The 113621-nt window shown below is 46.9% G+C and carries 117 protein-coding genes, 1 tRNA gene and 1 riboswitch (2 of these 119 cut by a window edge); of the genes, 74 read left to right on the top strand and 44 right to left on the bottom strand.

Annotated features, from left to right (window positions below; all coding sequences use genetic code 11):
• Positions 1-843, bottom strand: partial view of an adenosylmethionine--8-amino-7-oxononanoate transaminase gene (bioA, locus tag K0H60_RS12705; protein ID WP_220055966.1) — the 5' portion only. The gene continues 516 nt to the left of window position 1, outside the view; only the first 843 of its 1359 coding nucleotides appear in the window; the start codon lies at positions 841-843; the stop codon falls past the left edge of the window.
• 122 nt (positions 844-965) lie between these two features.
• Between bioA and bioB the strand changes: the two genes are divergently transcribed.
• The 4 genes from bioB to bioD all read left to right on the top strand — a co-directional run bounded on the left by bioB (position 966) and on the right by bioD (position 5160).
• A complete protein-coding gene (gene bioB / locus K0H60_RS12700; RefSeq protein ID WP_011623120.1) occupies positions 966-2018 on the top strand; it encodes a biotin synthase BioB in 1053 nt (350 codons plus the stop codon).
• Positions 2019-2237: 219 nt separating this feature from the next.
• Positions 2238-3458 (top strand): aminotransferase class I/II-fold pyridoxal phosphate-dependent enzyme, encoded by a 1221-nt coding sequence (locus tag K0H60_RS12695; protein ID WP_220055965.1) that lies wholly within the window; start codon positions 2238-2240, stop codon positions 3456-3458.
• A 126-nt stretch (positions 3459-3584) separates the two neighbouring features.
• Entirely contained in the window at positions 3585-4412 is an 828-nt protein-coding gene (gene bioC, locus K0H60_RS12690; protein WP_220058166.1) for a malonyl-ACP O-methyltransferase BioC, read from the top strand.
• A 55-nt stretch (positions 4413-4467) separates the two neighbouring features.
• Positions 4468-5160: a dethiobiotin synthase gene (gene bioD, locus K0H60_RS12685; protein ID WP_220055964.1), complete on the top strand. Its 693-nt coding sequence runs from the start codon at positions 4468-4470 to the stop codon at positions 5158-5160.
• A gap of 84 nt (positions 5161-5244) precedes the next feature.
• On the opposite strand, the gene K0H60_RS12680 is transcribed toward bioD, so the two are convergent.
• From K0H60_RS12680 to pepE, 3 genes are all read right to left on the bottom strand, one after another.
• Complete coding sequence (locus K0H60_RS12680) at positions 5245-6213, bottom strand: DUF3187 family protein (protein WP_220055963.1); 969 nt, start codon at positions 6211-6213, stop codon at positions 5245-5247.
• Positions 6214-6916: 703 nt separating this feature from the next.
• A complete protein-coding gene (locus K0H60_RS12675; RefSeq protein ID WP_220055962.1) occupies positions 6917-8497 on the bottom strand; it encodes a glucan biosynthesis protein G in 1581 nt (526 codons plus the stop codon).
• Positions 8498-8905: 408 nt separating this feature from the next.
• Positions 8906-9616, bottom strand: a complete 711-nt coding sequence (gene pepE, locus K0H60_RS12670) for a dipeptidase PepE (protein ID WP_220055961.1) — start codon at positions 9614-9616, stop codon at positions 8906-8908.
• Positions 9617-9903: 287 nt separating this feature from the next.
• Between pepE and htpX the strand changes: the two genes are divergently transcribed.
• Complete coding sequence (gene htpX, locus K0H60_RS12665; RefSeq protein WP_011717429.1) at positions 9904-10767, top strand: protease HtpX; 864 nt, start codon at positions 9904-9906, stop codon at positions 10765-10767.
• Positions 10768-11091: 324 nt separating this feature from the next.
• On the top strand, positions 11092-11442 hold the full coding sequence (cctA, locus tag K0H60_RS12660; protein WP_011717428.1) for a tetraheme c-type cytochrome CctA: 351 nt from the start codon (positions 11092-11094) through the stop codon (positions 11440-11442).
• Between the two features lie 70 nt (positions 11443-11512).
• On the opposite strand, the gene K0H60_RS12655 is transcribed toward cctA, so the two are convergent.
• On the bottom strand, positions 11513-12259 hold the full coding sequence (locus K0H60_RS12655) for a cytochrome b/b6 domain-containing protein (RefSeq protein WP_220055960.1): 747 nt from the start codon (positions 12257-12259) through the stop codon (positions 11513-11515).
• 296 nt (positions 12260-12555) lie between these two features.
• On the opposite strand from K0H60_RS12655, the gene K0H60_RS12650 reads away from it, so the two are divergent.
• Positions 12556-13191, top strand: coding sequence for a LuxR C-terminal-related transcriptional regulator (locus K0H60_RS12650; protein WP_011717426.1), 636 nt, complete (start codon positions 12556-12558; stop codon positions 13189-13191).
• Between the two features lie 137 nt (positions 13192-13328).
• Here K0H60_RS12650 and K0H60_RS12645 read toward each other — a convergent pair whose 3' ends face one another.
• Positions 13329-15095: a M61 family metallopeptidase gene (locus K0H60_RS12645; RefSeq protein WP_220055959.1), complete on the bottom strand. Its 1767-nt coding sequence runs from the start codon at positions 15093-15095 to the stop codon at positions 13329-13331.
• A 145-nt stretch (positions 15096-15240) separates the two neighbouring features.
• Between K0H60_RS12645 and hinT the strand changes: the two genes are divergently transcribed.
• The 6 genes from hinT (at position 15241) to tsgA (ending at position 19376) form a co-directional block, all read left to right on the top strand.
• Positions 15241-15597, top strand: a complete 357-nt coding sequence (gene hinT, locus K0H60_RS12640) for a purine nucleoside phosphoramidase (RefSeq protein WP_011623075.1) — start codon at positions 15241-15243, stop codon at positions 15595-15597.
• On the top strand, positions 15594-16121 hold the full coding sequence (locus K0H60_RS12635) for a PaaI family thioesterase (RefSeq protein ID WP_099458255.1): 528 nt from the start codon (positions 15594-15596) through the stop codon (positions 16119-16121). Before hinT ends, K0H60_RS12635 begins: the two co-directional genes overlap by 4 nt.
• Entirely contained in the window at positions 16108-16572 is a 465-nt protein-coding gene (locus K0H60_RS12630) for a PaaI family thioesterase (protein WP_011623073.1), read from the top strand. Before K0H60_RS12635 ends, K0H60_RS12630 begins: the two co-directional genes overlap by 14 nt.
• Before the next feature lie 130 nt (positions 16573-16702).
• On the top strand, positions 16703-17095 hold the full coding sequence (locus K0H60_RS12625; protein WP_011717423.1) for a YcfL family putative periplasmic lipoprotein: 393 nt from the start codon (positions 16703-16705) through the stop codon (positions 17093-17095).
• Between the two features lie 350 nt (positions 17096-17445).
• A complete protein-coding gene (deoD, locus tag K0H60_RS12620) occupies positions 17446-18150 on the top strand; it encodes a purine-nucleoside phosphorylase (RefSeq protein WP_220055958.1) in 705 nt (234 codons plus the stop codon).
• A gap of 50 nt (positions 18151-18200) precedes the next feature.
• Entirely contained in the window at positions 18201-19376 is a 1176-nt protein-coding gene (gene tsgA, locus K0H60_RS12615) for an MFS transporter TsgA (RefSeq protein ID WP_088211549.1), read from the top strand.
• Positions 19377-19431: 55 nt separating this feature from the next.
• Here the strand turns inward: tsgA and K0H60_RS12610 are convergent, their stop codons facing one another.
• Positions 19432-20112, bottom strand: a complete 681-nt coding sequence (locus tag K0H60_RS12610) for a Crp/Fnr family transcriptional regulator (RefSeq protein ID WP_220055957.1) — start codon at positions 20110-20112, stop codon at positions 19432-19434.
• A 214-nt stretch (positions 20113-20326) separates the two neighbouring features.
• Positions 20327-20437, top strand: a riboswitch (TPP riboswitch).
• Positions 20438-20490: 53 nt separating this feature from the next.
• On the opposite strand from K0H60_RS12610, the gene K0H60_RS12605 reads away from it, so the two are divergent.
• The 8 genes from K0H60_RS12605 (at position 20491) to K0H60_RS12570 (ending at position 28018) form a co-directional block, all read left to right on the top strand.
• On the top strand, positions 20491-22689 hold the full coding sequence (locus K0H60_RS12605) for a TonB-dependent receptor (RefSeq protein WP_220055956.1): 2199 nt from the start codon (positions 20491-20493) through the stop codon (positions 22687-22689).
• 96 nt (positions 22690-22785) lie between these two features.
• Positions 22786-23046 (top strand): YkoF family thiamine/hydroxymethylpyrimidine-binding protein, encoded by a 261-nt coding sequence (locus K0H60_RS12600; RefSeq protein WP_011626476.1) that lies wholly within the window; start codon positions 22786-22788, stop codon positions 23044-23046.
• 120 nt (positions 23047-23166) lie between these two features.
• A complete protein-coding gene (gene pnuC, locus K0H60_RS12595; RefSeq protein WP_039978502.1) occupies positions 23167-23832 on the top strand; it encodes a nicotinamide riboside transporter PnuC in 666 nt (221 codons plus the stop codon).
• A 90-nt stretch (positions 23833-23922) separates the two neighbouring features.
• On the top strand, positions 23923-25182 hold the full coding sequence (locus tag K0H60_RS12590; protein ID WP_220055955.1) for an aminoglycoside phosphotransferase family protein: 1260 nt from the start codon (positions 23923-23925) through the stop codon (positions 25180-25182).
• 110 nt (positions 25183-25292) lie between these two features.
• A complete protein-coding gene (locus K0H60_RS12585; RefSeq protein WP_220055954.1) occupies positions 25293-26165 on the top strand; it encodes a DUF6279 family lipoprotein in 873 nt (290 codons plus the stop codon).
• Between the two features lie 50 nt (positions 26166-26215).
• Positions 26216-26809 carry an HvfX family Cu-binding RiPP maturation protein gene (locus K0H60_RS12580; RefSeq protein ID WP_220055953.1) on the top strand — a complete coding sequence of 198 codons (594 nt, stop codon included), beginning with the start codon at positions 26216-26218 and terminating at the stop codon, positions 26807-26809.
• 128 nt (positions 26810-26937) lie between these two features.
• Positions 26938-27486, top strand: a complete 549-nt coding sequence (locus tag K0H60_RS12575; RefSeq protein ID WP_220055952.1) for an NAD(P)H nitroreductase — start codon at positions 26938-26940, stop codon at positions 27484-27486.
• A gap of 34 nt (positions 27487-27520) precedes the next feature.
• Positions 27521-28018, top strand: coding sequence for a GNAT family N-acetyltransferase (locus tag K0H60_RS12570; protein WP_220055951.1), 498 nt, complete (start codon positions 27521-27523; stop codon positions 28016-28018).
• Between the two features lie 100 nt (positions 28019-28118).
• On the opposite strand, the gene K0H60_RS12565 is transcribed toward K0H60_RS12570, so the two are convergent.
• Positions 28119-30347, bottom strand: a complete 2229-nt coding sequence (locus K0H60_RS12565; RefSeq protein ID WP_220055950.1) for a M3 family metallopeptidase — start codon at positions 30345-30347, stop codon at positions 28119-28121.
• Between the two features lie 273 nt (positions 30348-30620).
• Between K0H60_RS12565 and K0H60_RS12560 the strand changes: the two genes are divergently transcribed.
• Positions 30621-32222, top strand: coding sequence for a dipeptidase (locus K0H60_RS12560; protein ID WP_220055949.1), 1602 nt, complete (start codon positions 30621-30623; stop codon positions 32220-32222).
• 269 nt (positions 32223-32491) lie between these two features.
• On the opposite strand, the gene K0H60_RS20630 is transcribed toward K0H60_RS12560, so the two are convergent.
• A complete protein-coding gene (locus tag K0H60_RS20630) occupies positions 32492-33805 on the bottom strand; it encodes a methyl-accepting chemotaxis protein (protein WP_286670294.1) in 1314 nt (437 codons plus the stop codon).
• 1468 nt (positions 33806-35273) lie between these two features.
• Here K0H60_RS20630 and K0H60_RS12550 point away from each other — a divergent pair.
• On the top strand, positions 35274-37364 hold the full coding sequence (locus tag K0H60_RS12550) for a TonB-dependent siderophore receptor (RefSeq protein ID WP_220058164.1): 2091 nt from the start codon (positions 35274-35276) through the stop codon (positions 37362-37364).
• A 258-nt stretch (positions 37365-37622) separates the two neighbouring features.
• On the opposite strand, the gene ggt is transcribed toward K0H60_RS12550, so the two are convergent.
• Positions 37623-39362, bottom strand: a complete 1740-nt coding sequence (gene ggt, locus K0H60_RS12545) for a gamma-glutamyltransferase (protein ID WP_220058163.1) — start codon at positions 39360-39362, stop codon at positions 37623-37625.
• Between the two features lie 108 nt (positions 39363-39470).
• On the opposite strand from ggt, the gene K0H60_RS12540 reads away from it, so the two are divergent.
• A complete protein-coding gene (locus tag K0H60_RS12540; protein WP_220055948.1) occupies positions 39471-40739 on the top strand; it encodes a GNAT family N-acetyltransferase in 1269 nt (422 codons plus the stop codon).
• A gap of 109 nt (positions 40740-40848) precedes the next feature.
• Here the strand turns inward: K0H60_RS12540 and K0H60_RS12535 are convergent, their stop codons facing one another.
• Both K0H60_RS12535 and K0H60_RS12530 read right to left on the bottom strand, forming a co-directional pair.
• Positions 40849-41472 (bottom strand): LysE family translocator, encoded by a 624-nt coding sequence (locus K0H60_RS12535; protein ID WP_011626464.1) that lies wholly within the window; start codon positions 41470-41472, stop codon positions 40849-40851.
• A gap of 182 nt (positions 41473-41654) precedes the next feature.
• Positions 41655-42104: a hypothetical protein gene (locus tag K0H60_RS12530; protein ID WP_220055947.1), complete on the bottom strand. Its 450-nt coding sequence runs from the start codon at positions 42102-42104 to the stop codon at positions 41655-41657.
• 283 nt (positions 42105-42387) lie between these two features.
• Between K0H60_RS12530 and K0H60_RS12525 the strand changes: the two genes are divergently transcribed.
• The 7 genes from K0H60_RS12525 (at position 42388) to K0H60_RS12495 (ending at position 48470) form a co-directional block, all read left to right on the top strand.
• Positions 42388-42990 carry a YbhB/YbcL family Raf kinase inhibitor-like protein gene (locus K0H60_RS12525; protein ID WP_220055946.1) on the top strand — a complete coding sequence of 201 codons (603 nt, stop codon included), beginning with the start codon at positions 42388-42390 and terminating at the stop codon, positions 42988-42990.
• A gap of 4 nt (positions 42991-42994) precedes the next feature.
• On the top strand, positions 42995-44170 hold the full coding sequence (locus K0H60_RS12520) for an L-dopachrome tautomerase-related protein (protein ID WP_220055945.1): 1176 nt from the start codon (positions 42995-42997) through the stop codon (positions 44168-44170).
• 22 nt (positions 44171-44192) lie between these two features.
• Positions 44193-44654, top strand: a complete 462-nt coding sequence (locus K0H60_RS12515; protein WP_220055944.1) for a VOC family protein — start codon at positions 44193-44195, stop codon at positions 44652-44654.
• Positions 44655-45659: a glycine betaine ABC transporter substrate-binding protein gene (locus tag K0H60_RS12510; protein WP_258405741.1), complete on the top strand. Its 1005-nt coding sequence runs from the start codon at positions 44655-44657 to the stop codon at positions 45657-45659.
• Entirely contained in the window at positions 45656-46138 is a 483-nt protein-coding gene (locus K0H60_RS12505) for an Atu1372/SO_1960 family protein (RefSeq protein WP_220055943.1), read from the top strand. Before K0H60_RS12510 ends, K0H60_RS12505 begins: the two co-directional genes overlap by 4 nt.
• Positions 46139-46266: 128 nt before the next feature.
• Complete coding sequence (locus K0H60_RS12500; RefSeq protein ID WP_220055942.1) at positions 46267-46824, top strand: sugar O-acetyltransferase; 558 nt, start codon at positions 46267-46269, stop codon at positions 46822-46824.
• Positions 46825-47066: 242 nt separating this feature from the next.
• Positions 47067-48470 (top strand): GGDEF domain-containing protein, encoded by a 1404-nt coding sequence (locus K0H60_RS12495; RefSeq protein WP_220055941.1) that lies wholly within the window; start codon positions 47067-47069, stop codon positions 48468-48470.
• Positions 48471-48677: 207 nt separating this feature from the next.
• Here the strand turns inward: K0H60_RS12495 and hppD are convergent, their stop codons facing one another.
• Both hppD and K0H60_RS12485 read right to left on the bottom strand, forming a co-directional pair.
• On the bottom strand, positions 48678-49718 hold the full coding sequence (gene hppD, locus K0H60_RS12490; protein WP_011623053.1) for a 4-hydroxyphenylpyruvate dioxygenase: 1041 nt from the start codon (positions 49716-49718) through the stop codon (positions 48678-48680).
• A gap of 113 nt (positions 49719-49831) precedes the next feature.
• Complete coding sequence (locus K0H60_RS12485) at positions 49832-50992, bottom strand: homogentisate 1,2-dioxygenase (RefSeq protein ID WP_220055940.1); 1161 nt, start codon at positions 50990-50992, stop codon at positions 49832-49834.
• Positions 50993-51206: 214 nt separating this feature from the next.
• Between K0H60_RS12485 and K0H60_RS12480 the strand changes: the two genes are divergently transcribed.
• Together K0H60_RS12480 and K0H60_RS12475 are read left to right on the top strand one after the other, a co-directional pair.
• Positions 51207-52121 carry a LysR family transcriptional regulator gene (locus tag K0H60_RS12480; protein ID WP_220055939.1) on the top strand — a complete coding sequence of 305 codons (915 nt, stop codon included), beginning with the start codon at positions 51207-51209 and terminating at the stop codon, positions 52119-52121.
• 160 nt (positions 52122-52281) lie between these two features.
• Entirely contained in the window at positions 52282-53076 is a 795-nt protein-coding gene (locus tag K0H60_RS12475) for a TIGR00266 family protein (RefSeq protein WP_220055938.1), read from the top strand.
• Between the two features lie 121 nt (positions 53077-53197).
• Here the strand turns inward: K0H60_RS12475 and K0H60_RS12470 are convergent, their stop codons facing one another.
• From K0H60_RS12470 to K0H60_RS12460, 3 genes are all read right to left on the bottom strand, one after another.
• Entirely contained in the window at positions 53198-54457 is a 1260-nt protein-coding gene (locus K0H60_RS12470) for a lipopolysaccharide biosynthesis protein (protein ID WP_220055937.1), read from the bottom strand.
• A 447-nt stretch (positions 54458-54904) separates the two neighbouring features.
• The gene (locus K0H60_RS12465; RefSeq protein ID WP_220055936.1) at positions 54905-55243 is read right to left on the bottom strand and encodes a hypothetical protein; all 339 of its coding nucleotides are present in this window, start codon (positions 55241-55243) and stop codon (positions 54905-54907) included.
• Between the two features lie 75 nt (positions 55244-55318).
• Complete coding sequence (locus K0H60_RS12460; RefSeq protein ID WP_088211570.1) at positions 55319-55780, bottom strand: EVE domain-containing protein; 462 nt, start codon at positions 55778-55780, stop codon at positions 55319-55321.
• A gap of 287 nt (positions 55781-56067) precedes the next feature.
• Between K0H60_RS12460 and K0H60_RS12455 the strand changes: the two genes are divergently transcribed.
• Positions 56068-56448, top strand: coding sequence for a DUF6508 domain-containing protein (locus tag K0H60_RS12455; protein ID WP_220055935.1), 381 nt, complete (start codon positions 56068-56070; stop codon positions 56446-56448).
• Between the two features lie 128 nt (positions 56449-56576).
• A complete protein-coding gene (locus K0H60_RS12450) occupies positions 56577-58301 on the top strand; it encodes an AMP-binding protein (protein WP_220055934.1) in 1725 nt (574 codons plus the stop codon).
• A gap of 228 nt (positions 58302-58529) precedes the next feature.
• Here K0H60_RS12450 and K0H60_RS12445 read toward each other — a convergent pair whose 3' ends face one another.
• The gene (locus K0H60_RS12445; RefSeq protein WP_220055933.1) at positions 58530-58793 is read right to left on the bottom strand and encodes a PGPGW domain-containing protein; all 264 of its coding nucleotides are present in this window, start codon (positions 58791-58793) and stop codon (positions 58530-58532) included.
• A gap of 266 nt (positions 58794-59059) precedes the next feature.
• Between K0H60_RS12445 and K0H60_RS12440 the strand changes: the two genes are divergently transcribed.
• The 3 genes from K0H60_RS12440 (at position 59060) to K0H60_RS12430 (ending at position 61813) form a co-directional block, all read left to right on the top strand.
• Positions 59060-59812, top strand: a complete 753-nt coding sequence (locus K0H60_RS12440; RefSeq protein WP_220053306.1) for a substrate-binding periplasmic protein — start codon at positions 59060-59062, stop codon at positions 59810-59812.
• Between the two features lie 106 nt (positions 59813-59918).
• Positions 59919-60944 carry a M14 family metallopeptidase gene (locus K0H60_RS12435; protein ID WP_220055932.1) on the top strand — a complete coding sequence of 342 codons (1026 nt, stop codon included), beginning with the start codon at positions 59919-59921 and terminating at the stop codon, positions 60942-60944.
• On the top strand, positions 60944-61813 hold the full coding sequence (locus K0H60_RS12430) for an alpha/beta fold hydrolase (protein ID WP_220055931.1): 870 nt from the start codon (positions 60944-60946) through the stop codon (positions 61811-61813). The genes K0H60_RS12435 and K0H60_RS12430 overlap by 1 nt, the downstream gene beginning before the upstream one ends.
• 85 nt (positions 61814-61898) lie before the next feature.
• Here the strand turns inward: K0H60_RS12430 and K0H60_RS12425 are convergent, their stop codons facing one another.
• Positions 61899-62306, bottom strand: coding sequence for a YccF domain-containing protein (locus tag K0H60_RS12425; protein WP_011626453.1), 408 nt, complete (start codon positions 62304-62306; stop codon positions 61899-61901).
• Between the two features lie 284 nt (positions 62307-62590).
• On the opposite strand from K0H60_RS12425, the gene K0H60_RS12420 reads away from it, so the two are divergent.
• Positions 62591-63538 (top strand): 1-aminocyclopropane-1-carboxylate deaminase/D-cysteine desulfhydrase, encoded by a 948-nt coding sequence (locus K0H60_RS12420; protein WP_220058161.1) that lies wholly within the window; start codon positions 62591-62593, stop codon positions 63536-63538.
• A 3-nt stretch (positions 63539-63541) separates the two neighbouring features.
• Here the strand turns inward: K0H60_RS12420 and K0H60_RS12415 are convergent, their stop codons facing one another.
• The 5 genes from K0H60_RS12415 to K0H60_RS12395 form a co-directional block, all read right to left on the bottom strand.
• Entirely contained in the window at positions 63542-63802 is a 261-nt protein-coding gene (locus K0H60_RS12415; protein WP_220055930.1) for a hypothetical protein, read from the bottom strand.
• Between the two features lie 277 nt (positions 63803-64079).
• Complete coding sequence (locus K0H60_RS12410) at positions 64080-64253, bottom strand: hypothetical protein (protein WP_023265706.1); 174 nt, start codon at positions 64251-64253, stop codon at positions 64080-64082.
• Positions 64254-64787: 534 nt separating this feature from the next.
• The gene (locus K0H60_RS12405; protein ID WP_220055929.1) at positions 64788-65483 is read right to left on the bottom strand and encodes a ChrR family anti-sigma-E factor; all 696 of its coding nucleotides are present in this window, start codon (positions 65481-65483) and stop codon (positions 64788-64790) included.
• Positions 65476-66144 (bottom strand): sigma-70 family RNA polymerase sigma factor, encoded by a 669-nt coding sequence (locus tag K0H60_RS12400; protein WP_220055928.1) that lies wholly within the window; start codon positions 66142-66144, stop codon positions 65476-65478. Before K0H60_RS12400 ends, K0H60_RS12405 begins: the two co-directional genes overlap by 8 nt.
• Before the next feature lie 115 nt (positions 66145-66259).
• Entirely contained in the window at positions 66260-66817 is a 558-nt protein-coding gene (locus K0H60_RS12395) for an LON peptidase substrate-binding domain-containing protein (RefSeq protein WP_220055927.1), read from the bottom strand.
• A 96-nt stretch (positions 66818-66913) separates the two neighbouring features.
• On the opposite strand from K0H60_RS12395, the gene K0H60_RS12390 reads away from it, so the two are divergent.
• Positions 66914-67528: a class I SAM-dependent methyltransferase gene (locus K0H60_RS12390; protein ID WP_220055926.1), complete on the top strand. Its 615-nt coding sequence runs from the start codon at positions 66914-66916 to the stop codon at positions 67526-67528.
• Between the two features lie 212 nt (positions 67529-67740).
• Entirely contained in the window at positions 67741-68685 is a 945-nt protein-coding gene (locus K0H60_RS12385) for a chemotaxis protein CheV (RefSeq protein WP_088211580.1), read from the top strand.
• 178 nt (positions 68686-68863) lie between these two features.
• Here the strand turns inward: K0H60_RS12385 and K0H60_RS12380 are convergent, their stop codons facing one another.
• Complete coding sequence (locus K0H60_RS12380; protein ID WP_220055925.1) at positions 68864-69505, bottom strand: hypothetical protein; 642 nt, start codon at positions 69503-69505, stop codon at positions 68864-68866.
• A 57-nt stretch (positions 69506-69562) separates the two neighbouring features.
• Positions 69563-69922 (bottom strand): DUF2750 domain-containing protein, encoded by a 360-nt coding sequence (locus tag K0H60_RS12375; protein ID WP_011072081.1) that lies wholly within the window; start codon positions 69920-69922, stop codon positions 69563-69565.
• A 424-nt stretch (positions 69923-70346) separates the two neighbouring features.
• Here K0H60_RS12375 and K0H60_RS12370 point away from each other — a divergent pair, with 424 nt between their 5' ends.
• A complete protein-coding gene (locus tag K0H60_RS12370; RefSeq protein ID WP_220058160.1) occupies positions 70347-71621 on the top strand; it encodes a lytic murein transglycosylase in 1275 nt (424 codons plus the stop codon).
• 208 nt (positions 71622-71829) lie between these two features.
• Complete coding sequence (locus K0H60_RS12365) at positions 71830-72318, top strand: FKBP-type peptidyl-prolyl cis-trans isomerase (RefSeq protein ID WP_011623029.1); 489 nt, start codon at positions 71830-71832, stop codon at positions 72316-72318.
• A gap of 260 nt (positions 72319-72578) precedes the next feature.
• Here the strand turns inward: K0H60_RS12365 and K0H60_RS12360 are convergent, their stop codons facing one another.
• Complete coding sequence (locus tag K0H60_RS12360) at positions 72579-74507, bottom strand: M1 family metallopeptidase (protein WP_220055924.1); 1929 nt, start codon at positions 74505-74507, stop codon at positions 72579-72581.
• 385 nt (positions 74508-74892) lie between these two features.
• Here K0H60_RS12360 and K0H60_RS12355 point away from each other — a divergent pair, with 385 nt between their 5' ends.
• The 3 genes from K0H60_RS12355 to ushA all read left to right on the top strand — a co-directional run bounded on the left by K0H60_RS12355 (position 74893) and on the right by ushA (position 77924).
• A complete protein-coding gene (locus K0H60_RS12355) occupies positions 74893-75120 on the top strand; it encodes a DUF3389 family protein (protein WP_220055923.1) in 228 nt (75 codons plus the stop codon).
• A 52-nt stretch (positions 75121-75172) separates the two neighbouring features.
• Positions 75173-75838, top strand: coding sequence for an alpha/beta hydrolase (locus tag K0H60_RS12350; protein ID WP_220055922.1), 666 nt, complete (start codon positions 75173-75175; stop codon positions 75836-75838).
• A 364-nt stretch (positions 75839-76202) separates the two neighbouring features.
• Positions 76203-77924 carry a bifunctional UDP-sugar hydrolase/5'-nucleotidase UshA gene (gene ushA / locus K0H60_RS12345; RefSeq protein ID WP_220055921.1) on the top strand — a complete coding sequence of 574 codons (1722 nt, stop codon included), beginning with the start codon at positions 76203-76205 and terminating at the stop codon, positions 77922-77924.
• Positions 77925-78018: 94 nt separating this feature from the next.
• Here the strand turns inward: ushA and K0H60_RS12340 are convergent, their stop codons facing one another.
• A complete protein-coding gene (locus tag K0H60_RS12340) occupies positions 78019-78378 on the bottom strand; it encodes a TraR/DksA C4-type zinc finger protein (RefSeq protein WP_011717378.1) in 360 nt (119 codons plus the stop codon).
• A gap of 163 nt (positions 78379-78541) precedes the next feature.
• Positions 78542-79489: a tRNA-dihydrouridine synthase gene (locus K0H60_RS12335; protein WP_011717377.1), complete on the bottom strand. Its 948-nt coding sequence runs from the start codon at positions 79487-79489 to the stop codon at positions 78542-78544.
• Between the two features lie 259 nt (positions 79490-79748).
• On the opposite strand from K0H60_RS12335, the gene K0H60_RS12330 reads away from it, so the two are divergent.
• From K0H60_RS12330 to nadE, 15 genes are all read left to right on the top strand, one after another.
• On the top strand, positions 79749-80180 hold the full coding sequence (locus tag K0H60_RS12330) for an HvfA family oxazolone/thioamide-modified RiPP metallophore (RefSeq protein WP_220055920.1): 432 nt from the start codon (positions 79749-79751) through the stop codon (positions 80178-80180).
• A 146-nt stretch (positions 80181-80326) separates the two neighbouring features.
• Positions 80327-81166 (top strand): HvfB family MNIO-type RiPP peptide maturase, encoded by an 840-nt coding sequence (locus K0H60_RS12325; RefSeq protein ID WP_220055919.1) that lies wholly within the window; start codon positions 80327-80329, stop codon positions 81164-81166.
• Positions 81166-81906, top strand: a complete 741-nt coding sequence (locus tag K0H60_RS12320) for an HvfC family RiPP maturation protein (protein WP_220055918.1) — start codon at positions 81166-81168, stop codon at positions 81904-81906. The genes K0H60_RS12325 and K0H60_RS12320 overlap by 1 nt, the downstream gene beginning before the upstream one ends.
• A 156-nt stretch (positions 81907-82062) precedes the next feature.
• Positions 82063-82185, top strand: coding sequence for a hypothetical protein (locus K0H60_RS20580; RefSeq protein WP_011623018.1), 123 nt, complete (start codon positions 82063-82065; stop codon positions 82183-82185).
• 100 nt (positions 82186-82285) lie between these two features.
• Positions 82286-82654, top strand: a complete 369-nt coding sequence (locus K0H60_RS12315; protein WP_220055917.1) for a YbaN family protein — start codon at positions 82286-82288, stop codon at positions 82652-82654.
• Positions 82655-83125: 471 nt separating this feature from the next.
• Positions 83126-83677: an adenine phosphoribosyltransferase gene (apt, locus tag K0H60_RS12310; protein WP_011623016.1), complete on the top strand. Its 552-nt coding sequence runs from the start codon at positions 83126-83128 to the stop codon at positions 83675-83677.
• 129 nt (positions 83678-83806) lie between these two features.
• Positions 83807-86929 (top strand): DNA polymerase III subunit gamma/tau, encoded by a 3123-nt coding sequence (gene dnaX / locus K0H60_RS12305; RefSeq protein ID WP_220055916.1) that lies wholly within the window; start codon positions 83807-83809, stop codon positions 86927-86929.
• Positions 86930-87098: 169 nt separating this feature from the next.
• On the top strand, positions 87099-87428 hold the full coding sequence (locus K0H60_RS12300; protein ID WP_047540411.1) for a YbaB/EbfC family nucleoid-associated protein: 330 nt from the start codon (positions 87099-87101) through the stop codon (positions 87426-87428).
• Between the two features lie 12 nt (positions 87429-87440).
• A complete protein-coding gene (gene recR, locus K0H60_RS12295; protein ID WP_023265729.1) occupies positions 87441-88040 on the top strand; it encodes a recombination mediator RecR in 600 nt (199 codons plus the stop codon).
• A gap of 314 nt (positions 88041-88354) precedes the next feature.
• Positions 88355-90268, top strand: a complete 1914-nt coding sequence (gene htpG, locus K0H60_RS12290; RefSeq protein ID WP_089067609.1) for a molecular chaperone HtpG — start codon at positions 88355-88357, stop codon at positions 90266-90268.
• 117 nt (positions 90269-90385) lie between these two features.
• The gene (locus K0H60_RS12285; protein ID WP_220055915.1) at positions 90386-91249 is read left to right on the top strand and encodes a co-chaperone YbbN; all 864 of its coding nucleotides are present in this window, start codon (positions 90386-90388) and stop codon (positions 91247-91249) included.
• 141 nt (positions 91250-91390) lie between these two features.
• Positions 91391-92035, top strand: a complete 645-nt coding sequence (adk, locus tag K0H60_RS12280) for an adenylate kinase (protein ID WP_220058159.1) — start codon at positions 91391-91393, stop codon at positions 92033-92035.
• Between the two features lie 80 nt (positions 92036-92115).
• Positions 92116-93162 carry a ferrochelatase gene (gene hemH, locus K0H60_RS12275; RefSeq protein WP_220055914.1) on the top strand — a complete coding sequence of 349 codons (1047 nt, stop codon included), beginning with the start codon at positions 92116-92118 and terminating at the stop codon, positions 93160-93162.
• A gap of 190 nt (positions 93163-93352) precedes the next feature.
• Positions 93353-94657 (top strand): inosine/guanosine kinase, encoded by a 1305-nt coding sequence (locus K0H60_RS12270; RefSeq protein ID WP_220055913.1) that lies wholly within the window; start codon positions 93353-93355, stop codon positions 94655-94657.
• 209 nt (positions 94658-94866) lie between these two features.
• The gene (gene nadE / locus K0H60_RS12265) at positions 94867-95697 is read left to right on the top strand and encodes an NAD(+) synthase (protein WP_220055912.1); all 831 of its coding nucleotides are present in this window, start codon (positions 94867-94869) and stop codon (positions 95695-95697) included.
• Between the two features lie 127 nt (positions 95698-95824).
• Here the strand turns inward: nadE and K0H60_RS12260 are convergent, their stop codons facing one another.
• Entirely contained in the window at positions 95825-96385 is a 561-nt protein-coding gene (locus K0H60_RS12260) for a DUF6942 family protein (RefSeq protein WP_220055911.1), read from the bottom strand.
• 164 nt (positions 96386-96549) lie between these two features.
• Between K0H60_RS12260 and K0H60_RS12255 the strand changes: the two genes are divergently transcribed.
• Complete coding sequence (locus K0H60_RS12255; RefSeq protein WP_220055910.1) at positions 96550-98016, top strand: alpha/beta hydrolase; 1467 nt, start codon at positions 96550-96552, stop codon at positions 98014-98016.
• Here K0H60_RS12255 and K0H60_RS12250 read toward each other — a convergent pair.
• Positions 98013-100196: a sensor domain-containing diguanylate cyclase gene (locus K0H60_RS12250; protein ID WP_220055909.1), complete on the bottom strand. Its 2184-nt coding sequence runs from the start codon at positions 100194-100196 to the stop codon at positions 98013-98015. The genes K0H60_RS12255 and K0H60_RS12250 overlap by 4 nt on opposite strands.
• Positions 100197-100556: 360 nt before the next feature.
• On the opposite strand from K0H60_RS12250, the gene K0H60_RS12245 reads away from it, so the two are divergent.
• A tRNA-Pro gene (locus K0H60_RS12245) sits at positions 100557-100633 on the top strand.
• 157 nt (positions 100634-100790) lie between these two features.
• On the opposite strand, the gene K0H60_RS12240 is transcribed toward K0H60_RS12245, so the two are convergent.
• Genes K0H60_RS12240 through K0H60_RS12190 form a run of 11 tightly spaced genes read right to left on the bottom strand, consistent with a single transcriptional unit; the run spans position 100791 to position 105351 of the window.
• Positions 100791-101978, bottom strand: a complete 1188-nt coding sequence (locus K0H60_RS12240; RefSeq protein WP_220055908.1) for a site-specific integrase — start codon at positions 101976-101978, stop codon at positions 100791-100793.
• Between the two features lie 5 nt (positions 101979-101983).
• Positions 101984-102211 carry a hypothetical protein gene (locus tag K0H60_RS12235; RefSeq protein ID WP_025007743.1) on the bottom strand — a complete coding sequence of 76 codons (228 nt, stop codon included), beginning with the start codon at positions 102209-102211 and terminating at the stop codon, positions 101984-101986.
• 1 nt (position 102212) lies between these two features.
• Positions 102213-102371 carry a hypothetical protein gene (locus K0H60_RS12230; RefSeq protein WP_220055907.1) on the bottom strand — a complete coding sequence of 53 codons (159 nt, stop codon included), beginning with the start codon at positions 102369-102371 and terminating at the stop codon, positions 102213-102215.
• A 14-nt stretch (positions 102372-102385) separates the two neighbouring features.
• The gene (locus tag K0H60_RS12225) at positions 102386-102694 is read right to left on the bottom strand and encodes a hypothetical protein (protein ID WP_220055906.1); all 309 of its coding nucleotides are present in this window, start codon (positions 102692-102694) and stop codon (positions 102386-102388) included.
• A 9-nt stretch (positions 102695-102703) separates the two neighbouring features.
• Positions 102704-103267: a hypothetical protein gene (locus tag K0H60_RS12220; protein ID WP_220055905.1), complete on the bottom strand. Its 564-nt coding sequence runs from the start codon at positions 103265-103267 to the stop codon at positions 102704-102706.
• Entirely contained in the window at positions 103264-103791 is a 528-nt protein-coding gene (locus K0H60_RS12215; RefSeq protein ID WP_220055904.1) for a class I SAM-dependent methyltransferase, read from the bottom strand. Before K0H60_RS12215 ends, K0H60_RS12220 begins: the two co-directional genes overlap by 4 nt.
• Positions 103791-104030, bottom strand: coding sequence for a hypothetical protein (locus K0H60_RS12210; RefSeq protein ID WP_220055903.1), 240 nt, complete (start codon positions 104028-104030; stop codon positions 103791-103793). The genes K0H60_RS12215 and K0H60_RS12210 overlap by 1 nt, the downstream gene beginning before the upstream one ends.
• Positions 104027-104299 carry a hypothetical protein gene (locus K0H60_RS12205; RefSeq protein ID WP_220055902.1) on the bottom strand — a complete coding sequence of 91 codons (273 nt, stop codon included), beginning with the start codon at positions 104297-104299 and terminating at the stop codon, positions 104027-104029. The genes K0H60_RS12210 and K0H60_RS12205 overlap by 4 nt, the downstream gene beginning before the upstream one ends.
• Positions 104300-104575: a hypothetical protein gene (locus K0H60_RS12200; RefSeq protein WP_220055901.1), complete on the bottom strand. Its 276-nt coding sequence runs from the start codon at positions 104573-104575 to the stop codon at positions 104300-104302.
• A 36-nt stretch (positions 104576-104611) separates the two neighbouring features.
• Positions 104612-104959 (bottom strand): hypothetical protein, encoded by a 348-nt coding sequence (locus K0H60_RS12195; RefSeq protein WP_220055900.1) that lies wholly within the window; start codon positions 104957-104959, stop codon positions 104612-104614.
• Between the two features lie 41 nt (positions 104960-105000).
• Positions 105001-105351: a hypothetical protein gene (locus K0H60_RS12190; RefSeq protein ID WP_220055899.1), complete on the bottom strand. Its 351-nt coding sequence runs from the start codon at positions 105349-105351 to the stop codon at positions 105001-105003.
• Between the two features lie 154 nt (positions 105352-105505).
• Here K0H60_RS12190 and K0H60_RS12185 point away from each other — a divergent pair, with 154 nt between their 5' ends.
• From K0H60_RS12185 to K0H60_RS12170, 4 genes are all read left to right on the top strand, one after another.
• The gene (locus K0H60_RS12185; RefSeq protein ID WP_220055898.1) at positions 105506-106108 is read left to right on the top strand and encodes a hypothetical protein; all 603 of its coding nucleotides are present in this window, start codon (positions 105506-105508) and stop codon (positions 106106-106108) included.
• Positions 106109-106250: 142 nt separating this feature from the next.
• Positions 106251-106925 (top strand): hypothetical protein, encoded by a 675-nt coding sequence (locus K0H60_RS12180; protein ID WP_220055897.1) that lies wholly within the window; start codon positions 106251-106253, stop codon positions 106923-106925.
• A gap of 62 nt (positions 106926-106987) precedes the next feature.
• Positions 106988-108364, top strand: a complete 1377-nt coding sequence (locus K0H60_RS12175; protein ID WP_220055896.1) for a hypothetical protein — start codon at positions 106988-106990, stop codon at positions 108362-108364.
• A 133-nt stretch (positions 108365-108497) separates the two neighbouring features.
• Positions 108498-109163, top strand: a complete 666-nt coding sequence (locus K0H60_RS12170) for a RusA family crossover junction endodeoxyribonuclease (RefSeq protein ID WP_220055895.1) — start codon at positions 108498-108500, stop codon at positions 109161-109163.
• 211 nt (positions 109164-109374) lie between these two features.
• Here the strand turns inward: K0H60_RS12170 and K0H60_RS12165 are convergent, their stop codons facing one another.
• Entirely contained in the window at positions 109375-110097 is a 723-nt protein-coding gene (locus tag K0H60_RS12165) for a helix-turn-helix transcriptional regulator (protein ID WP_258405739.1), read from the bottom strand.
• A 58-nt stretch (positions 110098-110155) separates the two neighbouring features.
• Here K0H60_RS12165 and K0H60_RS12160 point away from each other — a divergent pair, with 58 nt between their 5' ends.
• The 3 genes from K0H60_RS12160 (at position 110156) to K0H60_RS12150 (ending at position 111365) form a co-directional block, all read left to right on the top strand.
• Complete coding sequence (locus tag K0H60_RS12160) at positions 110156-110359, top strand: Cro/CI family transcriptional regulator (protein ID WP_220055894.1); 204 nt, start codon at positions 110156-110158, stop codon at positions 110357-110359.
• A gap of 31 nt (positions 110360-110390) precedes the next feature.
• A complete protein-coding gene (locus K0H60_RS12155) occupies positions 110391-111047 on the top strand; it encodes a toxin YdaT family protein (RefSeq protein WP_220055893.1) in 657 nt (218 codons plus the stop codon).
• A gap of 75 nt (positions 111048-111122) precedes the next feature.
• Entirely contained in the window at positions 111123-111365 is a 243-nt protein-coding gene (locus tag K0H60_RS12150) for a hypothetical protein (protein ID WP_220055892.1), read from the top strand.
• Between the two features lie 175 nt (positions 111366-111540).
• On the opposite strand, the gene K0H60_RS12145 is transcribed toward K0H60_RS12150, so the two are convergent.
• The gene (locus tag K0H60_RS12145) at positions 111541-111819 is read right to left on the bottom strand and encodes a hypothetical protein (protein ID WP_220055891.1); all 279 of its coding nucleotides are present in this window, start codon (positions 111817-111819) and stop codon (positions 111541-111543) included.
• 159 nt (positions 111820-111978) lie between these two features.
• On the opposite strand from K0H60_RS12145, the gene K0H60_RS12140 reads away from it, so the two are divergent.
• The 4 genes in view from K0H60_RS12140 to K0H60_RS12125 are tightly spaced (at most 3 nt apart) and all read left to right on the top strand, a layout consistent with a single transcriptional unit that may run on beyond the window.
• Positions 111979-112698 (top strand): helix-turn-helix domain-containing protein, encoded by a 720-nt coding sequence (locus K0H60_RS12140; RefSeq protein WP_220055890.1) that lies wholly within the window; start codon positions 111979-111981, stop codon positions 112696-112698.
• Entirely contained in the window at positions 112695-113360 is a 666-nt protein-coding gene (locus K0H60_RS12135) for a replication protein P (RefSeq protein WP_220055889.1), read from the top strand. Before K0H60_RS12140 ends, K0H60_RS12135 begins: the two co-directional genes overlap by 4 nt.
• Entirely contained in the window at positions 113347-113604 is a 258-nt protein-coding gene (locus K0H60_RS12130) for a hypothetical protein (protein WP_258405738.1), read from the top strand. Before K0H60_RS12135 ends, K0H60_RS12130 begins: the two co-directional genes overlap by 14 nt.
• A 3-nt stretch (positions 113605-113607) precedes the next feature.
• Positions 113608-113621 carry the beginning of a tyrosine-type recombinase/integrase gene (locus K0H60_RS12125; protein ID WP_220055888.1) on the top strand. It continues 1270 nt past the right edge of the window, so 14 of the gene's 1284 nt are visible here — the first part of the coding sequence; it begins with the start codon at positions 113608-113610; its stop codon lies beyond the right edge, outside the window.

Below are 113621 nucleotides of genomic sequence, written 5' to 3'. Positions count from 1 at the left end.
TTTGCCTAGGCAGAGAATGTCGGGCGTGATGTCGGCATGCTCATAGGCAAATAACTTACCAGTCCGCCCAAAACCCGTGGCGATTTCATCGAGAATAAGCAGCACATTATATTCATCACACAGGGCACGCAGGCCGCGTAAATACTCGCTGCTGTAGAATCGCATTCCCCCAGCGCCCTGCATAATCGGCTCGATAATCACGGCGGCAATCTCTGGATGTTGCTCGCGTAAAATACGTTGCATTGGCGCTAAATCATCTTGGCGTAATGGCTCATCGAAGGGTGTTTGCGGCGCGTCGACAAAACACTGCTTCGTGACGGCTTCGCCAAACATGGTATGCATGCCACCTTCGGGATCGCAGACACTCATGGCGGCAAAAGTATCGCCATGGTAACCCTTCTTCACCGTAAGAATGCGCTGTTTTTGGGCCTTTTGCGCTAAAGGCAAATCTTGCCCCTGCCAATATTGCAGCGCCATTTTGATGGCAACTTCGACGGCAATTGAGCCTGAGTCGCAGAGAAAGACTTTAGTGAGGGGCTCGCAGGTCATCGCCAGCAGTTTTTTGCAGAGTGTAATGGCGGGCTCGTGGGTAATGCCGCCAAACATCACATGGCTAAGTTGGTGCAGTTGCCGCTCCATCGCCGTTAATATCGCTGGGTGTCCGTAACCATGTACGCAGGCCCACCAGGAGCTGGTGCCATCGATAAGCTTACGGCCATCGACCAATTCCAGCTCGCAGCCTTGTGCACTGTGTACCCCATAAACAGGAAGTGCACGGGTCATTGAAGTATAAGGATGCCAAATATGGGCGCTATCAAAATCCAAATCGAGTAAATTGCGCATAAAAGCTCACAGTGTTGATTGAAAATTAATCAGTGGTAAACCTGTATCACTGGTTGGCGTTGACAGTTTAAGGGCTGAGGTTATCCTAGCCAAGGTAAAATACAAAAATAAAAGGGTGTTCAATGTCGCAGTTGCAAGTTCGTCATGATTGGAAGCGGGAAGAAATCGAAGCCTTATTTGCGCTGCCGATGAATGACTTATTATTTAAAGCACACAGTATCCACCGTGAAGTGTACGATCCTAATGAAGTGCAGATCAGCCGATTACTGTCGATCAAAACTGGTGCTTGTCCTGAGGATTGTAAATATTGTCCGCAGAGTGCGCGTTACGATACTGGCCTTGAAAAAGAGCGCCTATTGGCGATGGAAACCGTATTGACCGAGGCGCGTAGTGCTAAAGCCGCGGGCGCTTCACGTTTCTGTATGGGCGCCGCTTGGCGTAACCCGAAAGATAAAGACATGCCATACCTCAAGCAAATGGTGCAAGAGGTCAAAGCCCTTGGCATGGAAACCTGTATGACCTTAGGTATGCTAAGTGCCGAACAAGCCAATGAGCTGGCCGATGCAGGTCTTGATTACTACAACCACAATTTAGATACCTCGCCTGAATATTACGGCGATGTGATCACGACCCGTACCTATCAAAACCGTTTAGATACCTTAAGCCACGTGCGTGCATCAGGCATGAAAGTTTGCTCTGGTGGTATTGTTGGCATGGGTGAAAAGGCCACAGACCGAGCGGGCTTATTGCAACAACTGGCTAATTTGCCTCAGCATCCCGATTCTGTGCCCATTAACATGTTGGTCAAAGTGGCGGGCACCCCCTTCGAAAAACTCGATGATTTAGATCCGCTGGAGTTTGTCCGTACCATCGCCGTGGCGCGTATTTTAATGCCTAAGTCCCGCGTACGTTTATCGGCGGGCCGTGAAAACATGACTGACGAGTTGCAGGCTATGTGTTTCTTTGCGGGCGCGAACTCGATTTTCTACGGTTGCAAGTTGCTGACTACGCCAAACCCTGAAGAAAGTGATGATATGGGCCTGTTCCGTCGTCTAGGCTTACGTCCTGAGCAGGGCGCTGCCGCGACTATCGATGATGAACAGGCGGTATTAGCCAAAGCTGCGGCTCACCAAGATAAAGCCTCGGCACCTTTTTACGATGCGGCGGCGCTGTAACTAAGGCTTATCGCCACAGTAAAATTTGCTACGTTGGACTTGCGTTTCGTTAAGGGCGAAGCGCAGGTTCCAAAGGATGATGCGGGCGGTGAGACTCAGCGAGCATTTGAGCTGACGTTGTGCCGAGACTGCGCGAAAAACCAGTCAAGACGCCGAGTAAGCCAGCAAAGTAAAATGCACAGCAAGAAAAATTGAGCAAGACAAGTTGAGTAAGAAAAAATGAGTTCACCACTCACCTCAAAACTGAGTTCAAAAATCCTCGCCCGTCAGCAGGCGTTAGCCGAGCAAGGTTTGCTTAGGCAGCGTCAGGCATTGTCGAGCGCGGCAGCACTCAGTGAGGATGGCCCTCAGTTTGGCTTAGCGGATCAGCGCTATCTTAACTTCAGCAGTAATGATTACTTAGGCCTATCCCGTGCTCCCGCATTGGTCGAGGCGCTGCACCTTGGCGCTAAGCAATATGGCGTGGGTAGCGGCGCATCACCACTGGTGACGGGTTACAGCGAGGCGCATTTGGCGCTAGAAACTAAGCTGTGCCAGATAACGGGATTTGAGGCGGCACTACTTTTTAGCTCAGGGTTTAGTGCCAATACTACCTTGTGTAAAACCTTGTTCGATAAGCAGGATGTGGTACTGGCCGATAAACTGGTCCATGCATCGATTATCGATGGATTGCGCGACAGCGGCGCGGATTTTAAGCGCTTTTTACATAATTCCATCGAAAGTGCCGAGCGTCTATTAGCGAAAAACACCGTTTCAGCCCTGATCACAGAGAGTGTGTTCAGCATGGATGGTGATATCGCGCCGATTTCGGCGTTATCCGCACTTTGCCGGGCACATAATGCTTGGTTGATTGTCGATGATGCCCATGGCTTTGGCGTTGTTGATGCTGTGAGTGCTCAAGCTGAGTCTACTCCTGCTTCCAAGAATATCGATATCCAAATAGTGACCTTTGGTAAGGCGTTAGGCTGTCAGGGCGCGGCGATCCTCGGGAGCCGGCAGTTGATTGAATTTCTGGTCAGCAACGCACGGGAATATATCTATTCCACCGCCTTGTCACCCGCCAATGCGGCCCTTGCCTTGGCCGCTGTTGAATACACTGAGGCCCATCCTGAGCTTAAGCAAAAATTGCAGCGCAATATCTTATTGTTCAAGCAGTTGTGCCAAGATGCGGACATTCCACTCCTAGGAAGTGACACGGCAATTCAACCTTTGATTATTGGTGATGCGACGCAAACCTTGCGGGTGGCAGAAAAGCTAAAGGTATTAGGCATTTGGGTCGGAGCTATTCGTCCACCGACAGTGCCGGTCGGCTCGGCAAGATTGCGCATTACCTTAAGCGCATCCCATAGCGAGGCGGCAATACGGCGCTGCGTGAGTGGAATTGCCACTGTGCTAAAGGAATGCGCATTGCCCAGGGTTTCTGAGCGGCCTGAACGGTAAGCCAGCGTTTGATTCAGAACATCCGGTGAATGGCAGGGCACTTCAATGCTCGGGTATTGAGAGTGAAGAGCTTGAACGTAATAGATTCTAAGTAAAAGTTTGATGTTAAAGTGAGAATAATTTGTGATGTCTATGCCGCTTGGCGTGAGTGTTAATTCCCATCCATCTGCCAGTCAGGTCGAGCATATTGCCGATCGGTTTTCTGCTGCGGCCAAGCGCTACCAAGAGCATAACTGTTTACAGCGTTTAAGCGGCGCGAGTTTGTTGCAGGGATTTGCTGCTATGGGCGCAATTCTTGATATTGGCGCGGGGCCGGGGACCGATTTTGCCGACCGTGCAATGGGGGATGATATCAAGGTTTATGCCCTCGATATCGCCCTAGGGATGCTGCAACAACTTCAAGTGTCTTTCCCTCGGCACCAATGCGTGTGCGGTAATGCCGAGCAACTCCCCTTTGCCGATGGGAGTATCGATAGTATTTACTCCAATTTGGCTCTGCAGTGGTGCCATGATTTTTCGGCTGCGACCAGTGAAATGGCCAGAGTCTTAAAACCCGGTGGAGAAGCGCACCTGAGTATTGTGGCCGAAGGCAGCCTGGCGCAGTTATCCCATCTTGGTTTGAGGGTGAACGGTTTTCAATCCCTTGAAAGCTTACAAGCCGCCTTTGATACCAAAGATTGGCAGCTGTTTGATGTTCAACTTGTACCAATGACCGTCTATTTTCAAGATCTGAAAACCTTGCTCTATTCCATTAAGGGCGTGGGCGCATCGGTGCAATCGTACATACAGACCGAAAACTCTTCAGATGCCGATGCTCACTTAGGCAAATTGCGTGGCCGCCGCGATTGGCTGGCATTGCAACAACGCGCAGAACTATTCCGTGAGGCTCAGGGCCTGCCTTTAACCTATCAAATCGCCCAATTTCGTGTGCGTCGCCAAGGCGATAGGGGGTAAGGCTCGTCGTTTAGCTTTGAGCGCGTGATTGACCATGGATTAAGAAGGAAAACGCATGTTTTTTGTAACAGGTACAGATACCGATAGTGGTAAAACCTTAGTGTCGACGGCGCTGTTAACCGCATTCAATCGTGAAGCTGCTCGCATAGGCGCTGTAAACTTAAGCCTTGGGGTCAAACCTGTGGCCTCGGGATGTGAAATCACAGCGCAGGGCTTACGCAACAGTGATGCGTTAAAACTGATGTCGGCCTCATCTTTAAAGCTTCGCTATGAGCAGGTCAATCCGATAAGCTTTGAACCCGCCATCGCACCGCATATTGCCGCAAAACAGCTTGGGGTTAATTTATCCCCCGAGGCGATTTTGGCAAAGTTAGATAGGCAAGCCTTTGCGCAGGCTGATTTTTGCTTGATAGAAGGCGCTGGAGGCTGGCGTTTGCCCTTAGGGGACGGGCGTTATTTATCGGAATTAGTGCAGCAAATTAATTTGCCAGTGATCTTGGTTGTGGGAATGAAACTGGGCTGCTTAAATCATGCGTTATTAACCCAAGAGGCGATTATAGCTGATGGCTTAACCGTGGCGGGTTGGGTGGCAAATTGTGTCGATCCCAATATGAGCGTGTTTGATGAAAACTTAGCATCGCTTAAAGAGATGATGACATCGCCTTTCCTTGGTTGTATTCCGCATCTTAAACAGGCTGATGCAGAACATGCCGCCCATTTTATCGATATCCAGGCTTTGTTGATGTAATAACCTATTCAAAAAATACGTGTGATATAACAAAAAAAGAGGCAATACAGCCTCTTTTGTTATTGAGTGTTTAATTTATTGTGACTAAAACTTAACTCGGTAGCCAATATTAAAGGCTATGTCAGTGCTGTTATCCATATTGAAATAATTTTCAACGACGGAAAACTCAATTGCACTTGTGTCTAAGTAATAACGGTAGCCGAGTAATATTTCATTTGACGCCTTAGCGAAATCATTTTCTGTTTCTAATAAACCTTGGTAATGATGTAACTCAATTAACCAGCCATGGCGACCCGTGATATATTCATAGCCGAGATTGACTGAATAGGCATGATTATCGTAGCGGATCCCCGAGAGCACTTCATTTCCCTGCCTGAAACTGACGGCGGCGCTAGAATGAAAATGATGTTTCTCGTAACGGAAGCTGTAATTTAACTGCAACGCTTGTTCAAAGGCTTCATTTTCAAAGGGACCCGAGTCCACATTGTTATAATATATGCTCCCACCTAAGGATAAACCCTGATGTTGGTTCTCAAATAATTGATAACCAACATAAAGCATAATGGCATTATTGAGTGTCTCACCCGAAATATCTTGTTGGTTCACACCATCTTTAGAAAATATTTGGTTTTGGTGTTTTGCCGTATCTTCACGACCATTTTGGCTAAAACCAAAAGCATCATGGAACCACATAGTTACCGAGTCTAAGTGATTATCGCCGCTAAAGCGCCAGTGATAACTTGTGTCTATCATCCATTTGTCATTGATTTGCCAAGTCAGCCCACCTTCGAGGGTGTTGTGGTAGTAATCGGCAAAATAATCATCGGTTTCAGCCCAAACACTGGCCGCACTTGCAGATAAGTGCAGCTCTTTTTGACCTTCAGGTAACGAAAACCCAGATCTAAGCATCGGTGTTAAACTGCCAGCTTGGGTCGGTGATTGTGCGTAGGTGCGTAAAGGACCGTAGTCACTAAAATCGACGGCAGTAGCAAAGGCATTCGGGACAAACAGCAAAGAAAGCGCAAAGGCTGGTTTAAGGTTTGAAAACGGCATAGCTTAAATATCCGTCTAGATAATGAGTTATCTAGATTCGATGGGTTGATGAAACAGGGTATTATCGACCAACAGTTACACTGATGATTAATATAGATGTTAACGTTAATTGCGGAATTAACATTTTATTTGCATTTAAATCAGCGTATAGCAGAGTAAAACCAACGCAAGCCAAAACACTCGTCCAATCATTGGTAGTGAATATATGGCAAGTAAGATACTTATCATTAACAATATTGTCGTTGGCTTACGAAAGTACGCAGCATTTAATGTAGGTAACTTCATTTTTTCTCTGACATATTCATGATGCGAAATATAACTAACACTGAATATGGTAATTGCAGTAGATGGATATCTTGTAAATAAGTGTATATAGCAAATATTCAGTTGCTGTGAAGGGGTAATATACCGCTGTGGAGTAGGGGAGTAAATCTTATGGGCGCGCTAAATAGGGCCGAAAATTGGAACTGAAGTTCCCTATTTTTGTTAGATAGAAATAATCCTAGATATTCCGAAGACGTTATCCTGCCCAAGTTATCCTGTAAATTAAGAAGCTGAATAGCTAAAGAGTTATGATGTTGTCACGACTTGCTGAGAATATAATCGAGTTAGATCTGAACATTCGTTAGTGTAGAACCAAGCGCAATAAAAAACGCCGTAAGTTCGGCGTTTTTATGGTGTAACGGATAGCTAGCTTATTTGCCTAGGGCCAATCGTCACTGTTCCAGCGATACAGCCAAGTGGCAGCAACAGGTTTTTCATCTTTACGCAATTGGATGCGCAGTTCTGCCACATTGGTGCTTTCGGGCTCGAAGGTCACAAATACGCGGGCACCATTGATATCTGGATGAGCGACGATACGAGATGATAGAATTTTGCCCTTGCTGATACTGGCATCAATCACAATGTTCTCAATATCTTGTGGTTTGATATTGCTGTAATCGATAAGCAACTCTTTACCTTTGGCTTGCTTTTGTCCTTTTGAGCTGCGAACCACTCGTGCCTTAGTGTTAGCACTGGGGCTATCGTTAGACGCCGTGATGCGATAGGAGTAACGATAGGGTTCACCTTGCTTCAATCCGCCCTGAGGCTCCCAGTAAGCGACTATATTGTCGTTAGTTTCGGCGCTCGATGGGATCTCCAGTAGCACTAGCTGACCCTTACCCCAATCGTTAAGCGGCTCAATCCAAGCGGAAGGGCGCTGCTGATAGTTTGCAGTCAGATCTTGATAGTAATCGAAGTTACGATGGCGTTGGATTAAACCAAAACCCTTAATATCTTCATCGCCAAAGGCACTGATCTGCAATTTATTTGGGTTATTAAGCGGGCGCCATAAACGCTCACCGTTACCGCGATCAATTTGTAATCCTTCAGAGTTATGCACCGCAGGGCGATAATCTGGCTTATCCGGCGTATCTAAACCACCATAGAGAAACATTGAGGTCAGTGGTGCAATCCCTACATGGGTAATATCACGGCGGGGGAACAGAGTCACATCTACCTCGACCCGCGTTGGCGCGCCAGGGTAAATGCCGAAGCGATAGGCACCAGTAACACTCTGGCTATCTAACAATGCGTGCACCACAATCGCCGTTTGATACTTAGACGGACGCTCTACCCAAAAACGCTTGAATAATGGGTATTCCTCACCTTTAGGTTGAGCGACATCGATAGCTAATCCGCGGTTCGATAAACCATAGGTTTGCCCTTTGGACAGCGCTCTAAAATAGCTTGCGCCTTGGAACATGATGAACTCATCTTTTACCTCATCATCATTGATGGGGTAGTGCAGGCGCACGCCAGCGTATTGGCCAACCTGAGTCAGTAATTTCTCTATGGTATCGTTCGGCACACTAAAGGAGGATTCGGTTAATTCGATAGGAAATGCATGGCTGTTTTCAACCACATCGATATCGACTAGGTTTTTGTATAAAAAGCCGGGGGCAAACAGTTGTACCGAAAACTTAGTGGGAGTTCCGCCCCAAATCGCGGCGTTTTCTTGATAATTGATTTTGCCATAGGTGGCGTAATCAAGATCGATTAGCTCCTTGGGGGCTTTTCTCGCTTCCTTAAACGGTTTTTGAGCCAGTTGCTGGGCAAGTTCAACCACAGTGTCATGGGAGAACATCTTAGCTTTTTTCTCTTGAGCTGCATCGGCGCCATAGGCGGTAAAACTGCTGATGCCGAGTGTACAGGCGAGTAACGAACCGAGAAAAAACCTCGACTTGGCCGCTTTTGGGCGCGAGATAGGGGTGAAATGATTGAATGTTGAATGCAGTCGCAAAATAGAAACTCCTCACTTTAATGGGCTAAGGCGAGAGACTCGCACTTAATGACTTGCCCAAAACTCCCGATTTATAAATAACTTAGAATGCTTTTGTACGGGAAGTGCTCAGGGGTGAATAATAATTTAATCTTGTTTATCAAAGTGTTCGACAACGAAATTAGAGCAGTTACTTAAGTGGTGCAAGTCTTTTCTCCCGCGGAATAAGTGTTTGCCTTATCGGTTAAAACACTTGCTGGCTGGTGTTATCACTTGGGATATTGTTGATTTCCGTCCTCACCGTGCGCGGTATCCTTGCCTCTGTATACGACACTTTGCGGCATGTTATCGGCCAGCCAGCTTGATGACACACTCATGCTCGGTGGCCGATAGTAGCAGATCCGCTTAGGCAATGCCGCCGCATAGATCTTATTTCAGCAAATGGGATAAATCGCTGCCGACAGGGATCGGGATTTCTTGCTGCTCACCACAGAATAAATAGGCAGGATTGTCACCTAGCAGAGATAAGGTGTCTCCCTGACGCCAAAGTGCGCTGCCTTCGACAATACCCACAACCGGCGTGATGGGATCGACGCGAGTAAATTCGAGCAAACGTTGGGCGCGGGTTTCGCCGTTATGTCCCGGAGCGCGATAATTCGAATAATGTGGATTTAACTGAAACGGCACTATATTTAACGCGGTAAATGAAGGTGGCTCGATAATCGGCATATCGTTGGTGGTGCGAATACTCAATCCGGAGACGTTAGAGCCCGCGCTCCAACCAATATAGGGTTTACCATTCTGCACTTCTTCACGGATAAGATGCACTAAATCATACTTATAGAGCTCGTGCAGTAAATGGAAGGTATTGCCGCCACCGATCAAAATGCCGTCGGCATCTTTAATCGCTTGGCGCGGATCCGGATGCTGGTGAATGCCGCTGATATCGAGCTTGAGTTCACTTAAGCCTGCGACGACTGAGGCCAAATACGTGTCATAACTCATGCTGACACCAGCATAAGGAATAAAAATCCATTTCTGGGCGTTAGCGGTGAGCGGCTTGATAAAGGGAATTGCATGGGAAAGGTAAGGCGTATCACCGACGCGAGAGCTGCTCAGCAGTAGGGCATTGATTGTCATTTTTTTATCCTGAAATCTCGGAATGTGCTGGCATGTTAACAAAGTTTAATCGCGATAAACATAGATAAACACACATGAATTTGGCTGTAACGCTGACAGAGCCTAGATTTAAGTTTGGATTAATACATTGTCCCTAGACTCACGAGCCATGAAAGGCAATGTCTAAATTGAGAGAAAAATTAGCGAGTAGAAAAACTCTTATCTTTACCCCTTGAATTTCGATTAATTGGACATATTATGTCTTTGAGCAAAGTTAAATGGCATATGTTTGCCGTAAAGGAGCTGAAATGAAGCGTATTTTTTTATTAATTGCGACTAACCTAGCCGTGTTGCTGGTAGCCTCAATTGTGATGTCTATTCTGGGCGTGAATACGTCGACTATGGGTGGACTGCTTGTGTTCGCTGCGATTTTTGGATTCGGCGGAGCCTTCATCAGCTTAGCCATTTCAAAATGGATGGCGAAAAAGACCATGGGCTGTGAAGTGATCACTACTCCCCGTGATAGCACAGAGCGTTGGTTATTAGACACTGTTGCCCGCCAAGCGCAGCAAGCTGGGATTAAAATGCCAGAAGTGGCAATTTACCAATCGCCAGAGATGAATGCCTTCGCCACAGGCCCAAGCAAAGACAACTCATTAGTTGCCGTGAGTACTGGTCTATTGTATGGCATGAGCCAAGACGAAGTTGAAGGCGTACTCGCCCACGAAGTGAGCCACGTTGCTAACGGCGACATGGTGACCTTGACCTTAATTCAAGGCGTGGTGAACACCTTTGTTATCTTCGCGGCACGTGTTGTTGCAGGTATTATCAACAACTTCGTCTCGAGCAACGATGAAGAAGGCGAAGGTTTAGGCATGTTCGCCTATATGGCTGTGGTATTTGTCCTCGATATGCTGTTTGGTATCTTGGCCTCGATCATCGTGGCTTACTTCTCACGTATCCGTGAATACCGTGCAGACGAAGGTGCGGCGCGTTTAGCGGGCAAACATAAGATGATTGCAGCGCTCGAGCGTTTACGCCAAGGCCCTGAAAGCTCGGCAATGCCAGCGCAAATGTCAGCCTTTGGTATTAACGGTAAGCGTTCAATGGCTGAGCTGATGATGAGCCACCCGCCATTAGAGAAGCGTATCGCCGCCTTACAAACTCGTTAATCGAGTTCAAAAATTCACAAAAAGGAGACCTAGGGTCTCCTTTTTTATTGGAGCTTTTCTTTTGCTGATGATTAGGCTAGGGAGGTTTTTAGTTGTGACTTTTAGGTTGTGGCAATGTAAAACTCTTATATAAGCATGTGGTTACATGATGCAGCGCACATTTTACCCCTCGGTATATTGATAAAGTTACTTTGCATAAGATTGGGTTGCTTATTGCTCAATCCTTAGCTAAGTTAAATCGAGTCGTGCTATTTACATTGGTTGCGAGATGGAAGTCACCCTGACAAGAATTTCCACTGTCAATCGCCATTGGAGGATACAATTGTGAGCAAAAAACTATTAAGTGCGCTTTTCGGGGCAAGTCTTGCAGCGCTAGCGCTGTCACCAACCGCATTTGCCGCGGATCAAAAATTATCAGACTTCCATGCAGAATCTGGTGGTTGTGAAAGCTGTCATAAAGACGGTACACCTTCTGCTGACGGTGCTTTCGAATTTGAACAATGTCAAAGCTGCCACGGCTCTTTGGCTGAAATGGACGCGGTACACAAGCCACACGATGGCAACTTAGTGTGTGCTGACTGTCACGCGCCACACGATATGAACGTAGGTCAAAAACCTACCTGTGAAAGCTGCCATGACGATGGTCGTACTCCAGAATCTATCCTGAAGAAGTAATCCTACTTCGGTATAAGTTTGATAAAAAACGCCAGCAATTGCTGGCGTTTTTTTATAGGCATGATTTATTTCACTCGTCCTTCGGTTGTCCTTGGATCAGTTTTTTGCCAGAAAACATGGCGGAAATGATCCCGGGTTGGCGTTTGACTTCTGTGTAAATCACGGCAAACACATGCAGCACGATAAGGAGCATCAATAAGTACACGGCGTAAACGTGTACTTCACCGGCCAGTCCCTTCATGGGCTTGATAGCATTGGCTTTATCGGTATCTACGCCTGTGGCATCGTAGGGTTTTAAGCTACTTGGCTCAACATCCGCTGCGGCTAAGTAGCTTTGTACTGTGCTGCCGAGTGGCGGATAGTAAATGTCTGTACCTGCGCGGATCAGGCCTGTGATCATTATGGTGACAAGCAAGAGCATGATGGCGAGTACGGCGAATTTCCCCTTAGGATTGTGGCCTAGATACTGGGGATTTTTACCCGCGGCAAGTTCCGCTTTATAGCTTTGTAACTCGCTCTTGCTATTGGTATTGGGGAACATATGGCTAAAACGGGCATATTTATTGCCCATAAAACCCCAAACCAGGCGGATCAGTAAATTAATCGCAAAGCCATAGCCAATGATGACGTGCAGGGTCTTAAGCCCAATTTTGCCGGAGAGTTCGGTAATGCCTAAGTCGCTGCGAAACATCATCATGCCGCCAACGATAAGCAGGGCGAGTACAAGGATGAGATTAATCCAGTGGAACAGACGCGTGGGTCTGTCCCACACGCGATAGGACTGCATTTCAATAGAGTTTGGCTGCGGGTTGGACATGGTATTTCCTTATGATTTGTGTTGATTTGATCTTACGCCTTTCTATTCAAAATAGCGCATTATTTTCAGTTTAAATTCAGCCTTCTGATTGACAATGCTCAGTGCTAAAGTTGCAGAAGTTTTTGATTTGCGTACGGTAAATATTTTTATCGTAAGTCTTTTGAATCTGTTTTATCTAATGCTAATATCGTGTGCACGGTAGACTTGGAAGTCTATTGAACGGATGTTGAAGTGGTATTGAGAGATGTTTCTCCTCTCAAAATGAATAATCGTTAACCAGACAGGGAGTGAGCAGGATGTTCAAAATATTACATTGGATTGTAGTGTCAAGATCGCAAGTTTTAATGGAATTGCTGGCCGGACGCTGGCCGCAGGAGTTTCTCGTTAAGCTGTCGCAAGTCAGCCCAGATGAGATGTGCGATCAAATCAAAGACAATCAAGCCTCTATGGTGGTGATTGACCTTTCCACCGTCGATCTTCAAAAAGCCTATCAATTTCAACGCTTGCTTGCCCGCGAACACCCGAGTGTGCGAGTCGTTTATATCCAGTTCCCTAAACAAGTTGATGCTCGCTTCTTAATGCAAGCCTCGACCACGGCAGGGGTATTCTATCTGGATGCAGGATTGACTGAAATCAGCCTTGGCCTTTCCAACATCCTGCGCGGACACAGAGTGATCCCTATCCAATTGGTGAACGGGGTGAATGATGACTTTGGACTCTTCGAAGATACCGAGCCATTAACCATCCGTGAACGTGAAGTGTTACAAGCCCTGCTGTCTGGCAGCACTAACCTCGATATCGCCAATCAATTGTTTGTCAGTGAGAGCACCATTAAGACGCACTTGTACCGTGTCTTCCGTAAGATTGGTGTGTCGAGCCGTGGTCAAGCTATCGCTTGGGCACAAACCTATTTACACGATGTGGTGGTGTAACCCATTGTTGATGTATCGCTAAGCCAATATTCAATTGAGTAAACAAAGAATTAAATAAAAAGGGGCAATCGTCGATACGATTGCCCCTTTTGTGCTTTATGGGTTAAAGACGAATTTAAAGGCTAATGCGTTGAAAATTAGCGACCCAACCAAGCCTGGAGTTTGTCTTTATCTGTGATGCTTAAGGCAACCGTATCCTTTGGCGCCTCAGCAATAATCAGTTCTCCGGTCATCAGTTCATCGCGTCTAAACCAATGTAGGCCTAAGCCTTGTCCGAGTGGGTATTGCTGAAGCTGCGCTTCAAATTGGCCAGTCACCTGCAGATTATCCGCCGCAATTAAGATATCTCCGGCGCTTAAACCCGCAAGGTGAGCAGGGCTGCCTTGGGCGACTGTGGTTACTTTAAGGCCCATCGGTGCGGCTTGCGTCTTAGCGCCAAAAGCAATTTCATACCCTTTAGCCGTGCCACCGCCGACATCCTGTGCGCCATTGCTCGCGCGTAAGGTCAATTCAACCCCAAACTCGGCAAGTAGCGGCGCCAGTGGAATATCGTCGGTATTGTCTAAATAGGCGAAGAGATCTTGGCAATTGCGCCCCAATAAGCGTTCAACAATCCTTTGATGACATTCATCTGTGGTGCCACGATTTTGCAGGGCATATTCCTGCCACAGAATGGTCATCACATCGTCGAGATTGTATTTTCCCTGAGTCTCGCTTCTTAGGGTTAAATCGAGATACAGGGCAAACAGGGCGCCCTTAGTATAATAACTGATAATGGCGTTTTGGGCGTTCTCATCCTGCTTATAGAACTTAGTCCAAGCATTAAAGCTGGAGTCTTTAATGCTTTGTTTAAAGCGGCCTTGACAGCGATATACCCTTGTAAAGGTTTCGCTCAGCATATCTAAGTAGCTTTGCTCATCCACTAAGCCTGCACGATAGGTGAGGAAGTCATCATAATAGGAGGTGATGCCCTCATAGGCCCACAGCTGCGGCGTATAGGTTTCCGCCTCGAGTTGATAGGGTAAGAAGCATTCTGGCTTGATGCGCTTGACGTTCCAGCTGTGGAAATACTCATGGCTACAGAGCGATAAATAGGTGCGATAGTCGTTATTAATCGGCGCATCCATCGACAGCGGTAAATCCTTGCGCGAGCACATGAGTGCCGTCGATGCCCTATGCTCTAAACCACCAAAGCCATTGTCGAGCACTGTGGTCATAAATAGATAACGCTCAAAGGGGGCGGGCGTGCCAAACAGCTTGATTTGATACTCGCAAATGGCCTTTAAGTCTTGGCAGAGTCTCGGCATATGGGCGCGGTGGCGACCGTTTAATACGATATCGTGTCTGACGCCGCAAGCTTCAAAACTGGCTTGGGTGAATAGGCCCATTTCTACCGGATGATCGATAAGATCGTCATAGCTTTGCGCGCAAAACTCACCAAAGGCAAATTCATCACCGCTTTGGCGTGTCATGCTGGTGGCAAGGCGCCACTCGTTTAGGCTCGGCTCGGTCGGCGCCGCCATTGTCACTGTGTGTAAGCCTGTCTCAAAGCCGTGGGCGGCTAAAAATACACTGCTACCGTTAAAGAAACCGTGGGTCATATCTAGGTGTGCGGTGCGTACCGACAAGTCCCAAGCATAAACTTGATAGGTTAAGGTGAGTTGGGTGCTTTGATGTTCGACCAACCAAGTTTGTTTATCCAGCTGAGTGAGCGTAAGCGGCTCGCCGTTAGCGCCCGTGGCTTTAAGGTCGATAATATTCTTAGCAAAATCCCGCACCATATAACTGCCAGGAAGCCACGCGGGCAAACTAAAAACTTGCTTAGGGTGAGGCGTTTGTACCGTCATGGTGATGGCGAACAAATGCGCCTTAGGATCGACGGGAATGATGTGATAGTGGACCATAATTTATCCTGTAAAACCGCTGCGTTTTAATGGGCGTCATGCTGCCAAAAATGCGCACAACAGGCAAATGAAACGCAAAATATCTGGAGACACAAAGCGTTGAATTGCTAGTATACTATCCCAATTAACCCAAGGAGGACTCCCCATGGCCGAAGAAACCATTTTCAGCAAAATTATCCGCCGCGAAATTCCCGCCGACATTCTGTATCAAGACGAGCTGGTAACCGCTTTTAGAGACATCTCGCCAAAGGCGCCAACCCATATTTTGATTGTGCCGAATCATTTGATCCCAACCGCAAATGATATGAAAGCCTCGGATGAACCTGCTCTTGGCCGGATGATGACTGTGGCGGCTAAACTGGCGGCTGAGGCGGGGATTGCCAAAGACGGTTATCGTTTGATCATGAACTGCAACAAACATGGCGGACAGGAAGTGTACCATATCCATATTCATCTCGTCGGCGGAGAGCCACTGGGACCCATGCTGAGCCAAGGTCAATGAAGGTTAATCCCGAGTTTTTCCCGCTGACTCAAATGGCGCAGCGATTTGTCGATCAGCTCGCCCAGTGCCGCCGCTTAGGGCTCACCGTGCTCGAGGCCAGTGAGCACCATGTACTGATTGAGTTGCCCTATAGCACTGAGTTAATTGGTTATCCCGATACGGGGGTTATCCATGGCGGGGTGATTACCACCCTGATGGACACCGCCTGTGGCAGCGCTGTGGTGAGTGCGATTTTTCAAAAATATCAATCCTTAGAGATTTCGCCCACCCTCGATTTACGGGTCGATTATATGAAGCCCGCCCAGCCACATAAGTCGGTTTATGGCTTTGCCGAGTGCTATAAATTGTCATCTAATATTGCCTTTACCCGCGCCATCGCCTATCAGGACAGCATCGATGATCCTATCGCCCATGCGGTGGGCTCCTTTATGCGTATCAGCCCCGAAATGGTGGGCGATGCCTTTAGGCAAGCCTTGATGGGAGAAGCCGTGCCGTCCTTAGGAGAGACAGATGAACTCAAATAAGCCGACCGAGCAGAAAACCCTCGATGTGCAGGGGATTGTAAAACGCGCCACTGAGCTGAATGACTTTGGTCATCTACTCGAACACGTGCCCTATGCTAAGTTTATTGGCATGAAGGTCGAGCGCTTTGGCGACGAGCTGATTTTCAAACTCCCCGCTAAGGACGACAATATCGGTAATCCCATCCTGCCCGCGATTCATGGCGGAGTGATTGCTGGTTTTATGGAAATGTCAGCCATAGTGCAATTAATGGTGTTTATGCAAACGGCAAAAGTGCCAAAAGTAGTTGATTTCTCCATTGATTACCTGCGTGCCGGCCTTCATAAAGACAGCTTTGCCGAATGCCGTATCACCCGTCAGGGTCGACGGGTCGCCAACGTGAATATCAATTGTTGGCAAACCAATCGTAAGCAGTTGATCGCTACCGCAAGGGCGCACTTTTTGATTGATTAATCGCGAGGGCGGGGCAGGATGAGCAGGTTTTGCCGATGTGTACGTTAAGCATAAGTTCAGCTGGCGTCGCGTAGTGTCATTGCCCATCCGTTGTTCGGCACCTAGGTTTTTGTGAGTGAGGGAAAACAAAATGAAAGCAATTTACAGTGGATTAATCTTGGCTGCAGCACTGACACTCGGTGCCTGCACTAATACGGCGGGCATTTCGGTGAACTCACTGGGAGAAACCCGCGTCGATAACAACAGCTTCGCCCGTGATATCAGTGTTGAAGGGGTTGAGGCGCGCCGTGTTGGCGATCTTATCCAAGGTTCGGCGTTGATCGTCAGCAAGTCCTCAAGCGATATGCGAGTGCAATATAAGTTCACTTGGTATGATGCCAGCGGCTTTACCATTGAAGATGAAGCCACCAGTTGGAAATCGGTGAAATTACACGGTAAACAACAGCTGCAAGTGTCGGCCGTGGCCCCAAATGCGCAAGTGGCGAAATTCGATGTTTATGTGCGCGAGACCTATTCAAACTAAGCTTGAATCATAGGGTTGAGTTGTCACTATCGCGTTAGAGCATTTGGCATTTCAAAGCTAAGTTAACGCGCGTTGATAAAGGCTTTCGCTCCATTTATAAAGACTTACGTTTTCAGGGCGTAAGTCTTTTGCTTTTATCTATCCTCATCCTCACCAACCCATCTTCCTTCTGCTCGTTTGTGCGGGATTGAGTTTGTCCCGTGACGGTTGCTACGCCGAGAAGCAAAGTTGCGATAACTAACTCAGTTCGACGGAAAAACTCAAACAGCGACAGAAAAGCGGACTTTAGTCCTAAAACTATTTCAGGGTTGAGCACTACTATCAGCATAATATTAGATGAGGATAGACCTATGACCGCGCACATTAATGCACAACCTACTGATTTTGCTGAAACTGTAATTATGCCTGGGGATCCGCTGCGGGCAAAATATATTGCCGAAACCTACCTTACCGATGCCGTCGAAGTCACCAACGTTCGCAATATGCTGGGTTACACAGGTTATTACCAAGGGCAGCGTATTTCTGTGATGGGTCACGGTATGGGGATTTCCTCAATGGTGCTCTATGGCCATGAGTTGATTAATTTTTTTGGTGTGAAGCGCATCATTCGTATCGGCAGTTTAGGCGCAACCCAAAAACACGTGCACATGCGGGATGTGATTTTAGCGCAGGCGGCGGGCACCGACTCACCCACGAATGCCAAGCGTAGCAGTGGCTATCATATGGCAACCTCGGCCACCTTTTCCTTACTGCACAAAGCCTATACCCAAGCCAATGAAAAAGGCATTAGCGTGAAAGTTGGCAACGTATTTAGTGGCGATCTTTATTATGATCCCGACGAAGATATGATCCCAGCATTGGAGCGTTTTGGGGTATTGGGTATCGATATGGAAGTCGCAGGTCTTTATGGCTTAGCGCATCAACAGGGCATTGAATCATTGGCCATTCTCACGGTATCCGATCATTGCCTAACGGGTGAGGAAACCACCGCCGAAGAACGCCAGTTATCCTTCAATAATATGATCGAACTTGCGCTGGCGACTGCGCTGAATTAGGTCTCAAGCTAACCTTTGCACCTTTCGCATTTCACGATGGAATGACAAAAATGAATAATAAAATCACCTTAACCGCCATTAGTTTTCTCGCGAACTTTATTATGGCGGGTTTTGCGACGCAATTTGGGATGTTGATAGAACCCATAGCGGAGAAGTTTGCGGCCGATGTGAATGATGTGGCTTCAATCTTCTCCCTGCTTAATGGTGGCGCATTGGCGGGGACCATTGCCGCCTTCTTCTTTATTGAAAAGTTGGGCATCAAGCGGATCACCTTACTCAGTTACAGTCTAGTCGCGCTTTCTGCGCTGGCATTACACCTTACCAGTTCGCTACAAGTGGTGATGGTAGCCATGACCTTAATTGGATTCTGCGGCGGGATTGGTCTGTGTATCGCAGGCACTATTGTGGTGTCAGTATGGCAAGCCAAAATGCAGAGCACTATGTTAGTGGTGCAGGATGCGACCTTTAATGTTGCTGGGGTGGTGTTTCCGCTGATCACAACCTACGCCTTAACCAATGCCTTATCATGGAGTTACAGTTACTTAGCCGTGGGTTTGGTTGCCTTAGGCACGGTGATTATTAGCTTATTCACCAATTTTTCTCTGTGCGAGCAATCATCGAATACAGAGGAGAAACAACAATCGGAGTGGAATTTCGGCATTATCAGCGGCGGTATCGGCTTATTTTTAGGCATGTTGGCGCTGTATACCTTCCTCACGTGGGCACCGTTATTTGTAAAACAAAAATTTGATATCCCATTTGAAGAGGCGGGCAATATCATTACCCAATATTGGTCGGCCGCGCTGATCGGTGCTTTGATTTCAACCCTGATCGTGACCCGGGTAAAAATTCATCATTTCTTAGTCGGTATTATTGGTTTAGCCATGGTGATCACCTTTGTGATTGTGACTACCGATAAACTGAATTGGATTGCTTATTTAACCTATGGGTACGGCTTTGTCTGCGCGGCACTTTACAATGCGTTTATTGCCTATGGCGTGTCGTTTGTGAAGCAAGCCAGCAGCAAGAATGTCTCCTACATTCTGATCAGTGGCAGTACGGGCGCCATGTTTAGCCCAGCGATCAGTTCGTTCTTCGAGCGTATTATCGGCTTACAAACCGTGATGTATGTGATCCCCGTGCTTTACGCCGCAATCTTTATGCTGCTGATTGCATCGAGCCGGATGAAACCTGCGATGTCTGCACAATCACTTTCGGCAAGTTAAGCTAAAGGCCCATACTTGGTTGTTATCCGCCGAGTATGGGTGTTGTCGGAGTGGGTTAAATGCCTGCTTCGACAAAAGCTTTAAGTGCATTTAGGTTTTTAATCCGAATGCCTTCTTTTTTACGCTCGATTAAACCGCGCTCTTCCAAATGTTGCAGTGCCCGTCGGTAGACCCTGTCTGTGGTACCAAAACGCTCCGCCTCTAAATAACGCTTACTAAAACCATCGACGGGTAAATCGTTTAAATACTCATGGTAGATATCGAATGCCACGTTATAGCTGATGGGATAAAGCAGCCTTCGGGTAAAAATATCGACGGTATCTTGGTAATCAATCGCTATGGCACTGGCAAAAAACAGCGCCAGTTGCGGGTGTTGGCCGAGGGAATGTTGCAACTTTTCAGTGCTAATTAGCGAAATTTCCAAGGGCTCGTTGGCGATGATGTCGAGCTGACACTGGTATTGGGTAAAAAACTCCATCTCACCAAAGAGCTGCGAATCACAATCGATAGTCCCTAATTGGAAACAACGGCCATTTCTGGCGGTGTGCCCCAGCGATACGCGGCCTTGCTTGACTAACACCAGCGAGTTTATGGCTTCACCTTGTGTCATCAGGTGAGCGCCTTTTTTGAGCATTTTGACTTCGCTGATACAGTTAAGAATCACAGCTTCAATAAGAGGATAGTCTTGTTCCCATCGCTGGCTATAACGTCCCTTGGCTAACGGTTTTAGCTGCATTGAGTTGACCCTTCTACCATACTTAAAATCGTCGCCTTCTATAGCATTAGAACGCATATTGGGTCAAATCAGCCAAAGGAGAGAAGGGCGTTTATATCGGCCGATTGTGAGCTGTCAGAGGTTTCAACAAAGGCATTAATGGCGTGAGCTAAGCGTCATTTACTGATGTGCAGTGACAAGAGTGTCTACTTTATGATTTTCGTCATGTATACTAAGCGCCGCCAAGGGGTGTTTGCCAACAAAGTGGCAGACTGAGATGTCATCAGACGAACCCTTAGAACCTGATCCGGCTAATACCGGCGTAGGAATGGGCCAATCAACAGCACACTTCTGAATCGCTTATTCGTTGCCGGATCTCAAACATGTATTTGAGGTCCTATGTCTAACAAAAAGTCTACCAAGAGTTCCACCTTCTCCTTATCGTTAACGCGCGCGCCATTGGCGCTGGCCATTTCGGCGGCATTAAGCACAGCCGCGTGGGCGCAAACCGATACTATCGATAAACCTGAACCTAGCAATGATATGGAAATCATGGTGGTGACGGCGGATTTTCGCAGTGCCAGCTTAGAAAAAATGCCATCGAGCATTACCGTTATCGATGCCCAGCAAATTCAAGATGAAAGCGCCCAGCACTTTGAAGATGTGATGAACTCCATCGCCAACTTTAACTGGTCGGGCGGCAGCTCGCGTCCTAAGTATTTTCAGATCCGCGGCGTAGGTGAGCAGGAGCAATATCAAGGCGCACCTAACTCGTCCGTGGGTTATATCATTGATGATATTGATTTATCCGGTATCGGCATGGTGTCGAGCATGTACGATCTGCAACAGGTCGAAGTGTTACGCGGCCCGCAGGGTACCCGCTATGGCGCCAATGCGTTAGCGGGCTTAATTTACCTTAAGAGCAACGACCCGACCGATGTGTTTGAACATGGCGCCGAGGTTTCTTTAGGCAATGACGATTTGCAAACTTTCAGTGGCTTTAGCTCAGGGCCGTTAACCGATTCGGGCAAGTTGTTGTACCGCGTGTCGCTGCAGCAGCATCAACAAAACGGTTATCGCGATAATCTCTATTTAAATAAAGAAGATACCAATGGTCGTGATGAATTTACTGGCCGCGCTAAATTACGTTGGTATGCCACCGATAATCTGCAACTCGATTTAACTCTGCTGCATGCCGATTTTGATAACGGCTACGATGCCTGGAGTTTAACCAACGATCCTAAACATACTATTTCGGATCAGCCGGGTGTCGATAGCCAGCGCACCACGGGCGCAGGATTTAAAGCTACTTACTCGGGCGCAGAGTCGTTTGAGTTGACCTCGCTGACCTCATTTGCCAATACCGATCATCATTACAGTTACGATGGCGATTGGGCAAACCCTGAGTATTGGGCCGCCAAGCAATGTGAGGATGAGGGCAATCTCGCCCCTTGTCAGTACGATTACTTCTGGGACAAAACCGGTCAGCGTAAGACCTTATCCCAAGAGTTCCGCTTAAGCTCGACCGACCAAGGCCGTATTTTTGCCGGTTCAACCGACTGGTTACTTGGGGTTTATGCGATGAACCTTAAAGAAGATAACCAACTGTATTCTGAATATAATACTTGGCCCGATGAGGTATTAGATTCCGAATATGAAGCAACCAATTACGCCATATTTGGTCAGTTGGATACGGATTTAGGCGCCGATTATGCCTTGTCTGTGGGACTGCGTGCCGAGCGACGCAATAGCCATTACTCAGACACCAACAATGACAATTTTGACCCAAGCGAAACCATGTGGGGCGGCCATATTGCCCTGAGCAAAGTGCTGAATGAATCCCATAATGTGTACGCCAGAGTGGCGCGCGGTTACAAGGCGGGCGGTTTTAATATGACCTTGCCAGTCGAACTCAATGATAAAAAAGAGTTTGATACCGAAACCCTATACAACTACGAAATTGGTCTTAAATCCCATTGGTTTGAAGGGCTTATTGATACGAATCTGGCGCTGTTCTATATGGACAGACAGGATCAGCAAGTGGCCGCATCCCAGCAAGATCCGAACAAGCCACAACGCTTTATCCTCTACACTGAAAATGCGGGTAGCTCACACAACTACGGTGCCGAGTTGGACGCTACTTGGTATGCCACCGATAATCTCCAGTTTTACTCAAGTCTGGGTTGGTTAGAGACGGCGTACGGCGATTACCAGTACCAAGATAAATACGGTAGCGCCGTGGATTTAACGGGCCGCGATTTGGCCCATTCACCACACTTAACCTACAGCTTAGGTGGCACCTATCGTGCAAACTCGGGTTGGTTTGCCAACGTCAATATGAGTGGTAAGAGTGAGTTTTACTACTCAGACAGCAACGACTCGCGCTCTGAGCCATACACCATTGTGAATGCGCGTGTAGGTTACGAGGCGAGTGCTTGGTCAGCCTATTTATGGGGCCGCAACCTATTCGATGAAGAATACGGCGTGCGTGGTTTCTATTTTGGTAATGAGCCGGATAACGGCTGGGCGGAAAAGCAATATATCCGCTACGGCGACCCACGCCAAATTGGGGTGACACTAAACGTTAAGTTTATGTAATCCCATTAAGAATGAGACATCAGATGTCAGGCTGTGCTCGCTCATTGCGTCACCGCCTGACGATTGCATTATTAGCATTTGACCCAAGGAGTGAAGATGAAACTCACCGCCGAAATTAGCATGTATCCCTTTAATGAAAATTATCTCGACCCGATCAAATGGTTTATCCATCGCTTGGACAGTTACCCAACAATTCAACGTGTTACCAATGCCATGGCGACGCAAGTGTGTGGCGACTATCAAGACGTGATGGCAATGCTCGCGACCGAGATGCAAGCCGCCCATGAAAAATGGGGCAAAGCGGTGTTTGTATGTAAGTTTATTGGTGGTGAGCTGAATTTAGCCCACAGCGAGTAACGCCCTGAGTCAACTTGAGCCCAATGATATTGTAGTAAAGCGCGATGTTTTTAGCTAAAGCAAGGTTTTTACGCTAAAGCGAAGTGGTTCAAGCAAGCGATATAGAGTGAGAGTAAGGCAATGACAGAATTATGGTTAACGCTGGTCAATAGTGTTAATGCGGCCCTAGGGGAAGTCCATGTGATGACCGCATGGGAAGCCTTAGCCGTGGTATTGGCCATGGCTTATTTGCTTCTGGCCATGAAGGCAAGCGTTTGGTGCTGGGCGGCGGCATTTACCAGTACGGCCATTTACACTGTCTTGTTTTGGAAAGTGGCACTGCTGATGGAGTCGGTGCTGAATATTTATTATATGGCTATGGCACTCTATGGTTACTGGCTCTGGACTCAAGGTGGCGATAAACATCAAGGGGTGAAAGTGACCACTTGGCCGCTGAAAACCCATCTAAAACTGATTGTCGCGACGGGGATTGTTTCCCTTGGCGTTGGCCATGGGATGGCAACCTTTACCCAGGCTTCCTTTCCCTATCTCGATGCGGCCACAACTTGTTTTGCGGTCATGACGACCTATTTAGTCGCCAAAAAAGTGTTGGAAAATTGGTTGTATTGGGTGGTTATCGATCTGGTATCGATTTACCTTTACCTCAGCAAGGGGTTGATGCTGACCTCATTATTATTCGTGCTCTACGTTGGTCTAGCGGTTGTAGGCTATTTCCTCTGGCGCGCCGCCCTTGCCGATAGCCGCAATCCCCATCTGGAGTCGAGCGCCGCAAAGCTACTCGGCTAACGGCGCTAGATATCAAAAGATGATGGCCAATACACAAGGGCTGCGAATGCCTAATAACCTATTCAACATGACTCTTGTGGTCTGCCGCTAATGCCGCCGATTATTGGGCAGGACAAGGATGCGCTGCTTGCGGTATTAGCTCTAGCAGGGCTTAAAGATATTACGCAAATCCAGCCCTTAGCGGATGGATTAAGTAACCACAACTACCATATCGAAACGCCGACGGCGCATTATGTCTTGCGAGAAAACGCCAATGCCGCCGACAGTTTTTGTTCGCGGGAGCAAGAGTTGTTCTATTGGCGCCATCTTGCCAAGGCAAAGCTTGCCCCCGAGTTGCTGTGGGTGAGTGGCGATCAGCGTTATTACCTAAGCCAGTTTATCTTCGCGCAATCTCTCCCAAGTCTTCCTTTAGCATCTCAGTTTGCGCCGCTGATGGAGGATATTGGGGGGAGGGAGGCGTTGGTTACCGAAAAGCGTATTGCGGCAAGTGGTATTGATACACTTGAGCAACCCGAGGTGCCACGCGAGCCAAGTATGGCATCAGGTTATCAAGAACTGAGCCAGCAAATCTTAAGCTTGCAAAACTTAAGCTCGAAAAAATTAAGCTGGAAAGAATTAGAGTCTCAATGCAGTGCGGCGACTTTTGGCCAAGGTGAAGCGCACATTGAGGCTTGGTTGCAATCTCATGCCGATATCAAGGGCGCAGCAGACCTGCAGGCTTGGTATAAGTCGGAACGACTCGTCTTATTGGAAGCCTTAACGCCGAATCGCGCCCACAGCCTGTTACTGCAATTGCTGCAGCGGCTACGCGAGCAAGCGACTGGGACGTACCACATCAGTATCACTGAGCAATGGCAGGAATATCATGGGCAGTTGTTAGCCTTTGCCGCAGCGGATAAGGGTGAGGCATGGCAGAGCCGATTGGCGCAATTACTCAGCATACAAACACAGATCCATGATTGGACGGCGACCCTAGCCGATTGTTTAGTCGAGCCGCAGTTTTGCCATCGCGACTTAAATCCCCATAATCTGCTGCTAAAAGATAACCAGTTGTATTGCATCGACTTTGAGTATGCGACCACCTCCCATCCGCTATGTGAACTGGCCGTTGTGCTCGCTACACATCAATTAACGCCTGCGCAGCGGCATCTGTTAGTACGGCAGTATCTGGCAGGGCATCCCGGCTTAACCTCGGATGCCATCAAGGCGATACCCGCTGCTATCGAGATGTATTGGGTGTTTGCCGTGTATTGGGCATTATTGATGGCGGCGCACACCCAAGGTGAGCGGCAGCAGGAATACTTTGACTGGTTCGATCATTTCTGGCCACTTATCAGCCACACCTCTTAAGTCTTTTGTTTCTCACAGCCTCTGTTTGGTTATGGTTGTTGTGTTAAAAAAATAAACTTTCTATTAACCTCAGTGTCATAGGATGACCAAGGCTGAACGGATGCAAATTGATGAAAAAAGCTGTGTTGTTAGTGGTCTTGCTGTTTGGCTTAACGGCCTGCTCGACCAAATTTAGTTACCATTTTCTCGACTGGGCCATAGGTTGGGAGTTGGATGATTATGTCAGCCTTGATAAAAACCAGCAAAAGGTTGTCGATGGGCTTATCGACAAGTTTGTGCTTTGGCATCAATCCGAAGAGCTCGGCCATTATGTGGCGCAGTTAACCGAAGTTGAGCAGCAGATCCAAACCAATACCTTAACTCCCGCGCTGTGGGCCGAGCATGTCACACTCGCCAAACGGCATTGGTTTCGGTTATTTGAGTTTGCGCTGCCGGAAATGTTGCCGATTATCGCATCGCTAACCGATGAACAGGTGAAGCAAATTCTTACCCAGTCGCGAAAAGAAGAGCAGGAATTGATTAAGGAATTTGCCGGTAAAACCCCCGAGCAGTTACAGCAAGAGGCCGATGAGAATCTTATCGAGCAATTTGATGACTGGTTGGGTAGCGTAACGGATGAGCAAAAAACGCTTATTCATCAATATAATCAACAGCGACTGTCGACCTTAGATATGTGGCTGGATTACCGCCACGAATGGCTGCGCCAATTTGAAGTTGCCCTCGGACAGCGCAGCGATATTCCGCTGCTGACCGAGCGATTGACCCTGCTGATGACGCGCCCTGATGAGCTTAAGTCGGAAAAACATCGCGCCATTTTAAGGCAAAATACCGAAGTATTTGGCGGCTTGTTACTCACGATCAATGCCAGCTTGTCAGCGAAGCAGTCCAAGCATTTTTATAAAAAGCTGAACAAACTTATTCAAGATCTGCGTGAACTAAATCAAGAGGGGATTGAAAAAGTGGCAAAAGCCGCGAAAGATTAATCCCGAAGCCAAGGTCTATTGGGCAACTCCATCTAATTTAGAGATTGCCCATGTCCCTTGTTAACCTCTATCAAAAATTCCTCAATGCTAGCCATTATGGTGAGGGGCTTGCCCCCTTAGCCCTTCGGCTTTATCTCGCGCCAGTGCTAATGCAGGCTGGCTATAACAAACTCGCGCATTTTGAAGACACAGTGGCTTGGTTTGCCAACCCCGACTGGGGACTGGGTTTACCTATGCCGACGTTAATGGCGGCGCTGGCGGCAGGCACGGAGTTTTTTGGCGCGTGTTTATTACTCGTTGGCTTAGCGACGCGGCTGATATCTATCCCTTTGATGGTTACTATGATGGTGGCGGCGTTTACTGTGCATTGGCCTAATGGTTGGCTGGCGATTGCCGATGGCAGTTCATGGCTCGCCAATGAGCGGGTACTCGAGGCGGGTGACAAGCTGGATAAGGCCAAATCCCTGTTGCAGGAATACGGCAATTACGATTGGTTAACCAGCTCGGGTAACTTGGTGGTGCTGAATAATGGTATTGAGTTCGCGGCGACCTATTTTATTATGCTGCTGGCACTCTTTAGCCTAGGAGGCGGGCGTTATACCAGTCTCGATTACTTTATCGCTAAGCGTTACGGCGTAAAGTAAGCCAAGCGACGTTGCTTACAATACTTTCAATCCCACCCTAGCGTGGGATTTTTTGTACCTCTTTAGCCGCAATTTGCTATGCTTGAGCCAATTTATACGCACCCATTTTTAAGAACAGGGATAATCACTTGGACGCTATCGAACTTTTACTAACCCGCCAATCCACCCCAAGATTAACCGCGCCAGCGCCAAACGAGGGCGAGCTTAAAATCATTTTAGATGCGGCGATTCGAGTGCCAGATCATGGCGCCTTAGCACCATGGGAATTTATTATTGCCACAGGCCAAGGGTTAGACACCTTAGCGGATATCTATGTCAACGCGGCCAAAGCCAGCGGCGCCGATGAAGATTTTATCAATAAAGCCAAAGGGATGCCGATGCGCGCGCCAATGGTGATTACGGTTGTGGCGAAAACCCAACCACACCCTAAAGTGCCTGTGCTTGAGCAGCAAATCGCAGCGGGCTGCGCCACGATGGCGATGCAGCAAGCGGCATTCGCGCTAGGATTAGGCGCCGTGTGGCGCACCGGGGATTTTGCCTTCGACGCCAATGTGAATGCGGCATTAGGCTTAGCGGCAGAGGATCAAATCGTTGGCTTTTTATACGTGGGCACCCCAGCGGTAGCCGCACCGAAAAAACCGCAGAAGGATGGCAGCCAGTACGCCCGCTACCTATAACCTAGTTTATCCCCTCTGAATGGGAGTCCTTAGTATGCAAGTTGCCCAAACCCCAAGATTACTGCTGCGGCAGTTAACGCCCGATGATGCGTCATTTATTTTGGTATTACTCAACACCCAAGGATTTATCGACAATATCGGCGATAAGGGCGTGCGTAGTTTGCAGGATGCCAAGGACTATATCGCCAATGGGCCAGCGATTAGCTATCGCGAACATGGTTTTGGTTTGTTTGCCGTGGTGCTGGCCGAAAATGGCTTTCCGATTGGCATTTGCGGCCTGATTAAACGGCCGACGCTGGCGGATGTGGACCTAGGCTATGCTTTTTTGCCGCAGTATTGGGGCAAAGGTTATGCGTTTGAAGCCGCTAAAGCCTCACTGGAATTCGGTAAAACCATAGGGATTGAACGGATTGTCGCCATAGTTAGCCCGCATAATCAGGCCTCTAAGTCGCTGCTGAATAAATTGGGCATGTCGTTTGAAACCCAGTTGCAGCTTACTCCTAACGATGCGCCGGTGGAGTTGTTTAGCTAAGCAGTGGTTTTATGTGCGAGTGAGTGCGGTTTACGCGCAATAAAATGGGGAGCTAAGCTCCCCATTTTATCTCTTTTGCTTTTCCCCTTAGGGGATGCGATTACTCCGCTAACAGACCACGGCTACGCAGCAGCGGCTCAATGCCTGCTTCTTTACCACGGAAGTTTTTATACATCAGCATAGGGTCATCACTGCCCCCCTTAGACAAGATGTTGTTACGGAAGGCATCGGCGGTCGCTTTATCGAAAATGCCATTTTCTTTAAAGGCTTCGAAGGCATCGGCGCCTAAAATATCCGACCAGAGGTAGCTGTAGTAACCGGCAGAATAACCGCCCGCGAAGATATGCGAGAAGTAAGTGCTGCGGTAACGCGGGCTGATCTCATTAATCAATCCCATGGCGGCTAAGGAGTCGGCCTCAAACTTGGCGGCATCCTTAGGCGTGGTATCGGTCAGGGTGTGCCAATCTAAATCGAGCTTAGTGGCGGCCATATATTCAACGGTCGCAAAGCCTTGGTTAAATTTGCTGGCGGCTTGGATTTTTTTCACCAGTTCCTGCGGGATCACTTCACCGGTTTTGTAGTGCTTCGCAAATTGCGCGAGCACTTCAGGCTGAGTCATCCAGTTTTCGTTGACCTGTGAAGGGAATTCTACATAGTCGCGAGGTACAGCCGTTCCGCCTTGAGAGCGATATTCAACATTGGATAACATGCCGTGCAGCGCATGGCCAAACTCATGGAACAGGGTGCTGGCTTCATCGAAGGTGAGTAACGCTGGCTCATTACCCGCTGGACGAGGGTAGTTCAACACGTTGACAATTATGGGTTTAGAATCGACGCCGTTCATATGGTATTGCTTGCGGAACGAGTTCATCCAAGCGCCGCCGCGTTTGCTATCACGGGTAAAATAGTCGCCCATAAAGATGGCCATAAGCTTGCCGTCTTTATCGTACACTTCCCAAGTACGCACCTCGGGGTTGTATTTGGGTAAGTCGGTACGTTCTTTAAAGGTTAAGCCATAGAGGCGATTGGCCGTATAGAACACGCCTTTTAAAGTGCTGTCGAGGGAGAAGTAAGGGCGAGTTTGCTGCTCGTTAAAGCTGTACTTTGCGACACGGATTTTGTCAGCGTAGTAATCCCAATCCCAAGCTTGCAGCTTAAACTTGCCGCCTTGGCTGTCGATTAATGCCTGCATATCTGCAACTTCGGTCTTGGCTTGGGCAAGCGCTGCTGGCCAGACTTTGTTGAGTAAGCCATAGACATTTTCCGGCGTCTTGGCGGTGCGTTCTTCTAACACAAAATCCGCATGGGTTTTATAGCCCATAAGCTGTGCACGTTCGGCACGCAGCGCGGCAATTTTTGCCAGAATGACTTTGTTATCATTGGCATTATTGTTGTTACCTCGCTCGATATACCCCTTATAGAGCTTTTCGCGTAATTCGCGATTATCGGCATAGGTTAAAAACGGCGTGATAGACGGGCGTGACGTGGTAAATACCCATTTGCCTTCATGGCCACGCTTTTTCGCAGTTTCGGCGGCGGTAGCAATCACATCGGCGGGTAAACCAGATAAGTCCGCTTGCTGATCTATCACTAGCTCGAAGGCATTGGTTTCGGCTAACAGATTGTCACCAAAGGCTAAGTTAAGCTTGCCGATTTCTTCATTCAGGGCGCGCAGCTTGGTTTTATCCTGCTCGCTGAGGTTAGCACCGCCACGGGTGAACGACTTATAGGTGTCTTCCAGTAATTTGGCCTGCGCCGTGTTGAGCTTTAGGCTGTCTTTGCTGTTATAAACGGCTTTAACACGTTGAAACAGCTTATCGTTCAGTAAGATATCATCTTCTGCCGACGATAACATCGGCGAGACTTCTTTGGAAATCGCTTGCAGCTCCGGAGTGGTATCTGCGCCAGTTAAGTTAAAGAAGACGTTGGATACGCGGGTGACGAGATCGCCCGAAAACTCCATCGCTTCGATGGTGTTGGCGAAAGTCGGCTTATCTTTGTTATCGACAATCGCTTGAATTTCTTCGTGTTGCTGGGCGATACCCGCTTTGAATGCAGGGAGGAAATGCTCGGGCTTAATCTTATCGAAGGCCGGAATTTCCATAAACGTATCATAGGGCTTAAAGAATGGGTTACTGGCATTTTGGCTGATGATCTGCGCCGACATCGCATTCGGTGCGACAGTCGCCTGCGCCGCAGTATCGCTGTTTTGTGCACTACAGCCACTTAAGGCGAGGGCGAGTGTGATGGCGCTAAAGGTCAGTTTGATGGCTCGCGGCTTAAGTGTCGGCGTGTTAAGGGCCTGTGATTTTAGGCTTAGTCCCTTCATGTCAATTCCCCGTTAGGTGATTATTATTCTGTCGGATTAATGGTACTGCAAACCATTAATATTATTTTAAGGTGACTGTTTAGCATGTATCAGACTAAGGGTTCCATCGATTTTGTGTTTTGTTTGTAACAAATGGTTAGTCTGCGGTTTTTAACGGAAGAACTATGGCAAACTGAGCCGCGCACGAAGGCAATATTTGGCAAAGGATAAAGCCATTGCTTTGGTGCGTTTTTATGTAAGTCCCTAATCATACAAATAATAAATAGGACCTCTATGGAATTGCCTCAGTTTAACTATACGCGCCTCTGTCGTCGTTTTTCTTATTCCCTATTAGCCGCTGCGCTGTGGACATCGACGCAAGCTGCAGCGTCGCCAACCACGCTTAGCCAAGATGCGCTTAAGGTGGCCGATTATGCGGTGAGCACCTATGACACGCAGATGGTCGAGAGTCTGGCGCATTTAATCAGTTTTAATACCCAAGCGGTTGAGGGGCAAACGCCCGATACCAACCCCGCCTTTATTGGTTTTAAGTCGAGTTTAAAAAGCTTGAGCCAAGAACTCGGACTCGATTATGCCGACCACGGTTATGTGGTGCTGATTGGCCTCGATGCTAATGCTGTCGATGCCCAACAATCACAGGTTGAGAAATTAGGTATCGTCACCCACGGCGATGTGCAGCCCGCCAATCCCGCTCTCTGGACTAAGAGCCCCTATGTGCTGGATACCGAGTCTGAACCGGGTAAGCTGATAGGTCGCGGCACCGAAGATGATAAAGGCGCGATTGTCACCGCTATGTATGCGATGAAGGCCATCAAAGATAAACAAATCAAACGGGAAAAACGCATTGAGCTGCTGGTGTATTTAGCCGAAGAGTCCGATTGGGATCCACTAAAAGCTTTTTTAGTCCATTACACTCCAGCGCAGATGAATATCACCATAGATGCCGAGTATCCGGTCGTCACCGCCGAAAAGGGTTGGAGTAAGATTGGCTTTACGGTACCGAATATCGAGTCAACGCAGGAGCTGGGCGCGGCAACGAATGTCCCTAGCCTAACGGCATTCTCCGGCGGCTATTTTGCCAGCCAAGTGCCACAGCAAGCCGAGGCGCAAATTCATGCCATCACCCCAAGCTTATTGGCACAGTTACAGGCGAGTGCCGCCAACCAGCAGGGGATGAAGTATCGATTCGAGCGCACTTGCGAGCAGGCCGTGTGCGACTTGCATATTTTTGCCGACGGTAAGGCGGCTCATTCCTCCACGCCTGAAGATGGGGTGAATGCCGTGACGCATTTGGCCGCGTTACTGCAGCCATATACTTGGCCTAAAACCACTGCGGCACTCACTATTGCCGCCATGAATGAGTTAGTAGGGTTGGGGATTTATGCCGAGCAGTTTGGTGAGCTGGCCTATAAAGATGATTTTATGGGCGCCTTAACGCTTGCCCCCACAGTCGTTGCGCAAACGAGCAAAGGGACGGAAGTCACCATTAATTTACGTCGCCCGGTGGGCAAAACGCCTGAGTTACTCTCAGCCCAAGCCAAGGATGCATTAAACAAATGGCAAGCAGAGCATCAAGTTACACTCATCGATGTGGAAAGTTATTGGGGCGAGCCTATGGTGATGAAAGATGCACCCCATCAGCAAACCTTACTCGATGTGTTTGCCCACTTTACCGGCATAGCATCACCCAAACCTGTGGCTATTGGCGGCTCAACCAACAGTAAATTATTCCCTAACGCCTTAAGTTTTGGCCCCGCCATGCCAGGCGTGGAATACACTGGCCACACAGAGAAAGAATTTATGACCCATAAACAGTTTATGCTGAATCTGAAAATGTACACCGCCGCTTTTATTGAGTTAACCGCTGCAAAATAGTGCGTTTTCAATTGTGATTAATTGAAGCTATGGGTGAAATACTTTGGAGAGTGGAGGAGGTTTACTTAGCACGTTTATAAGTCAATGGCGGTTAATCTGAGATTACCGCCATTGCTCTTTAATCGTTAACACAAGATAACGCTGCAATCTCTTATCTTCCTTTTATAGCCATTACTTTCCCTGTGGCTCGCATTCCATTGTCTAACAAGGTTCGCCTATAAAACTGCTTTGATTCAGTGGGTTGGGACAGGCGTTGAATATGAAATTACCTACTTATTTGAACTGTTGACTAATTCGCCAACGACTTGTGACACATAGTCAGCTCCCTTTAATATTTCGTTGATAATGCTTGCGGCTTCAGAAATCAAATCCACGTTTTTAGCAGCTTGATCTGTAACTTTAATCATACTGTTTCGTGATAGGTTAACTAATTGGCTATTTTTACCTACTATTTGGTTAATGTCTTCAGTAGATTTAGTTGTTCTGCCAGCAAGTGTGCGAACTTCATCAGCTACGACCGCAAAGCCCCTGCCATAGTCACCAGCGCGAGCCGCTTCTATTGCGGCATTCAACGCTAACAGATTAGTCTGATCCGCAATAGACTTTATGGTTGTCACAATATTTGAAATTTCTGTAGATTGTACGTTTAGTTGTTCAATCAAATGTGAGGTGTGACGAATATCGAGAGTGATTTGCTCAGAATTTTCTAAGTTATTTTTTAGGATTTCTGAGCCTCTTTCTGCAACTTGAGCTGTTTCTACTGAAGTGCTATGGGCTACTTCGGCAGCTTTTTGAATGGCTAATTGTCGCTCCATTCTGGTGGTGATATCGGCAGCAACCTTAACAACTTTCACGACTTGACCATCGGAATTAAAAACTGGGTTATAGGTAGCTTCAATCCAAACGGTATTTCCAGACTTACCTATGCGTTGAAATAATCCACTTTTTACCTTCCCATCAGCAAGTTCTCGCCAAAAATTAGGATTTTCTTGGTAAAAACGATCAGTACAGAAAATTCTGTGATGTTTACCTATCAAATCCACCGCAGAGGAGTAACCTAATGCGTTAGCAAAGTTTGAGTTAGCTGAAGTAATTGTGCCATCGACCGCAAATTCAATTACCGCATTGGAGCGATCAATTGCAGTGAGAAGAGATTTTTCTTTTAATGATACATCGTATTCATCTGTGATTTCGTTAGCAATTTTCAGGACTTTCACAACTTGATTGTCTTCAATGATAGGAATATAAGTCGCTTCTAACCAAATATCGTGTCCATCTTTAGCTACTCGATGAAATTTTCCTGATTTAGATCGCCCGGCTCTAAGATCTGACCAAAACCGTTCATATTCATTTGATTCTCTGTAACGTTTTGTGCAGAGCAGACGATGATGCTGACCTTTTAGCTCTGTCTCCGTATAACCAACACATTCAAGAAATTTAGTGCTTGCACTCAAAAAGTCCCCATTAGGAGTGAAGGATACGGTGGCACATGCTCTCGAAATGCTATTGAGCTCAGCATTTTGCATCTTCACGAGCATTTCATTTGGATGTGTGCTTTCTTGTTTTAGTTTATGAAAAATCACTTGGAACCTCGTCAAAAACAAAAATTTAATTAAGCATAGTTAATGCTATAAATTCTTCAACAGTACGGCTAAATCTAATTAAATTCATGACTTAGTCCATCGGTGAACTAAAGTGGATATTGTCAAATAAACTTATATTTATTTAATCCGCGGTGTTAGGCTTTTGTCTGCACTCAAATAGTGATCACATGTCAATATTCAATTAAAAGAAGCATCAATCTGGTTGCTTTGGCGTGATTAGATATCTTCTTCCGTTTAGGAGTGTTCACTACTAAAGCTTGAAACTCATCTGTCAGCGGGTTAACCCTGCCCACCTCGACATTTGATGAACTATCGTTGCGAGCATTGAATGAATGTCTGTTTTCTATTTTGAAGATGAAGTTATAAAAGCTCTATTGCTCTGCCGCGATTAGCTTTAGTAGATTGGCTCGTAAACAGTTTTAACACTGTCTTCAAATAACTAGCTTTACAAATATTAATCCCAAACCTATGGATTAGAGTAAAAGAACCACGTGATTTGCCCTAATGTGAGTCACGTATCTTCATTAAAATCTACAGGTTACATTGGTGTTAAAAGTAAAGCTATTTAGGTTAATTGGCGAGATGCCTATCCGCTTCATGACCGCTTTTGGGCATTTATGCCATCGTGGCATTTGTGAATCCATGTACACCAGATGAACTGGACGAGATTTAAGGAATAAATTGTTTCAAGTTCATCAATGCCATGGCTTGCCTATCTGCGATTGCTTGCAGACTGACGGCTTTAACCATGGCAAACTTAACAGCCTATAGAACAGTTATTCTGGATAAAAAACTTATTACGACTATATGGTCGAGCTAAATTAAGTGTAGGAATAAATGCAGCTCAGTAAACCGCATTTTAGCTAGAGCAGATTATTATCCTTGGGGAAGGCTCGGGACTGTAATGTCTGCCTTTAGTACTAAGACAATCAAGAAAATAACACCTAACAACGGGAATAATCCCAGTACTGCGCCAAGCATCCCTGTGAGCTTAGGGTTTGTCGTTTTTTTGCGCCCGAGAGAATAACTCAACATACCGAAAAACATCATGCTAGCTAAGAGCAATAGCAAAATCAGCGATACAATTGACACAATAAATTCCTTTTTAATTCATATGTTAGAGCTTGATAATAAAGACCGAGTTAAGGCTGAGTCAATCTTATTTATCATGATTGAGTGCTATGGCGGTGGGTAATTGGCCAGTTTTACCACTTACTTAGTGAATCCTAAAGAACCATAAAACAGACGATATCGAATAAATCTGGATGGCGATGCTACTAAGCCATGCAACATCGACCAACAATGAGGACTCGCCTTTAGCATGTGATGCTCCCGACATTTTTACAAACTTTGAGTGTAAATGTAATGAGAATTGTTATCATTTTTCTGTATTGATAATTATTTTCAATTAAAATGCATCTCTCAAAAACAATGATGGGGAATCATGATGCAAAAAACGCTGTTAGCGACACTCATTGCGAGTTTTTTATTCGTACCAGGCACCTATGCCAGTGAGGACAAGTCCGCGACCAATATTGAGGTCATTAGTATCAAGGGGAGTCGATTAGATAAGGCCGCAACGGCAACAGGTTTACCCTTAACTCTTAGGGAAACTCCGCAATCCGTTACCATTATCGATCAAGAGTTTATTCAGAGTTTCTCACTGGATAGTGTTGCCGATTTAATGTTTTTAACCCCAGGGATCTATGCTCAAAAAGCCGAAACTAATCGCTATTTCTTTAGCTCCCGCGGAAATCCCATTACTAATTTTCAGTTTGATGGCGTGCCCGTTAACTATTCGAGTTTCTTTAATGACGCTTCAACCGACACCATATTATTTGATCGCGTAGAGGTTGTTCGTGGTGCAACCGGACTCTTAACCGGGGCGGGTGAACCATCGGCGGCCATTAACCTTATCCGTAAACGGCCTAAATCTGCGCCTGGTGGTTATGTCAGCGCAAAAGTCGGTTCATGGGATAGTTACCGCGTTGAAGGCGATGCCTCTGTTGATGTGACAGATAGTGGTGCTGTGCAGGCTCGTTTTGCTGCTGCCTATGAGAAATCAGATAGTTACATTGATCTTGCCGAAGATGAAAACCTCCAAATTTACGGTGTTATAACGGCAAGACTTGGTGACAATACCTTATTTACCCTAGGTGCCGATTACAGTGATCGTGATCCTAAAGGCTCCACTTGGGGTGGTATCCCGCTATTTTATGCCGATGGCAGCTTAGCCAATGATCTACCTCGCTCGACCACAACGGCTGCCTCTTGGTCGAGTTGGCAACGGAATGGCGCGAATGTCTTTGCCACGCTTGAACATGATTTTGATAATAATTGGGACCTTAAATTTGACGTCGAACATCGTGAAGATGAGATGGACGGCCACTTGCTGTATCTCTATGGTGCGCCGGATAAAACGACTGGCTTAGGTATGAAATCATCGGCGATGATCTACCAATCGACCCGTAAACAAGATGCCGCACGACTCTTTGCCTCAGGGCCATTTGAGCTCTTTGGCCGCGAGCATAAATTGACTGCGGGTTTATTGTATTCTAAGCAAGATACGACTGCAGATTCCTATTATCCATTGAATAGTTTAAGTATTGGTAACTTCTTCGAATGGGATGGCTCAATTGCCGAACCTAATTATCCGTCGACGCCAATCTATCAGGAAGGGGAGGAAACTCAAAAAGGGGCCTATCTCGCGACCCAAATTAATTTACATGATCAATGGATGTTGTTACTGGGTGGCCGCATTAGCCAATATCAATTTGAATCAAACGCGGCTGATGACTACAACAATAGCGATGTTTTTACACCTTATGCTGGCCTTATATACAACCTGAACGATAGCATCTCGATTTACACCAGTTATACCGAAATTTTCCAGCCACAGGATGCAAAAGACGCGAACAATAAGCGCTTAGATCCGATGACGGGGAACAATATTGAATTGGGGGCGAAAGGGGATTTCTTCGATGAGAAACTGACTGCCAGTGTTGCCGTATTTAAAGTGCAAAAGGAAAATGTGGCAAAACCCGATGATGGCGCACTTCCCTTACCAGGTGGCAGTTATCCTATGCATTTGGTAGATGGAACCAGTAACCAAGGTTATGAAGTTGAGCTAAACGGTAAACCAACAGAAAATTGGGATCTGTTTTTCAGCTATACCTATAGCAAATCAGAAGATCAGGATGGAGCAGCTTTTAGCACTCATTTACCTAAAGATCTGGTGCGTTTATCCTCACTTTATCACTTTGATGGTGCACTTGCGGATTTAACCGTTGGCGGTAACTTAAGCTGGCAGAGTAAAATTTACAAAGATAATGCGGGTCCTAATGGTGAGCGATCCGAGCAAGACAGCTATTACCTAGTCAATCTGATGACAAGCTATCAACTGACGGATGATGCTAAAGTTCAGCTAAATATCAATAACTTATTCGATAAAAAATATTACTCCAGCATTGATTTTTACAATCAAGGTTTCTTCGGTGAACCTCGAAAGATTGAGTTAAACCTAAGCTACAACTTTTAAATAATCTTCCCTGCAAGCTAGAGCTGTAAATGCCGTGTCCATTAAGACACGGCATTAACATCACTCAGTGATAGGAGATAAGTGAATGTAACGCCCAACATTTGCTAAAAATACTAACCTGCTTTTGTTGTTCATTAGACTCTTGCTGAGAGTCAATATCCGCGGCTAATCTTGAATGCTCTATATCGAGCAGTTTGGCGATTAGCCTTATCACTCCTATCCATACCATTTACATAGCGCTTGTATGCCAATCAGCGATTAGTAACCGACGGCTTCGCTACCCGAATGACGGGGATCGGTGGCGCCAAAAATCCCTTGCTCTGTCACCATAATGGATTGGGTGCTGCCCATGGCCGATTGTACTTTCACCTTATGGCCTTTGGCTTCGAGTAACGAAATGGTATCGCGGTTCAGGCTGGTTTCGACCCGCAGTTCATCGGGTAGCCATTGGTGGTGTACCCGCGCGGCATTGCTGGCTTCGGCAATGTTTAAGCCGTGGTCAATCACATTCATAATGATTTGCAGCGTGGTGGTAATGATGCGTGAACCGCCTGGGCTGCCCGTCACTAAGAAAGGTTTGCCGTCTTTCATCACTATGGTGGGGCTCATTGAACTCAACGGACGTTTATTACCTTCCACCGCGTTGGCATCGCCACCCACTAAGCCGTAACCGTTAGGCGTGCCGGGTTTAGCGGAAAAATCATCCATTTCGTTATTGAGTAAAATCCCCGTGCCTTTGGCGACTAAACCCGAGCCATAACTGAAGTTTAAGGTGTAAGTGTTAGACACCGCATTGCCCCATTTATCAACCACTGAGAAGTGGGTGGTTTGGTCACTCTCATAGGGCGCTAGATTACCGGGTTTGATTTCGGTACTAGGCGTGGTTTTGTTTAGCGCAATTTGGCTGGCAATCTTTTGAGCGTAGTCCTTATTGGTTAACTGCTTGACGGGCACCTTATAAAAATCGGGATCGCCTAAATACTCGCTGCGATCGGCGTAGGCATGCTTCATGGTTTCGGCCATCACATGAATGGTTTGCGCCGTGTTGTGGCCAAATTGGTCGATAGGGAACTGCTGCAGCACATTGAGCATTTCGATAATGTGCACGCCACCTGAGGATGGCGGTGGCATAGAAACCACCTCATATCCACGGTATTGACCGCGAACGGGTTCACGCTCGACGGCTTTGTAGTGTTGTAAGTCCGCTAAGGTCATGATGCCGCCAGCGTCTTGCACGGCCTTTACCAGTTTCTCTGCGGTTTCACCTTCGTAGAACCCTTTAGTGCCTTTCTCGGCGATAAGTTGCAGGGAGTGGGCAAGTTCTGGCTGCTTTAAAATATCATCCACTTGGTAGTCGCTACCGTCGGCCTTATAGAAGATGGCTGCCGTGCTGGGCCATTGGCTCATGCGGCGTTTTAAGCCTGCAAGGGATACCGCCAGATCTGGGGTCACACTAATCCCTTCCTGCGCCATTTTGATGGCGGGCGCTGTGACTTGTGCCATGGTCATAGTGCCATATTTTTCAAGGGCTAAACTCATGCCCATCACAGTGCCGGGCACGCCAACTGCAAGGCCATGTTCACGGCTTAATTTAGTCACCGCATCGCCATTTTCATCGAGGAAAATATCTTTTTTCGCCTTTGATGGCGCCATTTCACGGTAATCGATGGCGATAGTTTTGTTTTCTTTGGCCAGATGGACGAGCATAAAGCCGCCGCCGCCAATATTGCCTGCGCGGGGTAAGGTCACGGCTAAACTGAATGCTACCGCCACTGCTGCATCGACGGCATTACCGCCTTGCTTCAAAATTTCGATGCCTGTGCGACTGGCCAGTGTTTCTTGGCTGGCGACCATGCCATGCTTTGCCCATACGGGTTGTGCCGTGGCCATTTGGCTGAAAATCGAAGGCTCTTCGGCATGGAGAGTGGGCGAAGATAACAAAGGCAGTGCCATGGCGATGGCGAGAATAAGAGGTCTAAAAGGTCCTGCGCGGCGCATATTCAATCCTGAATTTATTTTCATTTTGGCTATGCAATGTGCCGAGAATTAGGCTTAATTGCAACCTTGGATCTTGCTTAGTGTGTTTAACGGATAAGAATTCGCCTAATGAGACAACTCATTTTTGCCTTTGCCAGCGCGGCGCAGAGTATTGCTACAGATAGTTGGGATAGCTTGATGGGGAAGGACAATCCCTTCTGCCAGCATGCCTATTTACTCAGCTTAGAGCAGAGTTTATCGGCCTGTGCCGCGACAGGCTGGCGGCCACATCATTTATGTGTGTTCGACGCAACTGGCAGTGAATTAGCACTAGAATTAGCGCCAGATGCCGTGATTGAGAGCCCAAAAGATGCCGCAGATTTTATCGATTTACCGCTGCTGGCTTTGATGCCGCTCTATCAAAAATCCCACTCCTATGGCGAGTATGTGTTTGATTGGGCATGGGCGCAGGCGTATGAGCGTCATGGTCTTGAATATTATCCTAAATTGTTAAATGCCATCCCGTTTACGCCGGTGCAGGGGCGGCGGTTGGGGCTGTCGCCTACGCTTTCTGCTGAGGAGATTAAGGTGCTAAGTTGCGCCGTATTTACGTGTTTAGATGAGCAATTAGTAGATGCGGATGCGCCTATGTCTTCTTGGCATTGCTTATTTGTCTCGTCTTCGCAGCAAAAACTATTTGCAGAGGCATCTAATCAAACCGCGCTTCGGCGTTTAAGTACTCAGTTTCATTGGCATAATCGTGGCTATAAAGATTTTGATGCCTTTTTAGCGGCGCTCACCTCCCGTAAGCGCAAGAATATTCTTAAGGAGCGCGCCCAGCTCCAGCCCTATGGTTTGCAATATGAATTTGTCGCAGGAGCGGATATTAGCCGTCAACAATGGCAGCATTTTATTGAATGTTATCAACTAACTTACCTTAAACGTTCCGGCCATAGAGGCTATTTAACCCCAACATTTTTTAACATGATTGCAGAGAGGTTGGCCGAGCAGATTGTCTTGCTCGTGGTGAGTGATGCGAAAGGGCAGATGTTAGCGGGCGCGCTGTATTTTACGGGCCGCAATGAGCAGGGGCAGACATGCCTGTTTGGTCGTTACTGGGGCAGTATTGTTGAGCTTGAGGGATTGCACTTTGAGGCCTGTTATTATCAGGGCATTGAATACTGCATCGCCCATGGCATTGATATCTTTGATGCTGGCGCGCAGGGCGAACATAAAGTGTTGCGCGGCTTCGAGCCTGTGGCTCTTTATTCCTACCACAATATCGCCCATCCCGACTTTAAGCGGGCGATCGCACATTTTACCCAGGAGGAAGCCGCGCAAATGGAAGTGTATATGCAGCAGATGCGTGAGGTGTTGCCCTATAAAAAAGGCCAATAACCACCATAAATGTAAAGCGTCGCGTCAACAAATGCGTTGGCGCGACGCGAATAGGTCTACACAAAAGAGCGATGTGCTAAGTACATATTACTCAAGAGTGAATATTTGATTAGCTCACCGCTAACCAGATCCCAACGCCAATCATAAGGCTGCCGGCAATTCGATTTAACCAACGAATATTATCGCCGCGACTTAAAAATATCCTCAGACTCTTACCGCCACTGGCGTAGGCAAGCATAGAAGTAAATTCTGTCACCATAATAATGCTAAGCAGGGCAAGGAGCTGTGGTGCGACTTCGCGCTCGGCATTAATAAATGGCGGCAGTAGCGATACCATAAACGCCCAGCCCTTAGGGTTCGCTATTGCGGTAATAAAACCCTGTGAAATCAGCGTGAAGTTACTGGCTCTTGGGTTAGTGTCATCATCGCTGAGCATGGCCATTTTGCCACGGGCGCGCCACATCTGCACACCGATATACCCTAAGTAGATGCCGCCAACCCATTTAAATACCTGAAAAACCTCAGGGTAGTTAAGCATGATGCTCGCTACACCCATAACCGCAGCGGTGGCGACCAAGGCCACACCCACAAGCTCGCCGAGCATCATCCACAGGGTACGGCGCACACCTATGCTCATTCCAAGCGTCATGGCGAGTGTCATACACATACCGGGGGTGATAGAAACAAAGAAGAAAGTCGGGATAAACACTGCGAGTAAGGCAAAATCTGGCATGGTCTAAAACGGTCTAATAGAAGAGTGAAGGAACGCTAGTGTAATGAAAATGACAGAGTTAGCCAATGCGTCAGTGGTGAAGTCTCTCCCAGAATGCGTTATAGCATTAGGCTTTGGTGCTAAAACCCATTGAACGAGGGAGATAGCATCATCAACATATGCAGGCGCCGATTAAAGACTTATTAGCACAATAAGGGAATTATATCAGGCTCACATTCGGTATCGATTAAATAAACACATTCCTGACCAATAATATAATAACTGTATAAAGCTTGATAAATATGCTCGCCTAATTGTCCATAACAGTGCAGTCTGGCATTTTTTACCGACTTCCATATTGGCCAAGGTAAATTAAAGTAATCGTACTCTTTGATAGTGTGATTTAATTCTTGTTCTAAAGGAAATGGTGTGTTGTTAACATCGAGTTGATGACAATGGGTTTGATAACTGGACTCATCAATGACTTGTAGCCCTGCGATAGTTGGAAAGTAAATCTCCATTGCCAGAGGGTGAGTATCTTGCCCTTGCCAACTTAGAGCTAATGATAAGTTATTGAGTTGGCAATTAATCAGTGGATAGGGGCTTAGGTTACGCTTAAGGGGGAACCATGGTTGGTAACTGGCTGACTCCATTGATATATCCTCCATTTTATCTGTTGTATCCTGATATTGTGATTTTTCATGGCTATTAATGAATGTATTTATGGAAGGATTATTTAATTTCCTTCAATGTATTTTATGAATCAATAATACGGTAAGTTTTTTTACTTTTATTGAATCACCATAATCTAATTGCGAGTTAAAAGCATGTGGTAATTATCTAATAATTTTTGAAACTCCTATTAATGAAATCTGGCTTATCAAAAATAGGCTGATGGTTATGCTTACTCACTGTTTAAAGAAAGTGAGTAAACCAATGAAAAAACGATTTCCATCGGCCTATATTGGTCATTTACTAGGTCATTGTGCATTAATGACGACAGGATTTTTGCTGAATATCCCAAGTGCCAATGCTGTCATGCTAGATGCTGTGCCCCTATTTAGTTTACAGAGCAATCTCGCCCCGAGAGCGCCCATACCCGCTGAATATTATTGGAATCAATTTGGTTGCTCTGGCGCCAATCTTGCCCCCACTTTAACTTGGGAACACGCTCCTAAGGGCACTCAAAGTTTTGCGATGACTTTTTATGATAAAGATGCCCCTACAGGGAGTGGTTTTTGGCATCGTGTGGTTTATAACATTCCATCGCAAATCAATACATTGGTAGGAGGCATTGATGGCGGTGAATTACCTACAGGCGCCATTGAGGCGAATACGGATTTAGGTAAGCCGGGATTTTTTGGACCTTGCCCGCCCAAAGGTCGTGAGCATAGATATGTGTGGACTGTTCATGCTTTAGATGTAGCCAAGTTACCGATAGATGCCAATGCCACTCCTGCACTAGTCGGATTTTACCTTTGGCAGCATCGGCTTGGTGAAGCCAGCTTGACCCTCTTAGCCGGTTCGAAAGAGGGGTAAGTCAATGAATTTACATACATTATGTTCAAGTCATAAGAGGTTGGCGACCAGTCTGTTATTAATGAGCCAAGTGTTGATGGCACCACAGGCGATGGCGCGGTCGAGTGAACAGGTGATAGCACAAGTTCAGCCTGAGATTTTTGCCAGTCTTGACGGCGCTGTTGGCGGCATTAGCTTTACCTCAACCAATAGGCTTATCTTTAGTTACCATCCTTTCTATCAACCTAATATAAAGGTGGGGGAATTGCTGGCTAACGGTAAGGTCACTCCCTTTCCGAACTCAGATTGGCAGCAATGTCATGATCCCCAAGGTAAACCCAAAGATCCCGATACCTGCTTGAATTGGGTTTTAGGGCTGCGTACCGACAAACAGGATAAAGTCTGGCTACTCGATTCCGGCCAAGCTGAGCCTCGAATCGAACCTAAGCTGGTGGCGTGGGATACCCGTAAAAATCAGTTAGAGCGGATTATTCATCTGCCTTTTCCCGTATCGATCCCTGAGTCGCAGCACAATGACTTTGTGATTTCATCTCGCCATCAAGCCATCATCATCGCGGACGAAGGCATTGCGACGGGTCCTATTGGTGATAAGGCTGCCTTAGTCGTGGTAGATCTCACCACGGGTAAGAGCCGACGGGTATTGCAAGGTGATAACAGTGTGATGCCAGATTTACAACGGCCACTCATTATCGATAGCCACAGCGCCCAACCTAAACGTATTGATGTCTATGTCGGCGCCGATGGTATTGCCTTAGATAGTGCGGAGCATTGGTTTTACTTTGCGCCAATGAATAAGGACAAAGTTTACCGCGTGGCAATAGAGGATTTACTCAATCCTGATTTAAGCCCTCAAGCCTTATCAGCCAAGGTGGAAACCTACGCCGACAAACCCAACAACGGCGGCCTTAGTATTGATACGGCCAATAATCTTTACCTTACCGAAGTGGGCGAGCGCGCTATTGGCATCATCCCCGCGAACACGCGCCAGTATCAAATCTATGCACATGACGAACGTATGGTTTGGCCAGATGGCGTGAGCTTTGGCAAAGACGGCTACCTATATTCAGGCGCCGTCCAATTACCATTATCCGCCGCGTTAAATCATGGTAAAGCCGAAAACCAGCCGCCGTATTACATTTTTCGCTTTAAGCCCTTAGCCGCCGGCGTGCCAGGCAATTAACACTCACAAGGGAGAAAGTCATATGAACATCGTTGGATTAGATCATTTTACGATCCGTACCCCAAAATTGGCGGAAACTGCCGCGTTTTTTCAAGATGTATTGGGGTTAAAACAGGGTTTGCGGCCGCGGTTTGGTTTTCCTGGGCATTGGCTCTATGTGGCAGAGAAACCTGTGCTGCATTTAGTGGAAGTCGGCAGCCGGGCTTTAGATGCCTATTTAGGAGAAAGTGCCGCCCAGTTTGGCTCTGGTCGTGTTGATCATTTGTCGTTTCGTGGGACGGATTTAGCGCAAATACAGCAACATCTATGTCGACAAAAGTGTGAGTTTAGGGAGCGGATCGTCCCTGAAATTGGTGAGCATCAATTATTTATTGAAGATCCTAACGGCATCACTGTGGAGATGATTTTCCCCTATGCGAGGGATAACGCTGTGGTGGGCGTCGCGATGGAAAGACTCGCGATTCAGCCTGAGGATGAGGTCTAAATGGCTCAAATAGACCCTAAGCGCAGGCAACTGTTACAGACGCTAAGTTTGGCAGGCGTTGCCTCATCCAATCTAGTTTCCCTTGGAGCGATAGCGATGAATTTACCGAATATGAAACAAGTTAATCAGGCTGAGCATGGCCAAACTGCGCATGTGTTGAAATCAGCGCCGCGGATCCAGTTAGGGGTTACAGACTTAAGTTTTCATCGAGTAACGGCGGCTGTGGTTGCCCACGTGATGCGACTGATGGGCAAAGAGGTTGAAATAAGCTATGCGCTGCACGAGGCAAATTTTAGTCGGCTCAAGCTTGGACAGATAGATTTGCTGTGTTCGGCTTGGTTGCCCCATAGCCATGGGGTATATCAGCAGCAGGTTGAGACCCAAATCGCGACGCGAGCCTTAGGGCTGCATTACGAGCCCTATGCACTCTGGGGCGTACCGGATTATGTGCCCGAGGATGCGGTTTCTCGCATCGAAGATCTGCTTAAACCTGAGGTAAAACAACGGACACGGCCGATAATTCAAGGCATTGGTGAAGGGGCGGGTATTACCCGTTTCTCTAAAAACATCATGCGAGAATACCAATTAACCGCAGCGGGCTACCAGTTTAGAACGGGTACTCAAGCTGATTGTGTCACGGCATTTGAGTCGGCAGTGTCGGTAAACGAGTGGGTCGTCGTGCCACTCTGGCATCCACAATTTTTACATCACCAATATGCAATTCGTGAGCTTAAGGATGTTAAGGGATTACTTGGAGGTAAAGACAGAGCTGTGTTGCTTGCAAGGGAAGACAGGCTAACGGAGCACTTTACCCCTGAACAAATTGCCGTGTTGGATAAGATTTCACTGTCTAATCAAATTGTGGCCGAGTTGGATTATGGCGTGAACCGCTTAGGATTAAGCGAAGATCAAGTAGCATCTCATTTTTTAACCAATAATCCTGCGATGTTGGCAACCTGGTTAGCCCCGCTGCTGACACAGATGATGCAGGAGGTTGCGTTATGAATCAGTACCATCAACCCACGCCTGAGGCGAGGCTTGCAGAGGCGGGAATTATTTTGCCCGAAGTCGCCAATGCCTTGGGCCATTATGAACCCTATGTGATTGTTGGCTCGCAACTAATGACATCAGGGCAGTTCCCTTACTTAAACGGTGAGCTGATGTATAAAGGACAACTTGGGCGCGACTATACCTTGCTTGAAGGCTATGCGGCCTGTCGGCTTGCGGCGCTCAATGCCATTGCTCAGCTTAAACAGGCGTGTGGTGAATTGTCGCGGATCAAGCAAATTTATCGCTTGGAGGGGGTATTAAGTGTCCACGAATCCTGTGTTGAACATCCCCAAGCATTAGATGGTGCTTCTGATTTGTTACTGCAAGTGTTTGGCGAGGCTGGGCGACATAGCCGGATGATTTGGACTAATCCTGTGATGCCCTTAAACAGCTTATGTTTGGTGTATTTATTTGCTGAGTTACACCCAGACTAAGTTTGTTAAGGCGGCGCTTTGGGTCGCCATTGCACAAATCTTCCCCCATAGTTGTTATGTCACTTGTGTTTTTGCCAGTCGATTGTTAGGGTTGCGTCATTATAACAAGTAGCAAATGTTGAAGTTAGATGACAGAAAAGCAAAAAATGTTGGCGGGTCAACCCTATAAAGCTTCGGATGAAACCTTATTAGCCGAAAGAATGCAGGCTAAACTAATGTGTCATCGGTTTAATCATGCGGATCCTACTGAGCTTGAGGCGCGCATGGCGTATTTGCGAGATTTGCTGGTCATCCCGAATTGCGGCCATATCGAACCTAACTTCTTTTGTGATTACGGTTATAACATTCACATCGGTAAGCAATTTTACGCTAACCATAACTTAACCATACTCGATGTTTGCCAAGTGACCATTGGCGACCATGTGATGTTTGGTCCCAATGTGTTGCTCTCTACCGCGACCCATCCCATCGAACCTAGCGCGCGCCTGACCACAGAATATGGTAAGCCTATTCATATTGGTCACCATGTGTGGCTTGGCGGTAATGTCTGCGTGTTGCCCGGCGTGACTATTGGCGATAACTGTGTGATTGGGGCGGGGAGTGTGGTCAATAAAGATATTCCCGCTAACAGTGTGGCCGTTGGTAATCCCTGTAAAGTTATAAAACAAATTCACGAAACGGTTTAATTGCAACTTTTGCGGTAAATCGAGTGTGGTAAATCATGCGCGATAAAACCTCTAGTCAGTTTTATATTACACTTGGCTTACGTTATTGCGCGTTGTCACCGCCCTTGGGTATCGAATTCTTGATGGTTAATTGATGCCAAGATAACGACAATTTTGTGAACAGAACTTTTTACTTGAATAGTCGTTTTATCTAAGTAATTCAGCGGTTAATAGTTTTAGCACTTTGCAGGGTTGATGACGGATTGAAGACATTGTTTACGCCATTTTTTCCACTACGACAGAGTAATACCGCGTTGTTATTGGCGGGTATCCTCTACTGGATTACGGGCGCTTTGGGGCAAACATTATTTAGTTTGCAGCCCGCGAATATCACTTTGATTTGGCTGCCATCGGGCGTGGCATTAGTCATGCTGTTGATGTGGGGGCGTAAGGCATTAGCGCTTATCTTTCTTGGTAGCTTTATGCTGAATATCCAAGGGATGGTGCAGGAGACATCGCTGCTTCTCTCGATAGCCCATACAGCGATGGCGGCCCTGATTGATATGCTCGCACCTGCTATGTCTATGTATTTGCTGAGACGTTTTTTACCTCTAGGCACCCGCAGTGCGAACGACTTAATGAAATTCGTGGTCGTGGCGGGCATAGTGCCTATTTTAGGTTCGAGCGCCTTACTATCGGGCAACTTAGTGCTGGGCGGCTATATTCAACCGAGTGAGTTTTGGAGTATGGGGCAAATGTTCTTCTTTGCCGATATTCTTGGGATAGTGTTGGTGTATCAGCTTTATGCGGGCTGGGTGGAACCTAATGCCCTGAAAATTGACCATAAACGGCATATTTTATTGCCGCTGATTGGTTTGCCATTATTTTGCCTGATAGGCGTAAGATTCGATTTAGGCTGGTTGTTTTATGTGATCCCGCCGCTGTTGGTTGTGCTCTCCTTTGAGGTGACACGCTTTTACCTTGCGCTATTTAGTAGCGCCTCCATGCTGTTCATGATTTTAGCGACGGCGCAGGGCTATGGCCCGTTTATTAATCCCACGCCGTTTCAAACCAATGCAGAGATGATGGCCTTTGTGTTGTCATCGGCATTAACCATTTTTGGCGTGTCATTACAGCGGGCACAGCTGCGTCGAACCGAGAGAGATAAGCAGACCGCGGTGCAAGAGGCGCTTTACGATCCGCTCTCTGGTTTGTTAAACCGCCGCGGTTTTATGCCACAGCTGGCGAATCTGGATACATCAACGACGTCTTATTCGGTCGCTATGTTGGATCTCGATAACTTTAAGATGATTAACGACACCTATGGTCACAGTGTGGGCGATAGGGTCATCCAGCTGTTGGCGCAGTTGATACACAATCACAGCCGCAGCCACGATATTGCTGCGCGCCTAGGCGGCGAAGAGTTCGCCCTTGTGCTTAGGGATATTGATGCAGCGCAGGTGCAGCCTGTACTTGAGCGTATTAGAAGATCCTTTGCTGAGATGTCGATAGCGGCCGAGGAACACACAATTTACTGCACTGTGAGCATTGGCTGGGTGGAGTATCAGCAAGGCATCGCTGGCGAGTCGTTGCTGCATTTGGCGGACAAGGCTTTGTATCAAGCCAAGGCAAAGGGCAAAAACACGATTGTAAAGTATCAAGCTTAAGCGCAATGCCAAGAGGTGTTGTTCGAATTGGCTATGCTCAAGCGGTTTATAGCCAAGGGGGCAAGGGGTGATACTCAAAAGGCCAAGTCGAAAGACAATAATCGAAAGGCCATCCGACAAGAGTGACAAACAACGGGTAACAATAGGACATAAAAAAACGGTACGCAGAGCGTACCGTTTTTGTTTCTTATGTATTAAAGGCTGCGATTACAGCACGCCGCGGCGCATTTGATCGCGTTCAATCGATTGGAACAGGGCGGTAAAGTTACCTTCACCAAAACCTAAGTTGTTCTTACGTTGAATGATTTCGATAAAGATCGGACCGAACAGGTTCTTAGTGAAGATCTGCAATAAATAGCCTGATTCGTCGCCGTCCACCAAAATTTGGTGATGCTTGATGCGCTCACGGTTTTCGGTCACTTGCGGGACTTTATCGAAAATGGTGTCGTAATATTCGGGAATAATATCCAAGCATTGGATCGAGCTACCTTCCATCGCATCCAAGGATTTTACGATATCACGGCTTCTAAAGGCTAAGTGCTGTACGCCAGGACCATTGTATTCCTTCAGGTATTCATCGATTTGGTTCTTATCGTTGCCTTTACCTTCGTTAATTGGGATACAGAAACTGCCATCGGGTGAGCGCAGAGCGTAAGACACCAGTGCGGTTTGTACACCGCTGATGTCGAAGTAGCGCACTTCGGTAAAACCAAAGATGTTTTTGTAGAAGTTCGCCCAATGCTCCATGGTGCCTTTGTAGACGTTATTGGTTAAGTGATCGACTTCGACAAAGCCTTTCTCTTGGGTGATCACTGGCTCGCTTAAGTCTTCAAAGTCAGTTGCATAGATATTGTTGTCGGCACCGAAGGTGTCGATAAAATAAATTAAGCTGTCGCCAATACCATAAATCGCCGGATAGGGTAGATCCTTGGCAGAATCGGCGACGGCTTTAGCACCGCGCTCTACCGCCACTCGGTGAGCAAAGCTGGCATCTTCTACACGCCAACCCATAGAGCTAATGGCAGGACCGTGGGATTTGGCAAATTCTGCCGAAAACCCTTCGCGCTCATTATTGAGCAGGAAGTTAATGTCATTTTGTTTGTAGTACAAAATGTCTTTATTCTTGGCTTTTTTCAGCAGTGAAAAACCAAAGTCGATAAACACTTTGTGCATAAAATCGCTGTCGGGGCTGGCGAATTCGGTAAATTCGATACCGAGTAAGCCCAGTGGATTGAGTTCGCTTGCCATGATCTGTTCCTCTTGATTAATTCAACACGCAGTCACTCTTGTTGCCTTGTTCGCTGTGGTGACTTACGGCTAGTCGGCTTAGTTAAGCCTTTCACTTATGCAGCGATGCCGCGTTAGTTTTCTAGCCAGGAGCGGTTGTAGTCTTTACTCATGCAATTTTGCACATGTTCGGTTAATTTCAGTGGGGCGAAGGTGTCCACCATCACTGCATATTCATAGGTTTCTTTTTTGCCAATCGAGGCTTCGGTGCGGCCGGGTTGTGGGCCGTGTGCCACCCCTTTTTGATGTAGGGTGATGTAACCGGCTTCAATCCCTGTTCGACTCATAAAGTCGCCGTCGACGTAGTACAGCACTTCATCACTATCAATATTGTTGTGATAGTAAGGTGCAGGAATGGCGCGCTCGTGGAAGTCGTAAGGACGCGGCACAAAGTTACACACCACAAAGTTGTGGGCGGTAAACACTAAGTGATCTGAAGGCGGTAAGTGGATTTTGCCGACTTTCGGCGCGTATTCGGTGATGTTAAATGCCCAGGGGTAAACACAGCCGTCCCAACCAACGAGATCAAAGGGATGCCACTCTAAGGTGGTCAGTTGGTACTTATCACCAAATTTACATACCAGCGGGAAGGCGCCACGCTCAACCACGGCATCTTGCAATACGGGCGTACGTAAGTCGCGCTCACAGTATGGGGCGGACTCGAGTAATTGACCGTATTCATTACGGAAATGCTTTGGCACTTCCACCATCGAAAAGGCTTCAATCACGAATAAGCGCACATTACTGTAATCGTTAAATTTGAGCTGATGTGTGGTGCCGCGTGGGATCACTAAGTAGTCCCATTTTTTAATCTCTAGGGTGCCATATTCACTGTAGAGCGTACCTTCACCTTCGTGCACAAACACCACTTCATCGGCGTAGGCATTGCGGTAAAACTCCGGCGTGTCTTGAGTCACTTTTGCGGTATAGATGGCCACATCATTGTTATAAAAGATTTTGTTGCGGGCGCTAAAGAAGTTGCCTTCGCGATCGGCCGTGCGAGAGTCCAATTTGTAGTTTTGAACTAATGAATCTTCCCACTGTTCACCGTGACCGAGGCGGTAGGGTGCGACTTCCAATGCCTTAGTCGGCATATTGTGGTGATATTTATTCGAGTAAATATTGGAAAAACCATGGGTTGAAAACAGCTCCTCACGGTATAACTCGCCGTTTTCTTTCTCAAATGCGATATGGCGCTTATGGGGGACTTGGCCTTGTTTCACATAAAATGGCATGGTGATTCCTTCAAAGTTGCGCTGCAGGCTTGCCTACACCGCGAGTCGTTATGCTGCAAGTTGCATTAGTGTGATCTTCTTATCAATTTAGTTGCTTGAATGAACAAAAAAAAGAATAATAAATCTGTTGTCTCCATCTAAAAATTAGATGGTATTAACTGCTTTACGCTTCGTAGCGTTTCCGTGACATGTTAATGAGAGCCTAGGAGTCCCCATGCGCATCGATATTGATGCTTTTAATGTGCTGCAAGTGCTGGTGGAAGAGGGCAGTTTTGCTAAGGCTGCCGAGCGTTTACATAAGGCGCAATCGGCGGTCAGCTATCAGGTCAAAAAGCTGGAAGAACACTTAGGTGTGCAACTTTTTAGTCGTGATCAATACCGCGCCGAGTTGACGAGTGAAGGGCGGGTGATCTTGGCCGAGGGCCAAAGACTGTTACAACACCTTGCCAATATTGAACATCTTGCCAGTCGTTTCAGTGAAGGTTGGGAGCCTAAGCTTGAGTTAGTGATCGATGGTGCCTTGCCGATGGAGCCGATTATGACGGCACTTAAACGGATGGCAGAGCATCAAATTCCAACAAAAATTCAGCTCAATATGGAGTTTCTCGGCGGTGTGCAGCATAGATTCGAGCGTGATAATGCGGATCTGATGTTGGTTAAAGACTACCGCACCGGCCCCTATTATCACCCACAGCCACTCCCTGCGATAACCAGTGTGCTGGTGACGAGCGCTTTACATCCCTTGGCACTATTAAAAAAAATCAGTTTGCCCGAGTTACAGCAGCATGTTGAGCTGACCATCGAAGATTCCTCCCCCAATAAAACCTATCGAGATGAGCTGCAATTTGGCGGCGATAAAGTGTTTTATCTTTCTGGTTTTATTATGAAAAAGAACGCGTTATTAAAAGGGCTCGGTTTTGGTTGGTTGCCAGATTTTCTGGTGCAGGAGGAGTTACTGAGTGGTGAGCTTGTGGAGGTCGACTTTGTCGGTGGCAGTCGCTATACCTTTACTCCCCAATTAGTGTCGACCCTAGAGCGTCCTTTGGGCCGTGCTGGCAAACTCTTTACCGAATTAATCCTAGAGGAATTTGCTAAGGCAGGGCAGTTTAACGGGGTGGGATTAGGTTAATCTTCTACTACTTGTCATGTTTTGAAACAACTTACTGACGAAACCTCGGGATAAAAATGACCGCCTTTTGACATTTTATGTCATAAAGTGAGTCCATTATCGTGGCACTGATGATTTCGACTTGCCACATTAATTGGACTAACAGAGTAAGGGGAATGGTATGTCTAGACGTTGCCATGAAGTGGACTATGAGATTATCGGTCACAGCATGCAGCTGGTTGAGGTGGAACTTGACCCGCACGAGACTGTGATCGCCGAAGCCGGCGCGATGAATTATCTGGAGCAGGACATTAGCTTCGAGGCCAAAATGGGTGATGGCTCCGAGCCTGAATCTGGCTTTTTTGGCAAGTTGGTGGGGGCAGGTAAACGTGTGCTGGCGGGGGAAAGCATCTTTATGACACACTTTACGAACCTCGGACATCAGAAACGGAAAGTGGCGTTTGCCGCGCCCTATCCAGGGACGATTTTGGCTATCGATCTCGCCCAATATGGCGGAGAGCTGATCTGCCAGAAAGACAGCTTTCTCGCCGCCGCCCTTGGGACTCGAGTGAGCATGAAGTTTAACCGTCGCCTAGGCACGGGCTTTTTCGGTGGTGAAGGCTTTATTCTGCAAAGTTTGCAGGGCGATGGCATGGCGTTTATCCATGCGGGTGGCACCTTAATAAAGAAAGAGTTAAAAGGCGAAACCTTACGCGTCGACACAGGTTGTTTGGTCGGTTTTACCCCTGGTATTGATTACGATATCGAGCGCGCTGGTTCATTGAAGTCGATGGTGTTTGGCGGAGAAGGGCTGTTTTTAGCGACCTTAAAAGGCCATGGCACTGTGTGGCTGCAGAGTCTACCCTTCTCGCGGATGGCGGATCGCATTATTGCTCACGCTCCTTCTGCTGGTGGTAGCGACCGCGGCGAAGGTTCAGTCCTCGGCGGGCTTGGTCGTATGATTGATGGCCGTTAAGTTATCGGTCGAATCGACATAAACCGTAAAATCGAGTCATCGCGCTTTCTATTGGTAAGGCATCTCAAACAAGCTCTTGAGATGCCTTTTTATTGTCGTTTTTGGTTTGCTTAAGCGGGTTTTATTGGTGTTTAAGACCTTGCTGAATGCGCTTTTCAACCTGTCTTGATAACAAATACATCATTAAATAACCTGTGCCTAAGGCCAAAATCACCGCCACAACATTTTCTGTATACAATCGATAAGCGTAGAAAGTGCCAATCAGTACGACGATACCACTAAGGCGTATGAGTAGACTTTGGGTAAAATAGCCATGGGCTTTGAGATTGGCTAACTGATAGCCATTAAGCATCATAAAGATAAAGAACATAGAAAAATGCATTAACACTGGGGCCGCTTTAAGGTATTGCTCGGGGAATAACCAAGCCACCAATGGCTTACTCGCGAATAACATCACCACGAAAAATATTCCGCTGATCCACAACGAAACCTTTGTCAGCCATGATTTAATTTGCTGAACTTCCTCAATGCGTTTTTCTCGCACACACACTGCGACTTCGGGTAGAACAAAACGGTAGATGGGGAAGACAAAAAGCAGGGTGAGGTATATGATCATCGGCCGCACCACCACTTGGAAATCCCCTAGCTCATCTATGCTGAAATAGGCAATCGTCAGCAGTACGGTAATGTAAATCATCAAGATACTGGCACCCGCTTCCATCGAGGCTGTTAGGCTTTTCTTCATAAAACTGCGTAACCCTGGATCAAAATGCACAACAGTTAAGGGCGGAGTGGCAATATCCTTGCGCCGTTTGAAGTACATATAGAAGGCAACGATGAGTGATGACAGTGTCATGCTATAAAAGAGAGATGCAATGGCAGTTTGTTGTAACCCATAAAAACAAAATAAAAAGCTGGTCACTTGCGCAAGCGGCTCAAGCCATGTCACGCGATTAGAAATGGCATAAAGCCGGTACATGGCAATTTGATTGGTAAAATAGACCTTGAGTCCCATACTCAAAATAATACCAACCAATTGAAAATATTCTACATTAAGGTGGAGTTTGTGTTTGATATAAGGTAACACAACGCCCCACGCGAGCAGCACCATGGCGATTAAGCTGTAGCGGAATATATTGGTGATATCCACATCTTGTTTGGTTTGTGAGTAGGTTACCACCATAGAGGAGCGAAACCCTGTCATCAGGATCAGCGACAAGGAAATGATATCGATAACAGTGTGATAGAGTGCGAGATCGGCTTTGGCTACCCATTGTGCTAACCAAAGTTTGAATAGAAAACCCACGACAATACTGGCCAAAGATGCCCAGAAGCCCGCAACAATTGCTTGCTTAACCCGTTGAAGTGATGTTTGTTCCATATTCAAAAATCCAGCGTTAGTTTGCGATCATTATTAGGATGGGATGCATGCAATTTGGCTTGTGCGTCATGCACATCATCCCATCAGGTTGGCGACATAATGGCTTTTTTGATGCTTGTTTTATTGAGTTGAAGCTGTGTTGCACGCCAAGGTTTTAAGATGCTTAGCATCGATACGGCTTCAGTTATTGCGTACCGCAGTAGCCGTTTATCTTATGTTTATGCGCAGCTTAATATTTGTAGAGTTTAACATTCTACCGATTCACGACCAAACTGCAGAACGTAAAGATATGATAAATATCAGCATGTTACTTAGTTGTAACATGCGTTGTGAATATAGCAATATTGATGTGGTAATCGAAAGAAAGCCAAGGGGAGTGGGATAAAAGCTTTGTATGCAACGATGGCACGCTCTAAAAATAGTAGAGCGTACCCATAAGTGACGCGCTTAATCAGTAATGATATTTACAATATCGAGGATCTTACGGCTCTTTTCATCGAGCTTGATAATGGAACCTTCGACTTCAATGCTGATTCTGCCGTCTCTGTCGATGGGGACTACGACGCGGCCGCGGTCATAAATATCGTAATCTAGGATATCGCCACGACGCAGTTTTTTCTGCCATCCGGGAGGGAGAGGCTGACCTTTATCGGCTTTCTTTTGTAAGCCGGGTGGTAAGTCTTTGTCTCGCTTGTCGTGCTCATGCTCATTCTTTGCAAAAGCGGCCATTGGGGCGACCAAACTGAGTACGACTCCGCCAATCAGTGTTGCAGTTAATTTATTCATACTAGCTCCCTTAGGAATTACGTGGTTGTGGTCAATCTAGCTTAGCTTAGATGAACTTTAGCTGAATATGTGCCCTTAGCGGGCGAGCATAAGCACGGCTTGCCATTGTTCTTCGGTAACAGGTTGAATACTCAGCCTAGAACCTTTAGAGACTAAGTACATATCGGCCAGTTGCGGCAAACTTTTGATCAAACTTAAGGGGATGATTTCCTTGAATTGTTTGACGAAACGAATATCCACCCTTAACCAGCGTGGCTGCTGTGGATCGGATTTAGGGTCAAAATACTTTGATTCAGGGTCAAAGGCCGAGCTGTCAGGATAGGCCTCCGTCACGACTTCGGCAATGCCGACGATGCCGGGGACTTTGCAACTTGAGTGGTAAAAGAAGACTTGATCGCCAATTTGCATCGCATCTCGCATAAAGTTACGCGCTTGGTAGTTACGGATCCCAAACCAAGCTTCAGTTTGATTGGGGCAAGCCTTAAGATCGTCGATACTAAATTCGTCGGGTTCCGATTTCATCAGCCAGTAGTTCATCTTTTATCCTTCACAAAAACAGCCTGTCTCTTCGAGTTAATGCATTGAGTTTATCTTACTTTTTGTTTGCCTCACAGTTAACCGTACTCTGAGCAGATTATTGAGAGCGTTAAGTCAGCGTTCAGTTAACCCAGCTTACCCTGTTGTCACTATCGAGTCTGGTATGCCTTATGCACTGGTGCTATGACGCCGCGAATTGATGCAAAGTTGGCAGCTTTAGATCCTAATCCAAGCTTTTTTCAATACCCGACTTTTATATGAGTGATGTTGAGACAGTGAGGTGTGCTATGGAAACTTCAGCAATGACCACAGACAGTGGCCTATACACTAAATACCTTAAAGATTTTACCGCGGGAGATGTGAGCCTGCACCGCGATCGCATGTTGGAATTTATCAGCGATTTAACCACTCAGGGCTGGTTACTGGCGAATTTCACTTGGGATTATTGGTATAACAACAGTTACTTAGTCGATAAACCCGCTTATATCCGTGATGCCAGTGTCGCGCAATGCCGCCTATTATTAACTGCGATGACTCGCCTCGAAGTGTTCAGCCCTGGGGTGTTAGAGAATATGCGCCGCCAAGGGGTATTGCTGGCGATTATGGAGCGTTTGCAGCGTTTAGAGGTGATAACCACCGATAAACAGGTGGCGTTTATTACCCGTTAATCAAGACGTTCGAGTAATAGAACATCCTTACTCTTTAGTCTAATACCGTGCTTTTTTACTTGTGACATGTTCCGAGGATTGGTTAGTTTGAATCCCGCTAACCATAATAAAAAAGCACGGAGGCCTTAATGTCTGTTTCAACGACTCAAGCAATAAATCAAGCCACTCATCCTCTCAAATACAGTGAGTTCCGGGGGCCTAATTCCCCAGAGCTCGTTGAAAAAACCATAGGACAGTACCTTAACGATATCGCTAACGCTTATCCCGAACAGTTAGCTGTTGTTGTGAATCATCAAGATATCCGCTGGAATTACCGCCAATACCTTGCACAAATTGATGCCTTGGCCACAGGTTTACTCAAACTGGGCATAGGTCCTGGGGATCGCGTGGGCATTTGGTCGCCAAATAATATTGAGTGGTGTCTAACCCAATTCGCCACCGCCAAAATTGGCGCCATCATGGTGTGTATCAACCCTGCTTATCGGCCCGAAGAATTACAATATGCCCTGACTAACGTAGGCTGTAGGGCGGTGATCTGCGCCGATAAATTCAAGTCCAGTAATTACTTGCAGATGCTCTACGAGTTAGCGCCAGAGCTTATGGTGTGCGCCGCAGGGCAATTGCAGGCCAAGGCGTTGCCCGAGTTACAATTTGTGATCCGCATGGGGGCAGAGCAGTCTCCCGGCATGTTGAACTTTGATGATTTATTGGTTGAAGTGACGGCCGATGACAAGGCGGCGCTAGAGCAAATCGCCGAGTCACTTAGCCCTTATGATGCGATTAATATTCAATTTACCTCTGGCACTACGGGGAGCCCAAAGGGTGCGACCTTATCGCACCATAACATCCTGAATAATGGCTACTTAGTGGCCGAGGCGATGAAGTTTACCTGTGAAGATAAGCTCTGCATTCCTGTGCCTTTATATCATTGCTTTGGCATGGTACTCGGGAGCTTAGTGTGCCTTGCTAAGGGCGCGGCGGCGGTTTTTCCTGGGGACTCCTTTGATCCGCTAACCACCCTAGAGGTGGTAGAGCGTGAACGCTGCACCGCACTGCACGGCGTACCGACCATGTTTATTGCGGAGTTAGAGCACCCCGAATTTAAGCGCTTTGACTTAAGCTCGCTGCGTACCGGTGTTATGGCGGGAGCGACTTGCCCAGAAGAAGTGATGCGCCGGGTACAAAACCTGATGTATATGCAGGAAGTGTTAATTGGGTATGGTCAAACCGAGTGCAGCCCGCTGAATCACATTACCGAAATCGACTCACCGGTAGAGAAGCGTGTGCTGACCGTGGGCCGTGCTTTACCCCATACCGAAGTGAAAATCGTCGATGAATTTGGTGAAGTGCTGCCGATAAATACACCCGGTGAAGTCTGTAGCCGTGGGTATTGCATAATGCAGTGTTACTGGAACGATCCTGAAAAAACGGCGGCAACCATCGACAGTGAAGGCTGGCTGCATTCTGGCGATATTGGGCAAATGGATGAGCAAGGCTATGTGCAAATTGTTGGTCGCATTAAAGATATGATTATTCGCGGTGGCGAGAATATTTATCCCCGTGAGATTGAAGAGAAACTCTATACCCATAAAGATGTGCAAGATGCAGCAGTGTTTGGGGTGCACAGTGATAAATATGGCGAGGAAGTGTGCGCGTGGATCAAGGTTCGCAGTGGCGCCACGATTTCAGAGGAGGATATTCGCCATTTCCTCACCGAAAAGTTCGCCTACTTTAAAGTGCCTCGCTACATCAAGTTTGTGGAGCAGTATCCCATGACTGTCACGGGCAAAATCCAGAAATTTAAAATGCGTGAGCTGATGTACCAAGAGTTATATGAAGATATTAATGCCTAGGGCGTGTTGACGTTTTGAGATGAAATCCTTCGGGCAGCGTTTAGCTGGCGTTTCTGCTGCGTTATCGTCCGTTTATGTAGAATAACTACACAGCACGGACTCTGCCTTGCATAAACGTCAGCTACATCGCTGCAAAATACCCCTAAAACGTCATCACGCCCAAGGGCACATAAGATAAATCAACCCAAGTTCGAGAGCTTGGGTTGATGTTTAGGTGGAGACTCAAGATTATCGGTGGCGGCGAATTTGATTATCGAGCCAAGCCGCACTTTTGCTTAATTGTCGCTGACTTAGGCGCAGCCAACGTTTTGCCCAAGGATACTGGGTACTTAAGAGGGTTAACCCTATCAGGATAAACAGCAGTCCCGGTCCGGGTAAGAGTAAAAATATCCCTCCGACAAAGGTAAAACATGCCCCTATCACGGTAATGACGGTTCGAGTCATCGCTGGATGCATAAAAGTCAACTTACTGTCTTTGAAAGAAATTGGCATATCGCGTCCCCTCAGATTGACTTCATCAGCTTGGCCTCATCTTCTACTTTTCGCCGTGTGTATGACGACAGTGAGTATCGATGCTCGTTTCAGTCTACTCTTATCATTTCTGCTTAAACCAGCTTCTCGTCGGGTAAATATGTAACAAATATTCACTGTACCTTGAAGCATCGCTGATTATACTGAAAAGAGTTTAACCGATGAGCATGTGATGAATTGTTTGTTTTTCAATCCATTAAAACAGATGATCCTTTGATGGAGGTGTTATGTTCCGCTGGTGCCTACTGATGCTCTGTTGCCTTTTCGCCACGGCCAATAGCGCATTTGCCGATACGCTTAAGCTCACCTCATTACTCTGGCCGCCTTATTCCGGTCAGCAACTGGCACAACAAGGGGCCAGTGTCGCGGTCGCTCAAGCCGCCTTCGAACGTATGGAACAGCAACTGGTCGTGGATTTTTACCCTTGGAGCCGGGCGATAAAATTGGCGGCCATGCCAAGCTCCGATTACATTGGCTATTTTCCAGAATATTATTTTGAAACGGACAAGTTTGTTTTTTCAAAACCGATAGGGATCAGTCCATTAGGCATTGTTGAGCAAAAATCACATCCCATCAGCTGGCACTACTTAGCCGATCTGAACCGCTATACCTTAGGGGTGGTGAAGGACTATGTAAATACCGACTCCCTAGATCTGATGATTGCTTCTGGTACACAGCCCGTCGAGGCCGTGATCTCCGATGAACAAAACATCAAGAAGGTGGCAGCCGGTCGCATCGATGGTGCAGTGATTGATGTCAACGTACTCTATTACTTGTTAAAGCAGCCTCATCTGCAGCCATTGGCGGATAAATTACAGGTGAATAAACAACTGCTTGCGAATAAACAGCTCTACGTCGCGTTTCGTAATACCGAGGAGGGGCGCCATTGGCGAGATGTTTTCGACCAAGGCTTAGCTCAGCTGGATATTGAGAGTATTATGGGGGAGTTGTTGTTTCAGGAGGAAGTGACACGCCACTAAAGTGAACTTGGCTTTGGCTTAATCTGTTGTCATAAATGTGTCGTGGTTCGCCATTAATATCGTCCTAAGGCTATGAGTCGATGCTCATTTCACTTTCTAGGATGATATGAATAACATTCCATTCGAGTTAGATACACTATCGCAACTCATTGATAATCATCATCTTAAACTCAAATATCAGGTTCTTGCCGACATTCCATTTCGGCACCAACATTTTCCGCTCTACAGTGTCGAGTTAGGCGTCACCGAGCGCTCTTGTCCGACAGTGTTATTCGTCGGCGGCGTGCATGGGGTGGAGCGGATTGGCTCCCAGGTAATTTTAGCTTTGCTTAACAGCCTGTTGCAGCGCCTTGCGTGGGACAAACACCTACAAGCGTTATTAACAGACATCCGCTTAGCCTTTGTCCCTGTGGTGAATCCCGTCGGGTTACTGCTGGGGAGTCGCGGTAATGGAAATCAGGTCGACTTGATGCGCAATGCCCCGATAGAGTCCCGGGAAAAAGTGTCTTTTATGGTTGGAGGGCAGCGGCTCTCCTCTAAGTTGCCTTGGTTTCGTGGTCTTGGCGGTATGGAGCTCGAAACCGCGGGGCTGGTGGCTTATGTGCAACAATTGCTTAGACAAAGCACCAGTCTCATTTCCCTCGATGCGCATTCTGGTTTTGGTTTGACGGATCATATCTGGTTTCCCTATGCCCACACGCGCGCGTCCTTTGAAAATGCCCACTTCATTTATCACTTAAAGCAATTATTTGAAGCTAGCTATCCCCATCATGGCCATTATCGGCTTGCGCCCCAGAGCCAGTTTTATCGCACCCATGGTGATATTTGGGATTACTTGTATCGCCAGCATCATGCCCAAGATCCTCAAGCAAATATTCCATTCTTACCTTTGACCTTAGAGATGGGCTCGTGGGCATGGATTAAAAAAAATCCAAGGCAAATATTTAATTTTGCGGGGTTTTTTAATCCGCAAAAAACACACAGACACCACAGGATTTTACGTCGGCACACAGTACTGATGCAGTTCTTGATGGAGGCGGCGTATGCACGGGAATTAGAAGGGCTGACGCCCGAACATCTCACACAACTTACACAGAGTGCGCAGCAGTTTTGGTATCGGGAGCGTTTTTGATGACAACTTGGGTATTACTCAGGGGCTTAATGCGGGATCAACGCCATTGGAATGGCTTTGACCAAAGGTTAAGGCAAAAGGGTTGCAGAGTGTTCACCCCTGACTTGCCCGGCAATGGGATCCTCACTCACCAAGCCAGCCCTTTAACTATCGCTGAATATGCCAGCTCGGTATGGCAACAATTGGATGAGCAATTAGCGGGACAAGCCTTTTATCTGCTGGGCTTATCGATGGGCGGCATGCTCGCCATGGAAATGGCTAAGCAGCGCCCGGAGCAGATAAAGCACCTATTTGTATTGAATAGCAGCGCGGCTAACTTATCGCCCTGGTATCAACGATTTAATGGATTGAATGCTCTGCGTGCTTGGCTCAATCGTTGCCGTGGTCGACAGCTTAATCCCATCGAATCGACGATTGTCCGCTTAACCAGCTATCGCCATCGGCGCGATATTGCCTTGATTGAGCGTTGGAGCCGATATCGCCACGAGTCGACGCCATTTTTCAGCAATGCATGTCGTCAGTTGTGGGCGGCGTTTCGTTATCGCTGCCCAGCGTCTTTAACTGTGCCCGTCAGTATTTTATCGGGTGATCGTGATGCCTTAGTGAATATTCAAACCAGCAGGGCATTAGCACAACAGTTTAAGGTCGACTTGGTTGTCTTGGCCTATTGTGGTCATGACATCACCATAGATGCGCCAGCTAAACTGGCGCATTATCTATTCGAAATCATAAGCCTAGAGCAAGGGGATGGGAGTGCGTCGTTTGCAGATTGTGGCGATTTGCTCGATGAGGAAACCGCCTTTCATGAGGCAAGGTTAGTGCAGTCACTGCCAAACTATTTATCAGCACTACCTACTGACGTAGAGTAGTGCTGAGTGATTTGCCTTACGCTTTAGCGACTATGATTACTACGCTTTAGCGACTATGATTACTACGCCTTCGCTACTGTGGTTATTACGCTTTCGCTACTATGGTTTGCCCGATCGGCGTCAGGCTTAATAGCGCCAGCTTGATATGTTGGATCCCAAAGGGGATACCAATAATCGTCACAAAGCAGGCGAGGGCATGGGCTAAATGACCTATGGCCAACCAAATCCCAAACAGCAAGAACCAAATAATATTGCCTACCATGCCAAAGGCGCCAGTGCCTAAATCTTCACGTCCGGTTAAATGGCGACGATTCATTTGTTCCTGCCCAAAGGGCCAGAAGGTCAATTCGCCAATCACAAAGCAGGCTCGGCCGAAGGGAATACCAATAATACTGATAAAACACAAAATCCCCGCGAGCCACCAGGCGAGTCCCATCACAAATCCACCAAGGACAAACCAAGCGATATTGAAAATTAACCGTAAAAGCGACATTGAATACTCCTTAACTCATTTTAAATCTGTGTTGGAATGATGTTGGCCAACACACAGGATCATTAATTGATACTTAAATGGTGTAAGCGAGAATTGTGCCAAAATATTTTTCATTATTTATCAATAAGATGTTTATGTTGATGACTGTGTGACGTTGTAAAAAATGCTAGATTTTCGCGAAAATGCTTAATAATTACGGACGATGTAGACAAGCTCGCGGTACACTAACGGCCTTGTTTCCTTCGAGTGTATTCATGTTAGCCAATAGCCAGTTGAGTCAAAGCTTGCTCTCTAAGAGTCCAGTAGAGTCTTTTTCCTTTGCCGGGCGCGAGATATTTCTCAAGCGAGACGATTTATTGCATCCTGCGTTTAGTGGCAATAAAGCGCGTAAGTTTGCCTATTTTCTAGATCATGAGTTTACTGGTGTGACTAAGCTGATTGGTCATGGCTCTGCGCAGGCTAACTCGTTGTATTCTCTGTCGGCGCTCGCCAAGCTAAAGGGCTGGCAGTGCGATTTTTATGTTGATCATATCGCTAGCCATGTCCGCACATTGCCGACGGGCAACTATGCCGCTGCTATTGCTAATGGTACGCGTGTCATTGATTTATCAAGCCTGATTGCAGCCAATCCTTCTCTTCATCGTGAGCCTAATTGGATTTGCCATGACTATATTGAGCAGCAAGTCTTGCCTGCTGAGCCTAAGGCTTTGTTTATTCCCGAGGGCGGGCGCTGCCAGTATGCGCAATATGGCGTCAGTCAGTTAGCCGCCGAAATAGCCGCTTGGGCCGAGTCTCAGCATATTTCCGATCTCAAGGTGTTTTTACCCGCAGGTACAGGTACGACGGCGCTTTTTTTAAATCAGTATTTTGTGCGTCAGCAATTGAATATTCGAGTGCTTACCTGCGCCGTTGTCGGCGGCGATGAATATTTAACGCAGCAGTTTTATGAGTTAAATCCCAACTCTGCTGAACATCCACAGATTTTGAATGTGGGGAAGAAATACCATTTTGGGAAACTCTATCCTGAGTTTTATGCCATGTGGCAACGACTCTGTGCCAGCGGTGTGCAATTTGAATTACTCTACGATCCCTTAGGCTTTATGGTGTTAGAGGATTATTTACGGCGCGAGCAACATGCCTCCATTCTCTATATTCATCAGGGTGGGCTATTAGGAAATCAAACCATGTTGCCAAGATACAGACGAAAATACGGTGAGGGTGATGCAGGATAGCGTTTAGCCAACTAACTTATTGCGCTTTAATATTTTGTGGGCGCGTGTGGCTATCTTTTCTAGATGTTTAAGATCTTTCAATCCCGGCGTATCGGTTGAATATTGCCAGTAGCTTATTTCAGCATCCAACATTTCCAGCATTTTTTTAGAACAGCCTAAACACTCACCTTGGCACATTTGCGCTTCATCTAAGTTGAGCGGAATAACCTGTTTAATCTGGGTTATTAAGGTCAGCATAGCCGTTTTAGTATCGGGTTTTGACATAGAAAATACATTCACAAACTGAGTGAGTGATTATATTAGCAGGGGAAAATGCAGATTAATTTGATCTAGGTTAGTGGAATACACATTTGGTTCGGCACGTATCTGTGTGAGCTAGATACCGCCTGAACCAAACGAGTTCGTCATTCGACGTAAGGGGATAGCAAATCGTGATATTGGGCTATCTATTTCGGTCATTAGGCTTCGGTATGGCGAGGAAAATGGGAACCGAATAAACCTAAACACCGTTTTGGGTACTCTCAGGAGTACACCATGAGACTTATTTATTTGCCGACAATAGCCATTTCATAAAGTTTAAGGCTTCGGTACGCTTTGAAAAAGTCTGTTTGTTTTTACCTTGTCTATCGGTAAAAGCAATGGATGTTTTGTTAACTGAAATAGAGTCTACAGGGAAGTTCACTGTGATTTCATGTCCGTTAATTTTGTATGACATAGGCCACACTCCTTTTAATTCAATTCACCCTTAGGTGAGTAAGTTATAACAATAAAATATCCTTAGCATAATTGCGAAAGATGATACTAATGAGTCTTGAGGTTACCCATTCCATGAGCATTAATCAAGAGATGCCTTATTGATAACTAATGCATATCAGCGATTATGTCAATGGAATATCTCAATTAGCCCAGTTGACCATAGCAAAGTGACAATACTATGACATTGGTTTAATTAAATAGTTCACTGTTTTTGAGTCGATGCAGAAAATCACTAACTCATTATTTTTGTGGGACTTACTTGTAGTAGGCTTTCTTCGTGAGGATCGTTTTTGTCATTGCTTACGCGAATTGACGAACCGATATAAAAAGGATAACGACAAGATACTTCTCAAAACGGTGGGCAGTATAACAGCAAAATTCCCGCTGGCAAGTTTATTTTTTACTCAGCGGGAAATAAGTTTGTTTGTGTTTTGTTGTAATTTTGCGTTTATCGGTTATCCACTCTGCTAGCTTATTTTAAATGTCTGCGAGATTAATAAATCAGCTCACCAATGGGATTCAATAATTTACTGAGCCCTTTGGTAAAATATAAAGGCGCATCTAATACTGTGTAGCAGAGGCACCCAGACTGGGTTTTGGGTGAATGATGCGTGTTGCCATCTAAGATGATGAAATCGCCGGGAACATACTGCCCGTTGAGATCCGAAAATTCTCCTGCCAATAACAGGGTTAGTTCGTATCCCTTATGGGTATGCTGCGGGATCTCACCTAAGGCGTCGATATGCAATAGGCTGGCGCGGGTGTGGCTTTCATTCACATCGAAACGCATTCGGCTGACTTTACCAATCTGCTGCCACGGATGAGCGATATGTTGACGAAAGACTGTAGGGATCTCATAGCGCACATGCTTATGATTTAGGGAAACCGTCGCTTTGGTGAGATAGTCGTTTTCAGTTGGCGTTGCTTCTGGCAAGTCCATAATATGCGACAACATTTGCTGCCAGGCGTCATCTTGTGCGGTATCGGTTTCGCTGATAAAAGCAGGTTCAGTGGTTTGGCTCGGCGTTAAAAAGGCGAGTTCTGCCGCTTGTTCCGTAAAGCGGCTGACTTGCGATTGACACTCATGGCAAAGGGCACAATGGGCCGCAATGGCAATCGACATAGACAACGGCAGCTCGCCTTGTGCATGGGCTAATAGCAAATCGGTATGGGGATGATGTTTAATCATGTTGCGTCTCCAAAAAGCTTTTCAGCTTTTCTAACCCCAATCTGAGTCGCGATTTTATCGTACCAATCGGGACTTTTAAGGCATCGGCTAATTCTTGTTGCGTGAGTTCTTGCATATAGATCCCTTGAACCACTTGGCGTTGAGGTAGGGGCAGGGCATCTAAATGCGCGAGTAGCTTGGCGGTGAGTTTATGATCTGGGCCGCTTTCTTGACTGACGGCGACATCGTAAATAGGCCAAATATCATCCCCGAAGGCATCTTCACGATTATGTTGGATGCGCCTGAGCATGTCGAAACACTGGTTGCGCATAATGGTAAATACCCAGGTCGCCACCGAGCCTTTGTCGGCATTGTATAAATGGGCCTTGGTCCACACTAAGGTCATGGTTTCTTGCACCAGATCCATGGCCAGCCCTTGCTGATTTAAGCGTTGCAGACCGAATGCGCGAATTTTGGGCATAAAGTGGCTGAACAATTCCGCAAAGGCGGCTTTATCCCGTTGATTCGCGACTCTTAGAATGGCGCGCGCTAAAGGATCCGCATCTGTGACTGGCTCATCGGCTGTTGAAATAGTGCTATCGTTTTCCATAGCCATATCGATAGGGGATGATAACTGTCTATCATAGCGATTTTGCGCTAAACGTGATTGAAAATTTTCCATTATTAGCTCTTTACTTAAGGTTCAATCCAGTCTGAACATCACAAAAGATGTTACGTCAGGGCCGACATTCGATAAGCATACAGAGCAATACGTGGCGCGCGGGAGGTTGGATCACTTAAGCGGATTGAATGACAGTATGTAATAAATCCTGTGTTAGTTGATGATCTAATGCATTGATACAAGCGTATTTCTCGGCAGCTTGAACCGGCAGAATTTCTAACCAGCGCTGGCACACCCAGGCGATATCTTCAAATTGTTCCACCTGATAATGTTGCAGGTGCAGCGGGAACTCCTTAAGAATGTTTTGCAGCATCTCACTCAAGTAACGCTCATCGTCTTCAATCGGTGCACTCGGCCAATTATCGATAAGTTTCACCTCGGCGCGCTTTAATCCGTCCGACTCTATGCAGATATCGCCGAGTGTGAAGCGTTGTTTTCCTTGAATGCTTATTCCGAGCATACCATCAGGTAAGGTTTCAAAATCGATGATATGCACCAGCGTGCCGATGGGATAAATGGTTTTGCCATCCTCCGATGTCATACACAGGCCAAAGCCATCCGCCGATTTAAGGGATTCAGCGACTAAGCGTTTATACCTAGGTTCAAAAATGCGCAACTGAGTATATCCCTCTGGTAATAAACAGATTGGCAAAGGAAAAAGAGGTAATTTCATAGTGGCCTCAAGTGAACTTATGTCTATATCATTACGTACCATATACAGAATTTGATCAGTGTACCAAGCAATAACCGATTCATTTAAGGGGATGAGATGAAGTTAAATCCATTCGAGAAAAAGTTAGTCCAGCATCCGCTGCGTTTTTGGTTGCAAAACCATGTTGAAGCGCCATTGCTGACTTCTATGATGCCCAAACCCCTTCCTTATATACGTCACGCACTCGAAATTGGTTGTGGTTTTGGTAACGGAATTCAGTTGATCCGCGACCATTTTGGGGCCGAGCAAGTGACGGCCGTCGATCTTGACCCTGAGATGGTCGCAGCCGCCAAAGCGCGCTGGCATGATTCACCCCATGGGTTAAGCCAATTGGAATTTAGTGTTGCCGATGCTACTGCGTTGCCTTTTGCAAATGCCCAGTTTGATGTGGTGTTCAATTTTGCCGTGTTTCACCATATTCCCGATTGGCAAGCGGCGGTTGCCGAGGTGGCAAGGGTGCTAAAACCCAACGGTTACTTTGTGGTGGAAGATTTATACCGCGCCGCCATTTGCAATCCCTTGAGTCGACGGTTGTTTGAGCATCCACAACAGAATCGATTTAACCATCAAGAATGGTTAACAGGACTGCGCCAAGGGGGATTTGAGATCCTCTGCGAGAGAAATCTTCTCAATCTTTCGGGCATGGTGCTGGCCCAAAAACGCATGGTATAAAGGGGAGAATTGCGGCGATAGATGCGCGATAGCCGTAAGCGAATCACGTATTTATCGGGACGCCTGCCGAACGATAAAGGATTGCCGAGTGATTGTAATTTTTAGATAAAATCGACTTATCGCATGGTTCTCATGGTGAGTTTACCGCTATAATTTAGCTTAATCCGTCACTGGTGAGGAAAGCTGTTCCTCCAAAGTAGAGAAGTCGCATTATGGCAAACGTGCTTGCAACCGTAGATCAACGAACCAAACTCGTCGGTGAAAATCGGCTCGAACTGCTGCTGTTTCGAATTAACTCTACCCAGTTATTTGCGATTAACGTCTTTAAAGTCAAAGAAGTTGTCAAGTTACCGCCGTTAAATTCCATGCCCGGCAGTCATCCCCATATTTTTGGGGTGGCGAATATTCGTGGCATGTCGATTCCCGTCATTGACCTGCGTTCTGCTATCGGTTTTAAACCCGTGCCTCCGGGAGATGATGCCAATATGATCATCACCGAATATAACCGCAGTGTGCAGGGCTTCTTAGTCGGTAAGGTCGAGCACATTATCAACATGACCTGGAGCGATATCATGCCGCCGCCTAAAACGGCTGGGCGAAATAATTACCTCACGGCCATCACCCGTATCGAATATCAAGGTCAGTCGCAACTGGTGTCGATTATCGATGTCGAGAAGGTACTTGCGGAAATCGTCCATTACGATATTCGTCTCTCCGAAGGGGTATTGGATGAGAGCCTGTTAGACAAGATGCCCGGTAAGAAGGTCTTGATTGTCGATGACTCGTCAACCGCAAGGCGCCAAGTGCGTGAGACCTTAGGCCAACTCGGGATTGAAATCATCGAAGCCTCCGATGGCTTGCAGGCATTGCATTTACTGCAAAAATGGCGCGATGAAGGCAAGAATGTCGCCCAAGAGCTGTTGATGATGATAACCGATGCCGAAATGCCGGAGATGGACGGCTACAAGCTGACCTACGAAGTGCGTAACGATAAGGCGATGGCGGACTTATTTATCACCTTAAACACTTCACTCAGCGGTAGCTTTAACAATGCGATGGTGGAGAAGGTTGGCTGCGACAGGTTTATTTCTAAATTCCAGCCTGACTTGCTGGTGGAAGTGGTGCAGGACAGATTAAAACAAGTTATTGGCAAATAACGCCACTGAGCTAACGATTGCTCAATAACAGGTTTGAAACCCATCGGCCGCCCTAGCAACCTGCGATTGGCAGCCTCGTTATTTTTAGCACTCGATTTGAGTATTTCACTTGTGGCTCGTACTATTGGCCGTAACTTGGACTATTTGCTGCGATATAAACGACTTACTACGATACGGCTTATTGGTTGAGTTCGGCTTTAACATCGGCAAGGACTTGGCGCTTCATTTCTTTGGCGGCGGCGATATAGATCCGCGCAAGCCTGAGAGCATAGTTAAATCTCTGCCTACCGACTAACTGAATAAGCTCGGCAAAGAATACTGGATCTAAGCAGAATTGCTGGCTGTAGTAATGAATCGCCGCGGGTAAAGAGGTGTAAGTCACCCCATCAAACTCAAAGCGAGTACTGTCTAACTGGCATTCGAGTTCAACCCCTTCAAGCTGTATCGGCCAGCCCGGAAAATTAATCCTGTCGCGGGAAATTTGATACATCATCCAAGCGCTTTTTTTAAAGCCTTCAAACACTTTGCAGGAAAATTCAGACTCGGCTAGCTCTTCCTCCGTCCAATTAATCCCAATGGCTAAGTGCTTGGCATAAATGCTCATTAGGGCATCTTTAACCGCCACACGGCAGTCCCAGATAGAGGTTAAGGTGTGCTTTTTAGCAAGTTTTAAGCATTCAGCGCAGCAAGGGACGGCTAAAGCCGGGTGGGGCGCATGTGACTCTGCTTGATATTCCAATCGGTCTTTGCAGGGCTCGCCGCAAAACCAACAGAGGTGACGTTTATCGAAGGGTATGTCGATACAAGGGAAAGCGGACATCAAGAGCTAAATACCTCAGCCCTTGATGCCTTAAACATGCTGTTTTGGTTGATGGATTTAAACCTCTTCAACATCAACTAAATCTTTCGCCAGAACGATAGGATCTAACTCTAAGCAGTCTTCATCGCTCTGCCAATCAACACCAATCAACACGCCATCATCGTTGAGATCCGATACCCAGTACTCGAGGAATTCTTCGAGGCTAATGGCCACCGCTTGGTAGTCTTTCCACTCTTCGGTGCAGTGAGATTTTGCCTGCGCTTCACTCGACCATAAAGGCATAACATCAGTATCTTCGAACTCGCCCGAGTCACAAACGACCCAGCCTTCGCCAGTTTCATCCATCAAACCCCAGAGTGTTTGATGTTCTTTTACGTTTTCGATAAAGCCAGCCAACGCCGCGTTGATTTCAGTCATGATAGGTCTCTTTGAAGTATGCTGTTAACTTGTCCATTATACGGCAACGGATAGATAGTCCAAGGGATTCTTTGCTAAGATTTTTTCGCTGTTGGTTAACTGAGCAATAAGTGAATTTATCTGGCGATTTGTGGTGATAAGCATTGTGTTAGCGGGCGCTATGGGTCAGGATGTGTCGAGCAGAGGCACCGATAATGATGACTGATTGTTGGTGAGTATCTGGCTCGATTTTCTGGGGGAGAAAATAGTTTCGTGGATGTTTGGCCGTTGCCCTGTTTGTTGACCTATCAACAGAGCGGCAACCTGTTTATGGCTAAATATCGTATCTCTCTTGGCTCGGGGTGATCCACCTCTTGCCTTGCTCAGCTAAGATACATTCTTAGCGCTGACTGTAGGAGTAATTGATTTGATCAAACTGAAAGGAATGTCCTATCTTGCCGCCAGCATCGCCGCGTGTGTGAGCTTAAGTGCGTGTTCGAGCGCGCCAACATCGAGCGGTAATAGTCAAACCGCGATCGCCGAGACGCAGGCCGCCGTGCAAGAAATGCCGCTCAGTGACACCATCGCCGCCCATGCTGCGGCGTTTCCGACCTGTGTGGCTAACCTACAGGAGCGCGCACGTACCGAAGGCTTATCCGAAGCCACTATCCAAGACACAGTCGCCAGTTTGCAGTTTGTGCCTAAAGTGATTGAGCTTGACCAAGCTCAGCCCGAGTTTAGTCAAACCTTTAACAACTATTTTACCAAGCGGGCGACCGATTGGCGGGTGAATGAAGGCCGCCGTTTACTGAAAAAACACCGCGCGCTGCTCGATAAATTGGCGCAGGAATACGGTGTACCGCCACAATATATTCTGTCTTTCTGGGGACTTGAGACTAATTACGGTTCCTACAAAGGCAAAATGTCCGTGTTAGATTCCCTTGCGACCTTGGCCTGTGAGCCGCGTCGCAGTGGCTATTTTACGACTGAGCTGATGCAAGCGCTTAAGTTAAAAGAAAAATACGGCTTTGATAAGAGCACTATGGTGGGCTCTTGGGCCGGCGCCATGGGTCACACCCAGTTTATGCCCTCGGCCTATGCTAAATATGCCCTCGATGGTGATGGTGACGGTAAGGCCGATTTGTGGAATAGCACCGAAGATGCTCTTACCTCGGCGGCGAACTTTTTGCAGCACTTAGGCTGGCAGCGCAATGAGCGTTGGGGGCGTGAAGTGATATTGCCGCGCAATTTCAGCTATGAAAACCTTGGCGCCAAACAGGCGCAGCCACTATCCCAATGGGCGGCGCAATCTGTCGTGCAAAGTAATGGACTGCCTTTACCCGCTATTGATATGAAGGCGTCGCTGTATTTGCCCTCGGGTCATACTGGTCCCGCGTTTTTAGGCTATGAGAATTTCAATGTGATCATGCGTTGGAACCGCTCTGAGTTTTACGCCATTACCGTTGGTCATTTGGCCGATAGAATTAATGGTGGCGAACCATTAAAAGTGGCACCGCCCGAGCAACCACGTTTGAGTCGCGAGCAAATCAAACAGTTGCAAACCAAGCTGAATGAATCAGGCTTCGATGTCGGTAAACCCGACGGCGTACTTGGGCGTAACTCTTCGGCGGGGATCCAAGCATTCCAGCGCAGTAAGAATATGATTGCCGACGGTTTCCCAAGCCCTGAAGTCTTTAGCGCTCTGGGGATTTCACTCTAAAGTCTTTAGGTTGAGTCGTACTGCCTGCGAATATTGCCGCAAGTGGCCTATGGTTTACTCAAACCATGCCACTTCAGGCGTGGGGCTTGCTAATCCGCAGCCGCTTAAGCTTTGGTTAGGCATCGCAGGGATAAAACAGTGGAGTGCAAAGGCCAGTTTTGTTAAGCTCGGCCGACATTTGAAATCGAAGCAAATCAAAGGATATTCGATGAGCATTAAAGACGATATGGTTGTGCAGTTTAACTACACTCTGCGCGACGAAAAAGGCGAAGTGATCGAGACGAACGAAGGTCGCGAGCCGATTGCTTACTTACACGGCCATGACAACATGATGCCAGGTGTAGAGAATGCGATTAATGGTAAAGCGATTGGTGAAAAATTCACTGTTACTCTGCCATGTACTGAAACCTATGGTCAGCGTATCGAAGGTGAAGCGGCGCAGCAACGTGTGTCTGTGAAGCACCTGTTAGGCGCTAGCGTGTGGAAGCCAGGCATGACGGCTGTGGTTCATACTGATCAGGGTCAACGCCAAGTGACTATCGTCAAAGTGGGTAAGTTTATGGCGACTGTGGATGTTAACCATCCATTAGCGGGCCGTGACTTAACCTTCGATATCGAAGTGGTTGGCGCCCGTGATGCGACCGATGAAGAAATCGCCCACGGTCATGCCCACGGTGTAGGTGGTCACCACCACTAATCTGTGTGGTTTTCCCGTTAATACTCTGCTACAGCAGGCGTGCCCGGGAATAACGACCAGATAAGTAAACAAAAGCCCAAACCTAGGTTTGGGCTTTTTTGTGCGCTAATGCTTTGGTTTCAAACAAACTCTAGCAATGAAAGTCTCGCAATCAACATCGTGGTTTTGGTGCAAAGGATTCACCGCTAAACTTATGGCCACTTTTCGTGGCGAGGCTTGAGCACAGGCTTTCCTGCGCCCAATCCCAACAAGTGCACAGTTTAATGGGTATGCTCCATTGGTTTATCACTAAACATCATATCGAGACTGGCTTGGGTCTGTGGGTGGTAACCACTGCGGGCCGCTAAGTAAACGGTTTTTGCCCAGTCATAGTGCTCGCTGCTCGCCAGTTTTTGATACAAAGGCACAATCAGCCTGCGCCGGCCAATCTCAGTTAAATGTTGTTTCAGTGCCGGCAACACACTGTAATAACCGTTATCGAGGGCGAGGGCATACCAAGCAAAGGCGATTTCATTATTGTGGGTGCCAGTAAAATGAAAGGCTTTATCTAACTCGGCTAATTGCTGCTCTGTGAGATTTAGCCTCGGCATTTCATTAATAAAGCGTAGCCATTGATGCACAGTCCAGTCCTGAGTGTTTAGCGCGCGGGCCTCACGCTTGCCTTCCAACCACGCTTGACGCTGAGCATCGATATCATCGAAGGCGTGTGAGTTGGGTGGCACTAAAAAGCTGGGTAAACCTTGTCCCTCTACCCAAGTATCCACTTCGGACTCGCTGACGATATTGGGATATTTTTGCAATAACTGCTGCGTGAGGTAATTGCGGAACTGCTCCGTGGTAATGCTTTGAAACGCAAAGTGATCGAAGTAGCTTTTCACGAAGGTGTCGAACCGCTCACGGCCAAATTTTTGCTCGAGGAAGCGCAAAAATAATTGTCCTTTCACATAGGGGACGCCGCTAAAGGCATCGTCGGGATCGCGATCGCCTAAGTCAATATGCAGCACTGAATCGCCGGCGGGCAACTCGGCTAATTCGGCCAACAGCTCAGAGTAACCAATGGTTTGTTCCATCAGGGCGCGGTCGCGGCCATAGAGATCTTCCATAATGCGGTTTTCCACATAGGTGGTAAAACCTTCGTTAAGCCAGAGATCGCGCCAGGTGGCGTTAGTGACTAAATTGCCCGACCAAGAATGGGCCAGCTCGTGGGCGATTAAACTCACTAGGCTTTTATCTCCCGCGATGACTGTGGGGGTAATAAAGGATAAGCGCGGATTTTCCATCCCGCCGAAGGGGAAACTCGGCGGAAGGATCAGCAAATCGTATCGGCCCCAACGGTAATCGCCGTAACGTTTGGCGGCGATGGCGATCATCTCCGGCGTATCGGCAAATTCTTTGCTGGCCTTGGCAAGCATTTCTGGCTCGGCCCAAATGCCTGAGGTGTCGTCTAAGGCGGCAAATTGCAGGTGTCCCGCGGCAATGGCAATCAAATAGGCCGGAATCGCCTGCGGCATAGTGAATTGGGTTTGCGTTGAAGACACGTTCTTTCGGTCGGCGCTCATCACGACACTAATGCCTTGCTTAGCGGTGACAGTGGCGCTATAGGTTTGGCGCACTGCGGGCGTATCTTGCAGCGGGATCCAGCTTCTGGCATGAATGGCTTGGCTCTGGCTAAACATAAATGGCCATTGCTTACCTTGGGTTTGCTCAGGAGTCAGCCATTGAATGCCGGATGGATTCTTGGAGGTATGATAATTAACTTTGACTTTAGCGACTCGCTCTTGAGGCAGATTGATGGTGAGCGCTGCGCCTTTAACCTTATCGACCGAGCCTGAACTAAAGGGCACGGATTGCCATTGGCCGTTTGCATTTAACATGCTGACACTGTTAATCGTAAGGTCACGGGTATCGAGTACTAGTACTTTTCCGGCCTGATGCCAATCCAGTTCGAGAATCGCGTCCCCCGAGATTTGTTGCTGCGAAAAATCTACGTTTAATACCAATTCGATGTGATGAATGCTCACTTGCTGGTAGTTGGCAAAGGTCAGCTCATCGGTGACAGAGTGCATTTGGCTGGCGGTGACGCTGGCTAGTCTGGTATTAGGTAAGGTATTGGCCGCATTGGCATAATGTACTAATGGCAGCAGCATCAAGAGTGCGCTGCTAATGAGGGTACGACGGGATAAAAACATATAACCACCCAGTGTTGTGATTCTTGTTATGGTGTAAAACGCGCTAGCCGCGAGTGGGCCGGTATCGCTGATGCGGGATTTTACTCGAACTGCTCTGCTTTGGGGCAATTTAGATGACACTAAAATGTAATTAAACTTTATCTAGACTGTGGGATTGCCTTGCTAATAGGCTGGGTTAAGCGTCTATGCCGAGCGGGTAAGGGCTTGACGTAAGCGCTCTCAATACCGAGCGACGTAGATTTGATGGTGATGGATAAACTAAGCTTGCTCAACCTATGACGTGTCTGTCATCGGCCCTAATGCAAGTTTAAAAGTTCATCCTTGGCGAAATAACTTTGCTATCATGGCGCGTTTTAACAGTGACTATCACGAGAGCGGAATTGCTATGCTAGTGGAATTTTCTCAGGGTAAGTTGATTGCCACTGAATTTGAAGTGCAGATCCGGCTGAACATGGCCAATGTGGTGCTTCAAGCCGCGGCCGAAGACATCAGCCTTAGGCTGGAGCCGCCAATGATTATCGCCAATGGCGGCGGCGTACGTTGGAGCATTAAATTAGATAACACAAACCAGCTCGACGCTTTGCAAGCTCTCCTCTGCATTGATTATCTGTAAAGCGCTCGCGGGGCGAGAATAATAACTTTTGATTTATAAGGGATTTGTCAGTATGACACTTGAACGTATTGTGATTGAGCCTCAAGTTGAGGCGACGGCGGCGGTGATTTGGTTACACGGTTTAGGAGACTCGGGCGCCGGGTTTGCACCTGTGGTTCCGGCGTTAGGATTGCCTGCGGAGCATAGCATTCGCTTTATCTTCCCCCACGCACCTGAGCAAGCGGTAACCATCAATGGTGGCTACATTATGCGCGCTTGGTATGACATCAAGAGCATGGATTTGCACGATAGAGCCGATATGCAGGGGGTGATGGCCTCGGAGCTGAGTGTACGGGCCTTGATTGACGAACAAATCGCGGCTGGTATTCCGAGTGAACGCATCGTCTTAGCCGGTTTTAGCCAAGGCGGGGTGATGAGCCTATTTACGGGATTACGTTATCCTCAAAAACTCGCAGGCATTATGGCACTTTCCTGTTATTTACCGACGGGTGATGTATTACCCAGCCAATTAAGTGTCGCCAATGCGAAAACGCCGATTTTACATCAGCACGGTGAACAGGATGATGTGGTGCCATTATCCGCAGGTTTATTAGCGAAGAATGCGCTAGAGGCGGGTGGCTATTCGGTGCAATGGCAAACCTATCCTATGCCACATTCGGTTATCCCTGTGCAATTAAAAGCAATAAGCACTTGGTTACAACAGTGTTTTGAAATGTAGAAAAATCTAAATGCTGATAAAAACATCATGCGGTAAAATGTGTTTTTACCGTTTGGTGTTTTTTATTCAGAACAATAAGATGTTTTGTCATTAATTGCTAACTTGCTTAAATTTAAAGAGTTAAATTTAATATTCCGATATTTTTCAGTCATTGAAACAAAAAGTAAAAATCAGCCGTTTAGCTTATTTTTTATTTGAAACAAATTTGTCTTAAATCCTCCTTGTGATTCCACATTAAAGTCACGTTTATTAATAAAAATGACACAATTCGTCTTTATTCTTTGCTATTATGCGTGACGCGAATTGGATGGACTTCGCGACAATCTATCTATGATAAAATAATTAAAATCAAGGGGTTGATGTAATGACAAATAAGCTTATTAAAGGACTAATTGCGACTGCAGTGCTGGCTGCGCTAGCAGGTTGTAATAGTGATGATGATAATACTAAAGTACCAACAACCTGTGCCGAAGCGGGCAGTGCTTGTAAAACTTTTACCGTATTACACACCAATGATAACCATGGCCGTTTCTGGGAAAACAGTGATGGCGAATATGGTATGGCAGCGCGTAAAGCGTTAATTGATCAAATTCGTGCTGAAGTCAGCAAGAATGGCGGCCAAACATTATTATTGTCTGGCGGTGATATTAACACTGGCGTACCAGAATCTGATTTACAGGATGCGATTCCTGACTTTACCGGTATGAACAAAATTGGTTACGACGCAATGGCGGTTGGTAACCATGAATTTGACAATCCATTATCTGTATTAGATATGCAGCGTCGTTTAGCCGAATTCCCAATGCTGGCGGCGAACATTTACCGTAAAAATGCTGAGGGTGGTCAAGGTGAACGTTATTTCGAGCCTTACAAAGTGTTCGATATTAACGGTCTTAAAGTGGCTGTGATTGGTTTAACCACCGAAGACACTGCCAAAATCGGTAACCCAGAATTTATCAGCGATTTAATTTTCACCGATCCTAAAGTGGAAGTGGCGAAAGTTATCAAAGAAATTAAAGACGCCAAAGCGGCTGATGTGATCTTCGCAACGACTCACATGGGTCACTATGCCGACGGTCAAAACGGTAGCAACGCCCCTGGCGACGTCGCAATGGCGCGTGCGTTGAATAAAGGCGACTTACAAGTTGTTATCGGTGGTCACTCACAAAACCCAGTGTGTATGGAACCGGGTACTGAAAACAAGTCTTACGCCGACTTCAAACCTGGTGATGACTGCGCGCCAGATCAACAAAACGGCACTTGGATCATGCAAGCTCACGAATGGGGTAAGTATGTTGGCCGTGCGGATTTCCAATACTTCAACGGTGAACTGCATTTAGCCAGCTACAAGCTGATCCCAGTTAACATGCGTAAACTGGACGAAGCAGGTAAGAAAACCACAGAGCTTGCTGGCACTAAGATTGAGCCTGATGCTGAGTTAAAAGAGCTGCTGTCTTACTACCAAGAGAAAGGCCAAGCTAAGTTAGACGAAGTGATTGCGACTACCGATGCGCTGCTCGATGGTGAACGTGCAAACGTACGTAACAAGCAAACCAACTTAGGTCGCATGTTAGCCATGGCACAAAGCGGTAAAGTGTCTGCTGACTTTGGTGTAATGAACTCTGGTGGTGTGCGCGCTTCTATCCAAGCGGGTGACATTACTTACCGTGATGTGCTGACGGTTCAACCTTTCGGCAACATGGTCACCCTGAACGAAATGACGGGTACTGAAGTTGCGGCTTACTTAGGCGCAGTGGGCAGTATCCAAATCGGTTCGGGTGGTTATGCCCAGATCACTGGCGTGAAAATGACCATCGACTGTGCGGCTAAGACGGCTAATATCAGCGAAATCAACGGCAAAGAGTTCAGTGCGACAGCAAGCTATAAGTTCACTGTACCTAGCTTTAACGCTGCTGGTGGCGACGGTTATCCAAAACTGGCTAGCCCAATCCAAACAGGTTATGTAGATGCGGACTTACTCTATTCATTCCTGAAAGAGAAACAAGCAATCGTAGCTGCTGACTACAACCCAGTGGGTGACATTGTTTACGAAAACTCAAATAGTGTTGAAGGCTGTCAGCTGTAATCGCATGCGATAAATTATCGTAAAAAAATGCCACTCATTTGAGTGGCATTTTTATTGGTGAACTGACTGAGTGAATAGATAAAGTCCAAAGCTGTTAATGGCTTAGCCTAAGCTCATGGCGATGCTCATGCTGATAATGCTCGGCGCAGCTGCTGCAACGTTGCTCAGTGGGATCTTGGGTCAAGCGTTCAGCTTCGATTTCGGTTTCGCAATCTGAGCATAGGCCGTACAAGCCTAAGTCAAGTTGACAGAAGGCGGCATCGAGGCGGTTTAAACGACAAAATAGCGGATGTTCTGCGAGGTGACTCTGTGCCAGGCGGTCAATTAACTCGCCTAAGCTGAGGTTGGCATAATGCGCCCCAAGTATTTCAATAAACTGAGGGAGCGCGCCGATTTCCTTCCTTAGATTAGCTTCAAGCTCTGACAATTCTTGTCTGATATGGGTGGTGCTCACGTAAAATCGCCTGTTTTATCTGACTCTGGACATTCAGTCTAATAGTTCCACTATCAACGACTATGATAAAGATCAAGTATCTGTCCGATTTGCAGGGATTTAGTGGTGTTTTAAATAAAAATTCACCACTTTCTCATGGGATTATCCTATGCACTATCCGTGGTTATTCGCCAAGGCGCTGCTGCGCCTCTTCCAGCACTCGCACAATTTCCTCAGTAGTCTTATAGATGCGCAGCTCCCTAAACAGGGTGTCCGCCTCGGGGTATTGGCGATTCAAGTAACTAAACCACTGCTTAATTCGCGCGGGATAATAATCACTCTTACGGCCGCTCAGTTCGCGTTGGGTGTAGCTTAGCATCAAGCCTAAGGTGTCGGCCCAGCTGTAGGGGGCCGCGCCAGTCTTAATGGTATCGGCAAGATTGGGCAGCGAAATCGCGCCGCGGCCAATCATAATGCTGTCGCAGCCTGTTACCGCCATACAACGCTTTGCATCCTCTCGGTTCCAAATCTCACCATTGGCAATGACTGGAATGGGCAAACGCTCGCGCACTTCGGTGATGTATTCCCAGTAGGCGGGAGGTTTATAACCATCGACCTTACTGCGGGCATGGATAGCCAGCTCAGTCGCGCCCGCTTCATAAACGGCTAGCGCATTCTCCATAAACAGGGATTTGTCTTCGTAGCCTAAACGAATTTTCGCCGTCACCGGATGCTCGGCGGGCACGGCTTGGCGCATGGCGCGCACAATATCGTGAATCGTATTAGGGTATTGCAGCAACACCGCGCCGCCATTACTGCGGTTCACCATCTTAGCGGGGCAACCAAAGTTAGCATCGACGCCGTGGGAGCCAAGCTCAATCGCGCGCATTGCGTTTTCGGCCATGCAGTTGGGCTCTTGCCCTAAAAGCTGTACGCGAACCGGCGTGCCCGAAGGGGTAAAGCCGCCATTGAGCAGTTCGGGGCAGAGTTTGAGGAACACTTTTTCGGGTAAGAGTTGGTCAACCACGCGCACAAATTCGGTGACGAGCAAATCGTAGGGGTTAATTGAGGACAAAATATCTCGCATTAAGTCGTCAACCACGCCTTCCATCGGAGCCAAAATTACGCGCACTGCAACAAACCCATATCCAGTTTCAAAGGGCGTGCATTCTATCCTATTGGACTGTGGTTACAAAGCATTGCGAGGGAAGGGCGATGACTGTTTTGGGTTATTTTTACGACTAAATTCTGTTTCCTATCAGCATATTTTGATTATTTCTGTGATTTGGTGATATTTTTTGAAATGAAACCGAGATGAGGCGGGTCTTTTGCAGTAAGCCAGCTACAACACTGTTGTTGGCCACCATTCATCAAATAAAAGGAAGAAATATATGAAGTCAGTTAAGCAAACAGCCGTTGCAGTGGCGTTAGGTACAGTGGTGGTCGGTTCTGCGTTCGTCGTGAATGCGCAAACCAACCCATTCGGATTTGAAACCATGGAAGCGGGTTATCAAATCGTCGGTTCAGAAGGTAAATGTGGCGAAGCTAAATGCGGCGGCGATATGAAAAAAGCTGCAGCCGAAAAAGCCAAAGAAGGTAAGTGTGGTGAAGGCAAGTGTGGTGGCGAGATGAAGAAAGCAGCTGCTGAAAAAGCCAAAGAAGGTAAATGCGGCGAAGGTAAATGTGGTGGCGACATGAAGAAAGCCGTTGCCGATAAAGCCCACGAAGGTAAATGTGGTGAAGCGAAATGCGGTGGTGATATGAAGAAAACCGCTGAAAAAGTCGAAGCTAAGGTCGATGCTGTCAAAAAAGAAATGAAATAAGCGCAAGTCGATACCATTGAGCTTCTGTTCAAACTTATGGCCAGCATGCGCTGGCCTTTGTTTAGCTGCATTTGGGCACGAGCTTGCCATAACGAACAAAATGTAATCTCGAAAAGTCAACACGCCCTAGGTAAGAGGTGAAAGCAATGCAAGAGAGTGGATTGGTTGGATTAGGCTTACGGCGTGAAATGCTCAGTGAGTTTTGCCAAGCGCTGCCAACGGCTATCGATTTTTTAGAGGTCGCCCCTGAAAACTGGATGACGCTCGGTGGAAAATACAGCAAGCAATTTAGGCAGCTTACTGAGCAACATACTTTTTTCTGTCATGGTCTATCACTCTCTATCGGCAGTCCTGCACCTTTAGATTTGGAGTTTATCCGCCAAGTGAAGGCGTTTATGGATCTGCACCAAATTGAAGTCTATTCGGAGCATTTAAGTTATTGCTCGGGTGGCGGTCATTTATACGATCTCATGCCCATCCCCTTTACCGATGACGCAGTTAAGCATGTGGCAACGCGGGTCAAACAAGTGGAGGATATTTTAGAGCGACCTTTGATCCTCGAGAATATTTCCTTTTATGCCGCCCCGAGCGCACAGATGAGTGAGCAGGCGTTTTTAACCGCAGTATTAGAAGAAGCCGATTGTAAGCTGCTGTTAGATGTGAATAATATCTATGTGAACTCGATAAATCATCAATACGATGCCGAGGCTTATTTAAAGGCCATGCCAACGGAGCGCATCGCCTATTTGCATATCGCAGGGCATTACCAACAGTCTGAAACCTTGCTGATCGACACCCATGGCAGCGACATCAACGATCCGGTTTGGGCATTGTTGGAAAAGTGCTATGCCCAGCATGGCGTCTTACCGACGCTGCTCGAGCGTGACTTTAATTTGCCCGAAACGGTGCTGTTATTGGATGAGATTAATCAAATCCATGCCTATCAAACGCGGGCGAAAAATCGTTTGGATAAGAGGATTGCCTGATGGAATTTAAGCAAGTACAGCAGTCTTTTATCGATTATATTCGCGATCCACAAAACCCAGTGCCAAGCGGTGTGCCCCTCGAGCGGATGCAGGTTTACCGAGAGCTCTTTTTTAATAATGTGATGGGCTTTGTCTCCAATGCCTTTCCCGTTCTCAAAAGTCTCTATAGCGATGTACAGTGGCAAGCCTTAGTGCAGGCTTTCTTCAGTCAACACGATTGTAAGTCCCCAATTTTTATTGATATTGCCGGAGAGTTTTTACAGTTTCTGCAGTTTCAATATTCGCCAGCAGAAAGTGATCCGCCCTTTATGTTGGAACTGGCGCACTATGAATGGCTCGAGCTGCGAGTGGCAACCGCGCAGCAAACGAGTGAGCAAGTATTGCTATCCAAAGAGGATATTCTGCAACGTCATCTATGTTTAGCAACAACGGCGAGTGTGGCCCAGTACCAGTATCCGGTGCAGCAGATCCGCCAAGATTATCGCCCCACAGAGCCACTGCCGCAGCCGGTGTTTTTCTGTCTCTATCAGGATGAGGCGGGCGAGGTGGGCTTCTTACAATTAACACCGGTAAGTGCGCAAGTGCTGGGGTATTTGGCTGAACAAGGGCAGAGCCGCCTCGATGACATACTCAACTGGCTGCAACAGATTTACCCACAAATGCAAACGGAGATCTTAACCCAAGGTTGTATTCAATTACTCGAGCAACTCGCCGTCAAAGGGATAGTGCGCGGGATTTAAGCTGCATGTTGCTTAAATCAGCAAAATAAATGCAATAACCTTACATAAAAAGGGTTTTTGTTGATTTGACAAACCGCTACAATGGCGCCCGTTTTGTGATCTTAATCACTGTACGATTCCTGCGCACTTATCTTTGTACACATTTGAGGAGCTGTAATGAGCAGTCAGCCGTTTAAAGACCCATTTAACTTTATGTATTTTATTGGTTTTATTTTAGTCTTACTGTTGCCGACGCTTCCAGCAAGCCTGACTTGGTTAAAGCAATTAGGCTTAATTTAAGCAGGTTTTAATCTCAAATTGAGTATACTACTGGCCACTCTTAGAGTGGCTTTTGTTTTTAAGGTTTGAGGCATATTCATACTATGGTCATCTACAAACTATGATATTGAAACGCGGTTTGTTTTTATTGATAGGTTGCTTGGCGTTGGGCCTTGGACTGCTGGGTATCGTATTGCCTCTACTACCGACAGTGCCGTTTATTCTTTTGGCGGCTTTTTGTTTTGCCCGCTCAAGCGAGCGATTACACCAGTGGCTGATGACACACCCTTGGTTTGCCGATGCGCTCACCCAGTGGCAAGAGCACAGGGCGATGCGCCCCGGGCTTAAGCGACGGGCGATGTGGCTCACAGGGCTCAGTTTTAGCATTAGCATTCTGGTGGTTCCCATCGTATGGGTAAAGTTGCTGCTGCTCACCATGGCGGGCGGATTACTTTGGTATCTTAAAACCATTCCTGAAATCGAATCCTAGTGTAGGGCGTGTTGATGTTTCGAGATTAAATTTTGTTCGTTCTGGCAAGCTTGTGCTCGCGAAACGAGGAATGACGTGTAGTAATTCTACTCAAATGACGAGCGGCTCTTATGACAGAAAGTAAGAGCAAATGCTTGCCAGACGAACCCTTCGGGCAGCGTTTGGTTGACGTTTCTGCTGCGTTATTGTCCGTTTATGTAGAATAACTACACAGCACGGACTTTGCCTTGCATAAACGCCAGCCAAATAGCTGCAAAAATAACCCTGAAACGTCAACACACCCTATGGAAGCACATTTGATCTAAGGCACAAATTGGTAACCAATTCGTCACTTGAATACGCTGCTTATTGCAACTCAAACCAAAGCGGCATAAGCTTTGTGCGAATTATTAAAGCTCGTCCACACTCGCTGTGGACGTTTTGTTTTTACCGCCAGCAGTTACGCGTGGCGAAACGATTAAGTTAAATTAAATGGCTATGAATACAGAAACCTTATCCTTGATAAAGCAAAGCATTAAAACGATTCCTAATTATCCTAAGGAAGGGATTCTATTTCGCGATGTGACCAGTCTGCTGGAAAATGCCGCGGCCTATAAAGCGACTATCGATTTATTAGTTGAGCAATATCGCAATAAAGGCTTTACCAAGATTGTGGGCACCGAAGCCCGTGGTTTCTTATTTGGTGCGCCTTTAGCACTGGAATTAGGCATTGGTTTTGTGCCAGTACGTAAGCCTGGTAAGTTGCCACGCGCGACTATTAGCCAAAGCTATGAGCTGGAATATGGCCACGATAGCCTTGAAATCCATACTGATGCGATTACGGCGAATGACAAAGTATTGGTGGTTGACGATTTGCTGGCCACCGGCGGCACTATCGAAGCCACAGTCAAACTTATCCGCCAACTGGGTGGTGAAGTGCAAGATGCGGCCTTTGTGATTTCATTACCTGATCTCGGTGGCGAAGCCCGTTTAACGGCCTTAGGTCTTGAGTTGGTTAAACTTTGTGAGTTTGAAGGCGAATAATTCTTCAGCCAAAGGCGCCTAGGGATAGTTTAATGGCATGTCGTTAATTGACATGTTATCTTGCAACTATCTCGGGGCGCGATCCCCTTTTTTGTACCAACATTCTTGTCATGCACATTGGGGAGTTCCATGTCATATCAGGTGTTAGCCAGAAAATGGCGCCCTGCCACATTCGAACAGATGGTCGGCCAAAGCCACGTGTTGCACGCGCTCACGAATGCGTTAACGCAACAACGTTTACACCATGCTTATCTTTTTACGGGTACTCGCGGTGTGGGCAAGACCAGTTTGGCGCGCCTCTTCGCCAAAGGCCTCAACTGTGAAAAGGGCGTAACGGCTTCCCCCTGTGGTGTGTGTGGCAGCTGTGTCGAAATTGCCCAGGGCCGCTTTGTTGACTTGATCGAAGTCGATGCCGCTTCGCGCACTAAGGTCGATGACACCCGTGAACTCTTAGATAATGTGCAATATCGTCCGACCCGTGGCCGTTTTAAGGTCTACCTGATTGACGAAGTACACATGCTCTCCCGTAGCAGTTTTAATGCGCTGCTAAAAACCCTCGAAGAACCGCCAGAGCATGTGAAATTTTTACTGGCGACGACCGATCCGCAAAAGCTGCCGGTGACTGTGTTATCCCGCTGCCTGCAATTTAATTTAAAGAGCTTAACCCAGCAGGAAATTGGCACTCAGCTACAACATATTTTAACTCAAGAGCAATTGCCCTTTGAGCACGAAGCATTAACTCTGCTCGCCAAAGCTGCCAATGGCAGTATGCGTGATGCCTTAAGTTTGACCGATCAGGCCATTGCCTTTGGTGGTGGCACGGTAATGCTCAATCAAGTGCAATCTATGCTGGGCAGCATCGATGAGCAGCATGTGCTGCGCTTGCTCAAAGCCTTAACCGATGCCGATATTGGCGTATTGATGCAAAGCTGCGCACAGGTGCTCGCCTATGGCGCGGACGCCCAAGAAGTGCTGCGCAGTTTACTGGAATTATTGCATCAAATTACCCTGACTCAATTTGCACCTGCCGCTGCGCAGCAATCCCTTTACAGCGCGCAAATTCAGGCCTTTGCCGAGCAGTTAGCGCCGGAACAAGTGCAGTTGTATTACCAGATTTTACTGACTGGCCGTAAAGACTTACCCCATGCGCCGGATCCTAAATCGGGCCTTGAAATGGCGCTGCTCCGAGCCGTGGCATTTGTTCCCGAAAAGCCTGTGAAACGTTGGCAGGTTGAAGACGCTGCTAAGGTGAGTTTGCCTGCTCAGCAGCCAATGTCTGCGACGCCCGCATCAAATATGCCTGCGGTTGAACAGGCCGTTAATCAGGCTGTGGCTGAAAAAAAAACTCTGCTAACCGCTGAGCGTGACTCACAGGCTCTGCCACAGGCTACAATGTCTGAGCCTATGGTTAAGAGTGAGAACGCTACAGCTTCGCAACAAGCCTTATCTGCTGAGGATATGTTAGCTGTCGATGATGCGATTGATGATGAGGCTGAACTGAATGCCGCATTAATTGCCGAGCAGCAAGTGATCTTAAGCCAAGCCGAAAGCCAAGGCTTTGGCGCAAGTTCCGAGGCGGTGTCGAGTACTGAGGCAGTCTCAACTCCAGAAGCAAAAGCTGACTCAAGCGCTGAGTCGAGCTCAGTTTCTATGCCTGCATCGAATATTGATGCCGAGCATAATCTGGCAGCAACAGTGGATACTGCTAGCGTTGACCAGAAGCCTTCTTCAGCGGCATTAACAGCAGCTGTTGCCTTATCTCATGATCATGTCGAGGAAAAAACTCAAGCGAGTGTTAATGAGAATGCTGATGCGGTAGCGCCAGACGAATATTCCGCTGAGGATTACGGACAATACGATTATGCCGCTGCGCCGCTCGATGCCTATCAGGATGATTATTCACAATTTATGGCTGAGGAGCAGGGCGGATTCTCTGGCATGGAAGATAGTTCGTTTAATCGCGACAGTACTCAGTCTATCGACCTTAGGGATGTTGTGCATGAGTCTGCTGCGGACCAAAAATCGCAGTCTATTGGCGAAAGCTTAGCTTCAACAACCTCTCAGGCTTCAACACCTCCAGCGTCAACTACTACTATGTCCCTCGAGGATGACGATATTTTATCGGCGGTATTAGCTGCGCGTGACTCCTTGTTATCCGATCTTGATGCGCTCAGCACCAAGGAAGGTGATGGAAAAAAGCCGGCAGCGGAAGTTAAGCCTAAAACCCCGAGCCAGAATGCGCATATCGCGCCAGTCTCTCACGCGACTTCACAAAACACGCCTTCAGTTGATGCATCTATCAAGCTGCAAGTGGTTAGTCACGCGTCCGATAACGACTTTGAGCTACCCTTTGACGATGATTTCGAGGCCGAGCTCCATCTTGACTCACAATCAAATGTCACGCCAACTCAGCCGCTTGATCCAAACGATCGCCCTCCATGGGAAGAGGCGCCCGTCGTGGGGATGGATGATGCCAACGCATCGGCTGCAAGTTCTAACCTACAGCGTGAAACCGCTGTTGTGCCGCAAACAACTGTTGATGATTTAGGCGCTGCGACCGTCGCCGCTCAAATGTCGCCAACGGATAGCGAGGCGACACTGGTTGGGCAAGAGGCTGTGCAAGAGAGCGAGTCAGCTGCGCAAAGCCCTGAGATTAATACGGCGCCGCAGCCGCCTCAGGCACTTACACCACAACTAACGCAGCAACAAATACAGCAACCGACTCAGCCACAAGATGCGGTGCAGTCACAGTCAAGCGAGACGGTACAACCAACGTCATCCACTGCATTAACATTGGCGCAATCGATTACAGGGCATCCCTTAGACTTGCACTGGTATAAGCTCATGGCGAGCCTAGAGATTGGCGGCCGTGTGCGTCAGTTGGCGGTAAACTCGATTTGTCAGCTGCAGGCTAACCCTTTGCCGTTACTACTAAAACCCGACCAGAAACACTTGGCGGCGCCCGTGGCGATTGAGCAGTTAGAGCATGCACTGACCGCCGCGTTGGGGAACCCGAGGCAGGTTGAGGTGGTCATAGGAACTGATCCCGCTCGGGAAACGCCCTTAGAGATGCGCAAACGTTTTCACCAAGAGTTACTGCAGCAGGCACGCCAATCGCTGATGATGGACGATAATGTGCAATGGCTGATTAACCGTTTTGGCGCCGAGCTGGATCAGGATACCTTACTCTATCCGCCCGAGTTGTTAGCCCAGCGTAGCGGACTTATTCCCGCACTACCTGAGCCCGAGTAATATTTCCTCTGTGCATATGCTGCGTGGAGTGGCAGAGTTTGTTAAAAACTCGCTATCAAGATCATAAGTTTGGCGATGGGATATCGGCATTGATTGCCAATCCCATTTATTTCAGTAAGATTAGCCAGCTTAAAAGCTTGCGACTAACCCTAATAGAAGAGAAATGACTATGTTTGGAAAAGGCGGTATGGGCAATCTGATGAAACAAGCCCAGATGATGCAAGAAAGAATGGCAAAAATGCAGGAAGAAATTGCCCGCATGGAAATGGTTGGTGAATCAGGTGCAGGTCTGGTTAAAGTGACCATGACTGGCTCACACACAGTGCGTAAAGTCGAAATTGATCCAAGCTTGATGGAAGACGATAAAGAGATGCTGGAAGATTTGATTGCCGCAGCCTGTAACGATGCCGCGCGTCGTATCGAAGAAAATCAGAAAGCTAAAATGGCCGAAGTGACTGGCGGTATGCAATTACCACCAGGCATGAAAATGCCATTTTAATTGAGATAGACAATGAAATTTAGTCCCCTGCTTGACGAGTTAATTCAGTCCCTGCGCTGTTTGCCAGGGGTTGGGCCGAAATCGGCTCAACGTATGGCGTTTCAATTGCTTGAGCGCGATAGAAAAGCTGGGCTTAAATTAGCCTCGGCACTGTCGAGTGCCATGAGCGATATCGGTCATTGTCAGTCTTGCCGAACCTACACTGAAGAAAGCCTCTGTCCGATTTGTGCTAGCCATAAACGCGGGTCTTCGTCGACGATTTGTGTGGTCGAAACGCCGGCCGATGTGTTAGCCATTGAAGCGGGTGGACATTTTACTGGTCGCTACTTTGTATTGCTGGGCCATTTATCACCACTCGATGGGGTGGGGCCTGAGGAGTTAGGCTTGGCGCTATTAGAGCGTCACTTAGCCTCGGGCGATGTTGCCGAGCTTATCCTCGCGACCAATCCCACGGTAGAAGGTGAGGCCACCGCCCACTTTATTGCCGATATGGCACGGCGCCATAAGGTGGTGATCAGCCGTATCGCCCACGGCGTCCCCGTGGGGGGCGAACTGGAATATGTCGACAGCACCACCTTAGCGCTGTCCTTCAATGGGCGTATCCCGCTGTAGCGAGTGATGAACTCAAGATAAAACCCGCTAGCCCAGTGCTTGCGGGTTTTTATTTTATGGGCGCAGGATTATTTGAATAAAAAGTATTGAGCATATGGTCTTAGTGTTCTTGTTCACCGCGTTAGCATCCCTCATTTACGGCTGACTCCCCAAATATCTGGGCCATAGGCCGTGTTTTTGCCCCAGATTGCCTTATTTTTCGCCATTTGATCTGTGATTTTATCTCCCCCCTTGAAAAGTGGATTTACAGCCCCATTTTATTAATCACTAAGCGTTTGCTTTAACCAAATTGCGTAACAAATAAGGAAAATTTCATGTCACAACAAGAAACTCATGGTTTTCAAACTGAAGTCAAACAGCTGTTGCATTTGATGATCCATTCTTTGTATTCCAACAAAGAAATTTTCTTGCGTGAACTGGTCTCCAACGCTGCGGATGCGGCCGATAAGCTGCGTTACCTTGCGTTGACCAACGACGCGCTATACGAAGGTGACGGTGAGCTACGTGTGCGCATTAGCGCAGACAAAGAAAAAGGCACTGTAACCATCGAAGACAACGGCGTAGGTATGACCCGCGATGGTGTGATTGAGCATTTAGGCACGATCGCTAAATCGGGCACCGCTGAATTCTTTAAAAACCTCTCTGGCGAAGCCTCAAAAGATTCGCAATTAATCGGCCAGTTCGGTGTGGGCTTCTATTCCGCCTTTATCGTGGCGAAAAAAGTCACTGTACGCACCCGTGCGGCAGGCCATAAGGCCAATGAAGCCGTATTGTGGGAATCGGAAGGTGAGGGCAGTTTCACCGTCGATACCATCACTAAGGCGAGCCGTGGTACCGAGATTACCCTGCACCTGCGTGATGAAGAGAAAGAATTTGCCGATGAGTGGCGCCTGCGCTCCATCATCACTAAATACTCAGACCATATCTCTGTACCAGTTGAAATGTGGCAGGAAGGCACCCCTGAGCGCGATGGCCCAGACGGTGAAAAAATCCCTGCAACCGAAGGTTACTGGAAGGTCATGAACAAGGCGACTGCGCTGTGGATGCGCAATAAGTCTGAGATCAGTGACGAAGAGTACCAAGAATTTTATAAGCATATTTCCCACGACTACACAGACGCACTGCTGTGGAGCCATAACCGCGTTGAAGGTAAACAGGAATACACTAACCTGTTGTATATCCCTTCAAAAGCGCCATGGGATCTGTGGAACCGCGACCGTAAGCATGGCCTGAAACTCTTTGTTCAGCGCGTGTTTATTATGGATGACGCCGAGCAGTTTATGCCATCTTACCTGCGCTTTGTGCAGGGTTTGATTGACTCAAACGATCTGCCGCTGAACGTGTCACGCGAGATTTTACAGGACAACCACATCACCAAAGCGATGCGCACCGGTATCACTAAGCGCGTGCTGGGCATGTTGGAAAAACTGGCAAAAGACGATGCAGAAAAATACCAACAATTCTGGGCCGAATTTGGTCAAGTGTTGAAGGAAGGTCCAGCGGAAGACTTTGCAAACCGTGAACGTATTGCCGGCTTATTGCGTTTTGCGTCTACCCATACGGGCAGCGCGGCACCGACTGTGTCACTCGATGACTACTTAAGCCGCATGAAGGAAGGCCAAAACAAGATTTACTATATCGTTGCCGACAGCCACGAAGCGGCCGCCAACAGCCCACACTTAGAACTGCTGCGTAAGAAAGGCATCGAAGTGTTGCTGATGTCAGAACGTATCGACGAGTGGTTAATCAATCACTTAACCGAATACAAAGAGAAGCAACTGCATTCAGTGACCCGTGGCGAGCTGGAATTAGGTGAGCTGGAAGATGCGGCCGAGAAGGAAGCGCAGGAGAAGCTTGCCGAAGAGTCTGCGCCATTGGTTGAACGCATCAAGGCGGCATTAGGCGCTAGCGTGGCCGATGTGAAAGTCACTTCACGCTTAACCGATACCCCAGCCTGTGTGGTGACGGGTGAAGGTGAGATGTCGAGCCAGATGATCAAACTGATGCAAGCTGCGGGTCAGCCAGTGCCAGAGGTCAAGCCGACGTTTGAGGTAAACCCAGCGCATCCATTAGTGTCGCGCTTAAACGATCTTCAAGATGAAGCCGCCTTCGCCGATTGGTCGAATCTGTTATTGCAACAGGCGCAATTGTCGGAGAAGGGCAGCTTAGCCGATCCATCGGCCTTTATTAAGCTGATGAACCAAATGCTATTGGCGAACCTGAAGTAAGGCATTCGGGGCACTTGAGTCGAGACACAAGTGCCCCGATTCCGTTTTAGGCACCGCAAAGAGCATTATCCTAGGGCATTTCTCTACAGAGGTGCCAGTTTGGGAGTAAGGAAAACCATGGACAATATCCTCGATCTAACGAAAGACAATATTCAGCAAGTGGTTGATGCTTCGATGCAGCAACTGGTGGTGATGGTGTTTTGGGCCCAGCCACAGCCGCAGAGTGTTGCCATGGTGCAAACACTCGAGCAGCTTGCCGCGCAGCATGCTGGCCGTTTTGTGCTGGCGAAAGTGAACTGCGAAACCGAGCTGGAAATCGCTAACTATTTCCGCATTCAAGCACTACCGACCACCTTAGTGCTCGATAAGGGCCAGCCAATCGATGGCTTTGCGGGCATGCAAGAGGCGGTGCAGGTGAGCGCTATGCTGGAGAAACACTTGCCACCCCTATGGCAATTACAGCTTGAGCAAGCCAAAGCCCTGTTAGCCTTAAGCCAAGTGTCGGCGGAGGATTTATCCACGGCGGCCGTGTTACTGAAAGACGCCTACAGCGCCTCAAATCAGGCGGCCGAGGTGAGTTTAGTGCTTGCCGATGTGTACTTGATGCAGGGGGAACTCGCTCAAGCGCAGCTGCTACTCGAACAGATTGGCCTTGCCGATCAAGACGGTTATTACCAAAGCTTAAAGGCGAAATTAACCCTTGCTTTGGATGCGGCGGACACGCCAGAAATTCGTGATTTGCAGCAGAAGTTCGAGCATAATCCGCAGGATTTAGTGTTATTACTCGAACTTTGTAAGGCCCTGCATTCGGCCCATCGAGACGAAGAAGCGCTCGCACATTTATACAGTGTGTTATCTAAGGATTTAACCGCTGAAAATGGCAAGGTAAAACAAGTCTTTATGGAAATTTTAACGGCGCTTGGGCAAGGCAATAGTCTGGCGAATCAGTACCGCCGTAAGCTCTATACCTTGCTCTATTAAGGATTAAATTGGCCGCAAAACTGCGATTTATTTACGGTTTCTGAGGCTAAAGTCGAAGCTAAAAGCCTTCTCAATGGCGGCCAGATGTGCGAAGATCGCCGCCCTAAGAAGAATATCAATGCGAAAAAGAGGACTCTTGAGATGCGCATTATCCTATTGGGCGCCCCAGGTGCCGGTAAAGGTACCCAGGCCCAGTTCATTATGGAACAGTATGGTATCCCACAAATTTCTACTGGCGACATGTTACGTGCTGCCGTTAAAGCCGGTACTCCGCTGGGTTTAGAAGCGAAGAAAGTGATGGATGCAGGCCAACTGGTTTCTGATGATCTGATCATTGGACTGGTTAAAGAGCGTATCGCACAGGACGACTGTGTTAAAGGTTTCCTGTTAGACGGTTTCCCACGCACTATCCCACAAGCGGATGCGATGGCGGCAAACGGTATCAGCATTGATCACGTGATCGAAATCGATGTGCCAGACGAAGAAATCGTTAAGCGCATGAGCGGTCGTCGCGTTCACCCAGGTTCTGGCCGTGTTTACCACGTGGTATTCAATCCACCTAAAGTGGAAGGCAAGGATGATGTGACTGGCGAAGACTTAGCAATCCGTCCAGATGACGAAGAAGCCACAGTGCGTAAGCGTTTAGGCATTTACCACGAGCAAACTAAGCCATTGGTTGAATACTATGGCAAAGTGGCTGCGGCGGGTAACACTCAATACCACAAGTTTGATGGTACTCAGTCGGTAGCGGCTGTGAGTGAACAGTTAGCCAGCGTGCTGAAATAAGCATCATTCGCTAAATTCGAGAACAAGTTCTCATATTAGGAAAAAGCCTGCTATTGCAGGCTTTTTTTATTGGCAACTGAATGTTAGCCTGCCGAGGTATTTGGCTGATAAAAGGTAACACATTGACTTCTCCCTCTCCTGCGTTTGGCGTGTTATTGGTCAATCTCGGCACGCCTGATGAACCCACTCCCAAAGCGGTTAAGCGATTCCTCAAACAGTTTTTAAGTGATCCTCGGGTCGTCGATTTGTCCCCTTGGCTGTGGCAGCCGATTTTGCAGGGGATAATCCTTAACACCCGACCCGCCAAGGTGGCCAAACTTTATCAGAGCGTATGGACGGAGCAGGGCTCACCGCTGATGGTGATAAGTGAGCAGCAGGCGCAAAAGTTAGCCACGGATCTGAGCGCGACCTTTAATCAAACCATTCCGGTAGAACTCGGCATGAGCTATGGCAATCCTTCGATTGAGAGCGGCTTTGCCAAACTCAAGGCCCAAGGCGCCGAACGTATCGTGGTGCTGCCGCTGTATCCACAATATTCCTGCTCCACTGTCGCTAGTGTGTTCGATGCTGTGGCGCAGTATTTTACCCAAGTGCGTGACATTCCTGAGCTGCGTTTCAGCAAACAGTATTTCGACCATGAAGCCTATATCGCGGCTTTAGCACATTCGGTTAAGCGCCATTGGAAAACCCTCGGGCAGGCCGATAAGTTGATTTTATCCTTCCATGGTATTCCGTTGCGGTATGCCACCGAAGGCGATCCCTATCCTGAGCAGTGCCGCGCGACGGCCAAGTTATTAGCGCAGGCGCTGGAGTTAACCGAAGGGCAATGGCAGGTGTGTTTCCAATCCCGCTTCGGTAAAGAAGAGTGGTTAACCCCCTATGCCGATGAGTTGCTGGCCGATTTACCTCGCCAAGGCGTAAAAAGTGTCGATGTCATTTGCCCAGCCTTTGCCACCGATTGCCTTGAAACCTTGGAAGAAATTTCCATTGGCGGTAAAGAGACTTTCCTGCATGCGGGCGGCGAGGCCTATCACTTTATTCCCTGTTTAAATGATGATGAGCTCCATATCGAGCTGCTCAGGCAACTGGTGCAAGAACAAGCTCAACCTTGGATACGCGCAGAGTGACGGTAAATTTCTCCCGTTGAAACCGAAACACGGCCTAGTTTCATGCTGATTTTATGGTAGAATCTGCGCCCTTTGTGGCTCGGGAGTGGATTTTTTATCTCTCTAGCCTAGACTCATTATTTTTAGGACACGATGAGCCAACGCTCGTTGTAATGCCCATTAGCATGGATGCCAGGAAAAGAGAGCCACTATGAAGTTTCCCGGTCAGCGCAAATCGAAACATTATTTCCCGGTCAAAACCCGTGACCCATTGCTTGAGCAATTAACCCAGCAACCTCAACCCTTTGCGACTTATGTCAGCGGTATAGATCAAACCCTAGTGGATATCGAAGCCAAGGTAGAGGATGAGTTGCTCAGCCGTTATGGTTTACCTAAGGGCAATTCGACTCTGATCAATGACGAGCAAGCGCATGCCCTGTATACAGAGCTGAAACAACACGGTTTGATCAGTGATGAGTTCGCGGGCGGCACTATTGGTAACACAGTGCACAATTATTCTATTTTGGCCGATGACCGCTCAGTGCTGTTTGGGGTGATGAGCCAAAATATCGAAGTTGGTAGTTACGCCTACCGTTATCTTTGTAACACTTCCTCTAAGGTTGACCTTAACTTCCTGCAACCCGTCGATGGTCCTATCGGCCGTTGTTTCACGCTGATTTCGGATTGCGGTGAGCGTACCTTTGCGATCAGTAAAGGGGCGATGGACAAGTTAACCCCAGAATACATTGATAAAGACGTAGTGCAGGGCAGCTCTGCCTTGGTATTAACCGCCTATTTAATGCGCGCCAGCGGCGGCGACAGGATCACCGATGCGGCCATGTGTGCGATTGAATACGCCAAAGCCGCCGACGTCCCCGTGGTATTGACCTTAGGCACCCGCTTCTTAATCGAAGAAGATCCCGTTTGGTGGCAAAACTTTATCCAAGAGCATGTAACCATTTTGGCGATGAACGAAGATGAAGGCGAGGCCTTAACCGGATTTCGCGATCCGCTGCTTGCCAGCGAAAAAGCCCTCGAGTGGTGTGATATGGTGTTAACCACCGCGGGCCCCATCGGGCTTTATACCGCAGGTTATACCGATGATGCCGAAAAGCGTGAAACCAGCCATACACTGCTGCCCGGTGCTATCCCCGAATTTAACCGTTATGAGTTCTCGCGTCCGAAGTTGAAGCGTGACTGCGAAAACCCGATTAAAGTGTTTGCCCATATTTCGCCTTACATGGGCGGCCCCGAGAAAATCGGCAACACTAACGGCGCCGGTGATGGCGCGTTATCGGCGTTATTGCACGATTTGGCGGCCAATACCTTCCACAAGACCAATGTGCCAGGCTCAAGCAAGCACAAGCGTGATGGTCTGTGTTATTCGTCATTCTCGCAAATTTGTAAGTACGCTAACCGCGTGGCTTACGAGGTGTTGGCGCAGCATAGTCCGCGTCTCTCCCGTGGTTTACCTGAGCGTGAAGACAGTTTAGAAGAATCCTACTGGGAAAGATAAGTCAGTACTGGCTTGAGTAAATAAGGGCAATAGCGGCAAACCGTTATTGCCCTTGTTGTTTTTTGGGATAGACGAAAACTTGAGCCAATGACGTTTTCTCAACAATTAACCCTGTGGATGTTAATTTTTGCTACAGGCAGACCCGAATAAATGATAACGTTAGCTGAATCACTGCTCCCAATAACAGCGAATATTAAGGTGGAATTTCGGTGAAAGCGCAGATCTTAACAGAAATGAAGGTACTCAAGACAATCGATCCTGAGTTCGAAGTGCAGCGCCGTGTGGCGTTTATTAAATCTAAACTGCAAGCTGCCCGCAGCAAAGCCTTGGTCCTTGGGATCAGCGGTGGTGTGGATTCGTCGACAGCGGGGCGTTTATGCCAGTTGGCCGTTGATAGCCTCAATAGCGAGTATCCTGACGGCGGTTATCAGTTTATTGCGGTGCGCTTACCCTATCAAATTCAAAAAGATGAGCACGAAGCTCAGCAAGCTTGCCAATTTATTCAGCCGACCAAATTAGTCACCATCAATGTGCATCAAGGGGTCGATGGTGTGCATCAGGCGACTTTAACTGCCTTTGTCGAAGCGGGATTGCATTCACCGGATGCGGCAAAAGTTGATTTTATTAAAGGTAACGTGAAAGCGCGCATGCGCATGATTGCCCAATATGAGTTAGCCGGTTTAGTGGGCGGGCTTGTAGTGGGAACCGATCATAGCGCCGAGAATATCACCGGTTTTTATACCAAATGGGGTGATGGCGCCTGCGATCTTGCGCCTTTATTTGGCCTTAACAAACGCCAAGTACGTCAAGTTGCGGCATATTTGGGCGCGCCAGAGTCCTTAGTTTATAAAGCGCCAACCGCGGATTTGGAAGACAATCAACCGCTACTGGAAGATGAAGTCGCGCTCGGGCTGACCTACGAGCAAATCGATGATTTCCTTGAAGGGAAAGAAGTCGGCAAGGATATTGAAGAAAAACTTATCAATATCTACAAGGCCACGCAGCATAAGCGTCAACCTATCCCCACTATTTACGATTAATTTAAGACGGTTACCGTCTGAAAACTAAAGAAAAGCACCCTGATGGGGTGCTTTTTTATGTGCGAAAGCTTAATGCCATCTCGCCAAGTTGGAGCGAGCCTATTTGGATCAAGCTGAGTCCTATTCTTTAGCTTTGTTTCGCTTGGAGATGGTTACGCGTCAGGGCAATCAAAGCGTTTGAGTATTGGCGATAGTCTAAATAAGGCGTGAGCAGTACACAGCTTAAGTGTCCAGACTGCGACTGCATCGCTGCCGTGACGTCTTGCAGTTTAGCCTGTGAGTCTTGCATTAATTGCGGGGCCATTTGCTGCACAGTTTGCAGGTTAGTTGTCTGCTTATTGTCTCTTTGCTGAGGGGCCGTGGTGATATGGTTATCGGCTGCAATACCTAATGCCGTGGCGGCAGCTTGCCCACAGACAATATGAATCTTGGCATGAGGCGAGAGGGTATTGGCACCTATTAGCAGCATTTGCCGCTGTTTGAGTAATAAGTTGTCGCGATAATCGCGCCAATCCTCTCCGGGCGCGCAAAATTTTGCCATAATTGTGAAGATCTTACGCCAGTGATTGCCATTTAAGGCGATGAGTTCTGCTATCGCGTTATCTTGCTCCCAATGCCAATCTTCAGGTAAGAGTGGGGGATTGGGGAGATAAAACGCATAGGTCGCTGCGGCTGGGCCAATATGCATAACAGTCGAATATGGGAATAAAAGTGGGGTGGATTTTACCCTAACTTAGGAATACAGCCGAAACTAAATTGTCGCGAGATCAAATCTTAAATATGAAAGTTGAGGTTTTTTTTTATCTAACCTTATAATTTGATTGCGCATTTTATGGGATCCAAGGGACGAGAATGAAAGCCATCATCATAGGCTCAACCAAGCATTTATTTTTCGCGGCATTTTATGCCTGTTTGGGGATCGCCGTCGCCCTGTTGGTGACAGGCATACATTTTCTCAATGCCAGACCCGATCTCTCCCTTTGGCACACTACTGAACTGAAAAACGAGTTTCGCTACAACACTAAATTAGACAAATTCAGTGATTACATCGCCTTAGAAGATAAGTTATTTGCCGAAGTGGACAATAAGGTCCTTAAAAAAGTCTCGGCGACGGATGCTTCACCCGTGAATCGCTACGTTAAAAACAGTCTGTCGGATCCCGCCCGTTGGCCCCATAACTGGAATCGCACCTTCGAGTGGCCTAAGGCCAATGCGCCCTTTGGCGTACTGTTGCTCCATGGTATGTCCGATTCGCCCTATGCCATGTCCAATGTGGCAGCACATTTTAAGGGGAAAGCCCATGTACTTGGCTTAAGACTCCCAGGCCATGGCACCATTCCAAGTGGTTTAACGAGCCTCTACTGGCAGGACTTAGCCGCGGCGGTGAACTTGGCTACGGCGCATATGAAACAAGAGCTTAAAGGTAAACCTCTGTTTGTGATTGGTTTTTCAACGGGCGCCGCGGTAGCGCTAAACCATGAACTTGAGCTTATTAATCAGGAGAAAGATCCCGATTATGCGGGAATGATTTTTATGTCGCCCGCTATTGGGCTTGCACCGATTGCGGCTGCTGCTCGTTGGCAGAGTTGGATTGGCCGTTTACTCGATTTAGATAAATTGCAGTGGAACAGTATTCAGATGGAATACGATCCCTTTAAATACACCTCTTTTGCGGTGAACGCCGGCGATGTGGTCTACCAATTAGCGCTGCGTAATCAAAGTCTATTAAGTGGGTTAACACCTGCACAACGTGAGCATATTCCTGACATATTAACCTTTCAATCCGTTGCAGATGCGACGGTTTCAAGCGCCGCGGTGGTGAACCTGCTTTACCAAGTTTTGCCCGAGAAAGGCCATGAGTTAGTGTTGTTTGATATGAACCGCACTGTGATCAACAGTAAATTGATGGCAAATGATCCGCTGCTCGCGTTATTACCGGCATCCTCCGACTCTATCCATTACCGTGGCACCTTGATTGAAAATCAGGATAGCGAGACGACTCAGGTTCAAGCGCGGGAGTTCGGCTTTATACCTCAAGATAATAGTATGCCAGCGCTGGAAAGCTTATCTTTGCATTGGCCTGCGGGGGTGTATTCTCTGTCCCATGTGGCCTTACCCTTTAATGAAGATGATGGATTATACGGCATTAAAACCAATGAAAAATTACACCGGATCCAAATTGGCGCTGCCTCATCCCGTGGCGAGCGTGGGGTGTATAGCGTGCCTGCCGCGGAAATGTTACGCCAAAAATGGAATCCGTTTTTCCCCTATATGCTGACGCGGATTGACCAATATCGTGCCGCGCATATGCCCGATTAAACTGTGACTAGGGTGCAAACCACGCAGTTGCGCCCTTGTTCCTTAGCCTTATACAGGTTCTCATCCGCTTGTTTTAACCAAACTTCAAGCGTTGAGCTGTAAGCGGCATCGGCAATGATGGCGCCTATGCTGACTGTGACGCTAAAAGTGACTTGATCGGCTGGGTTCGTAATCACCACGCTGGCGAGTTTTTCGCGGAAGCCATTAAGATGTTGCTCAACTTTCAAGGTATTACACATAGGTAATATCAAGACGAACTCTTCACCGCCATAACGACACAGCAAATCGACATCACGCTTAAAGTGACTCGTTAACACTTCCGCCATCACCCGTAGGCATTCATCGCCCGCCAGATGGCCGTAGGTGTCATTCACTTTTTTAAAGAAGTCGAGGTCGAGTAATACTACGGCAATGGCATCTTGGCCCCGTTCACACAAGTCTTGAATTTTCAGGAATTGCTTTTCGGTATAACGCCGATTGTACAAATTGGTGAGGGAATCCCGCTCGGCCATATCCTTGAGTTTGCGGTTAGCGATTTCCAAATCCATAGTGCGCTGTTTTACTTTATCTTCTAACTCGAGTTGATGACTAAGCAGCGCTTGCTGATTGGCTTCTAAGCTCTCGTACAGGCTATAGATTTCCTTTGGCGTACTGTTATCGAGTAGCTCGTGTTCAAACTTTTCCTCATTGATACTGCCGTCTTTCTTTTGGCTAAAATGTTGCGCCAGTAAGGCGAGGGGAGTAGTCGTTAAACGGCTGATTGCTTTGGCGATAATAATGGCGCCGACCATACTGAGTAACAGTAGCACTATGGTCTTAGTATATTGCTCTTGGGCTAAGGTAAGCAGAGGGATAAACGGCTCAACCACATACAAATGCCAACCATTTTTGAGTTTATGGTGGGCGTAAATATACTCAGGCGTTTCAGTATCCTCCTGATTGATATTCATCAACTGTAATCGCGTGCGATACTCAGTGCTACCCGTGACATAGTTGAAAGGGGTTAAGGGTTGTAGACCGAGTCTTTCCGAGGCGTAAACAATATTTTTCTTCTCATCCAATAAGATAATGGATTGCGTCTCATGGTGTTGATTTTGCTTGTCAATATTGGAGAAGTAACTTAAATCGAGACTGCCCTCAACAATGCCAATCGCAGTTTTAGACTCTTCTTTAGAGATCGGGGCACTGATGGCGATGATGATGATGTCCTTGCCGAGCCCACGGCCAATAAATACCGGCGAGACAAAGGTGTTATGGTGAATAAAAGCTTGGGTAAAGTAATCCCTATCCAGCACATTCACCTTTTGTGGTAACAGCTTAACTTGGTTAAGTTTCTCAAGTGGACTGCCCGCCACTATGTCGCCATCTTCATTGGCGATAAACATAGTCGTAAAACTGGGGGTTAACCCTTGAACACTATCGAGGACGAGTTGCCATTGTTCGAATGGCAAACCCGATACGCTGATAAATTTACCTATGCTGGCAATAGTACGGGTGTTAGTGCTGATATAAGTTTCGGTGGCGTGGCCAAGGGAGATCCCTGTGTCATTGAGGTTTTGATTAATCAACACCTGTTGTTTATCCATAAAATAATGATTAAACACGAGGGATGAGGTCAGTAAGCTGATGGTGGTAATCAAAATAAACAGATAGCTAAGCTGCGCACTCATGGTTCGGCGAGTATGGTTTACCAGCTTATCTTTTAAGTGCCACAAACTGGGGAGTGCCACCACACAAAGCTCACCTAAGGTAGTGTAGAAAATGCCATTAAAAGCTTGTTTTACCGTGGTAAAGGGAATGTGGTAAGTCGGCATCCCCGTGATGAGCCACAGGTATAAGCCCATTAATGGCAAGCCTAATAACAGCCAATAACAAATGCTGGCGTAGAGTATGGGGAAGTCTCTGCGCCGCGCAAACCCTAACCACAGCGCCTCAAGCAAAAACACCAGATACACGTGGGCACTGGACCAAGCCAACATCAAACCCGTTGCCGTAAATAGGGCTGTAAACAGGGCATACCAAGGCCCGAGTAAGATGGCCACAATCACCACCGCCGCGTTGCCTAAAATAAGCTGGACGTTGGCAAAAAGTGGAATAGGGTAGATGTTGAGCACTAAACCCAGTAGGCCGAGAAAGGTGGCTAACTTTAGATGGGCAATATTCAGAGCTGATACACGCAAAGATAAGTCCCTTTAGTCAAAATTATGCTTAAAAAGCAATCGATTGCACTGAAACTATAAATTATATCTAGCTTAGCAGAAGTTTCTTAATTTGATATTGAACAGGTGGCTTAAGTTGGTCTTAGCTCACAGTCTGGCATTCACCATGGTTTTACCTGCTAGCGGCTATATGGTTTCTGGCAAAAAATCGCCACACAGACCAGAAACTAAGCAGTTGATCAAACTCATTTCACTAAGCACTTGCACAGAGGCGAGGCAATTGCTAAAGTCTGGCTCACTTAAGGTGAACCCCACTCAATAGCATCTTAAGTAACAAGTGCTTAAGCTTATCTAAGATAGTTTATTTAAGCACGACATTTTCGGTATGTAGCGCAGCCCGGTAGCGCACTGTCATGGGGTGTCAGGGGTCGGAGGTTCGAATCCTCTCATACCGACCAAATTCATAAACAATAAAGCCTGCAATCTTAATCAATTGCGGGCTTTTTTGTGTCTGTGATTTGGCATTTTACTGCTTAGAGGTGGTGAAACGGTGGTGAAATGGGGGTGAAACGGATTTCAAAATAACAGTGGCCATGTATGCTGGTTGCCTTAGTTTTATTTATGGCTAATTTTAATCTCAGCGTGTGGAACTTCGGTCCATTGCAGATGATCCCGCACATAGATTTTGGTGGATTTAGCATCGGTGTGAGCCATCCGACCTTGAGGGTCAACACCCATATCAGAAAACAATCTGGCAGATAGCGCGCGGATCTCGTGGAAGGTCGGGCGCTGGCTCATTTCTAAATGGTCGCACAGACCTAACTCATCCCTTAATGCCGAAAAGGCTCTGCTAAGGTAATTAGGATCAAGCTGATAGCGGTGGTCTGTGGCCACACTTTGCTTATTGAGTTTGTCTGGTCGGCGATGAACCACATAAGGGCAAAGTAACCCGTCGCGGCTTTTATCGATAATGGCCTTTAATACTTCACCAATCGGTATGGCCACATGGCTGGCTTCTTTTTCTTCTACCTTTTGGCGGTGAATAAATAGGGTGCCATAAATGCCATCGACAGGTTCATCAAACCATAGACAACCGCATTGGCCGTCCTTAGGTTTTTTAATGCTGTATTTAATCCGCGACACTTCAAGGCGGGCTTGGGTTGATTGCAACGCAAGATCCATTGCTGTTTGTAACCACAATGGCGCCGCGGCATGGATTTGTTGATACACTTCAAAGCTTAGGCGTTGGCGTTCTTTGCCTTTGGTCTTACGCTTTTTCATCTTTCGAGAGGCCGGATTATCTAACATGATGGACTGGTCGATCGCGTAGTTAATCAGTTTCTCTAAGAACCCCAACTTACGGTTATGCACATTGGGGCTGGCATCAGGATGATATTGGTTTAAATAGCCGTTGATATGCTCAAGGCTAATATCTTGGCTGCGAACCTCCGCAAAATAGGCTTTAACCCGTTCGGCATCGTTGCGCATGGTACTGGCCAGTTGTTTACTTGGCATTTCTTCTTTAAAGATCAGTTCTAACAGTCGGTCCACATGGCTGGCAAAGGACTGGCCATTAGCCAGAGGCGATTCACTCGAGGCTTCAATCAACTGATCCACACTTAGCCCAACAGTCGGTCGCATAATGCGGTTGTACTCAACCGCAATTTGAATCGCCTGCACCTTATCTTTACCGAGTGTTTTGCGAACACCATTTACCAACGTAAAGCGGTAAGTGCCCTTAGAACTATCAAACAAAAGGTGCTGGGGCAGATTTTTATTGTGCGACTTTTTTGGGCGAACCATGATAATTACCTTGAGGCTGCAATTAATTCAGACACCGCGCTGCTAACGGCAGGCGCCACGCCAAAGTGTTGGTCTTCATAAACATACACCTTGTTATCAACGATGATCCCGCGGATCACACCACGTAAAATCCAACCTTTAATGGTGCGATTTTGTGGCGCCGAATTAGCTGCAAACTCACGTTCAGACCATTCACTGGCCCTCATTAGTTTGGACGGTTTTTTATAGGACATTTTAGACTCCTAGTAGCTCTAATCGAGCGATAACGGCTTGTTCACGACCTTCAGTTGTCGATAAATCGAATTTAGGGCGCTGGCTGAGAATGACAACTTGCTGTTCAAGTTCAGCGACCTTGGCTTTAAGTTCTGAGTTTTCTGAAATTAGATGATTCATTCGATCATTCATCGTCATGCTGCACCTACCTGCGTTAAACAACCTTCATCCTCATCTTCTTGCCATTCACCAGATTCGATTAATGCTTTGGTGCATTGACTGCAAATTTGATGAGTACGGCCGCAATGTTCGACAAAGGTTGGTCTATGCGCTTCACAGAAATAACCCTCGCAGCTGATCTCATTTTCTCCATGCATACCACCGCATGCATAAGCAAGACCTCGGTCGATTTGCTTATGGCAACCAGGATGATCACAGGTTGCAGGAAAGGCATAGCCAATTGGCCTGCCTTTACTGTCGGTACCACAGTTAGCCCATCCCATAATTCCCCCCTATTGTTGAACTAATACAACTTCACCATCAGAAAGAATGGCGCCAGTAACTTGCCAGTTACCGAACATCACTCTATACCCTTGGTTTTCACACGCTTGTATGGCGTCACGTAAGCCTTCAAGTTCATTGCCTGCTGTAGCGTTTAAATTTGCGATAGCATCAACCAATAAACTTGGCGACTCCTTACGCTGGTGCAGCATCATGGCGAAGTTGGCAACGTCCTCGAATGTGCCTTCGTTGCCTTTGCTTAAGTGTTCAACTAATGCCGCGGCTAATTGCTCTCCTGAACACTGCGCTGGATCATCCCAACCACTGCGGCCTTTAGCTCTGGCGTAGGCCATTTTTGAGCGCATCGCATTGGTGAATCTGTCGATGCCTATATCATCGATATGGGTTGAGCGATCCAATTCCATGGCTTTAATTTGGTCTTTCAATTGCTGAACCTCGATGCCAAGCTTTTGCTTAAATCGTGCGAGCTCGCTGGCAGGAACGTAAACCCCAAGGCCTTCTACGTTGATTTGGCTTGAGCCGTTGCCGTCTAATAACACTCTGCGTTTAGTCATGCTGCATCCGCCTTTTGTTCGCTGGTATTTGAAACTGGCTTCATAAAAACGAGCCAATGTGTTAAACCCTTGCGGCCACTGATATGGCCAAATAGTGGTTTAATTGGTGCAAGTTCTAAAACTTCACGAACTTTTATCTGAGTTTCATTCCACTTAAAGATTAAAACGCCGTGAGGTTCAAGAACTCGTAAGCACTCGCTAAAGCCTTTCGTTAGATCGTCGCGCCAGTTATCACTTAGCTTTCCGTACTTAGCTGCAAGCCAGCTTTTAGGGCCCGCGCGGACTAAATGAGGCGGGTCGAACGAAACCAATTTGAATGTACAATCAGGAAATGGCAGCGCACGAAAATCCATTAAAGTATCGGGTTCAATATTGACTGTTCGTGAGCCATCATGTTTGCCATGACTACGGTCAGTAACGGTAATCGTCTCGCTACGAATGTCTCCAAAGATTACCGCTGGATTGGTTTTGTTATGCCACATCATTCGACTTCCAGAGCATGGATCTAAAATTGTCTTATCCATCAGTTACCATCCTTTGCTGCTTCAGTTAACTTGAGCTTCGACTCTGCATTAAGCGCAAATATCTCAGCGTCCGCTTGGCTAAAGTTGCTGCACTCAATGGCGTTAAACACCTTACTAATTCCCCAACCCTGACAATGGTTAGGGGTGTACTTAACTTCGATTTGTTGTTGCTCGCACATCAACGTGGAGTAGGGCTTAGATAAAGTCACGACACCCTCTTTAGTGCTGAACGTGTTCATGCGACCTCCTTGTTATTGCTTGAGTGACTATGGTGCGGATGGCATGGCAACCGCATTGAGTGATATCGATACGAATGCACAATGGTGCGGTTAATGCCTTTGGCGAGGTTGATTAGGTCGTTGCCTAATGCTTGCCAGTACAGGCAATCGAGCGCGCCCAGTGCCAACGCAATTTGTACCTTGTCGCCACTCGCGGCCTTTAATCGCAAGTTCGCTTTATGGCTACGGTAATGGTTTAACAGGTGTCGAAACGCCGCGACTTGCTTCATCTAGGCCACCTGTTCTGTTTGCGGAGTTGTTTGCAGCTTGGCCCAGTCGATGGCTTTAATGGCCTCAACCTTGGCGGCGATTTGTTCTAACTTCTTTTGCCCGCGCACAAAGTTCGACACTTCAATACCGTGGCGCGCAGCTGCGCGTTCGGCGGGTAGGGCACTGGTGTAATGCAGCGTTAATGCGGCAATGACGTCGGGCGAACTAATGCGCGTAAGCGAAAGCAATAACTCAATGCGCCGTTTGGATTCAAAGCCTGGGAGTAAGTAGTTCATGCTGCTTTCCTTCTCTTGTTTGTTCGCTATCCGTTGTTAAGCGGCGATTTCGCCGTTGTAGATTTCCCAAGCGATGATTTCTTTCTTGGTTTTGGGGTTCACTTTGCCAGTGGGCTTGCGATAGCGAATATGCAGGTCGCGGCATTGGTCTTGGCGTTGTGCCAGCGCGATAAACTGGCTGCACAATGCAGGGGTAGAGAGCGAATGCGACAGCTTTTGCGGGCGCATTTTTTCGTACTTCGCTTCGGCCATTTCAGTTAGCTTGGCTTGGTACTCAGTTGGGCTAAGTTCGCGGCGGTTAGGGTAGGTGCCTTCGTGTAGGCTGCACTTTTTCGCCGCTTCTTTTCTCGCTAGAGTCATGGATACGCCGTATACAAAGAACATGGTTTCTCTCCCTCGGTTGCCGCTACAGATGCCGATAGTTGCTAATGCGCTGCCTGTGGGGCAGGCATAAGCTGATGCACATTGTTTGGGGCTTGGTCGTTGCGCCAAACGGTGATGCTGCCGTGTAAACCCTGCTTGGGTTCGGTAAAGCGCAGGCTAAAGCTGTTGCCGAGTTCGCCAGCATGGCCAAAAAACTGTTTATGGAAGGCTGGGCTAGGATGGTTGTAAGCAAGGTGCTTCACTAAATCGTTACAGCGCTGTTGTACCCGTGGGCAATCCATTGGGTTTTGGTGGCCTTTGGTCACGGCCATCAAGCAAGCAAAACGAATCGCTACCAGTAAACGAAACTCGTCACGCTGTTTTGCTGAGGTTTGAACTTTCGCTAGAATCATTTCCCTGTCCTCGGTTATGGGGTACAAAGTGAAAGATAAGATAACTTACTGCAAACGTCAAACGATAAGATAACTTATTTTTTGGTGTTTTTGTTTTGGTGATTTTTTGGGCGAGTGGTAATGTAGAGTAAGCGATTGAACTAAGGAGGGTTTTATGATGATTTTAAATGGAGTTTGCAGCTCTGCTATTTTTTGTTTGATGGTGATATTGACATCGGTGCAAAGTGCGTATGCCACGATCTATAAATGTCATATAGACGGTAAGCTAGTCCTTCAAGATAAGGAGTGTCCAGAAGGTGTGAAACAGACTATGGTTAATATCGATGAAAAGAACCCTGTAGCTAATTCAAGTGGTAGTTCCCATAGGAATTTATTAGAGTCTTACAAGCATATTAGCGAGCCTGTTAGTTACGTTTCATCACTCTATGGTGCACAGGTTAACCGCGCAGGGAGCTTTACTGTATCTGATATATATAATGAGGTTTTATTTGAATCATTGGCAGGTTTTGTTACTTTTGTCGAAATTAGATTTAAGAGCACATCACCCTGCTCACAAAGTAACTATTATAACTATGCTGAATACAGTCGTTTACTTGGTTTAGATATTACTTTGATGTCTAAATTATCGGGTACTGCTCATTACGCTAATTCATTTAAAGATTTTAAAAATAGATTAAAGGTTACATTCATGTGTCCATTTGACGGTAGTGAGTATAGCGCAAGTTTTAGCCAAAGTGGTTTTTTAAATAATCAATAGTTTCATTAATAGATGTGTAGAATGGGATATAATAGAATGGCTGATATCATCGCATTCAAAAATTGTCCAACTGTGTTCAGTCTAAGCGTCACTGTATCAGCCAAATAGTGAAATTTAGCCACAATAAAATAACGGAGTAATTGTGAAAATATTACCCAGCTTTATATCTGAAGAGTTATATATTATTAGAGCATTTAATAATAAACAAGAATCACAAATTTCTGAATTTATAGATGATATTGAACAGCATATTGAAGTAACAGAAGTTGAACAATGGTTTCAATTTTCAGCTGATGATAAGGAAATCAGTATTAAACAAATCGAGCATATAGAGGGTATTACCGAAGAGGAATATGATTTACGTGAAATGTTTACTGAAATAATGCCAATCTATCAACGGCAAGCAATGCTTTTAACGTTATGGGCGGCGTTCGAGTTTGAAATGGAGAAAATGTATATTCACGTCTCTGGCCAAGAAAGCTTGCCGAAAAAGAAAAGTAAAAAAAATATAAGTAAGCTTAGGCATATGGTTAATTGTTTCAGTAAAATAGGTATACCATCCGCACCAACCAAGGACTTTTTATCTTCAGTAAATACACTTGATGAAGAAGTTAGAGTAATTCGTAACGCTTGGGCTCATGATGGTGGGAAAGATCTCAAAAATAAAATTGCTAAAGGATCTTTTGGTGTAGAAGTGAAATATTCACAAATTGTGATTAGCAAAGAATACATTCAAAGTGTGATTTCGCTAATGCACATTGTTTCACAAGAGCTAAATAAATCGGTAAGAAGTTTTGTAATAGCAGCTAACAAGTAAAAACAGATAGGTACATAAATGAATCGCAGTTTGGCAATTTTATTAGTTAGGGAGTATTAGAAGTGGCAACATGTTACCACTGGGGTGGTTCTAACATAGCAGATTGTAGGACTATTTCACCAGACATAGTTTATCAAGATAAAAATGGGCATCACTTCTGTTTATTGCATACCCCGAAGTATTACATTGCAGCGAAGGGATTTTTTATTGGTGAAAAGGCTGAATACAACCCTAAATCACGTCAATTCGATAAAAGTCAGTTTGATAAGCAGATTGAAGTTTTGATAGAAAAACAGCAAAACGAACAGATGATTCGTTTTGATAAAATTTATTTTCCTGAAAGTTACCCTAACACATTTGACTCATGCTGTCAGCAAGAAAAGATATTTCAGTTTAACGGTTGTTACAATTTAGGATCATTTTCTAACGGAAAAATTAAATCTTTAAGAATTAATAATTGTGAGATGGATGGGTTTCATGCTCATAATATGGAGATAGAAGAGCTTTTAGTAACATCTTCTACAATTAACAGACGCTCTGAGCTTCGTGATAGCAAAATTGGGACTATGGTATTTCATACATCAAAATTTGACTGCCGATTAAGGATTAACCGGGTAGAATGGTGCAAGGAAAATATCTATAGCTGTTCAATTTATTTCGACGAAATGATATTTTCTCAAGACGTTGAAATAAATAATGTTAAATATAATGATAATTCAGAATTTCGTATAGTTAACTCAGTTTTCGATAAAAACCTTTACTATCATGATAATGAAATTAGAGATTTCATAAATTTTAAATATTGTAAGTTTAATGGTGGTAAGGCATATCTTGAAAATATTGATGCTAGAAAAATAAAGCTATCCTCATTAAATCTAGAGTATTTAAGATTTACTAATTGCAAATTTCCTGACAAATATAAAGAGATAGAGGATGATTCCACCTCTAAAGCTGAAGAAATTTACAGAGAACTTAAGAAAATTGCATTTGACCAAAGAGATTATTCGCTTGTGTCAAAGTGGCATTTTTTAGAAAAAGAAATGGCTACTGTAAATGCAAGAAATGACAAAAATTACTTGGTATATTTTTTTCTTATAACCTATAAATATCTTAGTGGGTATGGCGAAAAACCTTCGCAAGCAATTATTTCTCTTTGTATATATATTTCATTTGTGCTGGGAGTGCTTTCCTTAGTTGGGGTAGCTTATACTGGTTTCGGTTTTCATGTTAATTGGAGTGTAGTTCGTTCCATATTTTTTAGTTTAAGGGATTTTTTACCTTTCTTTGTTATGCCAACAAAGGAGACACTGCTCTCATATATTGAAGGGGACTGGTTATTATTAATTATGTATAACTTTTTAGCTGGGTTTGGGCGACTATATTGTGTTGTACAGGTTGCATTGCTCACATTTGCTATTCGCAACAAAATGAAACGCTGATGAAGGAATTAGATATTATTATGACTATTCAAATAGGCATTTGCCGTTCATTTTTTAATCGCGTTTTTCCATATCGTATAAAACGCTCTACGGCATATGTACCGCGAGCTTGTCGTTTTAAGGCAATGTGAATATGGCTACTTTTACTTTGGATTATGGGCTTGGCTGGTTAGAGGATTTAAGAGATGAGGGAGAAATATATCTCGATATAGATATATCTCCCGTGTCAGTCCAATCTAAAAATGCTAAACGAAAAGAAGAATTAGTGGACACTATAAGATCTGCATTTAGTCATCTTAATTATTTTTTGTCTGGTGATGTTTCGTTTCACTTGACGTGGCAGTTAAACGAACAAACAAGATTAGAAACATCTAGTTCTTCAGACCTAGATAATATTCTTAAACCATTAATTGATAGTTGTTGTGGTATCGACGGTGTGCTGATTGATGATAATCAACTAGATGACGTACATGTCCAATGGGTGAATTATTATGATAATGCGAATAGCAAAATTACTCTAACATTAAAGTTTAACCCAAACGAAACGATACCTAAAGCAGGGTTGGTTTTTGTAGAAATTGATAATGACCTTTACTTGCCAATTACTAAGCATGTTAATATAACAGACCGAGTAGATGCATATAATCATTTGCAAACACAATACTTAACTAGAAAGTCTGCAATTGAAATGGAAGGCTACTTAAGGGCAACAAGAAGAAAAAATAAAATGCAAAGGGTATTCCATAAAGGACGTTTGAGCGAATACACGATGCTTAAAATGAAGGATTACATAGAATAGTTCTATAATAAAATGTATAAATAGTGCAGAATAATCGAGTTATCACTAATATATCTTTATGCAGTTTTTAGATTGGAAATATGAATGATATATACTTACATCGTAGTTGATTATAAGGGTATTTGATTAGTTAAAATGAGCTGATAAATAGGCGTTTTTCAAATAAGGCTATAAAAATTCTATTCATAGATAATATAGGAATTAAATTTATTTATAGCAGTACAGAATACCAAAACACTTTACCGATAACTTTAACTTGTTTGACTTGGTCAGCATCGAGACGTTCATCTGGATATTCGTCTATATTATAACTGCGGAGGCGTAAGCCGCCACCAGGGAGTTTATAGAGCATTTTGACGCGCATCATACCATCGTGATTAATTGCATACATTTTACCGTCGGTGATCTCGGTGGCAGTTGTATCAATACCAACCGTAGAACCGTGAGGTAATACTGGCTCCATACTGTTGCCATTGACTTTTACGCATGCAGCATGCTCACTGTTAACACCTTGGCGCTTAAGGCTACTTTTGGCAAAGCGGAGCTTGGGGCCTTTATACTCAACACCTTCTGCAATGCCTTCACCTGCTGACAATTCGATGTCAACATAAAACGGGATTTCAATTTCATCATCACCGAGCGGACTATCGTTGTCCCACAGGTCAAAACCACCTGCCCATTCAGCATTCGTTTCAGGTTTCAGTGTGACTTGTCCATTTAGAAGCCAGCTCAGATCGCATTTCAAGGATTTCGCAAGTGCAAATAAATTTGCGCCTTTTGGAGCTGTCTCATCTTTTTCCCACTGAGTTACTGCAACAGCAGACACCCCAACTAAAGCGCCAAGTGCTTTTTGGGTGATACCTAAATCTTTACGCTTTTCGCGTATGCGTTGACCGAGTGTTTTCATGTAAGTGATCTTATCTTTTGTTGACATAAGTTTCCTTTCTTTTTATTGTGTAAGAAAACTTACCTATTTGTGTGGAGATCAACTAATGACAAAAGATGATGCAGTCAAATTTTATGGTTCCCAAACCAAGCTAGCTCAGGTTTTGAAGATCAAACCTTCCGCAATTAGTCAATGGGGGGCAGATGTTCCCGAACTCCGCGCTTATCAAATTGAGCGCCTAACCCAAGGCGCACTCAAGGTTAACCCCGTTATTGTGTTAGATAACCCAAAGCCGTCGAGTGCGGCTTAGGTTCACTTTAGGCTTAAGGAGGGAAGGGAGCATGAAAACCAGTTCACATAAACGCGATAGCCGTTTGAGTTTGTTAATGAGGACCATCCATCGGGTGCTTGAGCTGCCCAAGATGAGCCGCTTTAACTTGGCAATGGATTTTGTGGAGGCAGTTGAGCGCCTTGGGCTTACTGAGGTGTTGGCCGCCGAGGGCATTAGCTTTGCGCGCACTGATGATGTGCATAACAACGCGCGGGTAAATGCGCAAAAGCTGTTCCGTTGGCTTGGGCAATATGAGGGGCAGCATCCGCAGGTTGATCGCTTGTTCCATATTGAGCAGGCATTAGTGGCGGCGTTGCCTGAGCATTTGCGGGTGCAGTATCTCAACGATGTGTTTGGCTGCACTGGGGTAACCGTGATTGCCGACCGTATGAGTGATGGCCATGTGTTGCATGTTGCCGATATGGCGGCGCAACTGACTAAAGAGAACGCCGAGGCGCAAATTGCGGTGATTCATTTGGTGGCTAACCCAAGTAAAGACGAAGTTCTGCTGGCTTATAAAGAACTTAAAGAGTCGGCTGCGACCACGCAGGGCAGTATGGCGGCACTTGAGTTGGCGTATCCGTTTTTGGTGGGCAAGCGGGCAACCGATTTACCCAAGTGTACCTTACGCCAAAGCGAGAAGTTGGCCGAAGGCAGTAACGAATAAGCCTGTTGAAGTTTGGCGACTAAGCACGGGCTTAATATCGATAGAGAGCACTTATTGAACGGTGACGGAGGGTTTATGGAAGACACCGAAGAATGGGTAATAAAAATATCGGGCGAACGGTATTTTTTCACCCGAATGGTAAACAACGCCGCGGTTGAGCGTTATGCGCCTGTGTCGCAAGCGATGGCTGGTATTTATGCCGCGGCTATTGTGCAAGGTTTTCAACCACCACGTTGTTTGCACTATCGCGATAAACCAGCTGGCGCTGTTGTGCTTGGCGCAGCGGTGGGCGTTAGCGGGAATGTGCAAGCCTGTTGAAGTTTGGCGACTAAGCGCGGGCTTAATATCTATAGGGAGGGAGGGGTTATGTCAGCAAATCAAATTGATGGTAACTGTTTGGATGATTTAGATCCTGTTGTTCGAAATCAAATTGCCATTTTGCGTTGTAAGGCGGCCTGTTTGAAGTCACAGGCCGAGGTTTCGGGTTGTGAGTCTACACGCGCGCTTCTTTTGGCAAGATCCAATTGTGCATTTCTTGAGTCAGTAAGAATCGAAGGTCTTGCTCGGTCATCGCTCGAACATCGCTTGGCTTCCAGCAAAATTTTAAGCAGATATACAGGTGTACAGCGTCAATGCCTGACACTCCTTTATATTTTTCGCGCTCGGCCAGTTCGTCACCAAATACGTCTAGTGAATACGCTTGTTTGCCAAGCTCTGCGTGAAGCCTTTGGGTTTGTTCGTACTGTTCTTTTGTTCGGTGGGCGTTAGTCATGGCAGTTCCTTTGCTATGTGAGTTGTTGAAATAAGAAAGCCCGCTGAAGTTTGGCGACTAAGCGCGGGCTTAATACCTATAGAGAGGCGATTACATGTTACGTATACATGGGTATTTCGTCAATTTTGTGCTGGCCGTCGTTCAGTTGGGCGGTGTGCTATGAGCATGGAATTGATGGTTAAGGCGATGAAGGCCAAGGTGGGTAATCCGCTGCGTAAGCTGGTGTTGATTAAGCTGGCTGATAATGCGAATGACCAAGGCGAGTGCTGGCCGAGTTATCAGCACATTGCAGAGCAGTGTGAAATTGGCAAAAGCACGGTACGAAAGCACATTGCGGAACTGGCCGAAGCTGGGTTGCTGACGATTGAGTCGCGCAAGGGCCCAAAGGGTAATCAATCCAATATTTACACGCTAACCCTATGCCAGCAGGTAGCACCCCCTGTGCTACCAGATAGCATAGGTATGCCACCAGATAGCACACCCCCTGTGCCACCAGATAGCACCGGAATCAGTCACTCTTTTGAACCAGTCAATGAATCTTTAAAAGAGTCTTGTCCTGCGAGTTGTTCTAAGTCGGTTTTCAATGCGTTTTTTAAAGCGTATCCGCTCCATCGAAAGGGCGGGACGGATGCGGCTGCGTGGAAGGCGTGGAAGTCGGAAAAGTTAACCGATGACGATTGTGTGTTGGCGGTAACGTGGCTGAAAAACGCTATGGCGGTTGACCCGAGTTGGGGCTTTGCGGCTGAGGGTAAGTTTGTGCTTGGTATCACCAAGTTTATCCGCGAACGCCATTGGTTAACGCCGTTGCCGAGGGCGGTGGCGGCTTCGGGGCAAGATTGGTCTAGCAGTGTGTTTAACCCTGAGGACCCGCTGATATGAAATCTATTCAATCGATTATTCGTGAAAAACCTTTGGTGGTTGGTTCGGCGGGTTTCCAATCTGTAACGCCTTCGGCGATGGATATGGCGATTGTGGATAGCGTGTTCAGCAAGCTTAGGGTGTTGTTTCCGGTGGGGGCGCCACGGCTTGAAGATGAGCCGATGCATAAGGCCGAGTGGCTTAAAACCTTGGCAGTGCAGGGGATACGTAGCCGTGAGCAGGTGCAGCTAGGCATTAACCGCGCTCGGCGTGAGCAGGGGGATCGCCAGTTTTGGCCGACACCGCGCCAGTTTGCGCTTTGGTGCCAACCGACGGCCTGTGATTTGGGTTTACCCTCACTTGATGCGGCTTACGCCGAGGCTAAGCGCCATTATCACCGAGCTGATCGCCATGAGTGGAGCCATGATGTTGTGCGGTTGGCAACGCGTGAAACGGGCAGTTGGTTGTTTGCGACGGGGATGGAGGTGGATGTGCGCGCCACTTTTGAGCGCAATTACAAGGTGCTTTGTCGGCGGTTTGCGAGTGGTGAGTCGTTTGAGGGGGAGATCCCCAAGGCTTTACCTGCTGCGGTGAGTGTACCGGTGAGGGCGGATGAGGCGAAGTCGATTATTTCTAATCTGCGTAAGCATTTGGGACTTAAGGGGGCGAATGATGAACAGTAATTCTAACCACTCGGCTAAGCCGCAGACTCGGCCGTTAACGCAGCGTGAGCGTTTGGCGAAGATTATCACTGGTTCGCGTTATTGGACGCTGTTTGAGATCCAACAGGAGTGTTTAACCCGCTTTGGCTCGTTGGATAGCGAAACGGCGTTAAGTGCGCGGTTTAGGGATATGCCGCTGGATAAGCGCTGTAAGCGTATTCGCCATGGCACTAAAAACACCTTTGAATATCGGTTGGAGGCGTAGGCGATGGCGAGTTCTCT

The sequence above is a fragment of the Shewanella mangrovisoli genome (assembly GCF_019457635.1).
Taxonomy (GTDB): Bacteria; Pseudomonadota; Gammaproteobacteria; order Enterobacterales; family Shewanellaceae; genus Shewanella; species Shewanella mangrovisoli.
Note: the sequence above shows the minus strand (reverse complement) of the source record. Positions and strands in the feature narration are given on the sequence as shown.

Excerpts from the sequence above, each read along its gene's own strand:
- K0H60_RS12230 (WP_220055907.1), bottom strand. The coding sequence starts at position 102,371 with ATGAATCATCTAATTTCAGAAAACTCAGAACTTAAAGCCAAGGTCGCT.
- ggt (WP_220058163.1), bottom strand. The coding sequence starts at position 39,362 with ATGCGCCGCGCAGGACCTTTTAGACCTCTTATTCTCGCCATCGCCATG.
- K0H60_RS12155 (WP_220055893.1), top strand. The coding sequence starts at position 110,391 with ATGAAAACCAGTTCACATAAACGCGATAGCCGTTTGAGTTTGTTAATG.
- K0H60_RS12525 (WP_220055946.1), top strand. The coding sequence starts at position 42,388 with ATGAAAAAACGATTTCCATCGGCCTATATTGGTCATTTACTAGGTCAT.
- apt (WP_011623016.1), top strand. The coding sequence starts at position 83,126 with ATGGCTATGAATACAGAAACCTTATCCTTGATAAAGCAAAGCATTAAA.
- K0H60_RS12140 (WP_220055890.1), top strand. The coding sequence starts at position 111,979 with ATGAGCATGGAATTGATGGTTAAGGCGATGAAGGCCAAGGTGGGTAAT.
- K0H60_RS12385 (WP_088211580.1), top strand. The coding sequence starts at position 67,741 with ATGGCAAACGTGCTTGCAACCGTAGATCAACGAACCAAACTCGTCGGT.
- bioD (WP_220055964.1), top strand. The coding sequence starts at position 4,468 with ATGTTTTTTGTAACAGGTACAGATACCGATAGTGGTAAAACCTTAGTG.
- K0H60_RS12435 (WP_220055932.1), top strand. The coding sequence starts at position 59,919 with ATGAATAACATTCCATTCGAGTTAGATACACTATCGCAACTCATTGAT.
- K0H60_RS12255 (WP_220055910.1), top strand. The coding sequence starts at position 96,550 with ATGAAAGCCATCATCATAGGCTCAACCAAGCATTTATTTTTCGCGGCA.
- K0H60_RS12210 (WP_220055903.1), bottom strand. The coding sequence starts at position 104,030 with ATGAACACGTTCAGCACTAAAGAGGGTGTCGTGACTTTATCTAAGCCC.
- K0H60_RS12530 (WP_220055947.1), bottom strand. The coding sequence starts at position 42,104 with ATGGAGTCAGCCAGTTACCAACCATGGTTCCCCCTTAAGCGTAACCTA.
- K0H60_RS12655 (WP_220055960.1), bottom strand. The coding sequence starts at position 12,259 with ATGTCCAACCCGCAGCCAAACTCTATTGAAATGCAGTCCTATCGCGTG.
- ushA (WP_220055921.1), top strand. The coding sequence starts at position 76,203 with ATGACAAATAAGCTTATTAAAGGACTAATTGCGACTGCAGTGCTGGCT.
- tsgA (WP_088211549.1), top strand. The coding sequence starts at position 18,201 with ATGAATAATAAAATCACCTTAACCGCCATTAGTTTTCTCGCGAACTTT.
- K0H60_RS12315 (WP_220055917.1), top strand. The coding sequence starts at position 82,286 with ATGATATTGAAACGCGGTTTGTTTTTATTGATAGGTTGCTTGGCGTTG.
- K0H60_RS12440 (WP_220053306.1), top strand. The coding sequence starts at position 59,060 with ATGTTCCGCTGGTGCCTACTGATGCTCTGTTGCCTTTTCGCCACGGCC.
- K0H60_RS12325 (WP_220055919.1), top strand. The coding sequence starts at position 80,327 with ATGCAAGAGAGTGGATTGGTTGGATTAGGCTTACGGCGTGAAATGCTC.
- K0H60_RS12630 (WP_011623073.1), top strand. The coding sequence starts at position 16,108 with ATGAACTCAAATAAGCCGACCGAGCAGAAAACCCTCGATGTGCAGGGG.
- K0H60_RS12480 (WP_220055939.1), top strand. The coding sequence starts at position 51,207 with ATGCGCATCGATATTGATGCTTTTAATGTGCTGCAAGTGCTGGTGGAA.
- K0H60_RS12600 (WP_011626476.1), top strand. The coding sequence starts at position 22,786 with ATGAAACTCACCGCCGAAATTAGCATGTATCCCTTTAATGAAAATTAT.
- K0H60_RS12225 (WP_220055906.1), bottom strand. The coding sequence starts at position 102,694 with ATGGGATGGGCTAACTGTGGTACCGACAGTAAAGGCAGGCCAATTGGC.
- bioB (WP_011623120.1), top strand. The coding sequence starts at position 966 with ATGTCGCAGTTGCAAGTTCGTCATGATTGGAAGCGGGAAGAAATCGAA.
- adk (WP_220058159.1), top strand. The coding sequence starts at position 91,391 with ATGCGCATTATCCTATTGGGCGCCCCAGGTGCCGGTAAAGGTACCCAG.
- K0H60_RS12260 (WP_220055911.1), bottom strand. The coding sequence starts at position 96,385 with ATGCATATTGGCCCAGCCGCAGCGACCTATGCGTTTTATCTCCCCAAT.
- K0H60_RS12200 (WP_220055901.1), bottom strand. The coding sequence starts at position 104,575 with ATGAACTACTTACTCCCAGGCTTTGAATCCAAACGGCGCATTGAGTTA.
- K0H60_RS12505 (WP_220055943.1), top strand. The coding sequence starts at position 45,656 with ATGAATCAGTACCATCAACCCACGCCTGAGGCGAGGCTTGCAGAGGCG.
- K0H60_RS12500 (WP_220055942.1), top strand. The coding sequence starts at position 46,267 with ATGACAGAAAAGCAAAAAATGTTGGCGGGTCAACCCTATAAAGCTTCG.
- K0H60_RS12470 (WP_220055937.1), bottom strand. The coding sequence starts at position 54,457 with ATGGAACAAACATCACTTCAACGGGTTAAGCAAGCAATTGTTGCGGGC.
- K0H60_RS12405 (WP_220055929.1), bottom strand. The coding sequence starts at position 65,483 with ATGATTAAACATCATCCCCATACCGATTTGCTATTAGCCCATGCACAA.
- htpG (WP_089067609.1), top strand. The coding sequence starts at position 88,355 with ATGTCACAACAAGAAACTCATGGTTTTCAAACTGAAGTCAAACAGCTG.
- K0H60_RS12540 (WP_220055948.1), top strand. The coding sequence starts at position 39,471 with ATGAGACAACTCATTTTTGCCTTTGCCAGCGCGGCGCAGAGTATTGCT.
- K0H60_RS12590 (WP_220055955.1), top strand. The coding sequence starts at position 23,923 with ATGCCGCCGATTATTGGGCAGGACAAGGATGCGCTGCTTGCGGTATTA.
- K0H60_RS20580 (WP_011623018.1), top strand. The coding sequence starts at position 82,063 with ATGAGCAGTCAGCCGTTTAAAGACCCATTTAACTTTATGTATTTTATT.
- K0H60_RS12410 (WP_023265706.1), bottom strand. The coding sequence starts at position 64,253 with ATGTCATACAAAATTAACGGACATGAAATCACAGTGAACTTCCCTGTA.
- K0H60_RS12285 (WP_220055915.1), top strand. The coding sequence starts at position 90,386 with ATGGACAATATCCTCGATCTAACGAAAGACAATATTCAGCAAGTGGTT.
- K0H60_RS12355 (WP_220055923.1), top strand. The coding sequence starts at position 74,893 with ATGCTAGTGGAATTTTCTCAGGGTAAGTTGATTGCCACTGAATTTGAA.
- K0H60_RS12610 (WP_220055957.1), bottom strand. The coding sequence starts at position 20,112 with ATGCAGCTAAAACCGTTAGCCAAGGGACGTTATAGCCAGCGATGGGAA.
- K0H60_RS12150 (WP_220055892.1), top strand. The coding sequence starts at position 111,123 with ATGGAAGACACCGAAGAATGGGTAATAAAAATATCGGGCGAACGGTAT.
- K0H60_RS12130 (WP_258405738.1), top strand. The coding sequence starts at position 113,347 with ATGATGAACAGTAATTCTAACCACTCGGCTAAGCCGCAGACTCGGCCG.
- bioC (WP_220058166.1), top strand. The coding sequence starts at position 3,585 with ATGTCTATGCCGCTTGGCGTGAGTGTTAATTCCCATCCATCTGCCAGT.
- K0H60_RS12460 (WP_088211570.1), bottom strand. The coding sequence starts at position 55,780 with ATGAACTACTGGCTGATGAAATCGGAACCCGACGAATTTAGTATCGAC.
- K0H60_RS12650 (WP_011717426.1), top strand. The coding sequence starts at position 12,556 with ATGTTCAAAATATTACATTGGATTGTAGTGTCAAGATCGCAAGTTTTA.
- K0H60_RS12580 (WP_220055953.1), top strand. The coding sequence starts at position 26,216 with ATGTCCCTTGTTAACCTCTATCAAAAATTCCTCAATGCTAGCCATTAT.
- K0H60_RS12560 (WP_220055949.1), top strand. The coding sequence starts at position 30,621 with ATGGAATTGCCTCAGTTTAACTATACGCGCCTCTGTCGTCGTTTTTCT.
- K0H60_RS12235 (WP_025007743.1), bottom strand. The coding sequence starts at position 102,211 with ATGTCCTATAAAAAACCGTCCAAACTAATGAGGGCCAGTGAATGGTCT.
- K0H60_RS12585 (WP_220055954.1), top strand. The coding sequence starts at position 25,293 with ATGAAAAAAGCTGTGTTGTTAGTGGTCTTGCTGTTTGGCTTAACGGCC.
- K0H60_RS12380 (WP_220055925.1), bottom strand. The coding sequence starts at position 69,505 with ATGTCCGCTTTCCCTTGTATCGACATACCCTTCGATAAACGTCACCTC.
- K0H60_RS12350 (WP_220055922.1), top strand. The coding sequence starts at position 75,173 with ATGACACTTGAACGTATTGTGATTGAGCCTCAAGTTGAGGCGACGGCG.
- K0H60_RS12570 (WP_220055951.1), top strand. The coding sequence starts at position 27,521 with ATGCAAGTTGCCCAAACCCCAAGATTACTGCTGCGGCAGTTAACGCCC.
- K0H60_RS12145 (WP_220055891.1), bottom strand. The coding sequence starts at position 111,819 with ATGACTAACGCCCACCGAACAAAAGAACAGTACGAACAAACCCAAAGG.
- K0H60_RS12445 (WP_220055933.1), bottom strand. The coding sequence starts at position 58,793 with ATGCCAATTTCTTTCAAAGACAGTAAGTTGACTTTTATGCATCCAGCG.
- K0H60_RS12475 (WP_220055938.1), top strand. The coding sequence starts at position 52,282 with ATGTCTAGACGTTGCCATGAAGTGGACTATGAGATTATCGGTCACAGC.
- K0H60_RS12400 (WP_220055928.1), bottom strand. The coding sequence starts at position 66,144 with ATGGAAAATTTTCAATCACGTTTAGCGCAAAATCGCTATGATAGACAG.
- K0H60_RS12450 (WP_220055934.1), top strand. The coding sequence starts at position 56,577 with ATGTCTGTTTCAACGACTCAAGCAATAAATCAAGCCACTCATCCTCTC.
- K0H60_RS12625 (WP_011717423.1), top strand. The coding sequence starts at position 16,703 with ATGAAAGCAATTTACAGTGGATTAATCTTGGCTGCAGCACTGACACTC.
- K0H60_RS12515 (WP_220055944.1), top strand. The coding sequence starts at position 44,193 with ATGAACATCGTTGGATTAGATCATTTTACGATCCGTACCCCAAAATTG.
- K0H60_RS12415 (WP_220055930.1), bottom strand. The coding sequence starts at position 63,802 with ATGTCAAAACCCGATACTAAAACGGCTATGCTGACCTTAATAACCCAG.
- K0H60_RS12395 (WP_220055927.1), bottom strand. The coding sequence starts at position 66,817 with ATGAAATTACCTCTTTTTCCTTTGCCAATCTGTTTATTACCAGAGGGA.
- K0H60_RS12190 (WP_220055899.1), bottom strand. The coding sequence starts at position 105,351 with ATGATTCTAGCGAAAGTTCAAACCTCAGCAAAACAGCGTGACGAGTTT.
- K0H60_RS12695 (WP_220055965.1), top strand. The coding sequence starts at position 2,238 with ATGAGTTCACCACTCACCTCAAAACTGAGTTCAAAAATCCTCGCCCGT.
- K0H60_RS12320 (WP_220055918.1), top strand. The coding sequence starts at position 81,166 with ATGGAATTTAAGCAAGTACAGCAGTCTTTTATCGATTATATTCGCGAT.
- K0H60_RS12430 (WP_220055931.1), top strand. The coding sequence starts at position 60,944 with ATGACAACTTGGGTATTACTCAGGGGCTTAATGCGGGATCAACGCCAT.
- K0H60_RS12300 (WP_047540411.1), top strand. The coding sequence starts at position 87,099 with ATGTTTGGAAAAGGCGGTATGGGCAATCTGATGAAACAAGCCCAGATG.
- K0H60_RS12215 (WP_220055904.1), bottom strand. The coding sequence starts at position 103,791 with ATGGATAAGACAATTTTAGATCCATGCTCTGGAAGTCGAATGATGTGG.
- pnuC (WP_039978502.1), top strand. The coding sequence starts at position 23,167 with ATGACAGAATTATGGTTAACGCTGGTCAATAGTGTTAATGCGGCCCTA.
- K0H60_RS12425 (WP_011626453.1), bottom strand. The coding sequence starts at position 62,306 with ATGTCGCTTTTACGGTTAATTTTCAATATCGCTTGGTTTGTCCTTGGT.
- hemH (WP_220055914.1), top strand. The coding sequence starts at position 92,116 with ATGTTAGCCTGCCGAGGTATTTGGCTGATAAAAGGTAACACATTGACT.
- K0H60_RS12455 (WP_220055935.1), top strand. The coding sequence starts at position 56,068 with ATGGAAACTTCAGCAATGACCACAGACAGTGGCCTATACACTAAATAC.
- recR (WP_023265729.1), top strand. The coding sequence starts at position 87,441 with ATGAAATTTAGTCCCCTGCTTGACGAGTTAATTCAGTCCCTGCGCTGT.
- K0H60_RS12220 (WP_220055905.1), bottom strand. The coding sequence starts at position 103,267 with ATGACTAAACGCAGAGTGTTATTAGACGGCAACGGCTCAAGCCAAATC.
- K0H60_RS12205 (WP_220055902.1), bottom strand. The coding sequence starts at position 104,299 with ATGAAGCAAGTCGCGGCGTTTCGACACCTGTTAAACCATTACCGTAGC.
- K0H60_RS12375 (WP_011072081.1), bottom strand. The coding sequence starts at position 69,922 with ATGACTGAAATCAACGCGGCGTTGGCTGGCTTTATCGAAAACGTAAAA.
- K0H60_RS12680 (WP_220055963.1), bottom strand. The coding sequence starts at position 6,213 with ATGCCGTTTTCAAACCTTAAACCAGCCTTTGCGCTTTCTTTGCTGTTT.
- K0H60_RS12370 (WP_220058160.1), top strand. The coding sequence starts at position 70,347 with ATGTCCTATCTTGCCGCCAGCATCGCCGCGTGTGTGAGCTTAAGTGCG.
- K0H60_RS12165 (WP_258405739.1), bottom strand. The coding sequence starts at position 110,097 with ATGTCAACAAAAGATAAGATCACTTACATGAAAACACTCGGTCAACGC.
- K0H60_RS12605 (WP_220055956.1), top strand. The coding sequence starts at position 20,491 with ATGTCTAACAAAAAGTCTACCAAGAGTTCCACCTTCTCCTTATCGTTA.
- K0H60_RS12645 (WP_220055959.1), bottom strand. The coding sequence starts at position 15,095 with ATGGTCCACTATCACATCATTCCCGTCGATCCTAAGGCGCATTTGTTC.
- K0H60_RS12170 (WP_220055895.1), top strand. The coding sequence starts at position 108,498 with ATGGCTACTTTTACTTTGGATTATGGGCTTGGCTGGTTAGAGGATTTA.
- K0H60_RS12485 (WP_220055940.1), bottom strand. The coding sequence starts at position 50,992 with ATGCCATTTTATGTGAAACAAGGCCAAGTCCCCCATAAGCGCCATATC.
- dnaX (WP_220055916.1), top strand. The coding sequence starts at position 83,807 with ATGTCATATCAGGTGTTAGCCAGAAAATGGCGCCCTGCCACATTCGAA.
- K0H60_RS12135 (WP_220055889.1), top strand. The coding sequence starts at position 112,695 with ATGAAATCTATTCAATCGATTATTCGTGAAAAACCTTTGGTGGTTGGT.
- K0H60_RS12270 (WP_220055913.1), top strand. The coding sequence starts at position 93,353 with ATGAAGTTTCCCGGTCAGCGCAAATCGAAACATTATTTCCCGGTCAAA.
- K0H60_RS12535 (WP_011626464.1), bottom strand. The coding sequence starts at position 41,472 with ATGCCAGATTTTGCCTTACTCGCAGTGTTTATCCCGACTTTCTTCTTT.
- hinT (WP_011623075.1), top strand. The coding sequence starts at position 15,241 with ATGGCCGAAGAAACCATTTTCAGCAAAATTATCCGCCGCGAAATTCCC.
- K0H60_RS12550 (WP_220058164.1), top strand. The coding sequence starts at position 35,274 with ATGCAAAAAACGCTGTTAGCGACACTCATTGCGAGTTTTTTATTCGTA.
- K0H60_RS12465 (WP_220055936.1), bottom strand. The coding sequence starts at position 55,243 with ATGAATAAATTAACTGCAACACTGATTGGCGGAGTCGTACTCAGTTTG.
- K0H60_RS12635 (WP_099458255.1), top strand. The coding sequence starts at position 15,594 with ATGAAGGTTAATCCCGAGTTTTTCCCGCTGACTCAAATGGCGCAGCGA.
- K0H60_RS12510 (WP_258405741.1), top strand. The coding sequence starts at position 44,655 with ATGGCTCAAATAGACCCTAAGCGCAGGCAACTGTTACAGACGCTAAGT.
- K0H60_RS12390 (WP_220055926.1), top strand. The coding sequence starts at position 66,914 with ATGAAGTTAAATCCATTCGAGAAAAAGTTAGTCCAGCATCCGCTGCGT.
- hppD (WP_011623053.1), bottom strand. The coding sequence starts at position 49,718 with ATGGCAAGCGAACTCAATCCACTGGGCTTACTCGGTATCGAATTTACC.
- K0H60_RS12160 (WP_220055894.1), top strand. The coding sequence starts at position 110,156 with ATGACAAAAGATGATGCAGTCAAATTTTATGGTTCCCAAACCAAGCTA.
- K0H60_RS12365 (WP_011623029.1), top strand. The coding sequence starts at position 71,830 with ATGAGCATTAAAGACGATATGGTTGTGCAGTTTAACTACACTCTGCGC.
- pepE (WP_220055961.1), bottom strand. The coding sequence starts at position 9,616 with ATGACAATCAATGCCCTACTGCTGAGCAGCTCTCGCGTCGGTGATACG.
- K0H60_RS12565 (WP_220055950.1), bottom strand. The coding sequence starts at position 30,347 with ATGAAGGGACTAAGCCTAAAATCACAGGCCCTTAACACGCCGACACTT.
- htpX (WP_011717429.1), top strand. The coding sequence starts at position 9,904 with ATGAAGCGTATTTTTTTATTAATTGCGACTAACCTAGCCGTGTTGCTG.
- K0H60_RS12520 (WP_220055945.1), top strand. The coding sequence starts at position 42,995 with ATGAATTTACATACATTATGTTCAAGTCATAAGAGGTTGGCGACCAGT.
- deoD (WP_220055958.1), top strand. The coding sequence starts at position 17,446 with ATGACCGCGCACATTAATGCACAACCTACTGATTTTGCTGAAACTGTA.
- K0H60_RS12195 (WP_220055900.1), bottom strand. The coding sequence starts at position 104,959 with ATGTTCTTTGTATACGGCGTATCCATGACTCTAGCGAGAAAAGAAGCG.
- K0H60_RS12185 (WP_220055898.1), top strand. The coding sequence starts at position 105,506 with ATGATGATTTTAAATGGAGTTTGCAGCTCTGCTATTTTTTGTTTGATG.
- K0H60_RS12330 (WP_220055920.1), top strand. The coding sequence starts at position 79,749 with ATGAAGTCAGTTAAGCAAACAGCCGTTGCAGTGGCGTTAGGTACAGTG.
- K0H60_RS12360 (WP_220055924.1), bottom strand. The coding sequence starts at position 74,507 with ATGTTTTTATCCCGTCGTACCCTCATTAGCAGCGCACTCTTGATGCTG.
- K0H60_RS12240 (WP_220055908.1), bottom strand. The coding sequence starts at position 101,978 with ATGGTTCGCCCAAAAAAGTCGCACAATAAAAATCTGCCCCAGCACCTT.